Genomic DNA, 115,343 nt, shown 5'->3' on the forward strand with positions numbered 1-115,343 from the left:
TGGTTCCATAAGATGCTTTGAATAGAAGTGTATGTCAGGGATGCTGGCAGGTGAGACAGTAAGGAAAGATACCCCCATCCGGTCGTACACGGTCGGTCTGTCGTCCAGACGAGGACATCCTCTCTTGCAGATAAGCTCCCGACCTCACACCATTCGATTTACTTTCCTCTGGTAAATACGAAAATACCGTTTTTGTTTTCCAATGCCAGAGAGTCTGCACCGAGATTGTCTACCTCGAAGGTATCCTTGGACAGGATCAGTTTCCCGTTCCATATCTTCCACGATGTCCAAGGATTCTTTTCCGACTGCAGACTGGATGTGACGGTACCATCTTCTTTGATTTCAAAGTTACGGTCAAGGCTGATCCAGTTGCCCAACAGCGAGGTGAGGTTGATGGCCGAACGCATGAAGCGGTCGCCGTATTCCGTGTACCCGATAATGGCGAAGCGGTCGCCGTCGAGCTTTCCGCCCTTGACAACGTCGACAGTATCATTAGGATTGGTGAGATACACAATGGTGTCTCCGTTGTCGGTTAGCAGAACGATGGAATTCATCCCGCCGTCCACCATCGTTCCATAAACGGTGCTGTCACCGGTCGCAAGCGTGTCGGTCTGCCCGTTTGCCTGTGTCATCACGGCCTTGGGCTTGCTGTCCTTGCAGGAGATTGCTGAAGCAAGGACCAGCAGTGAAACGATAAAATAAAAAGCCTTTCTCATATTCTTTGAAGTCTGATTTATATCTTTAAAATTGGCGATGGACATCAGCGGTCAGCCGTCTTGGCTTCTTCCCACAGCCGGTCCATCTCCGCAAGCGTCAGGTCTTTGATAGTGACACCTTTTTCCTTGGCTTTCTCTTCGATGTAACTGAACCGTCTGATAAACTTCTGGTTCGTATGTTCCAGTGCATTGTCCGGGTTGAGATGATAGAGACGTGCCGCATTGATGACCGAGAAAAGGAAGTCGCCCAGTTCCTCGGTTGAATGTTGTCTGTCGTCTTTCTTCAATTCAGCCTTCAGTTCGTCCAGCTCCTCATAGACTTTCTCCCACACCTGCTCTTTCTCCTTCCAGTCGAAGCCTACGTTGCGTGCCTTGTCCTGGATGCGGTAGGCCTTGATAAGGCTGGGCAGCGAATCGGGTACGCCGGAGAGTACGGAGGTGTTGCCGTCACGTTCGCGCTGCTTGCGTTGTTCCCATGTCGATTCCACCTGCGAAGCCGTGTCGGGAGTCGCCTGCTGGCTGTCGGCAGCTTCCTTTTCAAGTTCGTCTTTGTAGACAACCTGTCCGGAAGCATTGACGGTCATATCCGGATGTGTCACGCTCCATCCTGTCCAGTCGATGAAGTCGTGGCGGAACATGAGTTTGTCTGACTGCGCATTGCAGACATCAGCCACATCGAAGTCTTCCTTTTCTTCGCCGAGCATGGAATAGAAAATGACGTGTTCCATGACATCCCCCAGTTCCTTGCAGATGTTCTTGGAGTCGTTCTTCATGAGGGCGTCTGCCAGCTCGAAAGTCTCCTCTATCGTATTGGGACGCAGGCTTTCATTGGTCTGTTTCCTGTCCCAAGGGCACTCTTTACGCAAACGCTCCTGAATATCCAGAAGCCGGGCAAAGGCTTCGAGTTTCTCTTCTTTTGTATGCAATGTCTTGATGTTTAATGTTGAAGATATACGTTAAAGTACTCATCCGGGTACTATTATTGTTGCAAAGATACGCTTTTTAGGTGGATTTTTTGTACTTTTGCAGCGTTATTTTAAAGATAATAAAGAAATAATAATATACGAAACAAATGGATTTAGCAAGTAAGTATGATCCACAGATTGTGGAATCGAAATGGTACCAGTACTGGCTGGACAACAAGCTTTTCAGTTCTAAGCCTGATGGCCGTGAGCCTTATACCGTGGTGATTCCGCCGCCCAACGTTACAGGGGTGCTCCACATGGGACATATGCTGAACAATACGATTCAGGACATCTTGGTCAGGCGTGCCCGCATGGAGGGCAAGAATGCCTGCTGGGTGCCGGGCACTGACCACGCCAGCATTGCGACTGAGGCGAAGGTCGTGAACAGACTGGCACAGGAAGGCATCAAGAAGACCGACCTCACCCGTGAGCAGTTCCTTGAGCACGCATGGGACTGGACACGCGAGCACGGTGGCATTATCCTCAAACAGCTGCGCCGCCTGGGGTGTTCCTGCGACTGGGACCGTACGGCTTTCACCATGGACGAGACTCGCAGCCGGAGTGTCATCAAGGTGTTCTGCGACCTGTATAATAAAGGTTACATCTACCGTGGCGTGCGTATGGTCAACTGGGATCCGCAGGCACAGACAGCCCTCTCCGATGAGGAGGTAATCTATAAGGATGAACATTCTAAGCTCTATCACCTTAAATATTATGTTGCAGAAGAAGACCAGACAAAGGTTGAACGTAAGGATGAAGGCAACGTAATGCACAAGGATGAGAAGGGTTACTATGCTGTTGTTGCTACGACTCGTCCAGAAACTATTATGGGTGACTCGGCTATGTGTATCAATCCAGAGGATGTTAAGAATACATGGCTGAAAGGTCTTCGTGTCGTAGTTCCATTAGTAAACCGTGTGATTCCAGTTATTGAGGACTCATACGTTGACATTCAGTTCGGCACAGGCTGTTTGAAGGTAACACCTGCTCACGACGTCAATGACCACGCACTCGGTTTGAAGCATGGACTGGAAACCATCGACATCTTCAATGATAACGGAACAATCTCTGAGGCGGCGGGCCTCTATGTGGGGCAGGACCGTATGGATGTACGTAAGCAGATTTCAAAGGACTTGGAAGCTGCGGGCTTGATGGAGAAGGTTGAGGACTATGACAACAAGGTGGGATTCTCCGAGCGTACGAACGTGCCGATCGAACCGAAGCTCTCCACGCAGTGGTTCCTCAGGATGCAGCACTTTGCTGATATCGCTCTTTCTCCTGTAATGGATGATGATATTGAGTTCTATCCAAAGAAATATAAGAATACTTACCGTCACTGGTTAGAGAACATCAAAGACTGGTGTATCAGCCGTCAGTTGTGGTGGGGTCATCGTTTTCCTGCTTATTACTTCAAGGATGCTGAAGGTAAGAATGCTACCGTTGTAGCAGAAACTACTGAGGAAGCATTGAAGTTGGCACAGGAAATCAATCCTTCTGTTACAGCTGCCGACCTTGAGCAGGAGAGCGACTGTATGGACACTTGGTTCTCAAGTTGGTTGTGGCCTATCTCTGTGTTCGATGGTATCAACAACCCTGACAACGAAGAGATTAACTACTACTACCCTACCAGCGACCTCGTTACAGGTCCAGATATTATCTTCTTCTGGGTAGCACGTATGATTATGGCAGGCTATGAGTATCGTGGCAAGTTCCCATTCAAGCATGTCTACTTCACAGGTATTGTACGTGATAAACTCGGACGTAAGATGAGTAAGAGTCTTGGTAACTCACCAGACCCGATCATGCTCATCGAAAAGTATGGTGCTGACGGTGTTCGTATGGGTATGATGCTCTCTGCACCTGCAGGTAATGACATCCTCTTCGACGAGACACTTTGCGAGCAGGGACGTAACTTCAACAATAAGATTTGGAATGCTTTCCGTCTCGTTCAGGGTTGGGATACAACTGATGCTGAACAGCCATTGGCAAGTAAGATTGCTGTTGAATGGTTCGATGCTAAGTTGAAGGAAGTGAATGCGGAGATGAACGAGCAGTTCAAGAGCTATCGTATATCAGAGGCTTTGATGACAGTTTACCGCCTCTTCTGGGACGAGTTCTCAAGTTGGTACTTGGAGATGATTAAGCCTGAATACGGCAAGCCAATCGATAAGCAGACTTACGAAGCAACGCTGAAGTTCTTCAACGCACTGTTGAAAATGCTCCACCCATTCATGCCTTTCATTACAGAGGAGTTGTGGCAGCACATCTACGACCGTAAGGACAGCGAGAGTATTATGCGTGATGAACTCAAGGTCGATGCTCCAAGCAAGGATGAGTTGAGTCTTATCGAAGCAATTGAGCAGGTTAAGGCGATTGTCAGCGGCGTAAGAACCGTACGCAACCAGAAGAACATTGCTCCAAAGGTTGAACTCGACTTGAACGTAATCGGTCAGAACAACTACGAGGCTTATAACAGTGTTATCATCAAGATGGCTAACTTGAAGACTATTGAAGTGGTAACAGAGAAGAGCGGTGACGCATCAGGCTTCATGGTAGGTACCGACAGTTTCGCTGTTCCAGTGGGCGATTTGATTGATGTTACGGCTGAGATTGAGAAGCAAGAGAAGGAACTCAAGCACCTTGAAGGCTTCCTCGCAGGTATCAAGAAGAAACTTTCAAACGAGAACTTCGTGGCAAATGCCCCTGCAGCTGTTATCGAGCGTGAGCGTAAGAAGCAGAGCGACTCTGAGGAGAAGATTGCTACTTTGAAAGCAAGTCTTGCTGAATTGAAAAGCAAATAAGAAATCCAAGTAGAGGATTATAGAATAAGAGTAGGAAGAAGACTATCAGGTTTTCTTCCTACTTTTTTGTACCATTGCTTAGGAATCAACAGACAGCTAAACGTGACAACGTGGCGTATTCTACCTTGATACCACTGTTTCTGAAATGACCTTCGTCTTGAATACAATATTCATAACAGCATCTATCTTCATCGTGTACTGTCTGAAAAAGGAAAGCACAGTGTGGTTTATGTAAAATAAATTCATTGGGTTTGAATGCTATTGATGATTAGTTGCATCCAAACTAAGCCTTATTTCCGCAGTACAATTTCTTGTGAGAAATCCAAGTGCCTGAGAAACAAAGTCCTCAAAACACTTGGATATGTCAGAATTTTCACCTATCTTAGTGCAACAAACATAACAAGTAAGCAAAAATCTGACATGACAAAGGTAGCAATTAAAAACGAGAATATCACTTCTTTCGGAGGAATTTATCACATTATGGACGTTTTTTCAAAGTTGGGCTTTGAAAAAAAATACTGAATCCGTGTTGGGCAGATGCGGATGCAGCAGCAAGGCATTCAGCCATGGAAGCATCCTGGGCTCTCGCTTCTTCAGCTACCTTTGTGGTGGGGATTGTCTTGAGGACATCAATGCGCGTACAGGACCATTAAATGCGTGGATGTTTTTCGTATAGCTTTAACGGAAGAACCGAAGTTATGCATTATACAAAAAGACAGCCAAGACTGTCTTGGCTACCTACTTTGTTATCATCCTCCGACGCAGAAAACCTTTTCATGTCAATACTTTGAAAAGGCAGATACCAGCTTGAAAAATCATGACATAATTTTAGATAAAATGCCTACAGATAAAGGCAAAAACACGTGTAAAAAGCAAGTCTGCAACCAGCAGTAAATCAATTGGTTATAAGGTCATGCAAGAAAAGGTGCTTAATTGGACTTCAAAAGGGCGTTAGTTGGACCTCAAAAGGACATCTATTGCAAGTCAATTGGGCGTCTTTTCAAAGCCAAGAGACCATGTATTGGTTTTGAGCTGCATGAAAATAGTTTACAAACATTGATTGATATGGGAATAAGTTGTTTGTAGAAGACGGAAAGACATGGTATCTGTTTGCCTTTTCTGCATTTTTATTTTGTGCTTTATCCTCCTTTGTGAGACCGTCTATTTTTGGATAGTCATACCATACAAGCGTATAAGCCTTTGTTATTTTTCCAATCTACGCATTTAACGGGAGAACCCTATAAAGACGGGCAGCCATGTTGACCTGGACTTTGACCACCAGTTTGTTCCTGCCCACAAGTTCGATGCAAAGTATTCCTACAGGCAGGACCATGGCTTTTTTCCGGGCTGGGCTTCCATCGGGGGCATCATAGTCGGAGGTGAGAACCGTGACGGAAACACCAATGTGAACAACTGGCACATCTGCCTTTTTCCCTCATGGCTGAGAACATGGTTTTCATGATGGTTACCGCCATGCTGAAAACTTCTATCTCTATCTCGTCCGCCATATCAGCGAAAAGGTCAAGCCGTTGAAAAAGACAAGCAGGCTGAAAGCCTTTATCCTGCATTTTGTCAGCGTGCCGGCAAAATGGGTGAGAACAGGAAGGCGGAACGTTCTGAACCTGTATACAAACAAAGCATACTACTCTGAAGTATTCCTTGAATAGGCAGCATTTCTTTGTGGTTCTCATATTCCCCATTGATTTGGGTGGGGGATTTCATGCCTGGACAAGACCCAAGAAGCCCCGAAAATCCTCATAACAACATATAGAGCCCCAAAAGACATCTCAACATATAAAATCACCTCACAAGGAAAAACGCTGCGGAATTGAGGTAAATAAATGTACTTTATTCATATTTCCATACTAACCACGCACTTGTCTCTGTAAGGATATTTCGCACATCAGTGTGCGGGTAGGAAGAATGTAGTAGCATGGAAACACAGAAATGCAAGTTGTAAGGAGTAACAACGGCTTACTTATATCGAGAAGGACATTGCTAACAGACGCTTGACAGGTAATTGTTATATTTCTTTCTTAGTCTTTAGGAAATATTGACAATATACTTTGGTGATTAAAAAGATTAATAGTATCTTTGTCACTATAAAACAAAAAAGAGCGAGTTGCCCCGCTCTGTTTGTTTTCACAACGGAATAATCCTTATTGTGACTTGCTTGAAAAAATCTACTGCAAAGATAGAAAGAAAATAACTAAGAACCAAACAAAACAAGAAAAAAATGAAAACAATTCTTGGATTAGACTTGGGAACCAATAGTATTGGTTGGGCTAAAGTCTGCGTTGACAACGACGGAAACTACGTGCGTGACATTAAACTTGGTAGTCGTATCATCCCAATGAGTCAGGACACACTTGGCAATTTTGACAAGGGAGTGACAGATTCTCCGACAGCTGCACGGACAGGATTCCGAGGTGTAAGAAGAATCAGAGAACGTGCACTGCAAAGACGCGAACGCTTACACAGAGTGTTACATGTGATGAAGTTTCTTCCTCCACACTATGAAAATGCCATTGGATGGAATCGAGAAGAAGCCACAACGTATGGCAAGTTTCTTAATCATGGAGAGCCTAAGTTGGCTTGGGAGAAACAGGAGGATGGCTCTATGCGTTTCCTCTTTATGGATTCTTTCCATGAGATGATGGCTGACTTTGCTGAATCTCAACCTGGACTGGTTGCTGACGGGAAAAAGATTCCATTGGACTGGACACTTTATTATCTGCGTAAGAAGGCACTTACACAAGCTATCAGAAAAGAAGAATTAGCTTGGATACTGCTCAATTTCAACCAAAAACGCGGCTACTACCAGTTGCGTGGAGAGGAAGACGAAGAGAATCCTGCTAAACGTGAGGAATATCATGAACTGAAGGTTGTCAGCGTGGAGGCTACCGAGGAAGGAAAAGGTGGTAACACGTGGTATAATGTTACATTAGAGAACGGCTGGATATATCGTCGACAGAGCAAGGTAGAACTGCATGACTGGGTTGGGAAAACCAGACAGTTTATTGTAACCACAGAATATGAAAAAGATGGAGTTACCATCAAAAAGGATAAAAACGGAGAAGTCAAACGTTCGTTCCGAGCACCAAGTGAAGATGACTGGGGACTGCGTAAGAAACGAACAGAAAGTCTCTTAGAGGATTCAGGCAAGACTGTTGGAGCTTTTATCTACGACCATATACTCTCGGAACCTACTGACAAAATCAGAGGTAACTTTATCCGTACTATTGAAAGAAAGTACTACAAGAAAGAACTGGAAGCTATCCTGCTCGAACAAACAAAACATCATAAGGAGCTAAAAGATAAAAACACGCTAATTGACTGTATCAAAGAACTATATCAAAGCAACAAGCCCCATCAAGACAGTTTGATGAAAAAGGATATGACCTATCTTTTGATTACAGACTTGATTTTCTACCAAAGACCTCTAAAGAGCAAGAAGTCTCTGATAGCAGACTGCCCATACGAGTATTATGAATATACTATAAAGGAGACAGGAGAAATCAAGCGACAAGGTATCAAATGTATCGCAAAATCAAATCCTTATTATCAGGAGTTCCGCTTATGGCAATTTATCATCAACCTTCGTCTTTTTGACAGGACAGATGATAAAGAAGTCACCTCTGAGTATTTGTCTTCTATGGAAGACTACACCAAGCTGTTTACATATCTCAACGACAGAAAAGACATTAATCAAGAGACCCTATTAAAAGACTTCTTCAAACAGAAGAAAGTCAAAATGGGTATGGAAAAGGAATTTCCTATTCGTTGGAACTATATTGAAGACAAAGAAAAGAAGTATCCTTGTAACGAAACACGTCACGAACTGCTTGCAGCATTAGACAAGGCAGGCATAGACCATAGTTGGTTAGATGATAAAGAACGATTCTACCGGCTTTGGCATCTTCTCTATTCCGTAGAGTCCAAGGAAGAAGCAGAAGGAGCTTTGAGAAAACTTAAAGATAATGATGACTTTGTAAACGCTTTCTTAAAAGTAAAGCCATTTAAGAAAGACTATGGTGCTTATTCCGAGAAAGCCGTAAAGAAGCTGTTGGCTGTAATGCGGATGGGGAGCCTGTGGAATGAGACTGATATTTGTGAACAAACAAGAAATAGGATTCAAAGCATCATAAAAGGGGAAATTGATGAGAAGATAAAAGAACGGATGGGTCGCACTTTCTGTCAATTATCCGACTTCCAGGGGCTTCCTGAATGGTTAGCATGTTATGTTGTATATGGCAGACACTCTGAAGCTACAGATATACAACGGTGGACAAGGCCAGAAAACCTGATGGCATATATCAATGGCTTCAAGCAACATTCACTTCGTAATCCTATCGTCGAGCAGTGTATCCTTGAGACCCTCAGAACAGTTCATGATATATGGAAAGAAGCAGGACATATTGATGAGATTCATGTAGAGTTAGGCAGGAGTATGAAGAGTACTGCTGACCAGCGTGCACGTATGTCTAAAAGTATTTTGCAAAATGAGAATACCAACCTGCGTATCAAGAGTCTCTTGATGGAACTGAAGAATGCAAAAGAAATCGAGAATGTACGCCCCTATTCACCAATGCAACAGGAAATCCTAAGAATATATGAGGAGGGAGCCTTGCAGGAATTAACGAAAGAGGATGCCCAATATCCAGAAATATCTAAGATCTCACAAATGGCACAACCTTCTGCCAAAGAATTACTTAAATATAGACTTTGGCTGGAGCAGAAGTATTGTTCACCTTATACAGGTAAAGCCATCTCTCTATCAAAACTATTCACATCTGCTTATCAGATAGAACATATTATCCCACAGAGCCGTTATTTTGATGATTCATTCACAAATAAGGTTATCTGTGAGGCCGAGGTAAATCAACTCAAGAGTAATATGTTAGGCTATGAATTCATCAAGAAACATAGTGGCGAGATTGTGCATTGTACGACTATAGGTGACGTAAAGATACTTGATGCAAAGGAATATTATAACTTCGTAACAGAGCATTATGCCAACAATAGACGTAAAAAGGAGAAACTTTTGTTGGAAGACATACCGCAGGAATTCCTCAATCGTCAGATGAATGATAGTCGATATATCAGCAAGAAAGTGATGGCAATCCTTTCTAATATCGTACGTGAAGAAGATGAGCAAGAAGCTAACTCTAAGTTTGTAGTTTCATGTTCTGGTGGCATAACAGACCGTCTGAAACAGGATTGGGGACTGAATGATGTATGGAACAGCATTGTTTACCCTCGTTTTGAACGCCTCAATAAACTCACCCAGACAGAAGCCTTTGGACGCTGGGAGAACAAAGAAGGAAAACAGGTTTTCCAGACATCGGTACCCTTAGAACTCCAGAGAGGCTTCAGCAAGAAACGTATAGACCATCGCCATCATGCTATGGACGCACTCGTTATAGCCTGTGCATCACGTAATATTATCAATTATCTCAACAACGAGTCTGCTAAAAGTCAAGAGCAGAGGGAGGACTTACGAAAGAAACTTTGCGACAAGAATCGTATTATACGTAAACCTTGGGAAACCTTCACTCAGGATGCTCGCACTGCTCTTGAGGATGTAGTAGTTAGTTTTAAGAATTATGTCCGTGTTATCAACAAGGCTACAAACTATTATGAAAAATATGATGAGAGTGGCAAGAAAGGAATGGCAGAACAGAAAGGGCAAGATATGTGGGCTATTAGAAAACCTATGCACAAAGAGACTGTGTTTGGGCAAGTCAACCTCCGACGCAAAGTTACTGTTAAACTGAAAGATGCACTTGAGAATATTCCTGCTATCTGCGACAAGGCATTACGTGACTATATTAATGATTTAGTAGCGAAAAAGTTCAATACGAAACAAATGCTAGCACACTTCAAAAGTATCAATTATCGATTAAATATGAGATATATCGACAAGGTTGATATTTGGATTTTCAGTGACGAGAAAGAGCCGATGGTTGCAACTCGCAAAGCTATCGACATTTCATTTGATACCAAACGTATAGATACCATTACAGATACGGGAATACAAAAGATTCTTCGCAACTACCTCGCCTCAAAAGGTAATGAGCCCAACATAGCTTTTACTCCAGAAGGAATAGCAGAAATGAATAAGCATATCATTGATTATAACAATGGTAAGCAACATCAACCTATTCTGAAAGTAAGAGTTTCAGAACCTAAGGGGGCAAAATACCAAGTGGGAGAAACTGGTAACAAAACAAAGAAGTTCGTTGAGGCTCAAAAAGGAACGAATCTTTACTTTGCAATCTATGAAGACAAAGACGGTAATCGATCTTACAACACCATTCCATTAAATGAGGTTGCAGAACGATTGAAGCAAGGTCTATCACCTGTGCCAGACAAGAACGAAAAGGGGATTTCATTGAAATTTTATCTTTCACCTAATGATTTGGTATATGTGCCGACAGAAGAAGAAAAGTTATCAAATGAATGCAAACTGGACAAAAAGCGAATTTACAAGATGGTTAGCTCGACTGGTAATAGATGCCATTTTCTTCCTTATACTGTTTCAAATGTAATATATAATAAAGTTGAGTTTGAAGCAATGAACAAAATGGAACGAGCGTTAACAGACGAAATAACAAAAGCTGTCTGTTGGAAACTTGAAGTAGACCGGTTAGGCAACATTCTTAAGATTATAAAGTAAAATCCTTTTGCTTATGATAAAGAAAACCCTATGCTTCAGCAATCCAATCTACTTAAGTTTGCGAAATGCACAATTAGTTCTGCATTTACCTGAAGTAGAAAGTAATAAAACATTGCCTGAAGCTATGAAAAAAGAAGCAGAACGTACCATCCCGATAGAAGATATCGGGGTGGTAATTCTCGACAACAGGCGTATTACTATAACCTCTGGAGTAATGGAGGCTTTGCTTGAGAACAACAGTGCCGTTATCACTTGTAACCCAAAAAGCATGCCCATAGGGCTACTTCTTCCTCTAAGTGGGAACACCATACAAAACGAACGCTTTCGCTCACAGTTAGAGGCTTCTCTACCTTTACGAAAACAACTCTGGCAACAGACTATAAAACAAAAGATTCTCAATCAAGAACATACATTGCGCATAAACACTGATAAAGAAACCAACTGTATGCGTGTATGGTCTAATGACGTACGCAGTGGAGACCCTGACAATCTTGAAGCAAGAGCAGCCGCCTACTATTGGAAGAATCTCTTTACAGAATATCCAAACTTTGTAAGAGACCGGGAAGGAATTCCTCCCAATAATCTCTTAAACTATGGCTATGCTATACTTCGAGCCATAATAGCCCGAGCATTGGTAGGAAGTGGATTACTACCTACTTTAGGTATCCATCATCATAACAGGTATAACGCCTATTGCCTTGCTGATGACATTATGGAACCTTATCGCCCTTATGTAGATCAATTAGTTTTAGATATTATTCATAATTATACAGAAATATCTGATATTACACGAGAGATAAAAATGCAACTACTCAGTATTCCGATATTAGATGTAGTTATAAATGGCAAGCGTAGTCCATTAATGATTGCAGTACAACAGACTACAGCCTCACTTGCTAAATGCTTTGCTGGTGAAAGCAAACGCATCAGTTACCCGGAAATGTAAAAGTAGTATGACAGGCTTTGACCGTTTCAGTGAATACCGAATTATGTGGATTCTTGTATTCTTTGATTTACCAACAGAAACCAAGAAAGAGAAGAAAGCCTATATTGACTTCCGCAAATCTCTTATAAAGGATGGATTCACTATGTTTCAGTTTTCCATCTATGTACGTCATTGTGCAAGTATGGAGAATGCCGAGGTACACATGAAACGAATTCGAGCATTACTGCCAAAGTCAGGGAAAGTAGGAATACTCTGTATAACGGATAAACAATTTGCCAATATTCAACTGTTTTATGGTGAAAAATCCCAAGCTCCCAATGCACCTGGACAGCAATTAGAGTTGTTCTAATCTATACACCTCGAAGTATAAGTATCCAATGCATGTATGCCACTACAAAGATAATCCCATTATTTTATAAGCATCCAATATTATCCGTCTTGGCACTTTACACCAAACCAACGATTTTTTTTGTAAGGATACTTCGGATTTCAAACAAAAAAAAGACTCATTCATATTCAATAGGAAAAAGAAAGAACAGCACGCTATCCATCTGTCTTTTCACTTTAAAACTGAAACAATCCGTAGGAATACGCAACTATGCATATCTACGGATTGTCATTTAAAGAATCTTGGCTGACTGATTCTGCATCTCCTCAGCATAACTAAATAGGGAATTTCAGTTAATTCCCTCTTGGAATTCCCCAAGGGCAGCCAAATACTGCATTCTTTTCCTTGGAAAAGTTCCCAGAAAAAGAATATGCTGTGTTTTTTGCTCGAAAACCTCAAATAATGAGTTGTATGGGCACACCTGTCCCTTCCATACTGCCTATGGACCTGTGGGAACACCTTCGATTTTTATCAGACTGCTTTCTTCATACTCCTAGCCATCTCCCTTGCGGCAAGAATGGCAGCATTTGCCGTATGGATTCCGAAGAAGAGCAGCAGCCTCTCGCTGAACATATTGCGTGCCTTGATGCGTCCGACGCTATAGTGTTGCTTCTGGTTTCCAAAGCTACCCTCCATTACCGTGGCTCTGAGGTTTCCGATGATCTTTCTCGCCGTCCTGAGACACTCAGCTTCTTCTTTGGGCCCTGGGCCTTTTCTGGTGAAACAGGTCGTTATGCCTTTCTCTGTACACATAGTGCGGTTGGCATTGTTGGCGTATATGGAATCGGCACCGACACGCCTGACTTTGATTCCCGTCAGAGATTCCTGATATTCAATGCATTGCTTAAGACGGACGCCCTCGTTGAATGCCTCAAAGCTGTGGTGCTCTATGAATGATATGCCGTCTATCTGTATGTTGTTGACCTTTGCCCCGAACTCTACACGCTTGTTTTCTTTGCCTCTGACAATAGGACGGAGGTAGGGGCGGTCGATGCTGACGATACGGTGTTTGACTTCCTTGCCGGAGAACAGCTCTGACTGTTGGAGACATACCTCACGCACAGCGGACAGCCGCTTTTCTTGTTCTGCCGACAGACAGATGCAGGGACTGTACTGTTTACGCAGACGGTTCCATTGGGACAGGAGCTTGGAGAGGAGCCTCAGGAGTCTTCTCCTGAGCTTGCGCATGGACGAGGCTGTGTGCCTGCGCTGCCTGGCGTATGCAAGCCTGGCCTTGTCAACATTATCATACTTGCTTCTCGGGACACGCTCTGACAGGTGTTTACACTCGGAGACGAGCAGACTGTGAAGCCAATGGCAACACTCCCAGAGCAGCTTGATGTCCGTAGGAAAACGCAGGTAGCTCTCGTAACAGGTCGCATCCGTCAGGCACAGGTCTTTGTCTTTGAGACTGTCTTTCCATTTGGCGTACAGTATGCTCTGGAGACTGTCTATGTCAAGAATACGGGCAAGACGGTTGCGTATGGCACTTACGATCTTCCCGTCCTTGATGGGACAGGAAGGATCTATCAGAACGCCACAGAACATCTGCATGTGGATGCTTCCGTTAAGCAACTCTATCAGGCCGTCGTCAGACAGACCTGTGTACGGCTTGAGGAACATTAAAGCAATTTCTCCTTCGCCCGAGAAAAGAGGCTTGTTGCCCCGCTTGCTCTTATGGCTACGATTCGTGTACTCTGCAGCCAACTCCTTAAGTGGGAGCTGGGACTGGATGCGTCCAAGTTCGCTTCTTTCAAAGCTTTCACGATAACTCTGTAAGAAATCGAACTCTGTAAAGGGCAAAGTTGGTGTTATATCAGAAATTTTTTGTATCTTCACGACGATTTTTTTTAAGTTTTTCCCCCGATTCTGCCCGTGATGGGTCGTTCGGGGGATTTTGCGTAAAGGTACAAATAATATATCACACTGGAAAACAGTTAGTTGTATATTTTCTGAATATCCCTAATTAAATCAAGACCAGTACGTCCTCCCTTTCCTTTGCATCTCATATTGTTGAAAGAACTCTCATTCGTCATGTTTCGATTTGTAAGTCGTATATACTAACCAATTACGGATAGCTTTTATGCTATATGAATGGTCATAATAGATTGTTAAAAGCAACACAGGCTTTACATCAATATGATATATAGATGTAGAAAACAGATTGGGGTTTTCTTGTTTTATCTGAATCCGGTGATTCCTATAATTAGCGTCTCCAGAATATACGGTATCCAACATCTCTGTTGTGGACATCAGTAATTCTTTATGTCCACCGTAGTCGGAAGTAAAAACCTCACTGTTGTCTTTATAAAATTTAATTACGGTTCGAGAGTAGTCATCTCTTTCTTCGATAATAGTTGTTGTGTCGTGATTTTCGCTCAGTTTATAAGATCTGACATTATCTACAGGGACTAAGACATGTTGGACTTTAGAATGACATGATTCCCACACGCCAAAACCTATAATCAACACGAAATAATTGATAATCCTTTTTTTATTCTTTAAAAACATGCTCAAATGATTTTGATTTACTATTCTGAAACCTCTGTAAAACTCCATTACATGAGACTCTCGAAAATATTATTTAAAGAAACGGTATCGTCTAATATTATGCCATTAACAGATGTGTCTGACGGCACAGAAACCTCCTTCTTAACATGTTCTGCAACATCTATTTTCCCATCTACTCTTTCTTGTCCAACACAAGCTTGTATGGTAAATAAGCTATTGAACAAGACGAGAACCAGCTTTACATTCATCGACATAATTTAGATTACCTTTGATGTTAAAAATCATCCTATGTTTCCCACTAGGAGTCAACTTATTAAAGAATTTCCATTCATTTAGATTTTCCGTAACAACCGACTGTACCAAAAGAAGTTGCCAGGTATAGAGTGTACCATTCTATTTATCATCTATACATGGGATTCGAAGACTAAAATTCTTTTATTATCTTTGCTATTTCTTTATCAATCTTTTCCATTCTAGGACAAAAAAATGTTCTCTTATACATCTTTCTAAAGATGAGGACATCTGTTATATTATTTTTTATCCAAAGTTCAAAGACAATCCAAAGATCTAATGATAGTTTCTTCCCTGTATAATCTGTGATCAGCACATCATAATCATCTATCCGTCTATATACTTGATTCCCATTCGGATATAGAGTATATCCATTATTTTTAAAAAAGTTGATATTTCTCTTTATAAAATATGAATATTCCATAATAAGTTTATTTTGTAAAAGAACATATCCTGATGCTGGTATAATAAAATAAGAGCAGGACCAGGACCAGCTCCATGTTTTATGGCATTATTGTCTATATTCTTAGCGCCACCTTCCCGAGATGGACGAACAGCATGCTCAAATCCTGATTCCCATAGAGTGCCACTTTCTGAACCCTGCCGTGAGTTTCTTCAGGAGGTTGCCTGCCGCCAGAGCAGGCCATATCCGTCCCACCGGCATTAGGGTGGTCTTATCTTTCATATCCAGATATATTCCTAATATAAGCCCACTTTGAATCAAAAGTAATTTCCTTATTATCTAAAAGATTCTTTAATATAACAACATTTTTGTCATCCTTTCTCTGCATTATAAAATTATAATCCATACCTTTAGTAAGACAGATTTTTTTTAGATCAACATCTATAAAGTCAATTTCGAACTGAACAGTATTTATTCTTTTTTGGGACCACTTTAAAGGTAAAACTTCAGGCAGTTCTGTTGTATCTAAAGTTAAAATCAGTTCAGTATCTTCTCCTGGTATAATAGTGATCTTGACAACTTCTATTTTCGTAAAAGTAGGCAGAGAGCTCTTGTATATAGCAGATATGCTTGTTGCATTTTCAAATAGTGTAAAATCCATTGCTTATTTATGGTTAAAAAATACAATGTTTTTTCTGGATACGATCTCTTTTTGGCATTGAGACCTCTTCCCTCCCTTACATGAGAAACCCGTGGAATGTAACTTGTTGATAGTCAAATATACGGTATATAGAGGTCTTCTGTATGGACAGCATCGTGACTCTTATTTTTGAAGCATAATGTCCCTGGAATCGCACAAGACGCATAATTACTATAAGCGCAAAGTGAAAAGTGATTCCGTCCTTTTTCATCTTCTCCCAAATCAAAGATAAACACCTTAGGTGCATCCTGTTTCCCAGAGATACAAGTCCATAAGTTCTTGGCAACATATTAGTTCCATGGAATTGAAAGCCTCTAGGATATCTTTTGGCTCTTCCGTTAAATGGACAGATGGGAATAGAATAAAGGGCTTGTGTACTTGCATAGTATGACTCTCCAAAAACGGATGGTCTTACAAAGAAGGGCAAACTACAGGATAAAAGGCAGAAAAGACAAATTGATACGATGCCTGTCCATCAGCCTGTCTTTCCGTCTTCTACAAACAACTTATTCTCAGATCATCAGTGTTTGTAAATATTTTTGTGCAGTTCAAAGCTGACACACGCTCTTCTGGCTTCTGAAAGATGCCTGATTGACCTGCAGCAGGTGCTCCTTTAGCGTGTTACCAACGCCCTTTTGAAGTCCAATCAGGCACCTTTTACAAACGACTTAACAACCGATTGATTGACTGCTGGTTACAAACCCGCTCTTTGCACATGTTCTTTACATTTACAAATGATTTGTTTGAAATCATGTAATGGTTTTTCAAAATCTTATCTGTCTTTTCAACGTATTAAAATGAAAAGGTCTTTGACTCGGAGGCTGATGACAGGATAGACAGTTGACGGTCTTGGCCATGTTTTTGTTTCATCAATCACTTCGGTTCTTCCGTTAAAGTTATATGAAAAACATCTACACATTTAACGGAAGAACCTTTTATCTTGTAGTTTATCCTCCTTTGTAAGGCCGTCTAATGTTGGACTGTCATACCCTGCAAGTGTATAAGCCTTTATTCTTCCAATCTATACATTTAACGGAAAAACCATATAATTGAACCAGATTCTATTGCTTGAGTATCGTAATAAACAACTATAATACTGTAGAATAAATATACGGCACAGCCTGAGATCATTAATAAAAGAGGTCTACGGACTTGTCTGCATTCCATTTTTATTGACCACCATAATCTTCAGGTGATTGCACTTTCTTTCCAACTGACATGTATGCATACTCCTTCCTCCCAGCTTCGCCTTGTTGAGTTTCTTCAGCGACGTTGGGTCGGCGGCATTCGTGATACCGAGGATATTATCCACAGCATCATAACGATACCTGTTCTCCATGACAGTCTGACCGTCCGCTGCAAGGCGCATCGCCTGCAGACGCTCACACTGCCTGTCGTAGGTATAGGTTGTCTCCGTGCTGTTGCCGAGCTTCGCATAGACCGTATGGCCCACTTTGTCGTAACCTATCCTGTCAACAATAACGCTCTGACGTCCCGGTTTATTGCTCGTAAGACCATCTATTTGTCCTGCCGCATTGTAGTGATAGGTGACGACCTCGCCGTCAGGACAAGTCATCGTCCGCATACGGTTCCAGCTGTCGCAGGTGATAAAATCAACGTGAGGTTCTTTATTGTCAGTCGAAAGCATAGTAAACGGTAGAACCCCTACTAACTACTTTACTTGTAATCTCTCTCCCTTTGAATTCCACTTTTAACGATGCTGGAGTCATCTTTGTATGTCTCAGCTTTAGTATTCTCCCCGTCTCAATTCTAAACATTCTATTTTCATCAATGTTGGAATTTATCTTATTGGTAATGTTCATAACGGACTTTTCCACATCTGCTTCTATCACTGTACTATCTGATCGTTTAGGATAGACAACATACAGACTTCTTCCTTCATTGCGCTGTATACTGTCCTGAGAGAACCTGTCAGTCATGTCATATCCTCTCTTATCCAACACTTTAATAGAACACAAGCTATCAATGCTTCCATTTCTCCCGGGAGGAAATGGCGCTTTAAAAAATTCATAAGTAAAATTGCAATATACTACATCGAATGTCAGCAAATAATAATTGTCATAAGTATTTCCTTTTATTTTTATTTTTTGTAAATTCGCATTTATAATTTTATAATTATGAGGTACTCTGTCTATACAAACATCTCCTATTGCACAAAGCACTCCTATAATCAAAAATACTCCTATGATTTTCTTCATCGTGGCAAAATAAACAATTGGTGCATTCCATTCATACCGCTAATTTCCAGACATTCTGTGATGAAAGAATAATTCCATGACTAAAATCTAATTAAGCCACTCTCACCAGTACAAGTTATGTTCATATAATGATTGGTCTCCCAGGATGGATCAATTCTTCCTTTCCCCTATTATCGTATGTGGTTACAATAACGGAATTCTTCTTAAAATCAATTTCAGAAATATCATTATTCGCCAGCCCATTATTTATTTTATATCTCGATACTTGAATATGCTCTTAGGAGGCGCAGCTCCCTTGCCGCAGTCCCCCGGTGTTCTTCATAGTTTTTGCAAACTATTACTCATCGAGGGATTCCGCACTTACGAATTGAATGTGCGCATGAGGAAAAATATTTTTTCCGTAGGCAGTGTATTAGCCTGTCTATAATTTCCCTACACCGGACAAGACATCTGCTACGTCTTCAGGTGTATTGAACAGGAGTCCCTCTTTGAGTTCTTCATCCGAGAGCTGTGCGAGGAGTTCCCTGGCAGATGACCCGTCGAAACAGGGTTCACCTTTGGTATTGGTCTTGGCGAGCAAGGCTGTGAGTATTTGCCGGCGATATTCTTCTATTGACATGATAAATTTTGTTTTCTATTGTCTGTAAATCTTTTATGTGACTCTTCCGATCAGATGTCATCAGTATTTCCCTGGTTTAAAGGAGGATTGTACCGGCATTTGTGAGATGAAATGCGGATGCGCCTCGTCTCCATAACCCGGCTGATAGACGAATCCTTCATACTCAAAGCCAAGAAGGTCGGCCGGACTGTCAAGCCGTTTGCGCAGGATATAGCTTGTCATAGCCCCTCTGCAGCTTTTGGAATAGACACTGACAGCTTTGAGGCGGTCTTCCTGTTCCACCATGAAGAGCGGCTGGATAATGCTTATTTCTTTTTGCATCCGTTTCCAGTCGAAGAGATGTTGGAACTCTTCTGTCGCCAGATGAACAAGAATACCGTCGTCTTTCTTCACAGCCTTGATGAGCATATCGGTGAGACGGGGTTTCCAATAAGCAAACATGTTCTTCGCACCTGTGGAAGACAGCCGGGTCTTCCCCTCCAGCCGGTATGGATGGATGAGGTCCAAAGGACGTAACAAGCCATAAAGAAAACTTGTAATCCAAAGATGCCGGTCGGCAAAGCACATATCCTCCAGACTATATTCCTGTGCCTTCAGGCATTTGTATGCCTGCCCATAATAAGCGAGCAATGCGGGCAGCAGTCCTTCCTCATTGAAGAAATCCTGATACCGCAGTTTGTTTTCCATTGCAATTTTCCGGCTACAATGGAGTTCTTTGGCAAGTGTCTCTACAGAGAGATCGCCCAGCTCTAACGCCATCTGCCCCGCTTCCTTTCGGAAACGAGGCAGATGCACAGGTAGAGTAAGAACCTTGGTGGTACGGTTCATTGTCTTTGCTGACGCTAACAGAATCTGCATACTTATATAAGGTTAATGTTCTAAAGAAGCCGCATTGCCAGACACCCGTTCCATGGGGGCAGGCTTCGCTTTGTTCCTTTCGTTTAACGCAGCCGCCGTCCGTTTCTCGCAGACAGAAGCCAACGGAGTGAAGCCTCTGCCTCACAACAGGCTTCCTGCGATGGGACAGCCGGCACGGCTCCATTGGCTTCAGAGAGACGGCGATTCTCCCTTAATACTTCAGCCCCATGTTGTACAGGATGAAGCCATAAATATCCGCATGCTCTTCCAGCTGCTTCGACAAGGGCTTTCCGCTTCCATGTCCCGCCTTGGTGTCAATGCGGATGATCGTCGGTGTATCGGCAGCATTGTCAGCCTGCAGAGTCGCTGCGAACTTGAACGAGTGGGCCGGTACGACACGGTCGTCGTGGTCGGCAGTAGTAATCATTGTAGCCGGATAACGTGTGCCCGGCCGGAGGTTGTGGAGGGGAGAGTAGGCACGGAGGTACTCGAACATTTCCTTTGAGTCTGCACTTGTCCCATAATCCGGTGCCCAGTTCCATCCGATGGTGAACTTATGGTAACGCAGCATATCCATTACTCCCACTTCCGGAATACAGACCTTGAAAAGGTCGGGGCGTTGTGTCATGCAAGCACCGATAAGCAGTCCGCCGTTTGACCCGCCGACAATGGCAAGGTAGTCTTTGCTTGTGTATTTATTCTTGATGAGCCATTCACCAGCGGCGATGAAATCATCGAAAACATTCTGCTTCTGCATTTTCGTACCGGCAATGTGCCATTCTTCTCCGTATTCACTGCCACCGCGCAGACAGGCCTGTGCGTAGATTCCACCGTTCTCGAGGAATGGGATACGGTTGGAAGAGAAGTAGGGAGGCATGGCAATATTGAAACCTCCGTAAGCATAGAGATAGACCGGGTTTCTGCCATTGCGCTTCAATCCCTTTTTATAAGTGATGAAAAGAGGAATCCTTGTTCCATCCTTGCTGGGATAGAAAACCTGTTCACTTACATAATCAGATTCCTTGAATTTCACCTTTGGTGCAGAGTAAACCTTGCTGGCACCTGTGGCGAGGTCGTACTGGTAATTGCTCGTCGGAACGGTGAAAGACGAGAATGAATAAAATACTTCTTTCCGGTCTTTTTCGCCGTAGAAAGCAGCACTGCCCACCGTAGGAAGTTTGATCTCAGACAGCTGTTTCCCGTCCATGGAATAGACATAGGCATGATTGGAAGCATCCTTCATATAGTTGAGGATCATCTTCCCGTCAGCAAAGGTAACAGCTTCAAGCATATCCTTGGATTCCGGGACGAGGGTCTTCCACTCGTTGAAACCAGGATGCCCGAGGTCGGTGACCATCAGCCGGTTCTTCGGGGCACCGTCATTCGTGAGGAAATACATTCTGTCCCCGACAGTCTCTATCAGACTGTATTGCAGGTCAAGGTCGGATGTCATCTGGATGAACTGGCCTTCCGGCTGGCGCAGATCGCGTACATAAACACGGTTTCCGGATCCTGCACCGCTCTCATAGAGGAACATCATCGTCTCGTCCTCATTCACGTAAACGGAATAGAAACGCATGGGATTGGCAGGATTCTGATAGAAGAGAATATCCTCAGACTGCGGAGTGCCGACCTTGTGGTAGTAAATCTTCTGTACCGAATTTACATTGCTGAATTCATGTCCTTTCTGCGGTGCGTCATAAGCACTATAATAGAAGCCGTCGCCTTTCCATGCCGCACTCGAGAACTTTGCCCACACAAGATGGTCGTCAAGCAGTCTGCCGGTCTTGGCATCCATCACATAAAACTCCTGCCAGTCGCTCCCGCTGCGCGAAATGGAGTAGGCGGCATATTTCCCGTTGTGAGAGAAATAAATGCCTTTCAGAGCCACGGTCCCGTCGGTTGACAGCTGGTTGGGGTTGAGGAGAACCCGGGCGTTCTTCTCGTCTCCGAGCCGGTCCATCATATAGAGAACACTCTGGTTCTGCAGACCGTCGTTCTTATAGAAGAGCCACTTGCCGATGGACTTGATGTAAGAAGGAGCAGACACCTTCTCGTAGTTAGCCAGTTCCTTCATGCGCTTCAGGAGTTTCCCCCGGAACGGAATGCGGGAGAGATATTCCTGTGTCACCTTGTTTTCTGCAGCCACCCACTCAGCCGTCGCCTTGGAGCTGTCGTTCTCTAACGGACGGTAGGGATCGGCCACCTGCACACCGAAGTAAGTGTCTACCGTCCCGTCCTTCGGTGCCTGCGGGTACGTCAGTTTCTGTGCCATCATGCTGGTTGCGGACAGTACTGCCGCGGTTAGTAATACTTGTTTCTTCATATTTTTAAAGGTTAAAATGAATAAATTGTCCGGACTCGTTTTGTTCGTGGATCTGCCAGACCGAACGGAGCCGACCTGTCCGATTCGCCCCGTCGTCTGGCATCCGTTCATTTCAAGCTGTTCTGATACCATTCATAGAGTTTTTCCACACCTTCCTCAATCTCCACCTTGTGTGTCCATCCGAGGCTGTGCAGCTTGTCTACGTTGATAAGTTTGCGCGGAGTACCATTGGGCTTTTCCGCATCCCAGATAATGTCTCCTCCGAAATGAACCGTCTTCCTGACGAGCTCTGCAAGTTCCTTTATGGTCAGTTCCTTGCCGGTTCCGACATTGATATGACAGTTGCGTATCTCGCCTAATGAAGGGATCGCTCCGCCCCGTCCCTCAGAGTTGTTGCGGTCTACCGTCCCGTCAATCCTGGATCCGTAAAAGACGCTGGAATACTTCTCTATGCCGATGATGTCTTTGAAGTCTACATTCAGCAGAATATGGACACTGGCATCCGCCATGTCTTCACTCCACAGGAACTCACGCAGCGGACTGCCGTCTCCCCACAATGTCACGCAGTTGTTTCCGATGCCGTAGAAAGCAAGCGCCTGCAGGATGCGTTCCTTGTCGCTCCTGCCGTCTACATTTCCTTCCCCGATCTCCTTGCGGAGCTTGTCTGTCGGATTGATCGGCCGTCTGTCCATGTCATTACGGATGGCATCCCAGTCCCCCTCATGGATGAGTCTGGCAAGATAGACCTTTCGCATCATGGCAGGCATTACATGGGAGTTCTCCAGATGGAAATTATCATTCGGACCGTAGAGGTTGGTCGGCATAACGGCTATGTAATCGGTTCCATACTGGAGGTTATAGCTCTCGCACATTTTCAGTCCGGCAATCTTGGCAATGGCGTATTCCTCGTTGGTATATTCCAACGGTGATGTCAGAAGGGCATCCTCACGCATGGGCTGTGGCGCATTCTTCGGGTAGATACAGGTACTTCCGAGGAAAAGGAGTTTCTTTACTCCATGGAGATAACTCTGCTCTATGACATTGCACTGTATCTTCATGTTCTGCATGATGAAATCGGCACGGTACAGAGAATTGGCCATAATTCCTCCGACAAAAGCGGCGGCAAGGACAACGGCGTCAGGCTTCTCCTTTTCGAAGAATCTCTTTACAGCCTGCTGGTCCGTCAGATCCAGTTCCTTATGACTTCGTCCGACGAGGTTTGTGTACCCTCGCTGAAGCAGATTGTTCCAAATGGCAGAGCCCACCAGTCCGTGGTGTCCTGCAATGTATATTTTACTGTTCTTATCCATAATTCATAAGTTCTTCTTAGCGTCTCCCTGCGGAGAGAGTACCTGGCGGAAATCCCGTGGCCATTGGCATCTTGAGAAGAGGTTATGCCTTTGACAGGTCACAAAGGCTTCACGTTGTCCGAAGAAACGGAAGCAGCCCCCTCTGTGCCTTTGCCTTTCTACGGCACCTTTCGCCTCCCCTTCCTCCTGCACAGCCGCACTTCAGCTTTTCAGGAGAAGACTGCATCTGCCTGTCCGAAAGGAAAAGAGCCGTCCAAGGGTCGTGCCCAACTGCATGCTCCGCAAGAATACGGGTGCTTCTTCCGCTTGCGAAGAGACACTCTCCGTTTTCTCACACTTTTTTTCATCCTTACAAAGTCCACCGGCAGTTTCCACGGGATGTACTTCCTGCGTGGGGGAAATACGCAGCTCCTCCCGTCCGGCAACCCTCCTCTCTCTGCCGGGAGAGGAGCGGAACGGTACTCCAGCCTCCACAGGACGGATCGGACGTCTACTTCACGATTCCTTTCTCCAGATACTCCTCCAGATTTGTCCTTACCTTCTCCGCAGCCCCTTCAGAAGCCACTTTGGCCATATCGCTGTCCACCATCAGGTCGACAAGCTCTTCAAAGCTGGTACTGTTAGGATTCCATCCGAGTTTAGCCTTCGCCTTCGTCGGGTCGCCCCATAGGTTGACTACATCCGTTGGACGGTAGAAATCAGGGCTTACTTCGATGAGCACCTTTCCGGTTGCCTTGTCGATACCTTTTTCCTCCATTCCCTCTCCCTTGAATTCAAGTTCGATACCGATGTGCTTGAAAGCGTAGTAGCAGAACTCCCGCACACTGTGCTGTACGCCTGTCGCAATGACGAAGTCTTCCGGTTTGTCCTGCTGGAGGATCAGCCACATGCACTCCACGTAGTCTTTGGCATATCCCCAGTCGCGGAGAGAGCCGAGGTTTCCCAGATAGAGCTTTTCCTGCTTGCCCTGTTTGATGCGTGCTGCGGCAAGCGTGATCTTGCGGGTAACGAAAGTCTCCCCCCGCCGTTCGCTTTCATGATTGAAGAGAATGCCGGAGCAGCAATACATGTTGTACGCCTCTCGATATTCCCTCACAATCCAGAACCCATACTGTTTGGCGACAGCGTATGGGCTGTAGGGATGGAACGGGGTGTTCTCATTCTGCGGGACTTCTTCTACCTTCCCATACAGTTCGGATGTCGATGCCTGGTAGATGCGGCAGGTTTCGGTCATGCCCAGCTGGCGGACAGCTTCCAGGATGCGCAGTACGCCCACGGCATCTACATCTGCGGTGAACTCCGGGGAGTCGAAACTTACCTGCACATGGCTCTGTGCGGCAAGGTTGTAGATTTCATCCGGACGTACTCTGCTGATTACGCCCAGGATACTCATCGAGTCGCCAAGGTCGGCATAGTGCAGATGGAAATGGGGGAGTCCCTCCAGATGAGCGATGCGCTCACGGAAATCCACGGACGAACGGCGAATGGTACCGTGCACGTCATATCCTTTCTGGAGCAGCAATTCCGCCAGATAAGATCCGTCCTGTCCGGTAACGCCTGTAATAAGTGCTGTTTTCTTCATTGTATGTCTTTTGAGTCAAACTGTTTTCTTCCAATAATCGCACAAAGATACAAATTATAATTTATAATCAAGGTTTTCGATGAAGATAATCTTTTGGTTTGTTCTGAAAAGTCATGTTGACGGCAGATCCCAAAAATTGTTCTTTGATCGTTTTTGCCATCATAGAAGCCCGGATTCTTTCCTTCCTAAATGACAATGCCGCAGGAGGAACGACCGAAAAAAGAGGCCTCACAACTTGCGTAATAAAGGGAATAAAGGCTGTGGTCCGGTAAACACTTTCCGTGCCGTCAGTCGTCAGTCCCTTATTGATTGTGCAGGGAAGGAATCAGCCTGTCCGTCATCTGCCGATATGCTGTCGATGAAAGCCAAGCGTGCTGACGATGAACACTAAGTGTGTTGACGATGAACACTAAGTGTGTTGACGGCGCATACTCTAGCGATCTGTTACCGGCAGCGGGAACAGTCAGCAGCTCTTCGGATCCCGGGAAGCGGTTGAGAAACGACAGGCGTAGGAAATAGATACGATGGCCATCCATCAGCAGGTCTTTCCGTCATCTACAAACAACTTATTCCCATATCATCGGTGTTTGTAAACTGTTTTCATGCAACCAAAGTTGACACATGCTCTTTTAGCTTCTAAAAGATGCCTGATTGACTTGCAACCGGTGCTCTTTTAGCGTGTTACCAACGCCCTTTTGAAGTCCAATCAAGCACCTTTTACGAACGACTTAATAACCAATTGATTGACTGATGGTTGCAAACCTTCTTTTTTGCACGTGTTCATTTTATTTGCAGATGATTTGTTTGGAATTATGTAATGGCTTTTCAAAATCCTGTCTGTATTTTCAACGTATTAAAACGAGAAGGCTTTTGTATCGGAGGAGGATCATTGAACAGGCAGTTGACTGTCTTGACTATGTTTTTGTTTAATGAACAACTCCGGTTCTTCCGTTAAAGCAATACGAAAAGCATCCACGCATTGAACGGAAGAACCGGAAATTATGGGAACAATCCGATGTTTCTCAGCTTTTTTTCGTACTTTTGCAGACATAGTATGGAATGAATGTCATTCCTTCGTAAACAGAGAATGGAATCTTGATGAATAACAAGAAGGCGACACTGGAACTGGGGACGAAACCCGTAGGCAGACTGCTGGTGCAATATGCACTGCCGGCGATCGTTGCCATGACGGCAGCCTCCCTCTACAATATCATTGACCGCGTCTTTATCGGTCAGGTAGTAGGTCCGATGGCTATTTCCGGACTTGCCATCACCTTCCCTTTCATGAACCTTGCCAGCGCTTTCGGTGCGGCGGTCGGTGTGGGAGCGTCGACGGCGATCAGTGTGAAGTTAGGACAGCGTGACTATGCCACTGCCGAGAACATCCTCGGCAATACCGTGACGCTGAATCTTCTTATAGGAATCTCGTTCAGTGTGATCTGTCTTCTGTTCCTTGATCCGATCCTGCGTTTCTTCGGTGCCAGTGATGCCACGATCCCATACGCCAGGAGCTTCATGGAGATTATCCTGGCCGGCAATGTCATCTCGCACATGTATTTCGGAATGAACGCTGTCCTGCGGGCGGCATCCAAACCGCGGCAGGCGATGATGGCCACCCTCTTCACCGTGGTGATGAACATTCTTCTGGATGTCGTTTTCATCTGGTGGTGGCACTGGGGAATACGGGGGGCGGCCTTCGCCACGATTATCTCACAGGCACTGGCACTCTGCTGGCAGATGGAGCAGTTTGCCAATCAGAAGGAGCTGCTCCATCTGAAGCGTGGAATCTACAGGCTGCGGCGGCATCTGGTAGAAAATATCATCGCCATCGGCATTTCCCCTTTCCTGATGAATGTTTGTGCGTGTGTCGTCGTGATCTTCATCAACAACCAGCTGGTAAGATATGGCGGTGACATGGCTGTCGGTGCTTATGGGATAGCGAACAGCATTGCGATGATCTTCGTGATGTTCGTGATCGGCCTGAATCAAGGTATGCAGCCGATAGCAGGCTATAACTACGGTTCCCAGCAGACCGACCGGCTGATGCGGGTCGTGAAGCTGGCGGTCTTCGCTGCGACAGGCATCATGGTGACAGGCTGGCTGGCAGCCCATCTCGCCCCTTATTACTGTGCCCGTATGTTTACGACAGACACAGAACTGATCCGACAGGCTATAAAGGCTATAAAGATAAACATGATGATGTTCCCGTTCATCGGCTTCCAGATGGTAGTGACCAACTTCTTCCAGTGTATCGGCAAGGTGAAGATCAGTATTTTCCTTTCCCTGTCACGGCAGCTGCTGTTCCTCATTCCTCTGCTTGCCGTCCTGCCTCACTTCTTCGGTCTGGACGGGGTGTGGTCGTCTCTTCCCGCCAGCGACTTCACGGCATCACTTGTGGCGGCGGTCATCATGTTCGTCTATATGCGCCGGCTGACACATCAGCCCAAAGAACAATCAAGAAGCTGACCATAAACCAAAACCTAAAAGATGGACAAGAAACTGATCATAAACATCGGAAGGCAGATCGGAAGCGGTGGCCGGGTCATCGCAAGGCTGCTGGCAGATGAGTTCGACTGCCAGTTCTACGACCGTGAGATTCTCAATCTTGCGGCCAAGGAGAGCGGTTTCTCCGAAAAATTCTTCGAGCAGAACGATGAGCAGAAAGGATTTCTGAAGAGCCACTTCAACATTCATCTCCCCCTTCTGGCAGATAATGATTTCTACAAGAACAACTTTTCCCAGGAAAGTCTTTACCAGTTCCAGAGCGACGCCATCCGTGAGGTTGCCGGTAAGAATCCACGGTGCGTGTTTGTGGGAAGAACCGCTGACTATGTGCTGCGCGACAATCCCCATACGGTCAACATCTTCATTACGGCCTCGATGCCGACCCGTGTCGCCAACGTCTGTCAGCGTCGTGGCTGTACGGAAGAGGAGGCGCAGAAGATCATTGAGAACGGAGAGAGCGAACGTGCCAAGTATTACAACTACTACACGGCCAAGACCTGGGGAGCGGCGGAGAGCTATGACCTCTGCGTGGATGCCAGTATTCTGGGGACGGAAGGCACGAAGGAACTGATTGCCGAATTTATCAGAAGAAAACTCCAGCGATGAAACGGATCGGGATTCTCTCTGACACCCATGGCTACTGGGATGACAAGTACGAGTATTATCTTGGTGAATGTGATGAGATATGGCATGCCGGTGACATCGGATCGATGGAGGTGGCGGACAGGTTCGAGGCGATGAAACCCGTCTTCCGTGCCGTCTGCGGCAACATCGACGACTACGACATGCGGGCACGCTACCGTGACATACTGCGCTTCAGGTGCGAGGAAGTGGATGTGCTGCTGAAACATATCGGCGGCTACCCCGGACGCTACGACCGTTCGGTACAGCGTATGCTCTATGCTTCGCCGCCCGACCTCTTCGTCGACGGACATTCGCACATCCTCAAGATACAGTTCGACAAAACACTGAATCTGCTGCATATCAATCCTGGTGCGGCAGGTATGCGGGGATGGCACAAGGAACGCACCTTGGTCAGACTGAACATTGAGGGCAATAAATTCTCGGACTGTGAAGTCATCACACTGGGAGACAAGCTGGCGGCGCTTTGATCTTCAGGCTTTGCCCGGCTGTGTACAGGGAGGGGGAGCGAGCCGTCTCCGCTTTCCGGCCTCAGTCAGGATATTGTGCATCATATCCGCCGGGAATGCAGTAAAAGTAAAGAATATAAAATAAACAGAAGATATGAAAACCTATTTAGTAACCGGAGCTGCCGGCTTCATCGGCGCTAACTACATCAAGTACCTGCTTCACAGAAAGTATGCAAACGAAGATATCAAGGTAATCATTCTCGATGCGCTCACATATGCCGGAAATCTTGGCACCATCAAAGAGGACATAGACGGTAAACGTTGTGTGTTTGTGAAAGGTGACATCCGTGACCGGGAACTCGTCGACCGGCTGTTTGCAGAGAACGATATTGATTATCTTGTCAACTTTGCGGCAGAGAGCCATGTAGACCGTTCGATAGAAGACCCTCAGCTCTTTCTCTCCGTCAACATTCTCGGTACGCAGAATCTCTTGGACGCTGCACGCCGCGCATGGGTGACCGGCAAGGACGAGCAGGGTTATCCTGTATGGAAGACAGGGAAACGTTATCATCAGGTGTCTACCGACGAGGTGTACGGCTCCCTGGTGACAGAAGGATACTTCACCGAACAGACACCGCTTTGTCCGCATAGCCCTTATTCAGCCAGCAAGACCAGTGCCGACCTGTTTGTAATGGCTTATCGGGATACCTACCACATGCCCGTCAGTATCACGCGCTGTTCCAACAACTATGGACCTTATCATTTCCCGGAGAAGCTGATACCGCTGATTATCAATAACATTCTCGAAGGGAAGAAGCTCCCTGTCTATGGAAAAGGACTGAATGTACGCGACTGGCTTTACGTGGAAGACCATTGCAAAGCCATTGATATGGTCGTACGTGAAGGACGTGAGGGGGAAGTCTATAATGTAGGCGGCCACAATGAGATGAAGAACATCGACATTGTCAAACTCACCATCAGGACCATCCATGACATGATGGAGGCGGACAAAAGTCTGCGCAATATCCTCAAGAAACAGGAAAAGGACAGTCATGGGGATATTGACATCAGCTGGATCAATGAGCATCTGATCACGTATGTCCCCGACCGTCTCGGACATGATGCACGTTACGCCATTGACCCGACAAAGATCAAGAATGAGCTGGGATGGTATCCTGAGACAATGTTTGCTGACGGCATCGTGAAGACGATCCGATGGAATCTGGAACATCAAGACTGGATCCGGGAGGTCACTTCGGGAGATTACCAGAAATACTACGATAGGATGTACACGAAGAAAGGAAGATAAAATGCAAGGTGTCCACGGCAAACTGCAATATGGAAATAACAGATAAGCATCACATCTGCAGTTGATTCCAGACACCCGCATGATATCAGACCGGATTTACAAGGGATCTCGCCAGTCCATCCCTGATGGAACTGGGACGACAGGCAAGGATCTTGAGAATCACACCCTTTTACCTTTATATAAACAACACCTCACATGAAGAAAATCTTGTTATTAGGTTCCGGCGAGCTGGGAAAGGAGTTCGCCATTGCGGCAAAGCGCGCAGGCCAGTACGTCATTGCCTGTGACAGTTATGACAATGCGCCGGCGATGCAGGTGGCCGATGAGTCGGAAGTGATAGACATGCTTGACGGTACGGCTCTTGATGCTGTGGTCGAGTTTCATGCCCCCGACCTGATTGTTCCCGAGATAGAGGCGATCCGTACGGAGCGGCTGCTCGACTACGAACAGAGAGGAATACAAGTCGCTCCATCGGCACGCGCCGTTAATTTCACGATGAACCGGCGTGCCATACGTGATCTTGCCGCACTCGATCTGGGATTGAGAACGGCAAAATACTTCTATGCCAAGTCTTATGATGAGTTCAAGACGGCTGCGGATGTAATCGGTTTCCCATGTGTGGTAAAGCCTCTGATGAGTTCCAGCGGACATGGGCAGAGCTACGTCCACAATGACGAAGAACTGGCAGAAGCTTACAGGAACGCCATGGAAGGGGCGCGCGGCGATGTAAAAGAGGTCATTATAGAAGAGTTCATCGACTTTGAAAGCGAGTTCACCTTGCTGACCGTTACCCAGAAGAACGGCCCGACTCTCTTCTGTCCCCCTATCGGTCATGTGCAGAAAGGCGGCGACTATCGCGAGAGCTGGCAGCCCTTTGCCCTCCCGGAAGAAGCTCTGAGACAGGCTGAACACATCGCCGGCGAAGTGACACGTGCTCTGACAGGGTATGGTATATGGGGTGTCGAGTTCTTCCTGACAAAACAAGGGGAGGTCATCTTCTCCGAGCTGTCTCCCCGTCCGCACGATACTGGGATGGTCACTTTGGCACACACAACGAATTTCAATGAATTTGAATTACATTTCCGTGCTGTGATGGGGCTGCCGATACCGGCCGTCCATCTGGAGCATGCAGGCTGTTCGGCCGTCATCCTCTCTCCGGTTGAGTCGGGAAAGCCATTGTCGTATCACCTGACAGACGCCTGCGGGGAAGACCGCACACGTCTGCGCATCTTCGGCAAGCCGGTTGCTCATGTGGGGAGACGCATGGGGGTAGCACTCTGCTATGGTGATATCGGCACCGATATGGATGCTCTTCGCAGGAAAGCGAGACGTGTGGCAGAGACCGTATTAGGCACTGACCCGTATATGAAGAAGTGAAGTGTCTGGGGAACAGGAAATTGAGGAGATGAAAGACAAGCCGACTTCATTAGGGAAGATCATCTCATTACAGAAGGTAGTCGACCCTCGTGGCAACCTGACCGTAGCCCAGGGAATGAAGGACATACCCTTTCAGATGGCCCGGGCTTATTGGACCTATGATGTCCCATCAGGTACTTCCAGAGGGGGGCATGCACATAAGCATTGCCGTGAATTCATTATTGCTGTAAGCGGATCATTCACTGTTACGCTGGACGATGGCCATGGGAAAGAGTCCTTCCTGCTGAATCATCCTTACCAAGGATTGCTCGTCAACACAGATCTATGGCGCACACTCGATGACTTCTCGTCGGGTGCTGTGTGCCTTGTATTGGCTGAAGATCCCTTTGACGAGGCCGACTACATCCGCAACTATGATGATTTTATCGACTATTTAAGCCATAAGTAGTTATGAGGCAATGCTTTTATCCCAGGGTCAGCATAGGATTAACAGCCTTGACAGTACTGGTCTTTACGTGCTCGACAGACCCCGGCCTTTATTGAGCCACGTATTAATCTTGATATAGAATGTTTGAAGTAAGGCAATACACTAAAGAACAGGAATCTGAATGGGATGACTTCGTGCAGGAATCGAAGCAGGGGACATTCCTTTTCAATCGTGCTTACATGGATTATCATGCCGACAGGTTCCTTGATTGCTCGTTGATGATCTATCGGGAAGGACGGCTCTATGCCCTTTTACCTGCCAATAGGGTCGGTGCAACAATTTGCTCACATCAGGGACTGACCTATGGAGGACTTATTACAAATGCAAATGCAACTGCCGTAGGTGTATGTGAGGCTTTCCTTGAAATCAACAGATTCCTCTATGCACATGGAATACGGCGTGTCCTTTATAAATGCATCCCTTGGATCTACCATAAAATACCAGCGGAAGAAGATTTATACGCACTCTTTCACGTCTGTAGAGCGCACCTTAAATATCGGTATATAGCGTCTGCTGTTGATCAGACAAACCCTGTAAAATGGAGAAGGGATAGACGTCATGGTGTTAAAAGTTCCCTAAAAGAGAATCTGATAATCGAACGAAATAGTGAGAAGTTAAGCCTGTTTTGGAATATACTTACGGCAAACTTACGAGAAGTACACCATGCGAAGCCTGTCCATTCACTTGAAGAAATGACCTTGCTACATCGTCGGTTTCCCGACAACACTCCTTTGTATATGGCCAGACAAGACGAGAAATATCTTGCAGGAATCCTTCTTTATACCACACATAACGTCATTCATACACAGTATATATCTGCTACTTCGGAGGGGAAGGAACTTCATGCCATTGATGCCATTTGTTATCAGATTATCAAAGAAGACTATAAAGATGTACACTACTTCGACTTTGGCACTTCAAATGAGGACTCCGGATGTTTTCTCAATGCAGGGTTAATTCAGCAAAAGGAAGGCTTTGGAGGACGGGCTGTATGTTACGACCAATATGAATGGGAGATAACTGAAGATCTACTCACTTCTTCTTGTCTTCCAACAATACGTAAATAAAATGATCGACTACCTATCTCTCAAAGATATAACAGACCTCCACGGCGATGAAATCGCCAATGCCGTTGAACGTGTCGTGCGTTCCGGATGGTATCTGCAAGGACAGGAAACGAACCTGTTCGAGCAGAATTATGCCCGGTTCATCGGTACCGAACACTGTGTGACCTGTGGCAACGGGCTGGACGCACTCAGCCTCATCCTCCGTGCCTATATGGAGTTAGGACAATTGAAAGCGGGTGATGAGGTTGTTGTTCCGGCCAATACATACATTGCAACGATTCTTGCAATAACTGAAAACAGGCTGACCCCGGTGTTGGTGGAGCCGGACATCAATACCCTTGAACTGGACGAAGAACTTGTTGAAGCCACCATCACCGAGAGGACACGCGCCATCATGCTGGTACATCTTTATGGCCGCTGTTCTTACACTCCGCTGATTGGTGACCTTTGTCAGCGTCATAAGCTGCTTCTTGTTGAAGACAATGCGCAGGCACATGGCTGTCGGTTCGGTGAGAGGCGCACGGGAAGTCTCGGTAATGCTGCCGCCCACAGCTTTTATCCGGGCAAGAACCTCGGAGCACTGGGCGATGCGGGAGCCGTAACGACTGATGATGAAGAGTTGGCGCAGACCATCCGCAGCATTGCCAACTATGGTTCGGCACGTAAGTATGAGTTTCAGTTCAAAGGGATCAACAGCCGCATGGATGAGATTCAGGCTGCCGTACTGAATGTGAAGCTGAACTATCTGGAAGAGGAGAACCGCCGCCGCAAGACGATAGCTACGGTCTATCATGAGACAATCAAGCATCCACAAGTGAGATTGACGGACGACCGTGAAAGGGACAACGTCTATCATATCTTTCCGGTTTTCTGTCCTTCACGCGACAGATTACAGCAGTATTTGAAGGACAAGGGCATCGGAACGATGATTCATTATCCCATCCCCCCTCACCGGCAACAGGCCTATCAGGAATGGAACGGTCTGCACTATCCGGTCACGGAAGCCCTGCACAGGCAGGAATTGTCCTTGCCCTGCAATCCTGCAATGACCGATGAAGACTGTCGGAAAGTCGTCGATTGCATCAATGAATTTGGATAAGGACTACTGCTGCCCGATAAACGCCCTCCGTATCAACCGGCCATTCGCACTGAGTAGACGAAGCTGTGACGGGGATGAAGCTGGCTCCCTGCCGGTGTGCTGATGCCCGACACCGATGGTACCGTTGGCTAACACCAGTCGTGTTGAGACCCCGTACGCCCTCAATCTACGGACCGGAAGAAAACAGCCTGCCGCAAAAAGCCAGAAACCGATGTACTATATCTGATGAGGGAAACCTGCTCTTCCAAAGCCGATGAGAAAGTACCGGTCGGAAGGAAGTCACGCATAGAAGTCCATGACCTTTTAAGTTATACTGAACAACAATAAATAAAAAACCAATCATAACGTATGAGAAAGATTACCTATATTTCCACACTACTAACTGCTCTCATGGCATTACACGCACAGTCTGGCGATGCCGCAAGTATCAACTGTACGGCTTTGGAAAAAGGGCTTTGCTGCCCGGCTGATGCCGTGAAGTTCCCTTCCAAGCGTCCGAAAGAGGCCGACCGTCTTTTCCATTCAGAAGCTGTTGAGAAAGAGATACAACGCATCGTACAGCAGCTGAACAACAGACGTCTGGCCTGGATGTTTGAGAATTGTTTTCCGAACACGTTAGATACTACTGTCCATTACAGTGAAGATGTCGACGGGTCGCCAGATACTTTCGTCTATACAGGTGACATTGCCGCCATGTGGCTGCGCGACTCCGGCGCACAGGTATGGCCCTATTTACAGCTGGCCGGCAAGGACCGGAAACTGAAGCGAATGCTGGCAGGAGTCATCAACCGACAGTTGAAATGTATCAACATAGACCCTTATGCCAATGCCTTCAACAGAGTGCCTGACCCTGACGGCAATTGGATGAGTGATGAGACGGACATGAAACCGGAACTGCATGAACGGAAATACGAGATTGATTCTCTCTGTTATCCCATCCGACTTGCCTTTGAGTACTGGAAAGTGACAGGCGATACAAGTGTCTTTGGGGCTGAATGGATCAAGGCGGTTGGGAATATCCTCAAGACTTTCCGCGAACAGCAGAAAAAGGAGGGAAAGGGGAGCTATCGGTTTCTGCGCGTTACGGACCGTGCGCTGGATACCATGAACAATGCAGGGTGGGGGGCACCCGTTAAGCCCGTAGGACTGATAGCCTCCGCCTTCCGGCCGTCCGACGATGCAACCACACTGCAGTTTCTCGTCCCATCCAACTTCATGGCTGTGACTTCTTTGCGAAAGGCAGCAAAGATATTGGACAAGGTGAATGGACGGGCTGACCTCGCTGCTCAATGCACCGGTCTTGCCGATGAGGTAAGCGCTGCCCTGCAGAAATATGCCGTGTACAATCATCCGAAATATGGAAAGATATACGCTTATGAAGTGGACGGCTTTGGCAATCACTTCCTGATGGATGATGCCAATGTGCCAAGTCTGCTGGCAATGCCCTATCTCGGTGACATTGACATCGACGACCCCGTGTACCAGAACACACGCCGCTATGTGTGGAGCGAAGACAATCCATACTTCTTCCGCGGCAGGGCCGGGGAAGGCATCGGCGGTCCTCATGTAGGGTATGACATGATATGGCCGATGTCCATCATGATGCGTGCCTTCACCTCACATGATGACGAGGAAATACGGAAATGTATCGAGATGCTGATGAACACGGATGCGGGTACTGGATTCATGCACGAGAGCTTCAACAAGGATGATGCGACAAAATACACCCGTGACTGGTTTGCCTGGCAGAATACCCTCTTCGGTGAACTGATCATCAAACTGGTCAATGACGGGAAACTGAAGCTGTTAAATAGCATAAGGTAAGAAAAAATGGAGCTTTAAGTATATGTATGTCAAGTTATTTTGTCCATAACTTGACAAATAACCAATGATTTAATTTATTTAACGTTTTATATTTGCAAATATAACAAAATACGGATATCTTTGCATCGTGTTTTTCATGGTATTAGATTATTAAGGTTAGAAGATTAGTTGTCGTGAGACAGGTAATCTTTCAGTCCCAGACAACAGTCTGGGACTTTTTTATTCCTCTTTTTTATCCTCTTCTCTGCATCTTCGGCCTAATATGGATTCTTTCGCATTAATGCTATAAGTGGATAGAGTCGTATTCCAACAAATCCCACACTGACAGACCTGCATCATGAAGTCAGTCGACTCCGTGTTTTCTTTTTGCCATCATGCTGCATCTTCAGCTTCCCTTCTCCCGTCGTATAGTCCTGCCATGTCTTTTCAAGAAGAAAGCTGAAGCAGCTTTTTCAGAGGGAAACCGAATCTCTCATACAGAGGGCGAGAGGCCGTCAAAAGCACATTCAACGTTTTCTTCTTCGCATCCTTTTCAAGGAAAGTTACCCCGACATCCACTTCCTGACAGACGGAAAGACGGGTGACTTCCCGCCTCTCTATGCAGTGTCATGCAGTTTATTCTGATCGTATGACACAGCAGATCTTTCTGATTCCCGGCTGTTCTCAGAGCGTCTGGTATTCATGTGAATACCGAAGCATCTGGTGTACGTATGGTTCAGAGTAATCCACGGTGATGTCCGTAATCTCACCCGACTTGTTGTAAACAGGCATAAAGACCGGATTGATGAATCCTTTGTAGGGTGCTATATTCAGACGTTTGTATCTGCTGAGAACCTCGGCATGGAGGTCAGTGTCGAGATGAATGGCGTATGTCTCCACCAGCTTCCTGGCGGCATCGAAGTCGCCTTCACTCTTGATGCGCTGTATTTCGGCCAGCTCGTATGCGAAAATACGGCGCAGCGCCTCATAGTCGTTGATGCGTACAAATGTTTTCCGTCCACTTGTCCCGGCCTCTTTCCGTGTGACAAGTTCTACCACATTGGATTCTTTTCCCAGGGACACGGCCCACCGGGCAATCAGTGCACGGTTCTGCATGTGTGCCTCTTCTATCTGTTTTCCCGGATTTATCCGCACCTGCTGGGTCAGCAGGCCATTCATCATGTAGGCATAGTACTGTGCCTTATAGGCATCCGGACTGTCGAGCAGGCCGAGCTCCAGGAGTTTGCGGTCCGCAATGTAATACAGTCCGAAGAGGTCGGCCCGCGCCTCTTCGATGGTATTTCCGTAATTCTTCAGCGCATCACGATCGGTTCCCGGAAGCAGCCGCCCGCTTCCATGACCCAGGCATTCATGGAGATCTGTGTGCAGATTGTCTGTCTGGTCGGCAAACTGATTCATCCATTGAAGTGTTTCCGCATCGATGACAAACTCCTCACGGAAGCCGTTTCCCCTCGCCGCCATATCGTAGGCGTGTGTAAGATTAGAAATGGTAACGCTTTTCGAACCATGCTCCGCCCGGATCCAGTCGGCATTCGGGAGGTTGATTCCGATGGCCGAAGCCGGATATTCGTCTCCTCCCAGCATGGCTGCACAGACGGCGTTCGCCGTGACACCTTTTACCTTCGGCTTGCGGAAGCAGGCGTTGACGGGAGAGTGATCTTCAAACCACTGTGCATTGGCCGAGATGGTCTGTGTGCGTCGGGTGGCCTCAACATCCTTATACTCTACGATTCCCTCCCAGGAGCCTTTCAGCCCCATTGGGTCTCCGTAGACTTCAATAAACCCATTGATGAAATCGATATGTCCTTCCTGTTCGCGCAGCCACTCTATGGAGTAAGCATCGAAATCACGAAGATCCCCGGTTTCGTAATAGCGTATCAGCAGACCGATCACACGCCTCTGCTGATCATTCTCCGCAAAATCCTTGGCACGGTCCAGCCAGCAGACAATCTTCCGGATGGCAGCTCCGTATCTTCCGTCCGCTTTCCACACGTCTTCGTGAAGCTGTCCATTCTCCTTGACAAGCGTGGAGTTCAGTCCATAGGAAGGGGCTTCATCTGCCGGTCCTTCCTTTTTCTTCATGGCATAGAAAGCTTCCGTTTCCGCTTGTGTCACTCCCTCGTAAAAGTTGCATGCGGAAGCCTGCACGATGTCTCTCCCGTCTGTCTTGTCAACCCGCTTGGGCAGAACTTCCGGATCAAAAATGACCGGACACAACTCGTCCAGCAGGGCGTTGACCGTCTCTTCTTCTGCAAGAGGCAGCAGCCCGGCATCCACAGTCCTCACTGCACTGCGGAAGAAATCTTCAGAAAACAGGGGGACGAACTTGTCACAAGCGTAATGATGATAAATTCCACTGGCGAACCACACCTGCTTCAGATACAGTTCCAGAGCAAGAAAATTATCTTCCGACCGGTTACCTTGGTAGTATTCATAAACAGCCTCCAGCGTCTTGCGGATGCGGAGGTTGTGTTTGCCAAACTGATCGAAAGTGATATCACGTCCGAATAGCGTCGCCTTTGAAAGGCAGTAAATCAATTCTTTCTGCCGGAGATTCATTTTTTCAAATCCCGGAAGCCGATACCGTAACATCTGTATATCGGCAAACTGTTCATCCTGAAAGCTGAAAGTCTCTTCTTCTGATCTAATCATTGATTCATTCTGTCACTCGCCCCTGATGCTAATCCTTTAAGCGTTTCTTTGAATGTGCCTCATCTGCAGGGAACTGTGCCAGATGACGAATCCTGTAGTCACGCGGCGTGACACCGTTGATACGGTAGAAAGACGCATAGAAAGACTGTCTGTTGGAGAAGCCCACCATGTCGCTGATCTCTTCCATGTTCAGTTCTTGGTAGCGTTTGTCCACCAGAAGTGCCATTGCCTCTTCTATACGGAACTTGTTTACAAACGACGTATAGTTCATGTGGAATCGGACATTCACTACAGCCGAGATGTAGCGCGTGTTAGTTCCCAAGTCCTCAGCAAGCTGCTTGGCAGAATAGTTCTTGTCTTTGTAACGTTGCTGAATAAGGATAACATTGAGGATTTTCTCCTTTAACTCATCCATTAGTTGCGGACTGACCAAACTACGGTAGGCGGCTACCTTTTCTTTTTTTTCAGTTAAATTGTACTTAGTCATAACCCGAGGATTTTTAGTTACCATTTCTGTTATTACACTGCAAATATAATATTTTAAATTAAGACTGTCAAGTTTATAGCAGGATTTTTAATATCTGTTAGTTATTAATTTTCGCTAAAAAAAGCATACAGATAGACGCTGCCCGTGCAAAAAGTTTACAAATCCGTCCCTGACTTCTTCATAATATAAGTTCTATCCAATTGACAAATTTCTTTTTCTTTTTATACAGGACATGTCTTATACGCCATAAACCGCAACCGTGTTGTTTTGTGTTTTTTTAACTACCCGGTGTCACAAATGTTACCTTTTCACTTTATTTTAATCGATAACTTTGCATCCGTCATTACATTTTGAAACATAATACAGAATCAAGAAAACATGAAAGAGAACAAGATGTTCTGTTTCCAGTGCCAGGAAACAGCAAAGGGTACGGGCTGTACAATTCAGGGCGTATGCGGTAAGAAAGCGGAGACAAGCCGGTGGCAAGATCTGTTACTTAGCGTCGTGAGGGGTGTCGCCACAATAGCAGACGCACTGCGCGGGGCTGGTGTAGAAACGGGGCAGGAGGTAGGCGACTATCTTGTCGATGCACTTTTCGCAACGATAACCAATGCCAATTTTGATGACCAGGCTATCCTGAACAAGGTGGATAACGGAGTCCGCATCAAGCAGACCCTGATCTCACTCGCCAAAGAAAAGAATGTGGAGCTGCCCGACTTCCAGGAAGTGAAATGGGGCGGTGAAAAAGCCGGCTACGAGGCCGAGGGCGACCGGGAAGGAGTTCTCCGCAATGCAGATGAAGACCTGCGTTCTCTGAAAGAGCTGACCGTACTGGGACTGAAAGGTATGGCGGCCTACTACGAGCATGCCTCCCGCCTCAACGAGCGCAACGGTGAGATCATCGCCTTCATGGAAAAGGCGCTTGCCATCGTCTCAGACCCTTCTGCAGGCATGGACACCCTGCTTTCCACGGTTTTAGAGACAGGCAAGTTCGGCGTGGATGCCATGGCTCTGCTCGACAAGGCGAACACACAGGCATACGGCAATCCGGAGCTTACGAAAGTGAACATCGGAACAGAGAACCGCCCCGGCATCCTCATTTCCGGGCATGACCTGAAGGACCTCGAGCAGCTGTTAGAGCAGACGGAGGGGACCGGCATCGATATCTACACGCATGGCGAGATGCTTCCGGCCCACTATTATCCACAACTGAAGAAGTACAAGCATCTCGTAGGAAACTACGGAAACGCATGGTGGAAGCAGAAAGAAGAGTTCGAGACCTTCAACGGTCCGATTGTCTTTACGACCAACTGCATCGTTCCTCCATCGCCCAAGGCAAGCTACAAAGACCGTGTCTTCACGACGAATGCGACGGGTTTCCCCGGCTGGAAGCATATCCTGCCTGACGAGAACGGTCACAAGGACTTCTCAGAGGTCATCGAGATCGCAAGGACCTGCAAGGCCCCGACAGCCATCGAGCAGGGAGAGATCATCGGCGGTTTCGCCCATGCACAGGTATTCGCCCTGGCCGACAAGGTCGTCGAGGCGGTCAGGTCCGGCGCTATCCGCAAGTTCATTGTGATGAGCGGCTGCGATGGACGCATGAAGAGCCGCGACTACTATACGGAGTTCGCCGCACACCTGCCGAAGGACACGGTCATCCTGACCAGCGGCTGTGCCAAGTTCAAATACAACAAACTCAACCTCGGTGACATCAACGGCATTCCACGGGTGCTGGATGCAGGTCAGTGCAACGACTCTTACTCATGGGCGGTTGTGGCTCTGAAGCTGAAAGAGATCTTCGGTGCAAATGACATCAACGACCTGCCTATCGAGTTCAATATCGCATGGTACGAGCAGAAAGCCGTCATCGTCCTGCTCGCACTGCTCTACCTGGGCATCAAGAACATCCATATCGGCCCGACGCTGCCGGCCTTCGTCTCCCCGAACGTGCTGAAAGTACTTGTTGAGGACTTCGGCCTCGGCGGTATAACCACCGTAGAGGAAGACCTAAAGAGTATGGCAGGATAAACAAACTGTCTCTAACCGCTAATAAATTCCCAAGCCAAGTCCTCCCTTTATGGGGGGCTTGGCTTTGTTTCTTCCGTAATAGGGAATGATAAAATAAGCCTGCTGCATAATAATAAGGCACACGGAGAAGCTCTAAAAAATATCACGGAGGTGCCGATGGCACAGAAGAGCGACAGAGAGGTAACGCACGGGGTCCTTTTATTTTCGGGATAAACGCCATTCATGATTCTCACAGACGAATGCTCTGAAAAAACTATCAAATGCCTCCACGCACCGACGATGCCCCGTTATAGGATTTTCACCTTTCACTCTCTGCCTCTGTGTGGTATTTCATCAAAGCCGTCAACTCACGAGACAAACCTCATCATTCCAAATTCCTGAAGCCACTTTTCTTTTTTCCTCTATTGAAACCTCCGCAGGACGCTTCTTTCCATCCGAATGGAACAACTGTCCTTCAGTCTGTTATACCTTTCCGCCATACCTTCGGGAAAAATTTGCAGAGGTTTTATGGCCCGTCTGCCACAATAGCCGGCAGGGTGGGGGATTGCAGAGCCGGACACGGTGATACGGACGGGGTCCTGTCCGCTACGGATTGGGAACGGCATTCCCAACGCCCGGTACTCCTGTTCCCAACGGCTGGTACTCCCGTTCCCGGCGGCTGGTACTCCTGTTCCCAATCGGTCGGGAATGTATAGGATTGTCAATAGGGGGGCGGGATGCAAAGGGGTTTCCTTTGCATCCGCATGACGACATCTCACTTCAGGTCAGGCCGATAGTACGCCCCTTCCATTTTCATCAGACAGCAGGAAGAGGACAAATCTGTATCTTGTATAAGAAAGGACTTGATTTATTTTGTTTTGTCTCTGAATTATAGTACTTTTGCAACGGATAAGCAGCATCCGCAGACGGGAAACGACCGCCCGCTGTACCTGCCAGCCTTGTCCCGGTAAAAGATAAGATTGAAGCTATGCAGTTAAAGAAGAAGAGGTGGCACTGCCTTCAGGGGCAGGAACCCACCGAAATGGATCTGAAGATCATGGCCCTTGAAAAAAAAGGCAAACTCGTTCCTACACGTGATCTCATCAAGACACCTGAGCAGATAGAAGGCATCCGCAAGAGCGGAGTAGTGAATACCGGCTGCCTGGACGCCGTCGCAGAGGCGATTCACGTAGGAATGAATACACAGGAGATAGATGATATCTGCATGCAATACTGCAAGGATCACAATGCGATTCCGGCCTGCCTGAATTACGAAGGCTATCCGAAGAGCGTCTGCACGAGCATCAACGAAGTGGTCTGTCACGGTATTCCGAAGGAAGAGGACGTCCTTCAGGAGGGTGACATCGTCAATGTTGACATGACGACGATCGTGGACGGCTATTATGCAGATGCAAGCCGGATGTTCATCGTAGGGGGAAAGACCACGCCGGAAAAGGAACGGCTGGTACGTGTCACCAAGGAGTGTCTCGAATTAGGAGCCGAAGCCGCCAAGCCCTATTCTTATGTCGGCGACATCGGCCATGCCATCCAGAAGCATGCCGAGAAGAACGGTTATGGGGTCGTGCGTGACCTTTGCGGGCATGGCGTGGGACTCGACTTCCACGAACAGCCGGATGTTCTGCACTACGGGCACAAAGGTACGGGAATGTTGCTGGTGCCGGGGATGGTCTTTACCATCGAGCCCATGATCAACATGGGTACATGGAAAGTATTCATAGATGCGGATGACCCGTACGGCTGGGAAGTGATCACCGGTGACGAACTCCCCTCTGCACAGTGGGAACACACGTTCGTAATGACAGAGCACGGTCTGGAGATCCTGACCCATTGATACCGACGTAGCGATGCGGCATTCGGCCGGCGTGTCCTGCCTTGCATCTTGTCAGAACAAGAAGACGATAATGGAAAAGGAAGATATATATATATTAGGTATAGAAAGCAGCTGCGACGATACCAGCGCGGCCGTTCTGAAGAATCACGTCATCCTCAGCAATGTGACGGCATCACAGGATGTGCACAAGGCCTATGGCGGTGTCGTCCCGGAGCTTGCTTCGAGGGCGCATCAGCAGAATGTCGTGCCCGTAGTCGACCAGGCGCTGAAACGCGCCGGAATCACGAAGGAGCAGCTTTCGGCAGTAGCCTTCACGCGCGGGCCTGGGCTGATGGGCAGTCTGCTGGTCGGGGTGAACTTTGCAAAAGGCTTCGCACGGTCGTTGAATATCCCGATGATCGAGGTAAACCACCTGCAGGGGCATGTCATGGCGCATTTCATCAAAGAGAACGAGGAGGACAACCACATGCCTCCGTTCCCGTTCATCTGCCTGCTGGTGTCCGGCGGCAACTCGCAGATCGTCAAGGTGAATGCCTATAACGACATGGAGGTGCTCGGTCAGACAATCGACGATGCTGCCGGCGAGGCGATCGACAAGTGTTCGAAGGTAATGGGACTGGGCTATCCCGGAGGACCTGTCATCGACAGACTTGCACGGCAGGGCAATCCGCTGGCCTATCAGTTCGCCGAACCGAATGTCGGGGGTTTCGACTACTCCTTCTCCGGACTCAAGACTTCATTCCTCTACAGCATGAGAAAGTGGATACAGGAAGATCCGGACTTCATCGAGCATCATAAGGAGGATATTGCAGCCAGTCTGGAACATGCCATCGTAGACATTCTCATGAAGAAACTGCGGCTGGCGGTCAGGCAGACGGGCATCAGGCAGGTGGCCGTCGCAGGTGGAGTCTCCGCCAACAACGGTCTGCGCAATGCCTTCCATGACCACGCCGAACGCTATGGCTGGACGATTTACATCCCGAAGTTCAGCTACACGACGGACAATGCCGCAATGATTGCCAGCGTAGGCACTTTCAAATATGAGGATAGGGATTTCACCCGGATGGACATTCCGGTCTTCAGCAAAGTGACCTTCGAGTAACAACATAAAACCATCCCTTGTAAAATTAAGATTATGGATTTTGAAAGTAAGATTATATCTCGTCAGATCGGCGATATTCTTTATGCGTCAGGACTGACCATCGGCACGGCCGAAAGTTGTACAGGCGGCCGTATCAGTGAAGCGATTATCGCCATTCCCGGTTCGTCCGATTATTATAAGGGGGGTATCGTCGCCTATACGGATGAGGTGAAAGAGAAGATACTCGGTGTCTCCCATGAAGTGCTGGAGGAAAAGACAGCCGTCTCGGAAGAGGTGGCCCGTGAGATGGTACTGGGAACTATCCAGGCTATCGGCGTGGATTTCGCCATCGCATCGACCGGCTATGCCGGACCCGGCGGTGGAACGAAAGACATTCCAGTGGGGACGATCTGGCTGGCTTATGGCAGTAAAAACGAGGTTCGGGCCTTCAAGCTGACAGAAGATTTCGGGCGTGACATCAACCTCGCCATTGCCACCAACAAAGCCATCCGCCTGATGCTTGATTTCCTAAAAGAAATGGATATAAAGTCCGAATGAACCTGCAAAAAAGCTTAAAACAAGCAATTATCGCAGCAAAAGTTTTGCTCAATTGAAAACTTTTTGTAATTTTGCACCCTGTTTGGAATAGGTATCAATTAACGAATCACAAAACAAAGATAGAAATGTCTAAGATTTGTCAAATCACAGGAAAGAAGGCACAGATAGGTTGTAATGTGTCTCACTCAAAGCATCGTACGAAGAGAAGCTTTGATGTCAACCTCTTCAGCAAGAAATTCTACTATGTAGAAGAAGGCTGCTGGATTGAGCTGAAGGTCAGCGCTGCTGGTCTTCGTCTGATTAATAAGGTAGGTCTTGATGCCGCCCTCAAGCAGGCTGTTTCCAAGGGCTATGTTGACTGGAAAGACATTAAGGTAATAGGAGACTAAATATCATGGCAAAGAAAGCTAAAGGCAACAGAGTCCAGGTTATCTTGGAATGTACAGAGATGAAGAACAGCGGAATGCCTGGTACAAGCCGTTACGTGACGACAAAGAACCGTAAGAATACTCCTGAGCGTCTTGAGCTCATGAAGTACAATCCTGTTCTGAAGAAGATGACTCTTCACAAGGAGATCAAGTAAGCTCGCCTGAAGAGATATAGTTAATAGTTAAAACAGACAAACTATGGCAAAGAAAGCGGTCGCTACCCTCCATGAAGGTTCATCGGACGGTCGCGCATACTCAAAGGTTATCAAGATGGTAAAGAGCCCCAAGACCGGTGCTTATGTCTTCGACGAGCAGATGGTTCCTAATGAGGCTGTCAAGGATTTCTTTAAGAATTAAGTTACATAAAGATATATAGAAAAAGCTGTAGGTTGAGGCCTGCAGCTTTTTTATGTCTGGATGAAACATCGTCATTGGGGGGCTGCGCCCCTCAGGGATGCAGCCTGCTTCTTTTGTAGAAGTATTGTCCTTTATTCTTTGTACGTTTCCCATACTCAATGGCATGGTGAGGGCAATGGTGATAGCAGGAAAAGCAGGTAAGGCATTTCCCGTTGTGCAACCAGTCAGGCTCATGCCCCAGTCCGCCCTTGATGTCGTTTACAGGACAGACACCAGCACAGATTCCGCATCTGACACACCGGCTGCTGTCCACACGGAAAGGGGTGTCGGTGATAAGGAAACGTTCAAAGAATCCGCCGACCGGACCGGAGAAGAAAGAGGGTATCGGTCCCCGTTCCAGTCTTTCCCATCCCCATGGTTTCCCTTCCACGCCGCAGAGATGCCCTCTGACAGCCTTGGAAAACCGCTTCAGCTCTTCTGCCGCCGTCATTTTCTTGATAGCTTCCCTTTCTTTTGTATCTACATCCATGCCGGGCAGACCGACATACGACTCGGGCATGACCAGTGAGAATACGGCCTCCAGTTTCAGTAACCGCCCGCACGGTACGGATATGAGCAGCTGCTGGAAACGTTCCATGGCTTTGCCGATGGAGTCGCCGGCTGTAACGAGACAGAAGCAATAGTGCATGGTACCGTCAGTCCCCCCTCCTTCCGGTCCGAATGACAGTCTGCCCAGGAACTCTCTTATGATGCGGGGTACTCTCCAGCCGTGTATCGGAAAGATGAAGCCTACGTGTTCGCCGCTTTTCAATTCAAAGCGACATTCACTGCCGAGCACGTCAGGAATAGAGATCAGCGTATCACTGGTTTCCGAAGCCAGCGTCTCTGCAGCCCATTGGCTGTTGCCTGTACCAGAAAAGTAGAATATCATGCGGCAAAGATACTTATAATCTGCTGTTCCTGCAAGATTAGAAGAGTTATCCTTGCCGTTTCGTTTCTTTTTATTATTTTTGCAGCTAAGTACGTGAAAGCATGATGCTATGAAACGAAAAACAGACCTGCTGATGTATCCCGCAGTAAAGCTGCTTGTACCGCTGTCGCTGGGTATTGCCGTGGGCGATGCAGTCGTGGATAAGGTCGGACCGGTGTGGTGGTGGGCGATGGCCGTCGGTATGGTCGTTGCGGCATCTGTCATTCGGCATCGGAAGTACATTCAAAGTCTGCTGCTGCTCGTTGCAGTCTTCATGACGGGAGCTGCATTGGTAGCTGATCGGGAGCTGTCTATGCAGGTGAAACTGCCGGAACGTATCGCCGGATTCAATGCAGTTCTTCTTTCCGAGCCGCTCATCCATGGAAAGGTTGTCCAGACGGACCTGATGGTTATAAGGGAAAACGACCTGCTGAAGGTCAAAGCCTCCATCCTTCGTGACACATTGACGAATCGTTACCGGTCTCTGCACACGGGTGACGGCATAGAGGCCATGGCTTATCTGGAGAAGCCTATGAACTTCCGGGATGCGACATTCGATTATGCCCGATGGTTGAGGCTGCACGGTTTTTCTGCGGAAACATTCCTCTGCCCTGACCAATGGCGGAAGAAAAAGGTGAATCTTCATCCAATGAGTTTTTTCCAGAGGTCGCTCCTGACAGCTGCTATATGCAGGCAGAAACTCATGAAGAAGTTGGCAGACAACCTGGAGGGGGACGCCCTGGCTGTTGTGACCGCCATGACGCTGGGTGACAGGCATCTGCTTGGCAAAGAGCTGAAGGAGGATTATTCCATCACTGGTGCAAGTCATGTGCTTGCCTTGTCCGGACTGCATCTGACGGTTGTCTATGGGCTGCTGATGCTTCTTCTGGGGAGGGTCGAACGCCTGCTGCCGGGACTTCGGCGGAAAGGAATCAGTGAGCTAACCGTGCTCTTTGCAGTGTGGAGTTATGTCGTATTGGTCGGAATGTCTTCTTCTGTGGTCCGTTCTGCTATGATGTTGACCATCTATTCGTTTGTCAGTCTTCTGAACAGAGACAGGCTCTCGGTGAATACGCTGGCTCTGACAGCGGTCATTATGCTTTTCTGCAATCCTCTCAGCCTTTTCGATATTGGCTTCCAGCTGTCTTTCGTTTCTGTGTGGTCGATACTGCTGTTCTATCCGCTCCTGTATCAGACTCTGTCTTCCCGGTATCTGAAGCATTGTGCCGCAGGCAGGTGGTTATGGGGCATGACGGCGGTATCGGTTGCCGCACAGTTGGGGACAGCCCCACTGATAGCTTTTTATTTCTGCCGTTTCTCTACGGTTTTCATCCCCGGCAGCCTCATCGCTGTGCCAGGGACGATGATGATCATCTGGTCATCCGTCTTCATGCTGATCCTCTCTCCTTTTCCGGTTCTTTCATCCTTTTTCGGTCAAATGGCCGGGCAACTGGTCTACTGTCAGGACACGGCACTTCACTGGCTTGCATCTTTTCCCTGGGCAAGTATCGGAAACCTGCACGTCACTATCCTCCAGCTGGCTGTATATTATGCCATGCTGATGGGTGTGTGGTTGTTATGGAGTTTTCTTGCTGGAAAGACAGATTTCAGGTAATTTTTCGTAAATTTGCACATGATTATGCAACGATACTTTATCACCCTGTCATACGACGGGACGGCGTACCACGGCTGGCAGATCCAGCCGAACGGTATTTCTGTACAGGAAGTCCTTGAGCGCTCGTTGTCTATCCTGCTGAAAGAGACAATCACCGTAACAGGCGCCGGCCGTACGGATGCCGGTGTGCATGGACGGATGATGGTGGCACATTTCGATACGGCACAGCCGTTCGACAGCAAACAACTTGTTTACAAGATGAACCGTCTGCTGCCTCGTGACGTCTCTGTGAGCAGAATCGAGGCCGTCAGTGCGGATTTCCATGCTCGTTTCTCAGCTGTATCGAGAACCTACCACTATTATATCCATACTGGAAAACAACCCTTTTCGCACCGGTACTCATGTGAGATACGTTACCCGCTTGACTTCGACAAGATGAATGAGGCCGCCTCTTATCTGATAGGGGAGAAGGACTTCAAATGCTTCTGCAAGGCTGGTGCAGACGTAAAAACTACCTTTTGTAATTTGACGGAAGCACGCTGGATACCTTCCGGGGACGGGCTTTCCTTATCCTCGGAGGGTATGATAGCCAACTGGTGTTTTGTGATTACTGCCAACCGCTTTCTCCGCAATATGGTGCGTGCGGTTGTCGGAACTCTGGTCGATGTAGGGAGAGGGCGATTGTCGCTGGCTGACTTCAGGCAGATTGTAGACAGAGGAACAAGAAGTGATGCCGGCGAGAGCATGCCCGGAAATGCACTCTTCCTTTGGGATATAAAATACTAAAACAACGCTTTCATGTGGGTTTTACTGGCTTTTGTCTCGGCAACCCTGCTGGGACTCTATGACACATCGAAGAAATATTCGCTTCGTGAGAACGATGTCATCCCCGTGCTGTTTCTCAACACCCTCTTTTGTTCGGCTATATTTCTGCCGTTGATTCTGCTGTCACAGGATACTCGTGTGCTTGATGGCAGTATCTTCCATGTCGGTTCCGGCGGCTGGGAGATGCACCGCTGGATCCTGCTGAAGAGCATGATTGTTCTGCTGTCATGGGTATTCGGCTATTTCGCCATAGCACATCTCCCCTTGACGATTGTCGGTCCCGTCAATGCCACACGTCCGGTGATGACGCTTGTGGGAGCAATGGCCGTATTTGGAGAACGGCTGAACGGCTGGCAGTGGGCCGGTGTCGTTCTTGCCGTGGCCTCCCTGTTTCTTCTGGCACGGAGCGGCCGGAAAGAAGGCATTGACTTCAGCCACAACAAGTGGATCTGCTTCCTTGTGCTTGCCGCATTGACGGGAACGTGCAGCGGACTGCTCGACAAGTATCTGATGACAGGTCCTGAGAACGGCGGGGTAGGACTTGACCGCATGATGGCACAGAGCTGGTACAACATCTATCAATGCCTGATGATGGCAGCGGTATTCATAATATATAAGGTGGGAAGGCATGGCAGCATGGCGGCGCATACACCTTTCAAATGGAAATGGTCGATTCTTCTTATTTCCCTCTTTCTGTCGATGGCGGACTTCGCCTACTTCTATGCACTCTCACTGCCCGGTGCCATGATCTCCATCGTTTCGATGGTACGCCGCGGATCGGTAATTGTCTCTTTCCTTTGCGGTGCGTTGCTGTTCAGGGAAAAGAATCTGAAGGCAAAGGCAATCGACCTGTGTTTCGTTCTTCTTGGAATGATATGTCTTTGGATAGGGTCATACTAATGTAACAGGCTGTAAGCCGGGTTGGGACCGGTTGTGTCCCTGTCCTTGAAGATAAAGGACGAAAGTCTTTGATGATTGGCAATAATTTGCTATATTTGCAACGATATTGACAGACGCTCTCTGGGTGTCAGAATACGAACAGGACTGCGCATTTGCTCCCCGGGGAGTCTTTACTGTGCGTCTTTTAAAGACGATAAATTACTATGCAGAATGTTTTTCACGGATTAGGTATAGCATTGATAACTCCATTCAAGGAAGATGGCAGTATAGATTATGATGCACTTGTAAGACTGGTTGAATATCAGCTGGACAATGGTGCCGATTTCTTCTGTATCCTTGCTACGACAGGTGAAGCTCCCTGCCTGACACAGGCTGAAAAAAAAGAACTGACTGCCGTGATAAAACGAGTGGTCAAGGGACGTGTGCCGATTCTGAAGTATTGTGGGGGAAACAATACGGCGGCAGTTGTAGATGAAGTCAAGACAACAGACTGGAACGGCATTGACGGCATTCTCAGCATCTGTCCTTATTACAACAAGCCCAGTCAGGAAGGACTTTATCAGCATTTCAAAGCAATCGCACAGGCCAGCCCGCTGCCGGTTGTCATGTACAATGTGCCGGGAAGAACGGGGGTGAATATGACTGCCGAGACGGCGGTGCGTATCGCATCTGACTTCGAAAACGTCGTCGCCATAAAAGAAGCATCAGGCAATCTGGAACAGGTTGACGAAATCATCAAGAACAAACCCAGACACTTCGAAGTAATCAGTGGTGACGATGCACTGACTTTCCCGATGATTGCAAGCGGTGCAGTTGGTGTCATCTCGGTTATCGGCAACGCACTCCCCAAGGAGTTCTCACGTATGATCCGTCTGGAATTCAACGGTGAGTATGAGCCAGCACGCAAGATACATCATCAGTTTACGGAACTTTATAAACTGCTTTTTGTCGATGGAAACCCGGCAGGCTGCAAGGCTTTGCTGAATGACATGGGGATGATCGAGAATGTTCTGCGTCTTCCTTTAGTGCCGACGCGTATTGAAACGAAACAGAAAATGAATGATATTCTGAAGGGGATGAGAATCTGAAGCAGGGACAATATGCTGCAAGGCATATTGCCAAGGGTTTCATGCAGACATACCTGTTGTTATGAGACCGGCCTTCTTACAGTGTCTTTTTCACTTTACTACGGTATCAGATTGACAGGAGATAAGCCTCGATGTATGAAGGCTTATCTCCTGTCTTTGCATTCTATCGGCTTATCTTTTGTAAAGATAAAATCATCCTTGAATTCAAGCGGGGCTTATCTGCATCCTTAACAGGCATTAATTGAGGTCCAAGTGGGGCTTAGTTGAGGCCTTACTGGTGCTTAGTTGGCCTCTATTCAGGCCTCCTCTCCATACCGATTTGTAACAGGCTGGACTGCTGTATGTTACAAGTGGGAAGCGAATCCATATAAGTTGGAAATCTAAATTAGAGGAACTTCTTTTTGTAAACATATTTTAAAGCTCTCAACTTGATTCCTCGCTGTTCTGCTAAGGTCTTATGTCTGGAATGCACATCCTCTTCCAGTTCCTTGACTGCATGATTTACCTGACGGCTCGATTCAGTTCAACGGCCATTTCTTCCTGCATTTCTCTGGCCTTCCGGGCAGCAGCTTCTGCAAAGTCTGTTCCCTTGCCGGCATAAATGATGCCACGGGACGAATTGACAAGCAGACCGCAGTCCTTTGTCATCCCGTATTTGCAGACTTCCGGCAGACTTCCTCCCTGTGCCCCGACACCTGGCACCAAGAGGAAATGCTCCGGAGCAATTCTGCGGATATCCTCGAACATCCTGCCCTGTGTGGCACCGACGACATACATCAGATTCTCGGGTGTTCCCCATTCCTGAGATTTCTTCAGCACCTTCTCGAAGAGCCGTTCGCCGGACTTGTCTTCCGTCAGCTGGAAGTCGTGGCTGCCCTTGTTGCTGGTCAGTGCCAGAAGTATTACCCATTTGCCGTTATACTCGAGGAAGGGTTTCACGCTGTCTTCGCCCATGTAGGGAGCGACGGTGACAGAGTCGAGGTCGTATTCTTCGAAGAATGTCCGGGCATACATCTTCGAGGTATTGCCGATGTCGCCACGCTTGGCATCAGCAATGATGAAATGTGTGGGGTAATGGTCTTTCAGATACTGGATGGTCTTTTCAAAGGCCATCATGCCTTTCAGTCCATAGCTTTCATAGAAAGCGAGGTTGGTCTTATAGGCCACGCAATAAGGGGCTGTGGCATCAATGATCGCCTTGTTGAAGGCGAAGATCGGATCAGTCTCGTTTTTCAGATGTTCAGGAATCTTGCTGATGTCTGTGTCGAGACCGACGCAAAGAAAGGTCTTCTTCGTGAAGATCTGGTGGATAAGCTGCTGTCTGTTCATATTGAGTGTTTAATGAAATATTATGTGAAAGAATCACGTCAAAGTCCATGTAAGTAATCAATAGGGACAGGCATCCTCGTCCGTCCGCACATTCCAACGTGTGTCGGATAGACGAGGGTGCCTGTCCCTACTGGTCATCTTTCATTTGCCGGTTCGGCATATCCCTGCTGTATCGGTTGATATCCTATAACTCTGTTTCCTTCAGTTTCTCAGCATTCTCTGCTACCGTTAGCGCATCGATCATCTCCTGGATATCACCGTTCATGAATCCCTGGAGGTCGTGAGTGGTGAATCCGATGCGGTGGTCGGTGACACGGCCCTGCGGGAAGTTGTAGGTCCGGATCTTTGCACTGCGGTCACCGGTAGAGACAAGCGTCTTGCGGCGGCTGGCAATATCGTCGATATACTTCTGATGCTCGTGATCGTAGATATATGTGTACAGACGGCTCAGTGCACGCTCCTTGTTCTTCGGCTGGTCGCGGGTCTCGGTACATTCAATGAGGATCTCCTCGACCTCCCCCGTGTTAGGATTCTTCCACGGATAGCGCAGACGGACACCGGACTCCACCTTGTTCACGTTCTGGCCGCCGGCGCCGCTGGAACGGAAAGTGTCCCACTTGATGTCACCCTCGTTGATGTTCACCTCAAACTTGTCGGCCTCCGGCAAAACGGCCACTGTTGCGGCAGAGGTGTGCATACGCCCCTGTGTCTCGGTTGCAGGTACCCGCTGCACACGGTGGACACCGGACTCATACTTCAACGTTCCATACACGTTCTCGCCTTCAACCGCAAAGTCAATCTCCTTGAAACCGCCTACGGCTCCTTCCGACACGGAAGTGACAGACAGCTTCCAGCCCTTCTTGTCGCAGTAACGCTTGTACATATTGAAAAGGTCGCCGGCAAACAATGCGGCCTCATCACCGCCGGCACCGCCCCGGATTTCCATCTGTACGTTCTTGCCGTCTTCCGGATCTTTCGGAACAAGGAGGAGCTTGATTTCCTCTTCAATCTTCGGCTGCAGCCCCTCATTTTCTGACAGCTCTTCACGGGCCATCTCCTTCATTTCGGCATCGCTCTCGTTGGCGATGATGTCCTTTGCTTCCTTAATGGTCGTAAGACAGTTGACGTAACGGCGCCGGGCATCCATGATGTCGCCGAGATCCTTGTATTCCTTTGTCAGCTTTACGTAACGTTTCTGGTCCGCAATGACGCTCGGGTCGGTAATGAGCGTAGATACTTCCTCGTAACGGGCCTCAAGACCGTCGAGCTTCTGTAATATATTGTTGTTGTCTGTCATCTTGATTTATCCTGTGTTATTATATTTCTTCGTCTGTTGTCGGGATGTTGTGTTCTATGCAATATTGCTGTATTTCTCCATCACCAAGGGGAAATTTATCACATATATTGCTGAGTGCAGCCTTAGAGGGATTGAAGTGTTTGTCATCAGCTGTCAGCGTTGCCTCTACAAGTCTAATGAACTCCTTGAAGTCCGCATTGATTTCGCATAGTTTGTCTATCGTACTGAAGTCCAACTGTCTGTCTACGGCATCAAACCACACCTGACTCTCGTAAGGGTTGGCTTTGAGCAATATGAATCCTATACCGAAAGAATGATTCAGGCGGGCGAGTTCTTCTCTAAGATCTTCATTTATGTCGAATGCGACAAGATACCCTTTATTGGCCCAGCTTGAGTTTGATACAGCCTGGAAGAAGCATTTCTTCAACTCATAATCATTGTCTATCCTGCGCTTTAATTCATAAGAGTACAGACACAGGGAATCGTTCTTGTTTAATGCTTTGAAGAGCGCGTTGCAGATAGAATTCTTCTGCCCGGTGAATTTTGCTCCGATTATGTCAGGATGTACCCACTTCTGATGATCTTCAGCTTTTGTAGACTTCTCATGAAAGATGGTCTTTGCCATAATTCCTCTGTAATTGAGATAACTGCAGAGAAGAGGATGCAGGTCCCTTTCATGAAAGCCGGACTTTTTTCTCATGGGAAAAGGCTGTGTCGTAACAGTATTCTCTGAACTGGAAGAATACTTGCAGAGGAGGTAACAATAGACATTTTTATCGTTCTTAAAACGTTTAATGCGGACATCCCCGTGTTTCACCATTGTTGTCAATTGTGCGCAGGTTGTCGCATCAGGTGTCTTTGCCTCCTTGTTGAATTCAAAGATACGTCTCTGGAGAATATTCTCATATACCTCACGACCTGTTGCACCATTGGGAAAATCTTCCAGGCTCAGTAATATGGCATCCTTTATGGTCATGGCTTTAATAATCGAAGTTCCCGAACTCGCTCTTGATGGTCAGGCTTCGCCTGCCTTCTTCAATGTGTCCGATGACTTGAGCGTCGATGTTGAACGACTTGCTGATGGCAATGACCTGACCGGCCACCTCCGGACGGACATAGATTTCCATGCGATGCCCCATGTTGAATACCTGGTACATCTCTTTCCAGTCTGTTCCGCTGCAGTCCTTGATGGCACGGAAGAGCGGAGGGACAGGGAACATATTGTCCTTGACGACGCGGCAGTTGTCGCCAACGAAGTGAAGAACCTTCGTCTGCGCACCGCCTGTGCAGTGTACCATTCCATGCACCTCGGGGCGCAATTCGTCCAGCAGCCGCCTGATGACCGGTGCATAGGTGCGTGTGGGAGAGAGAACCAGTTCTCCGGCATTGACCGGACAGCCTTCAACGGCATCGGTCAGTCTGTATTTTCCGCTGTAGACCAGTTCTTCAGGAACAGCATGGTCGTAACTCTCCGGGAACTTCTCTGCAAGGTATTTGGCAAAGACATCATGACGTGCGGAGGTCAGTCCGTTGCTGCCCATGCCGCCATTGTATCGGGTCTCGTATGTCGCCTGACCGGTAGATGAAAGGCCGACAATCACATCACCCGGACGGATGTTTGCATTGTCGATTACATCCTTGCGGCGCATACGGCAAGTGACCGTCGAGTCCACGATAATCGTGCGGACAAGGTCGCCCACATCGGCTGTCTCGCCCCCCGTAGGATAGATGCCGATTCCCATCCTGCGCATATCAGCCAGAAGTTCATCGGTACCATTGATGATGGCAGAGATCACTTCGCCCGGCACAAGCAGCTTGTTGCGGCCGATGGTGGAGCTGACCAGGATATTGTCTACCGCCCCCACACAGAGCAGGTCGTCCGTATTCATGACGATGGCGTCCTGTGCGATGCCGCGCCATACACTGATGTCACCGGTCTCCTTCCAGTACATATAGGCGAGTGACGACTTCGTGCCGGCTCCGTCCGCATGCATGATGTTGCAATACTCCGGGTCACCCCCGAGGATGTCGGGAATAATCTTGCAGAAAGCCTGCGGGTAGAGACCTTTGTCGATGTTCTTGATGGCGTTGTGCACATCTTCCTTGGCAGCACTTACGCCGCGCATCATATATCTGTTGTTCATATTGAAAAGAAGTTGTTCAAAGAGTGGTTATCCGTAAAGACACAGAATGTAATAAGAGCGGTTGCCCGAATTTCATCCTCCCTTTCCTGCTGTGAGAAAAGGCACACCCGTTCGTTTCCAGACCATTCAGTCTATCTGAGATTGAAACCGACCGGCAGGCTGAACGCCACGTCTATTTTCTTCCCGTCCGCCTCAGCGGGTTCCCACTTCGGCATCAACCGGATGACACGTGCGGCTTCTTTTGCAAAGCCTTTTGCACAGGCCTTTTTAAGTTTCATCTGTTCATCAGCCGTCAGTCTGTTGAAGACCCTTTTGTCATAGTCTGTAATCTTGCAATCTACGGCAGACAGATTCCTGATGCTTCCGTTTCTGCTGACAGTGAACTTCATGACGACTCTTCCCTGTACACCGGATTTCTCGGCTACAACAGGATAATGAAGGTTCAATACGAGGAAGGCTCTCAGCGCCTCTTGTCCACCGGGATACTGCGGCATCTTGTCAATGACATGGTAAACCTTGGCGGTATCGGCAGGAGAACCGGCAGCCTGCGCCTGTACACCTACGGAAATGGAGATCAAGAACAGGAGCGGAAGGATTGATTTCTTCATTGTAAACAGTTTTTTGAAATTCCTTGCAAAGATAGCTAATATTTGTTGATTATCTGCCGGGCGGACCGTATATTTTCTGTCTGCCATCCGACATGCCCGCCTTTCCGCTTTACAAAACAGACAGTTTCCGCTCTGCCCGTTGCAGGTCTTCCGGCGTGTCGATGCCGATGGTCTCCACATCCGTCAGTCCCACTTTGATTTTATAGCCGTTCTGCAGCCATCGCAGCTGTTCGAGACTTTCCGCCAGTTCAAGCGAAGATTGTGGAAGACTGCTTACCTCCCGCAGCACTTCCGTGCGGTAGGCATAAAGCCCGATGTGCTTAAGGAACGGATAGGAGGAAAGCCATTCCGAAGTCTCCTTGCCGCGGACGAAAGGAATGACGGAGCGTGAAAAGTAAAGGGCATAGCCGTCGTTATCGAGAACGATCTTGGGTGAATTGGGATTCCGGGCAGCCTCGAAGGTCTCGAAAGGCTTGCCCAGCGTGGCAATCTGTGTGCGTGGATCATCAAAACAACACATGACCGTCTCGATCTGGCTCTTTTGTATGAAAGGCTCGTCGCCCTGTATGTTGACGACGACTTCGAAGTCACCGCCTATTTTGTCGAGTGCTTCGCAGATTCTGTCTGTACCGCTCTTATGGTCGGAACGGGTCATTACGCCCTTTCCGCCGAACGCCTGAACGGCATCGTGTATGCGAGGGTCGTCCGTAGCCACATAGACATCTTCCAGCACACTGCTTACCTGTCTGTAAACGTGCTCGATAACCGTCTTTCCTCCAAGCATAGCAAGAGGCTTCCCAGGGAAACGTGAAGAACCGTAACGGGCGGGGATTATTCCAATAAATTTCATAGAGTCCTTAATCCTTTTAAAATTTGATAAACCATACTTCTCAGAAAGAAGTACGTACAAAAATAGCAAATCTTTTTTAAAAAGGAAACGCATTCCTGATTTATTTCCTTTAAAAGTATTAAATTTGTTGCATGATGAAAGTGACACTGATAGGTGCCGGTAATCTCGCCACCCAATTGGGCAAGTCGCTGCACAGGGCAGGCGTGGAGATCTGTCAGGTGTTCAGCCGTACGGAGGAATCCGCCAGGACACTGGCCGGACTGCTTGATGCAGACTGGTTGACAGATGTCAGCCGGCTACGCAGCGATGCCGACATATACGTGCTTTCCGTAAAGGACAGCGTGCTGTGCAGGCTGATACCGGAGGTCTGCAAGGGTAGGGGAGACAAGCTGTTTCTCCACACGGCGGGCTCCATGCCCATGCGCTGTTTTGAAGGACAGGCACGGCATTATGGCGTGCTTTACCCGATGCAGACATTTTCCAAAAAACATGATGTCTGCTTTGCGGATATTCCCGTCTTCATAGAGGGAAACACGCAGGAGACAGAAGAACAGATCCGGAACTTTGCCCGTCGGCTGTCCCGTCGGATTTTCTCCTTGTCCTCTTCGGACAGGCAGTATCTGCATCTGGCGGCCGTATGGGCATGTAATTTCACGAACTACTGCTATGGCGTGGCTTCCAAGTTGCTCGGTGAGCACGGAATCCCCTTTGACGTGATGCTTCCACTGATTGATGAAACGACACGTAAAATCCACAAGTCAGCTCCGGCAGAAGCACAGACAGGTCCTGCGGTGCGCGGCGACCGGAATGTGATGCGCAGGCAGCTTGCACTGATGGATGGACGAAGTGATCTGCAGGAGCTTTACCGGCTGATCTCGGCCGGGATAGGCGAGGAGGCCTCCGCCACCCATGCCGCCCCGGACGAAGAATCTCATTGACCCGGCAGTCTCCACCCGGTCTGTACCAGATTCCGCCCCCTTCATAGAACCCCATTACATGAATATTGCATAATGATATGATAAACTACGATTTACAGAAAATCAAGGCAGTCGTCTTTGATGTGGACGGTGTGCTGTCAGCCTGTACCATTCAGATGGATGAAAAGGGCGAGCCGGTCCGCACAATCAACATCAAGGACGGTTATGCCATGCAGCTGGCTGTGAAGCATGGCATCCGACTGGCAATCATGACCGGCGGACATAACGAGAATGTCCGTTTCCGCTATGAGTATCTTGGAGTTAAGGATATTTACATCAACTGTTCCATGAAGATACGCACATGGGAGGAGTTTCTCTCCAGATATGACCTTCGTGAGGAGGAAATCATTTACGTCGGTGATGACATACCAGACTACGAGGTGATGAAACGTGCCGGCTGTCCCTGCTGCCCGAAAGACGCCTGTGCTGAAATCAAGGAAATCGCCGCTTATGTGAGTGATTATGCCGGTGGGCACGGCGTGGCACGTGACATTCTGGAGCAGGTGATGAAGGCGCAGGGAAAATGGGTGTTGAATGAAAAAGCCTTCGGCTGGTAAAGGAAAGGAAGCAGATGAAACACATTATCCTTGCCAGCAACTCCCCCCGCCGGCGCGAACTGCTGGCCGGTCTGGGTCTGGACTTTGAAGTACGTGTCCTGCCCGGTATTCCGGAAGAGTACCCGCAGGAGCTTCCCGCAAAAGAGGTGGCGGGCTTCATCGCCCGTGAGAAGGCTGACGCTTATAGAGGGACAATAGGACAGAACGACCTGGTTATCACGGCCGACACGGTTGTCGTTGTCGGCAACGAAATACTCGGCAAGCCCAAGGATGTGGAGGATGCCCGCCGTATGCTCCGTCTTATCAGCGGAAGAACACATCAGGTCGTGACAGGAGTCTGTCTGCTGACGGAAGAGAAGGAACGGAACTTCTCTGTAACGACAGACGTCTCTTTCAGGCAGCTGTCGGAAAAGGAGATCAACTATTATATCGAGAGGTACAAGCCGTTTGACAAGGCCGGATCGTATGGCATCCAGGAATGGATAGGGTATGTGGGCGTCACATCCATTAGCGGGAGCTATTTCAACGTCATGGGATTGCCGGTACAGAGAGTATGGGAAGAAATAAAGAAACTGGGGTATGAAGACGGTCCTTCTTCTTGTCGGAAAGACGCAGAATAAGATTTTCAGGTCGGGAATCGACGACTATGTAAGCCGTATCGGACATTACATGCCGTTCAACGTAACGACTGTTCCGGAACTGAAAAATACGAAAAGCCTTTCAGAAGACCAGCAGAAACAGAAAGAGGGCGAACTGATCCTGAAGGAGATACAGCCTTCTGATACCGTCGTGCTGCTGGATGAACATGGAAAGGAACTCCGTTCCGTAGATTTTGCAGGCTGGCTGCGACAGAAACAGCATACAGCCCGCCGGCTCGTATTTGTCATTGGAGGACCGTACGGCTTTTCACCAGACGTCTATGCACGTGCCGATGATTCTGTTTCATTATCCCGCATGACGTTTTCCCATCAGATGGTGCGCCTCATCTTTACTGAACAGCTTTACCGCGCCTGCACAATCATCAAGGGAGAACCTTATCATCACGAATGAACAGCCCTGTTGAACTGACGACAGCCCTGTACCGGCTGACAGAACATAAGCCTGGCGGACGAGAAGAAAGATGTCCGTCGGCCTTTGCCTGTGCACACATGACGGACAGACACTATACTTGTGACGACACGCCTGATTGTTCCCGGCGGCAGTCCCCGCTGTCATCGAACGATTGGGAACACTGTTCCCGGCCGTTGGGAACGGGAGTACCGGCCGCCGGGAATACAGTTCCCAACCGGTTGGGAATCGCATTCCCGGCTATATCCGGTAAGTCCGCATGGACAGTCAGCTCCAAGCAGGACTCCCTGAATGCAATGATGACAATCGAACTTATATAGGACTCTTTGAGTTTACATCCTATATAACTGACAAGAAATCATACCTTTCATTTACCGAGAAGACCATCATCCCTGGACTTGCGGAAAAAGGACGGACAACGTCTGCGTTCCCTCTTGCGGCACGATAAACAAATAATAGTGATTATGATAAATATATACTTTTATATGACCTCTGATTAAATCATAGAGGTCTGCGGAAAAGAAACAAAACACCATCCCTGCAGGCTATAAATAAAAAAGGTAAAAGAGCGTAGACCCTTTTACCTTTCTGCATGACTATGCTGACGCATGGTTTTTGAGAATATTCCCTTTCCGTTTTATCGGCTTAAGCCATTTTGCCAGAACCTGTTTCTATTAATTCCTGATATCACTTTAAAAGCGGTAACCCAATGTAAGGAGCAGCTGGCTCTTGTTGTTCTTGACCTTGGTTCCACTTGCAATATTCGAGACAATCTTGTTCGCCGTCTTTCCCGTAACAGGATCCGTTGTCGGTACAGAGACATTCCGCATGGTGGAGAACGGATAGAAATCTCCTTCCTGTGCACTGTATTGATAAGCCAGATCGATATTGAATTTCTGAATCTGGTAACCGATACCTAATGTGACACGGTTCGTTCCCTTCCAGTTCGTATAATCCGTCGTGGATGTATAGGAAGTACCCAGAGACGGAACCGTCGTACCTTTCTGTGCTTCAATTCCATACGCTGCACTGATGAAATTATAGCCTGCACGCAGGGCTAGATTCGTCACGGGTTTGTACTCGACACCTAACTTCAGCGTGCTGACACCTTTCAACGCTCCCTTCGTATGCGTGTTCATCTTCTTGTCGGGAGAAGAAGAGCTGTAATATTCATCATAATAATAATCGTAATATCCGCCGTCGTTGATGCGACTGTTGATATGACTATAATCCTCATACTCATAGCTTGCCCCGAGTGCCAGATAGTTTCCTACGGTATGCCCCAATGAGAAACCGAACTTCCAGGGAGTCCAGATCTTGTAATCATAGCTGTTCCCGATGCTTCCCTGGGTATAGGTCCCGCCGGCACCTGGCTTCAGAGAATAATTGATTGAAGTGCTGTTCTCAGTCGTCAGGTCGTACCAGGTCGGGGTCTTGACATAAGCACCGATCCGGAAAGGAGACTCGGCAACAGGACGGACGATAACTCCGGCTGTAACATCAAATCCTGTTCCGGTGATCTTCTGGTCATTGGTATAGCGTACTCCCCCCAGGTCACCTGTCCACATCTCGGTATACTCGCTGTATGCCTTGTAGTGGACGTCTTTCAAGCCGAACGTCAGACCCAAGTACACCCGATCGTTCAGATTCCCGCTGACACTGAAGTCATAATTTGATATATAACCTGTCTGTTTGCGGTTGAAATCATAGGACTGTCCGTCGTACGCATAGGCTCTGCCGCCCTGGTTGACATCGGGGATGAGCGTATTCCAATAAAGGTAATCGGCCTGGCTCCACGTGTAGGCGGTCTCGTTGCTTGTGCCGTTCACATAACCGATATTCTCATTGTTTCCCTTGGGATTCGGACGTACATTGAATCCGCCGGCACCTTCCTCTCCAAGTGCTCCTTTCAGATAGGACTGCTTGTTCTGTGAACTGCCGTCCAGCAATCCCGACGCATTCAGGATATGATCGAAATTCTTTCCCTTATGGTAGTTAAAGCCGAAGTTCAGGAACGACTTCAGTCCTGTACGGGTTGTGTACACGCCGCCTATCTGGTCAAAACTTGGATTGGTCTTGTTACCATTGGCAAATTCCTTTCCGCCAGCCTGCATAAGAAGTCCTCCACTGATGCTGACGCTGCTATGCCGGAACAGGCCGAGACCGGCCGGGTTCGTACCGATGGTCGAGATGTCCGCACCCAACGCTTCCATTGCACCGCCCATGCCAACATAGCGTGCAGTACCGTTCAGGTCTTCTCCTGTCAGTTTCGCATTCTCGTAAGTCTCCTGTGCATTCGCCGTCAAGGCTGCAAGCAAGGACACTGCAAAGAAAACATATTTCCTTCTCATAATGTATATGATTCAATTTTGTTATACGTGTTCCATACTGATTATCTGTGACCGCCGAAGCTGCCGCCACCGCTGCGTGAGCCGCCGAAACTGCCGCCTCCGGCACGTGAACCGCCGAAGCTGCCGCCACCGAAAGTGCTTCTTGTCGCTCCGCCGAATGAGCTGTTGGAGGGAGCCGAGTAGCTGCTGTTGGGCGTGGAGTAAGAACGTGTGCCTTGATTTCCGTACGTCTGACGCGATCCTCCGAACTGACCGACATTGCTTCTGTCCGGAACGGAACTGCCATTGAACCGGCCGCCCTGTCCAGGGCTCATTGTGCCGGTCTGTCCCCGGTAGCCCGAGAAGTTCCCATAAGCGCCTCCCCTTTCAACACTGCCGCGATATACATTTCCGCTGTTGCGACCCCAGTGGTTGGCCGTTCCTGTATGCCCGTTGTAGGTATAGTAACCGCCTCTTCTGTATCCATAATACGGATAGCCCCAGCCGTAGTAGCCCCGCCAGGGACCATACCATCCATAACCTGCATAGCCGTAATAGTAAGGATAGCCGCGGTAATAAGGATAACCGCCGTAGTAACCATAATAAGGATAGCCGCCGTAGTAACCATAATAAGGATAACCGCCGTAGTAACCATAATACCAAGGATCATCCCATGGGTCGTACCAGCCACCATAATAGGGTGAATGCCATCCCCACCCTATGTAGACGGATGGACGTCCCGCGAACCAAGGGTCGTAATAGCCGCCCCAGAACCCATCAAAACGGCTCATCCTCCTGCTGTAGACGAAATCGTCGTCCCCACGCTGGTAGCTGCGCGTGAAGCCGCCATAGACCGTGTCCAGCACCACCGAATCTCCATGCAGCGTGGATATGCGTGACATGAAGATGTCATTGCCCAAAGAATCTACACCGATCTTCTTATAGCTGTACTGCCCGCGACGATTGTATTCATCGCTGGATTTCCCGATACCGCTATAATAGACAGGGCGATCTTCCTCCGTTCTTTTCTGTTGGTAAGCAGACTGCTCCGCTTTTGACGGGGTAAAATAAAGGTCATCCTGTGCCATCGACAGCAATGGCATAGCACCAAGTAAAACCGAAAGTAATACTGCTCTTTTCATATACCCTTTGTTGTTAAGTTCATAATTATTTATTCTTCTATCTCTTTCAGGAACCGTATGTCTACAATTCTGATAATGCAAAAATAAGACATCTTTCATTGCAAATATACGGATTTTCCCTAATCCATGATAGGTTTTTCCCTATTTTTTATAATTTTGCAGTAGAAATTTAACACCAAGATGAAATATATACAAGCAAAGTTCACGGCAGAACCTGACTCACAGGATGTAAGGGACATAATAGCGGCTCTCGCAGGTGAAGTCGGTTTTGAATCCTTCTCGGACGAACCGGAGGGACTTGTGGGATATTGTCAGGAAAATCTTTTCGATGCCGATGCTCTGGGGTATGCCATGAAAAGCCTGCCCATGCCGGGCGTGGACGTGTCGTTCACGGTGAGCAAGGTGGAGGACCGGAACTGGAATGAAAAATGGGAGAAAAGCGGCTTCTCCCCTATTCTCATAGACGACAGGTGTGCCATCGTCTGCAAGGACATGGAAAAAGCGGAGGCCTGTCAGCCGGCTCTGAAGGCGATCCCGATGAAGATCGTCATTGATGCGCAGCAGGCTTTCGGCACAGGCACACATGAAACGACCTACATGATCGTCTCCCTGCTGTTGAATATGGATCTGAAAGGGAAAAGGGTGCTCGACTGCGGATGCGGTACGGGCATTCTGAGCATAGTGGCGGCAAAATGCGGTGCGAAAGAAGCCGTCTGCTATGACATAGATGAATGGAGCGTTCGGAATGCCCAGCATAATGCCGAACTGAATGGAGTGGAGATAGACGTGCTTGAAGGTGACAAGAGCGTACTGTCGCATATAAGCGGCGTTTTCGACATAATCATGGCAAACATCAACCGCAACATCATCCTTGAAGACCTGGAGGCTTTTGCCAGTGTCACCACGACGGACTCGAAGATCATTCTCAGTGGATTCTACGGGCAGGATGCAGACCCTATTCTTCAGAAGGCAGCAGAGCTGGGTCTGAAAGAGAGGCGGCGTCTGTCGAATCACGACTGGTGCTGCCTGCTTCTTGAGCGGGCTTAGCTTCAGGAACAAGCAGCTGCTGCAAATCGTAGAAACTGCCATTGTAGATGTCCAAGTCTACGTATCCGCTGATTCCCGGCAGCTTTCCGGCATCGGTATGCTGCCAGAACTTCCATTTCCCTTTATACTCCATCTGATCCACGTAGTAGTGGGCGATCCAATAGGGGTAATCGTCGAAACGGGAATCAGACAGATAGAGATCCTTGAACTTATAATAAGTATAGATGATGGGTTTCACATGATATCTGTCCTCCACAATATGCAGCCATGTAAGGACATTCTGCTGGAATTCCTCCGTGCTGATGTTCTTGGGTTTGTGTTCTACATCGAGGACGGGAGGCAGGTCACCCGGCTGCAAGTGGATCATGGCAAGGAAGAAGTAGGCCTGCCGGCGTGCCGGCGAATTGTTGCTCCAGAAGTGATAGACACCTCTTATGAAGCCTGCCTCCTTTGCATTATAGAAATTCTCTCTGAATCTTGCATCAAGATGGCTGTCCCCTTCTGTCGACTTTATGATGATGAAACGGATAGGGGAACGATCGATCATGGCATTCCTGAGCCGGTTCCAGTTGACCGCCCCCTGATAACGGCTGATGTCAATTCCATGGATTGTATACCCCGAGGGGTAGTCCGGATCACCGTAAATCGCCCGCCATCTGAATCCTGTCGGGGCAACGAAGAAGCAATAAAAAAGGAAACTGTAGATTGCCGCAAGACATATCCCTCCCGCCCACTTCATCCAGTCCGGCATGTGCTGCCAGACCTTTCGCGCTGAATGGGACATCTTGGAGACAAACATCTTTCGCCTTGTTGTTAATTTGAAGTTTCAGGATCTTTATATGTGATTATCAAAAAGAATCTTTCTGTTTTCACGCCTTGAAATCACTCTTCTCTGATACGAAGAAGGAGACCGGTCTCCGGGACGGGACAGAACAGAAAAACTCTCGCTGCCTTGACCATGAGCAGGCGGGAAGTCTGTCTATGACCCGGTCTGGCGTTGCAAGTGGCATCGACATATATCGCAGGTACAGTGAACAAGCTTCTTTTCGCACGTCTTTCATAATCAGCAGCTTTTCTATGTGGGAACAATGATATTCGGAATTGTCTGGCATTTGACATCTGTCACACGGAGGACAGCCCCGGGGACGAATGTCTCATGAATCAAAAAAAAGAAACAGAGGGAGGCACTCCCCCTCCATTCCTTCTTATTGCTGCTCGGCTATTTAGCCTGCTCCAGTTCAAGTGTCTTGGTGGTCTGGTCGCATACGGAAGACGGCCCCCAGTACTGAATCGGACCCGGATAGATGTAGCAGGTCTCCCTGGCCCATCTGTCTCGCTGAGCGGCGAACTCCTTGAACGGAGCGCCGTCCAGCTCGACGAGCGCCTTGCGGATAACCGGCTTCATCTCGCCATTACGTCTTTCCATGTTCATCATCATTGTAATAGGCACACCTCCGGCCTTCCACTGGTCGGCAACGGCAGTCGTATTCTTGACGATTGCCATATAACCGGTTTTTCCATTGGCAATCAGCTGGGCAGCCGACGAACCGAGCGCATAGCAGTAATCTGCATCAAAGTTGGAAGGAGCTGCACAACGGCCTTCATAGCCGAGGAAGTGGTGCTGGGCGGCAAACTTGCCGGTGAACTTGCCCTCCTGTTCCCACTTGCCGAGCTTGGCTGCGACCATGTCTGAAATAAGTTTCTCGGTCTCAATAAGCGAAACCTGAACGTTTCCATGCGGGTCACGGTCAAGGGAAAGCTGCCGTGCGACACCTTCGGGAAGCGTCTCGAAGGTCGCTCTGTTCTCTGCCGACAGATGTGCCAGGATATACTTACGCTGTGCCTCCTCATCAAGGTGCATATAGTCAGCACCGTGAGCTGCCAGCAGGTCGTTCAGTTCCTGGATCAGCCGGCCGATGGCTGGAATGAACTCGATCAGTCCCTCCGGAATCAGCACTACACCGAAGTTGTTACCCTGTGCGGCACGATGGGCAACGACTGTGGCGATATTCTCGATAATGTCATTCAGTGTCAGGTCTTTCGCCTGGATTTCCTCGGAAATCAAGCAGATGTTCGGCTGTGTCTGCAGGGCGCACTCCAGTGCGATGTGCGAAGCGGAGCGCCCCATCAGTTTGATGAAATGCCAGTATTTGCGTGCAGAATTGCAGTCACGCTCAATATTGCCAATCAATTCTGAATAGGTCTTGGTAGCGGTGTCGAAGCCGAAGGATGTCTCGATCTGGTCGTTTTTCAAGTCGCCGTCAATCGTCTTCGGGCAGCCGATGACCTGTACTCCATACTGCTTGGCTGCATAATATTCGGCCAATACGCAGGCGTTGGTATTGGAGTCGTCACCACCGATGATGACAATGGCTTTGATGTCCAGCTTGCGGATGATTTCCAGTCCCTTCTCAAACTGGTCTTCCTTCTCCAGCTTGGTTCTGCCGGAACCGATCATGTCGAATCCGCCCGTATTGCGATAAGCCTGGAGAAATTCCGCTGTAATCTCCATGTAGTTGTGGTCAACGAGACCGCCAGGCCCCATGAGGAAACCATAAAGACGGTTTTCCGGATTCAGTTTCTTGATTTCGTCAAAGAGTCCGGAGATGACGTTATGACCGCCGGGCGCCTGTCCGCCGGAGAGGATTACACCCACATTCATCTTGGCATTGTTGGCTGTCTCGGCCGGTTCAAACTCAACGAGAGGCATCCCGTAAGTGTTAGGGAATAACTTCTTGATTTCCTCCTGATTGTCAACACTCTGGGTAGGAGTGCCTTCTTTTACCTTCACTGCACCCTGAAGAGCCTTTGGCAGCTTGGGCTGATAGCCTGCTCTTTCCTTTTGTAATGCACTAATTTCCATGTGTTTACTTTAATTGAATTAAATATGATAATTACCTAATGATGTCAACGCTGTCCTGTAAAGAATGCAGACGGAATGTAAGGAAAGCCATATCCGCTGGTTTGCCGAACACGGCTTACTCTTTGCAAAAGTACTTTTTTTATCCGACAATGGAAAGGAAAAGAAGCTAAATTAGAAATTTAACTCTATTTTTATATAAGAACGGCAGACGTTTCCGATTTTTTGTTTATCTTTGAACGATAAATATTCAACAAAGCTATTTAGGATCAATATGAGCAACAAAAGAGACTTAAAACGGATCATCAGCAGTATTTGTGGTGACCTTTTCACGGAGGGCATCGCAGCATCTCTCTATGGTGAAAACCGTAACAAAGAAAATGCAGAAGCAATCCTCACTTCCATCCTTATCATGCACAACAACTACATCAGACGGGTCTCTCATGTGGAACCGGGAATGGCAGCCCACGCCTACTTCAAAGACTTAAAGGATAAGTTTAGCAAAGAAGTGAATGAGATTATCGACCAACTCAATAATCTGGCATAATGTTTCAGATGTTATCAAAGTGGATTCTCTATCATCTTATGGGGTGGAAGAAAGATGTCAGGTTTGCCTTGCCGGACAAGGCGATCATCTGTCTTGCCCCTCATACGAGCAACTGGGATTTCCTGATTGGACAGCTTTATGCACGTGCAGAGCGGCAGAAAAGCAATTTTCTGATGAAGCGGGAATGGTTCTTCTGGCCGTTCGGAACCGTTTTCCGCAAATTGGGAGGGATTCCCGTCTGGCGCGACAGACATTCGAGCATGACCGACAGACTGGCTGACTATGCCATAAAGGCAGACAAATTCCAGCTCTGTATCACTCCGGAAGGTACACGGAGCCTGAATCCTGACTGGAAAAAGGGATTTTATTACATAGCACTGAAAGCCCGGTTGCCTATCTTTCTCTATGCCGTTGATTACAGCAGGAAGCTGATCCAGTGTACAAAGATCATAACACCATCTGGTGACGTAGAACATGACATGAGGGAAATCAAGCTTTACTTCAAGGACTTTAAAGGTAAACATCCTGAATTATTTACCATAGGAGACATCAAGGAACAATGAAAAAGAAAGTGCTGTGTGCCGCATTGGCCGTCTTGTCGTTTCCAAGCATCTATGCGCAGACAGGCAAGTCTACATGGGGAAAAACGAATTACGAGGACGCTCCATGGGTGAAGAATGTGTCTCGCCCGAACGAAATCACGGAGGGCCTCCAGAACCGGCATCTTTCCCTCTGGTCGTCGCATGGCAGATACTATGATGCCAGAAAAGGCGGATGGAGATGGCAACGTCCTATTCTGTTCGGTACGGCGGAGGATCTCTACACACAGACGATCGTCCTCCCCTACCTCATCCCAATGCTCGAGCATGCCGGAGCCGTCGTCTATACCCCGCGCGAAAGAGACTGGCAGAAGAATGAGGTCATCGTCGATAATGACAGTCGCAGCGGCAGCTACAAAGAAGAGAGCCTGAAGAAGAAATGGGCGGACACCTCCTTTCCGGGCTTTGCACAGCATTATGGCAGCTATAATGATGGCGAGAATCCTTTTACTGCCGGTACTGCCAGAAAGGTCAAGACAAGAAAGCGCAACAGCAAAATCAGTTCCGCCGTCTACCAGCCTACGATCCCGGAGAGCGGACGATATGCAGTATATGTCAGTTACCAGACGCAGAAGAAGAGCGTGGATGATGCGGAATATATCGTGTTCCACAAAGGACAGGAAACCCACTTCCGCGTAAACCAGCGCATGGGAGGCGGAACCTGGGTCTACCTCGGGACATTCGACTTTGACAAGGGCAACAGCATCAACAATGCCGTCGTACTGACCAACCACAGTTCGCACAGAGGAATCGTCACGACGGACGCCGTACGCTTTGGAGGCGGCATGGGAAATATTGTCCGAGGCGGATCGGTGAGCGGACTGCCTCGTTTTCTCGAGGGGGCACGATACGCTGTGCAATGGGCAGGCGCACCGTGGAGCGTCGTCAGCAAAAGCAACGGATCGAACGACTATAACGACGATATCAATTCCCGCTCTCTGATGACCAACTGGCTGGCGGGAGGCTCCTGCTATCTCCCTGACAAAAAAGACGGGAAAAAAGTGCCTATTGAACTTGCCCTGGCCATCCACAGCGATGCCGGCGTGAAGACGGACGGAAGTTTCATCGGTACTTTGGGAATCTGTACTACACAACAGGGTAACAGCACTTTGGCTGATGGTCTCTCACGTAAGGCTTCAAGAGTATTCGCTGAGCAGTTGGTTGCAAATGCCAAGAAGGACATAGACCGGACTTTCTCTGTCAACTGGACGACACGTTCTGTATGGGACCGCAATTACAGCGAGACCCGCATACCGGAAGTCCCGTCGGCGATCATAGAGACCCTCTCCCACCAGAACTTCCCGGATATCAGACTGGGACAGGATCCTAACTTCAAGTTCGTACTGGCCCGTTCTATCTATAAGACGATCCTGAAGTATGAGGCAAGTATGCATGGCAAACGATATACTGTCCAGCCGCTTGCACCCTACAACTTCAAGATGGACTTTATATCCCCCCGGAAGATCCGGCTGCAATGGAAAGCCACACCTGACACGGGAGAGCCGACCGCAATGCCTACATCATACAATGTCTATGCAGCAGTGGGGGGAGAGGGATTTGACAATGGGGTGAATGTCCGGAATCCCTATTACGAAACGGAGCTGCAGCCGGGGCTCGTCTACCACTTCAAAGTGACGGCCTGCAACAGCGGCGGAGAGAGCTTTCCTACCGAAACCCTCTCTGCCTTACGCCATGACGGGGCAAGCAAGACCATCCTTATCGTCAATGCCTTCCACCGCCTGTCGTCACCGTCCGTCATCAACACGGACACGGAGCAGGGCTTCGACCTTGAAGCCGACCCGGGTTTGAGCTACGGGCCGGTAGCCGGCTGGGCCGGTCGGCAAGCCAACTTCAACAAGTCCCAGATGGGCAAGGAAGGACCTGACGCACTGGGATTCGGTGGAGAGGAACTTATTGGAAAGGTGATTGCAGGCAACGACTGCAACTATGTAAAAGAGCATGCGGAAGCCCTGCGCCATGCCGGGAAATACAACATCATCAGCTGCGACAGCAAGGCGGTGGAATACGGAGAAGTCGATCTGTCCAGATACGTGCTGGTAGACTTACTTCTCGGCAACGAAAAAGATGACGGGCACAGCCTGTATTACTATAAGACATTCAGCCCCGCCCTCCGCCAGCAGATAACAAAATACCTGAATGGCCACGGAAAGCTGCTCGTCAGCGGTTCTTACCTCGCTTCGGATATGCAGGGCAGTGACGAACAGGCATGGCTGAAAAACAATCTTCGGATCCTATATGACGGTTCCAATGCCGACAATTACAATCCTACCGTCAGCGGAATGGGGATGTCGTTCGATGTGTACCGTACCATCAATGAGCAGCATTATGGTGCTTACACCCCCGACAACATCCTGCCTGCGGATGGAGCCTTCAGCGTGCTGACCTATGCGGACGGACACACCTCCGCCATAGCTTACAAGGGGACAGACAACTGCGTATTTGCGCTGTCCTTCCCCTTTGAATGTATCAAAGATGCCCCTACACGCAACCGCATGATGAGAGGAATCATCCACTATATGATGAGTGAACAATAATCAAAACGGAATAATCTAAAAGCGTAAAGACTATGTACAAAATTCAAGCAAACGCCTCAGGGACAAGAAACATCGAGGTGAGTGACAGACATCTTCGGACAATCCGGAAGTATTCGCTTCTCTCCGGGCTTGTTGATTCCAATGGAATTGTTGATGAAAACATCCTCGACAAGCTGAAGTTCAACATACGCGGTCTCCTTGAGTCTGAGCCGGGAAAAGACAAGGAGCTGCTGGACCTGTGCCTGGATGTCATCTATAACCAGAACATGAAAGCCATTGGATTGGGAAATCTCGTCACACTTTACAAACAATGGAGCGCCGACCATCAGGATGCCGATGACCCAGAGGAGGGCAGTCCCATGGCAGAATAGTCTGGAGAAGTCTTGGGACAGGTTCCGGACATTCATCTTGGCATGACAGACCTTTCAGACAGGCGGATGGTAACAGAGAAAGACAAACGGATGTGAAGGCTGACAGGATTCATCGACCGGCATGCCGGCGTAGATTCTTCTGAAAAATTCCTTTAAGAATATCCAACCACATGGGAACGCAGCTTCCGGGCGTTGGGAATACGATTCCCAGCCGTTGGGAATCCTATTCCCACATGGTCGGGAACAGGGTTCCCGCATAGCCGGGAATGTCCTGCCCGACTTCCGACCGTAGTCCGGGGGCAATGACAGGCCGCAGCTCCCTTGATGTGAAGGGTACGGGAAAGAAAACCCTGCAAGCCTGCCGTCTCTCCTTCGTCAGATACACGTCATCATACACAAGACAGGGTACTCCCCGACTTAAATAATACAATAAACATAATTTCTATTGAGTTCACAAAAGCAAAATCCAAGAATCACAAGACAGAAAGCGAAACAGGAAGTCCCGGTACGACAGCGGGACAGAGGATATAGAGCTTCTAAAGGGACGGAGAAGACAGGGCCTTCAAGATACCAGCTGACCGATTTCCTGCCCACCACCAAGAAAGAGGTGGAACTCCGTGGATGGGAGCAGCTGGACATCATTCTCTTCTCAGGAGATGCCTATATAGACCATCCCGCCTTCGGCGCAGCAGTCATAGGCAGGACCCTGGAAGCAGCCGGATACAAGGTGGCAATCGTCCCGCAGCCCGACTGGCACGGTGACTTCCGCGACTTCAAGAAGCTGGGACATCCGCGACTCTACTTCGGTATTGCGCCCGGTGCCATGGATTCTATGGTAAACAAGTACACGGCCAACCGCCGTCTGCGGTCTGAAGATGCTTATTCGCCTGACGGCAGACACGACCTGCGCCCGGAATACCCGAGCATTGTCTATTCCAACATCCTCAGGCAGCTCTATCCCGATGTGCCCATCATCCTGGGCGGCATAGAGGCTTCGCTGCGCCGTCTCACCCACTATGACTACTGGAAAGACTGCCTCCGCAAGTGCATTCTCTGCGATGCCCATGCCGACATGATTATCTATGGCATGGGCGAGAAGCAGGTCGTCAGCATAGCAAAGGAATTGGAAAACGGCGTGAGCGTCAAAGACCTGAAGTATATCCCGCAGACCGTTTACCTCTGCAAGGAACCGGATATTCCCGGGGGAATCAAGGAGGAAGACATTGTGCTTCATTCGCACGAAGCCTGTCTGCACAATAAGAAGTACCAGGCAGAGAATTTCAAGTATATCGAGGAGGAGTCCAACAAGAAGCATGCACAGCGCATCCTGCAGGCCGTCGACAACGTCTATGCAGTCGTGAATCCCCCCTACCCCACGATGACCACGGAAGAGGTAGATGCGGCCTACGACCTGCCTTATACACGTGAACCGCACCCGAAGTACCGCGGGAAGACGATCCCTGCCTACGAGATGATCAAGCACAGTGTGAACATTCACCGAGGCTGCTTCGGCGGCTGCGCTTTCTGCACCATCTCTGCCCATCAGGGGAAATTCATCAGCTGCCGTTCAAAGGAAAGCATCCTGAAGGAGGTGAAGCAGGTGATGGAAATGCCCGATTTCAAAGGCTACCTGTCCGACCTCGGCGGGCCGTCGGCCAATATGTACGGCATGGCAGGCAGAAACCAGCGGGCGTGTGAACACTGCAAGCGGCCCAGCTGCGTGAATCCGGAAATCTGCCCGAACCTTGAAACAGACCACACCCGACTGCTCGAAATCTACCATGCAGTAGACGAACTTCCAGGCATCAAGAAGAGCTTTATCGGTTCCGGCGTACGGTATGATCTCCTGCTGCATAGAAGTAAAGATGAAAAGAGCAATGAGGCTGCGCGGCAATATACTCGTGAACTGATTACACGCCATGTCAGCGGACGGCTGAAGGTCGCTCCGGAACATACGTCAGACCGTGTGCTGAAGCTCATGCGCAAGCCTTCTTTCCAGCAGTTCTACGCCTTCAAGAAGATTTTTGACCGCATCAACCGTGAAGAAGGACTGCGCCAGCAGATCATTCCTTACTTCATCTCGTCCCATCCGGGCTGCCAGGAGGAGGATATGGCGGAACTGGCTATACTGACAAAAGACCTTGACTTCCACCTGGAGCAGGTGCAGGATTTCACGCCGACGCCGATGACCGTTTCTACCGAGGCATGGTATACCGGATACGACCCCTACACGCTCGAGCCGGTCTTCTCGGCCAAGACACCGAAAGAGAAACTTGCCCAGCGACAGTTCTTCTTCTGGTACAAGCCCGAAGCGCGTCGTGAAATTGAACGTGAACTTCAGCGGATCGGACGCAGCGACTTGATTCCCAAGCTCTATGATAACACTCCCAGACGTCATCCACACGCCGCCTATGACCCCAAAGCCATAGGCAGCAGCCCGGAGACGGAAGGCCGTCAACGTCAGAGGCGAGAAGTGAGAGAAGGCGGCACTCATAAGAAACCCACCAGACATGAGAACAGCCGCCCCAAGAGCTTCAACCCGAATTTCCCCGCCAACCGGCATCGGAGGCAGAGGTAATCCTTAACAATATTTAAAGAGGTGGAGATTCGTATCTCCGCCTTTTTTAGTAATTTTGCATTTAATTCTATGACAGTGACTTCCCTGTTTATGAAGAAATACGGTGGAAAATCTGTGAAGAATAAGACAAGGAACAACTGAAGCTATAAAATAAGAAAATAAATTCAAGTTATGAGCAAACAGACTGAAAAAATCAAGGCACTTGTGGAGAAACGCGAACTGGCTCGCCTGGGCGGTGGTCAGAAGGCCATCGACAAGCAGCATGAGCGCGGGAAGTACACGGCGCGTGAGCGTATCGAGATGCTGGTTGACAAGGGCAGCTTCGAGGAATATGATATGTTCAAACTTCACCGCTGCCACAACTTCGGCATGGAAAAGAAGCAGTTTCTCGGCGACGGTGTCGTGGCCGGTTCGGCAACTATCGACGGCCGCCTTGTCTACCTCTACGCACAGGACTTCACCGTAAACGGAGGTTCGCTTTCTGAAACGATGGCCCAGAAGATCTGCAAGGTGATGGATATGGCCATGACCAACGGCGCACCGGTCATCTGCATGAACGACTCCGGCGGAGCACGCATCCAGGAGGGTATCTCCGCTCTGGCAGGTTATGGTGAAATCTTCGAACGCAACATCCTTGCCTCCGGTGTCATCCCGCAGATCTCAAGCATCCTCGGTCCTTGTGCCGGTGGTGCGGTTTACTCTCCTGCACTCACCGACTTCATCATCATGAAGGAGCAGACGAGTTACATGTTCCTTACCGGTCCGAAGGTCGTAAAGACCGTGACAGGTGAAGACATTGACGCCGAGCACCTCGGCGGTGCAAGTGTCCATGCCTCCAAGAGCGGTGTGACGAGTTTCACCGCCAAGACCGAAGAGGATGCCATGGAGCTGATCAAGAAGCTTCTCTCTTACATTCCCTCTAACAACCGTGAGGAAGCACCACGTACAGAATGTACTGATCCGATCGACCGCAAGGAAGACCTCCTGAACGAAATCATTCCTGACGACCCGAACCAGGCTTACGATATGTACAAGGTCATCCAGGCCGTGACGGACAACGGAGAGTTCTTCGAGGTCCAGCCGAAGTTCGCCAAGAACATCATCACAGGGTTCGCACGTTTCAACGGGCAGAGCGTCGGCATCGTTGCCAACCAGCCGTCAGCTTATGCCGGTGTGCTGGATGTAAACGCAAGCCGCAAAGGCGCACGCTTCGTCCGTTTCTGCGATGCCTTCAACATTCCCATCGTCTCTCTGGTTGACGTGCCGGGCTTCCTGCCGGGTACCGGACAGGAGTACAATGCGGTCATCCTCCATGGTGCCCAGCTGCTCTACGCTTACGGCGAGGCTACTGTGCCGAAGATTACCATCACGCTGCGCAAGAGCTACGGCGGATCCCACATCGTCATGGGCTGCAAGCAGCTCCGTTCCGACCTCAACTTCGCATGGCCGAGTTCGGAGATTGCCGTCATGGGTGCCTCAGGTGCCGTAGCCGTTCTCTGCGGAAAGGAGGCCAGACAGGTCAAGGAGCAGGGCGGCGATGTCAAGCAGTTCCTGGCCGAAAAGGAGGAAGAATACTCCGAGAAATTTGCCAATCCGTATCAGGCGGCACAGTTCGGTTATATCGACGATGTCATCGAACCGCGCAACACCCGTTTCCGCATCTGCCGTGGTCTGGCTCAGCTGGCGCATAAGAAGCAGAATCTGCCGGCCAAGAAGCATGGATGTATGCCAATGTAATGAAGGGAGCCGCGACTATGGACAAGAATGTATATGCAGCGATTGCAATGGCACTCTATGAGTTTGCCGGAAACAATGTTCACGACAACGAACCGGGCATCATCACCATTCTGCCGAAGCAGACAATGTGGGATGCCAAGTTCGAGATAATGACAAAGAAACCATAACAGACATCAAATGAAAGAATTCAAATATACGATCGACGGCAAAGAATATAAAGTCGAGATTGGTGAGATCAATGCCGAGAATGTTGCGGAAGTAACAGTCAACGGTGACCGGTACAGTGTGCAGATGGAGAAGGCTGCCGAACCCGAGAAGAAGAAGGTGGAACTTGGCAAGCCGGCAGCAGCAGAGGCTAATGACGAAGCTGCTCCCTCAGCTGCCATCAACAGTTCCGCTGCTGTCAAGGCTCCTCTGCCGGGGACCATTACATCCGTTGAGGTGGCAGTCGGTCAGGAGGTGAAGGCCGGAGACACCGTCGTCGTCCTCGAAGCCATGAAGATGCAGAACAACATCGAGGCAGAGAAAGACGGAAAGGTGACGGCGATCGCCGTAAAAGTAGGTCAGGCCGTGCTTGAGGACGATCCGCTGGTCGTCATCGAGTAGAACCGGCATACATCCGCCGGTCATTGACGACCATCCGACCGTCTTATGGTATCTGCATCCTGTGAGGTCATGCCTCATCTGTCTTATAGGTCATCATGCGGCAGGCCGGCAGTATCAATATGACAGATAGCATCTGAAAGATTACGGATATGACAGATAGCATCTGAAAGGTTACAGCCTTGTGTAACCGGACAACAGAAACAGCTATGTAGAAGCATGGACTGCTCCTACATAGCTGTTTCTGTTTATTATAGGACCGGTGGAAACCCTACAATATAAGCAGTTTTTTTAATTCACCTTTGCTGCTTTCTGCCTTTCAGACGAGCAGATTCGGCCTCCTTTCTGAAAGGACATAGCGAGCCATACGCCTGAAAGGAAAAAGGGAAGATGCCGTATAAAAGCCAAACACAGAGAACAGAAAAACAGGCCTATCAACGATAGACCAACGTGGAATTTTCAGAACATACCTATGGTGAAGTACCCTACTCCACGGACGATTTCCACACCCACACTTCACCTATGCTGAAACGCACGAAGAGCTTGCTGCCCGTTTCAAGCTCTCTGATGCCTTTCTCACCTGCTTGCAGGAGGAAGATTTCACCAGCATTCAGCCGCCGGATGATAGAAGAATCCCTCCGTGTTGCTCCGTCGGGAGCAGGCAGCATATCGAGCACCGTACTGTCGCACACTCCAAAGCAAGGCACCGTAACCGTCACCTCTTTCTCTACCTCATTTCTGAAGCCCGCATTGCTCTTGTTGGCATTCTCGACCGTCTTTTCCGTCTGATCCGTTTCCAGAACCTGCACATTCGAATCCTTGTGGGTCTTGGTTTCTTCCGTCACTTTATATCTGCCATTGTGACAGGCCGCTGACAGCAGCAGAACAAGTGCGGGAAGTATCATTCTTTTCTTCATCATGGGAAAACGGTATGTTATATACAGGTACAAAAGTAGAGATTTTCATGTGAAAAATGGAAAGATGGGAAAAGAAATGCAACAAAGCCAGTATTTTTTTGTAGCTTTGCACTCTCATAAAAACTATTCATTCAATCATAACACAGACAACCTCGATGAAACGAAAGACTTGGCATAAATATCATAAGTGGATCGGAATATTCATCAGCTTTTTCCTTCTGATGTTCTGCCTTTCAGGAATTGTACTCAATCACCGCCAGTGCTTCGCGGGCATCAATATCAGCCGCTCCCAGCTACCGGAGCGATACACCTTCAAGCAGTGGAACAACGGACTCCTGCGTGGTACGCTACGCTGCAAAGATGCCAAAGGGAACAATGCGGTGCTCATCTACGGGGCAGCGGGCATCATCCGTACGGACACGGCCGCCTCGCATTTCTCCGAATACAATCAAGGTCTGCCGGCCGGTGCCGACTACCGGCAGATAAGAGGTGTTGTCCAGATGCCGCTGGGCGACCTGTTCGCTGCCAGCATCATGGGGCTGTACCGGCTGGATGCCCGTACCGGCTGGACACCCGTACCGCTCCCCCAGACGGACGGCGACGAACTCCTGACAGACATAACGGAACAGGGCGACACGCTGGTGGTGCTCGGCAGATCTTATCTGTATTATGCCAAAGCACCTTACAGGCATTTCTTCCGGATGCAGCTGCAGGCTCCCGAAGGCTATGAGGGCAAGACCAACCTCTTCCGACAGGTATGGCTGCTGCACAGCGGTGCGCTCTTCGGCACAGCGGGAAAGCTCATTGTAGACGGTATCGGGATCATTCTGATCCTGCTCTGCGTGACCGGCATCTGGTTCTGGCTGCGCCCAAGGAGTGCAAAAGTCCTTCACTGGCACAACAAGATAGGCGTGACCACACTCGTACTGACGATCTTCATCGCCCTGACAGGCTGGGCACTGCGCCCGCCCCTCATGATCCTGCTTGCCACACACAGCACCCGTCCTCTGCCTTATACGGCCCTGGACGATGACAACCCCTGGCACGACAGGCTGCGTATGGTACGCTATGACGCACAGCAACGTGACTGGATGATTTCGACTTCTGAAGGATTCTTTTCCCTCAAGTCGTTCACCGGTCAGCCCCAGCGCATTGCCTCTACCCCGCCGGTCAGCGTGATGGGACAGAATGTATGGCAGCGCGGACCGCAAGGAGAATGGATTGTCGGTTCTTTCGATGGTCTTTACTACTGGGACAGGTCTACGGGGGATGTGGATGTCTACGACGATGAAATGACTTCCGGACAGGCGGCGTCCGGTACGGCTCCTGCCGGACAGACCATTTCCGGTTACAGTTCCGATTTTACAGGAAAGGACTGCCAGGCAGACTATTTCAACGGAACGTCCTTTACGCCACAGCCGGAGGAATTCAATAACCGCCCCATGTCATTGTGGAATCTTGCCCTTGAAATCCATACAGGCCGGATTTATCTCGGTTCCATCGGCTCATTTGCATTTATCTTCATTGCAGGACTGCTCGTCATCCTCGTGCTGTGGTCGGGCAAGAAGATATAGACCTCCCTGCTGTGTAGAATGTGTCGGACAGGTCGGCAACAGCCTGTCTGACACATTCCCTACGAGAGAGGCAGTGTCAGAATACCAATCGACGGCCTGACGACTTCCGATCTGTATGTTGCGATACGCCCCAAAAAGGAAAGCCCATTTCTCCACTCGCAAACGAGTTTTGAAATGGGCTTTTCTATTCTCCGCTCCGGATCATCCTCACCACCCTGTCCGTATATTATTAGACATGATACAGCCGTCCCGTCCTTACAAACGATTTAATTTATTTTGCTCAGCTGGCTGTCGCTTGCATTTTGTCTTTGCGGGAGACTTGATGAACAGGATACCGACGGAAGAACCGGTAGAATGCCGAAAGGCCACGCTGTAAGACGTATATGCACCTTAAACGGTAAGTCCCTCAAAAGAGGATCCGTATTCTGACAAGTCCTTCCTATTTCACGACCTTTCCTCTGTAATAGGTTTCAAAAGAATCTTCAGCATATCCATCCTTGAGAACCTTGAAACTGGAGTTCATGGCCCCTTCAATCTTCCTGCCCATGTAATAGACTTCGAAGTTGTCTTTGCCGTATCCCCATCCCAAGTCCCGGAAACTCCGCGGATTGTCGCTGATTTTCTTGCCATTGAAGAGTACCGCATTGGAAGTCACCATATATCCTTCCTGGTAATAAGGATTGTATCCTTCATCGGGATAGGATGGATAAGTATCAGGATAGATGCCTCCAGGGATCCGCAGACGGAAGGTCAGCGGATCGACGAAAGGAAGGATGCGGCCTTCAAAATAAACATTGTACCGGTCCTTGGCATATCCATAACCGAGATCGACGAAAGTCGACATGTCAATTCCGACAACCGGCTGCCTGCCGTAGAAAACGCCTTTCTGCTGAAAAGAATAAGGCTGTACCTGACGGGTAGACTGTGCCGGGACACTGAGTGAAAAAGCCGCCATGAAGACGATGCAACCGTGGCGGAGGCTATCAAGGTTCTTCTTTTTCATATTTATACTTTCTTTTTTGTTTATCTTCAGGCTACAAAGATAATAGGATTTTCTGACAGTCAGCATGGGATTGTCCTAAAAATGAAAGGGGAAATCCATACTTTTCACATACATTTCCCCCTCCATTTCCCCTCGGCACCTGTACTCCGGGGCTTGTCTTCAGGACATTTCACAAGGAAGGATCATTGCCCGATAAAACTTAAAAGTGGTTCTTCCGTTAAATGCGTGGATGCTTTTCGTATAGCTTGAACGGAAGAACCGAAGTGATTCATTATACAAAAACATAGCCAAGACTTTTCACAGGCTATTCTATCATCATCCTTCGATGCAAAGACCTTTTCAATTTCATGTTGAAAATACAGACAAGGTTTTGAAAAACCATTACATAATTCCAAACAAATCATCTGCAAATATAGAAAAAACGTCCCAAAAGCAAGTTTGCAACCAGCAGCCAGTCAATTGGTTATCAAGCCGTCCCCAAAAGGTGCTTGATTGGACTTCAAAAGGGCGTTGGTAACACGCTAAAGGAGCGTCTTTTGCAAGTCAATCAGGCATCTTTTAGAAGCCAGAAGAGCATGTGTTGCCTTGAACTGCATGAAAACAGTTTACAAATACCTATGACATGGGAATAAGTTGTCTGCAGAAGACAGAAAGACATGCCGATGGACAGGCATCGTATCAATACGCCTTTCTTGCATTTTATCCTGTGTCTATCCTCCTTTGAAGACCATCTGATTTTGGACAGTCATATCCTGCAAGCGCATAAACCTTCATTCCAATCTACGCATTTAACGGAAGAACCCAAAAAGTTAGCAGACGGCAGTCATTAAAAAAAATTTTCAACAGACACCTGCACATTGACAAGACAGAAAAGGAAGTCCCGACAAAGGGTCAGGTGCCGTCCTTCATTCACAAGACCATCCTACAAGGGCTGAAAGTACAGTTTTATATGAAAAAGTTTTGTAAAACAGAAACTAATTCGTAAATTAGCACACGAAAACCTAAACAGTCTGAAAACATAAATCTATGTGAATAATATGGTACGAGAAAAACAAATCATCGAGTGTGTCCCTAACTTCAGTGAAGGACGTGACAAGGAGGTAATCAGACAGATTACCGATGAAGTGGAACGAGTGGAAGGCGTGAAACTTCTGGACGTGGATCCGGGAGAGGCAACCAATCGCACAGTCGTCACTTTCGTAGGCGAGCCGTCGGCCGTCATGGAAGCAGCCTTCCGCTGCGTGAAGAAAGCCGCACAGCTCATTGATATGCGGCAGCATCACGGCGCACATCCGCGGATGGGGGCAACCGATGTTCTTCCTCTTATCCCGGTATCAGGCATCATGCTGGAAGAATGTGCCGCCCTTGCACGTCAGCTGGCTGAACGTATTGCCGGAGAGCTCGAAATCCCCTGCTATTGCTACGAAGCCGCTGCCGGGACGCCCGAGCGCAAGAATCTTGCCGTATGCCGCGAGGGAGAGTATGAGGCACTGGCCAAACGCATGGACGTCGCCGCCGAAGCTCCCGACTACGGAGCACGCAAGTGGGACGAGCAGATGGCACGGACCGGGTGTACAGCCGTCGGTGCACGTGACTTTCTGATTGCCACCAACTTCAACCTCAATACCACCTCGACGCGACGTGCCAATGCCATTGCCTTTGACGTGAGAGAGAAAGGTCGTCCGAAGCGGGAAGGCGGTTCGCCCGTAGGCAAACCGATGAAAGATGAAAACGGTGAGGTCATCATGCTGCCAGGCACATTGAAGGCGACAAAGGCCATCGGCTGGTACATTGACGAATATGGGATAGCACAGGTATCCATGAACATCACCGACATCAATGTCACTCCGCTCCACAAGGCTTTCGACGAGGTGTGCCGCTGTGCACAGAACCGCGGCATCCGTGTGACGGGCACGGAGATCGTCGGTCTGATACCCAAACGTACGCTCCTTGAAGCAGGCACTTATTTCCTGAAGAAGCAGAACCGGTCGACGGGTATCCCTGAAGAAGACATCCTGAAGATCGCCATCAAGTCAATGGGGCTTGATGACCTCAAACCTTTCAATCCTCGTGAAAAGGTGATAGAATATCTGCTGGAAGATGCCGACAGAACGCCAAAACTCATCGACCTCACAGTCAAAGAGTTCGCCGAAGAGACTTCCCGTGAGTCGCCTGCCCCCGGCGGCGGCACCATCTCGGCCTATATGGGCGCATTGGGGGCTGCGCTCGGGACGATGGTAGCCAACCTTTCCAGCCATAAGCCCGGATGGGATGCACGCTGGGAGGAGTTCAGCAACTGGGCGGAAAAAGGACAGGCCATCCAAAAGGAACTGATGGTACTGGTCGATGAAGATACTGAGGCCTTCAACCGCATCATGGCTGCCTTCGGCCTGACCAAAGAGACAGCAGAGGAAAAAGCAGCCCGGTCAGCCGCCATACAGAAAGCCACCCTGTTTGCCACCGAAGTACCTCTGCACACCATGCAGGCATCTTTCAAAGTCTTCGAACTATGCCGTGCCATGGCGGAAGAGGGAAATCCCAACAGTGTTTCGGATGCCGGCGTAGGCGTGCTGGCCGCCCGCGCGGCAGTACTGGGAGCCGGACTGAACGTGAAGATCAATGCCTCCGGACTGAAAGACAAGGAAACCGCTGACAGACTGGTTGCCGAAGCCGACACATTGATCGCCCAGGCCAAGGAGGCGGAAACAGAGATCATGAAGATCGTAGAAGCCAAGCTCTGACGGAATCCGCCCTTTATACAGAATGGAGGGAGTCCCGCTATATAATAAGGTGGATCTGACTTCAACGGACAGGACAGACACTCTATTCGTCTGTCCTGTCAGGACACGAGACCTTCTGGGAGACGGCATCGAAGTGCTGCCTCTATCCATAAAAAGCAAACAATACACCTGAACAACTATGACAAAAGAAGAATTTATCAAAGACATCCGTACCGGCATACCCGACCGTCTGCCTGAACCACAGCCATACGACAACACCATCAATCACGCACCGAAACGCAAGGACATACTCACACCTGAAGAGAAGCGGCTCGCCCTGCGAAATGCCTTGCGTTACTTCCCCAGGAAATTCCATGCGGTACTGGCACCGGAGTTTGCAGAGGAACTGCGGAAATACGGACGCATCTATATGTACCGCTTGCGGCCCGTTTATGAGATGTATGCACGGCCCATAGACGAATACCCACACCGGTCGGAACAGGCTGCCGCCATCATGATGATGATACAAAACAACCTTGACAAGGCCGTTGCGCAGCATCCGTATGAACTGATTACATACGGCGGCAACGGAGCCGTCTTCCAGAACTGGGCACAATACCGGCTGGTGATGAAGTATCTCAGCGAAATGACAGACGAACAGACACTGGTCATGTATTCCGGCCATCCGCTCGGTCTCTTCCCATCACACAGAAATGCGCCGCGTGTGGTAGTAACGAATGGTATGGTCATACCGAACTATTCCAGACCGGATGACTGGGAGCGCGACAATGCGCTGGGGGTCAGCCAGTACGGGCAGATGACGGCCGGATCCTATATGTACATCGGGCCTCAGGGGATTGTACATGGGACGACGATCACCGTTCTGAATGCAGCCCGCAAACGACTGGAGAAAGGGGAGAAAAGCATCAAGGGAATGCTTTTCGTCACATCCGGATTGGGCGGAATGTCCGGTGCGCAGCCCAAGGCGGGCAACATCGCCGGTGTCGTGAGCATCACGGCTGAAATCAATCCGCTTGCAGCACAGAAACGTTATGAACAGGGATGGGTGGACGAACTGCATACTTCACTTGATGAATTGATTCCGGCCGCATTGAAAGCTGTCGAAGAGAAACGCACGGTCTCCATGGCTTACGTGGGGAATGTAGTCGACCTCTGGGAACGGCTGGCAGAGGAGGAGATACACGTTGACCTCGGAAGTGACCAGACTTCCCTGCACAATCCGTGGGCAGGCGGCTACTACCCTGCCGGACTATCCCTGGAAGAATCAAAACGGCTGATGGCCGATGAACCGCAATTGTTCAAGGAAAAGGTCCAGGCCTCCTTGCGCCGTCAGGTAACCGCCATCAACAAGCTGACAACAAGAGGCATGTATTTCTTCGATTACGGCAATGCCTTCCTCCTGGAATCAAGCCGTGCCGGTGCCGACATACTGCGTCCGGACGGAAAGTTCCGTTACCCGTCCTATGTGCAGGACATCATGGGGCCGATGTTCTTCGACTATGGTTTCGGACCGTTCCGATGGGTATGTACATCGGGCGATCCCCGGGATCTGGAGACATCCGACCGCATAGCGACAGCCGTGTTGGAAGAAATCAGGAAGACAGCCACGCCAGACATTCTGGGGCAGCTTGACGACAACATCCACTGGATAAAAGAGGCCGGCAGAAACCATCTTGTCGTCGGCTCGCAGGCACGGATCCTGTATGCCGACTGTGAAGGACGTACGAAGATAGCCCTGGCATTCAATGAAGCGATACGAAGAGGAGAAATCACACGTCCGATAGTTCTCGGCCGCGACCATCATGATGTCTCCGGTACAGACTCGCCTTTCCGTGAGACTTCCAACATCTACGACGGCTCCCAGTTCTGTGCCGACATGGCTGTACAGAATGTCATCGGCGACTCCTTCCGCGGAGCGACATGGGTATCTATCCACAACGGTGGCGGTGTCGGATGGGGAGAGGTCGTCAACGGCGGCTTCGGTATGGTAATCGACGGCAGTGAAGAGGCTGACCGCCATATCCGCCAGATGCTCCTCTGGGATGTCAACAACGGCATCGCCCGCCGCAGCTGGGCACGCAACAAAGGATCGATGGATGCCATCCGACGGGAGATGGAACGCACGCCCGGCCTGTGTGTCACCCTGCCCAACCTTGTTGATGACGATACGATCAATGCCGCATTCTAATCAAACGGAATCTTTTTTTTCTAATCTATAAAAAATATGGACAATATTCATCAAATCAGTGCCGCACACCTGACAATCGAACAAATCGGTGAAATCATCAAAGACAGTACGAAACTTGAGCTTTCAGAAGATGCCCGCCAGCGGATTATCCGGTGCAGAGCCTATCTTGACAAAAAGATCATAGAATCGGACACCCCTATCTACGGCGTGACCACCGGCTTCGGTTCGCTCTGCAAAATATCCATCGACAAAGACAGTCTGTCACAGTTGCAGAAGAACCTTGTCATGTCCCATGCCTGTGGTGTAGGCGACCGTGTTCCCAACGAGATCGTGAAGATCATGCTGCTGCTCAAGATCCAGTCGCTTAGCTACGGCTACTCCGGCTGCCAGCTGCAGACGGTCGAACGGCTGATAGACTTCTTCAACAATGACATCTACCCCATCGTGTATATGCAGGGATCGCTGGGCGCATCCGGCGACCTTGTCCCGCTGGCACACCTTTCCCTGCCGCTTATCGGGATGGGAGAAGTAGAATATAAGGGGGAAATCCTCTCGGGAGCCGATATTTTGAAGAGGATGGGATGGAATCCAATTGAACTGGTATCCAAGGAAGGACTTGCCCTGCTCAACGGTACACAGAACATGAATGCCTTTGCCGTATGGGCACTCCTGCAGAGCGAACGGCTGAGCCAATGGGCCGATGTCATCGGTACGATGTCGCTCGAAGCCTACGACGGACGGATAGAACCCTTCACCCATGCTGTACATGCTGTACGTCCCCACAAGGGACAGATTGACACGGCAGCACGGATACGGGAACTCCTCGAAGGCAGCGAACTCATCAGGCAGCCGAAAGTAAACGTACAGGACCCCTACTCCTTCCGCTGCATGCCGCAGGTGCATGGCGCATCGAAAGATACCATTGCCTATGTGAAATCGGTGATTGACATCGAGGTCAATGCCGCTACGGACAATCCCACCGTCTGCCCGGACGACGACCTTGTCATTTCCGCCGGGAACTTCCATGGTGAGCCTATCGCACAGCCGATGGACTTCCTTGCCATCGCCTTGTGCGAATTGAGTAATATCTCCGAAAGACGTATCTACAAGCTCGTCTCGGGGACTCGTAACCTGCCGAGTTTCCTCGTGGCAAAGCCCGGCGTGAACAGCGGTTTCATGATTCCGCAGTACACAGCAGCATCCATCGTCAGCCAGAGCAAGACCTATTGTACACCTGCCTCAGTAGACAGCATCCCATCTTCACAGGGGCAGGAGGATCATGTCAGCATGGGTGCCAATGCCGCTACCAAGCTCTATCAAGTCGTATTGAACACCGAGCGTGTACTTGCCATCGAGCTTTTCAATGCGGCACAGGCACTTGAATTCCGCCGCCCGCTGAAGTCTTCACCTGCGATCGAGGCCGTCCACAAAGCTTATCGTGAGGAGGTTCCTTTCATTGACACCGACGAGTTCATGGCTCCCTATATCGCCCGGTCGGTCGATTTTCTCCGGAAATAATCCTTGGCCGACAGAAAACATATCCCCTCGTCTGCCCTTTCCCCTGCAAAGGTAGATGAGGGGACATCTTGCTGGCCGCATCAACATATACGCTTACAACAAACACACAATATGAAAAGGCTGTTCATCATCAACATCGGAATACTTGCAGGCATCGATTCCAGAAGAAAGAGGTGTCTGAAAGGGAAGGAAATGGGAACGTTGGAAACGCTGCCCAATGCCTATCTCATCATAGAAAACGGACGATTCAAGGATTATGGAAAGATGGACGATTGTCCATCTCCCGCTGACAAAGCGGAGGTCATTGATGCAAAAGGCGGTGCCGTCCTCCCTTCCTGGTGCGACTCGCATACGCATATCGTCTATGCTGGAAGCCGTGAACAGGAGTTTATCGACAAGATCCGCGGCCTCAGCTATGCAGAAATAGCCCGGCGGGGAGGCGGTATCCTTAATTCCGCCGACCGCCTCCATGAAATGGATGAGGAAGAACTGTATCAGCAGGCGATGAGCCGTGTGGATGAAATCATCCGGAAGGGGACAGGCTGCGTCGAGATAAAGAGCGGTTACGGACTTAATACGGAGGATGAACTGAAGATGCTTCGTGTCATTCGTCGAATCAAAAAGACGACGCGGCTGAAAGTCGTGGCGACCTTCCTCGGCGCACATGCCGTATCGCATGCCTATAAAGGGAGGCAGGAAGAATACGTGGATCTGATAATCCACGAGATGATACCTGCAGTAGGAAAAGAGAAACTGGCAGACTTCATCGATGTCTTCTGCGATACCGGCTTCTTTACACCAGAAGAGACCGCACGGATTCTGAAAGCAGGCGCCGAATATGGGATGCGCCCGAAGATCCATGCCGACGAGCTGGCATCGTCGGGGGGAGTCGAAGTCGGGGTGAAGCACAATGCCCTGTCCGTAGACCATCTGGAGAGTATGACAGAAGCTGAGATACAGCTGTTGAAAAACAGCAGAACCATGCCCACCGCACTTCCTGGGACCTCCTTCTTCCTGAATATGCCGTTTGCCTTGGGACGCAAGATGATAGATGCAGGACTGCCGCTCGCCCTTGCCAGCGACTATAATCCGGGGTCTACCCCCTCGGGAGACATGAAATTCATTGTTTCCCTCGGCTGCATCAAGATGCGCCTGCTGCCGGAAGAAGCCATCAATGCCGCAACCCTGAACGGGGCGTATGCCATGGGGCTGAGCAAAGAATACGGGTCTGTCATGCGTGGAAAAACAGCCAACTTCTTCATTACAGATCCGATACCCTCCATCGAGTTTATTCCCTATGCCTATACAACACCTGTCATAGACCGGGTTTTCCTGCAAGGTGAGGAATACGTATAAACACTCTCCAGCATGATTGACACCAGTTATGCAAGTTCATTATAAGTAGATTCAAGACGCAGAATATGGGCATATCCGCATAAAAGCAGTCGTCCCTTAGTTTCTTCCTGTCTTTCTACGGCAGCCTTCGCTTTCATGCACATAGCTCCGTGCCCGGAAAGTCCCCCTTGTCCGACAACTTGCTGTATCAGGCAGGATGTCTCCTCCACCTTGCATGAAAAAGTAATCTTCCGATTGTACGAAAAAGAAAAAGTCCATAGTCTCTTGCGGGACTATGGACCAGATTCCTATCACCGAGTATGGAGTTAGGCTTCTGCCGGTGCTTCCTCTGCCGGAGACTCGGCAGCAGCATTTTCTGCAGCCTTTGCAGCTTCAGCCTCGGCTTTTGCAGCGGCAGCGGCAGCCTTCTTGTCTGCAACCTTCTTGGCAATCGTCTCATTGACCTTCTTCTCTGCCTCAAGGTTCTTTGCAGCTACTGCCTTCTTGCTGTCAGCTTCTTTCTTCTCTACAGCTTCAACAGCTGCGACCTTTGCCTGTTTCCAGGCATCGAACTTCTGCTGGCATGCAGCCTCATCAAATGCGCCTTTCCTGACACCGCCACGAAGATGCTTCATCATGTAGACACCTTCACCCTTGAGGATGTTGCGTGCCGTGTCTGTCGGCTGAGCGCCGGTCTCGACCCAGTAAAGTGCACGATCAAAATTCAAATCTACTGTGGCTGGATTGGTATTCGGGTTATAAGTACCAATCTTCTCAGTAAACTTACCATCACGTGGTGCACGAGCGTCAGCGATTACGATGCTGTAGAAGGCATAGCCTTTGCGACCGCCGCGCTGCAATCTGATTTTTGTTGCCATAATCTTTTAATAAATACTTTTAAAGGTTTGAATTTAATGCCGTCAACTCGTGACAGCGGCTGCAAAGGTACATTCTTTTTCTCTAACTGCCAAATAATCCGACGACTATATGGAAGCCGTCTCCGAAAAAACGCATGGAAAAGGCCGCATGGGCATCGGCGTCCACTGATGCCTTCAAATCATCGTCCTCATTCTTCCCCGGACTACATCTGGTCTTCCCTGTCCGTCCCCCTCTTTCAGAACAGAGAGAAAAAAACGGGTCATTCCGTTAAATACGTAGATTGGGAATAGAATAAAGGCTTATACACTTGCAGGGTATCACCATTCAAAATCAAATGGCCTTACAAAGGAGGAAAAACTACAGGATAAGACGCTAAAAAGGCAAATTGATACTGCGTCTATCCATCAGCATGTCTTTCCATCTGCTACAAACAGCTTATCCCCAGATCACCGGTGTTTGTAAACTGTTTTCATGCAACCCAAGCTGACACATGCTCTTTTAGCTTCTAAAAGTACATATAAAATATAAAAAACGGAAAATGCAGCGATAACGTTATCAATCAATGACTTAAAAGGACTCTTGGAAGCAGTGTAATGCCAAACGTATACGGTCTTCATGCCAAACAGTGACAGAGTTCCGTCTCCTATTCGTAACCCCTGCAAGGGTAATGATAGATAGGTGGAAAAACAAGGAAATTCGCTCTGAAATAGGCTGTTAGGCTGAAAATTCCCACCCGTCGGTTTCTTATTCCACGTTCCCCTCGATTTGCTTAGTTGAAAACCGCTCCACAGTAAATAATTTTGCAAACGAAAGGAACAAAAGCAATGAGAAGTACATTTTCAGTCATCTTCTATCTGAACAATAGTCCGTTAAATATTATGCTGCTTCAGCATCGAAACTAAATATCTCATTAATACTTTCTTTATTTAGGGAATTTCAGTTAATTCCCTCTTGGAATTCCCCAAGGGCAGCCAAATACTGCATTCTTTTCCTTGGAAAAGTTCCCAGAAAAAGAATATGCTGTGTTTTTTGCTCGAAAACCTCAAATAATGGGTTGTATGGGCACACCTGTCCCTTCCATACTGCCTATGGACCTGTGGAAACACCTTCGATTTTTGTCAGACTGCTTTCTTCACACTCCGGGCCATCTCCCTTGCGGCAAGAACGGCAGCATTTGCCGTATGGATTCCGAAGAAGAGCAGCAGCCTCTCGCTGAACATATTGCGTGCCTTGATGCGTCCGACGCTATAGTGTTGCTTCTGGTTTCCAAAGCTACCCTCCATTACCGTGGCTCTGAGGTTTCCGATAATCTTTCTCGCCGTCCTGAGACATTCAGCTTCTTCTTTGGGCCCTGGGCCTTTTCTGGTGAAACAGGTCGTTATGCCTTTCTCTGTACACATAGTGCGGTTGGCATTATTGGCGTATATGGAATCGGCACCGACACGCCTGACTTTGATTCCCGTCAGAGATTCCTGATATTCAATGCATTGCTTAAGACGGACGCCCTCGTTGAATGCCTCAAAGCTGTGGCGCTCTATGAATGATATGCCGTCAATCTGTATGCTGTTGACCTTTGCACCGAACTCCACACGCCTGTTTTCCTTGCCTCTGACAATAGGACGGAGGTAGGGACGGTCGATGCTGACGATACGGTGCCTGACTTCCTTGCCGGAGAACAGCTCTGACTGTTGGAGACATACCTCACGCACAGCGGACAGCCGCTTTTCTTGTTCTGCCGACAGACAGATGCAGGGACTGTACTGTTTACGCAGACAGTTCCATCGGGACAGGAGCTTGGAGAGGAGCCTCAGGAGTCTTCTCCTGAGCTTGCGCGTGGACGAGGCTGTGTGCCTGCGCTGCCTGGCGTATGCAAGCCTGGCCTTGTCAACATTATTATACCTGCTTCTCGGGACACGCTCTGACAGGTGTTTACACTCGGAGACGAGCAGATTGTGAAGCCAATGGCAACACTCCCAGAGCAGCTTGATGTCCGTAGGAAAACGCAGGTAGTTCTCGTAACAGGTCGCATCCGTCAGGCACAGGTCCTTGTCCTTGAGACTGTCTTTCCATTTGGCGTACAATATACCCTGAAAGCTGTCTATGTCAAGAAACTGAGCAAGACGGTTGCGTATGGCACTTACGATCTTCCCGTCCTTGATGGGACAGGAAGGATCTATCAGAACGCCACAGAACATCTGCATGTGGATGCTTCCGTTCAGCAACTCTATCAGGCCGTCGTCAGACAGACCTGTGTACGACTTGAGGAACATTAAAGCAATTTCTCCTTCGCCCGAGAAAAGAGGCTTGTTGCCCCGCTTGCTCTTATGGCTACGATTCGTGTACTCTGCAGCCAACTCCTTTAGTGGGAGCTGGGACTGGATGCGTCCAAGTTCGCTTCTTTCAAAGCTTTCACGATAACTCTGTAAGAAATCGAACTCTGTAAAGGGCAAAGTTGGTGTTATATCAGAAATTTTTTGTATCTTCACGACGATTTTTTTTTAAGTTCCCCCGATTCTGCCCGTGATGGGTCGTTCGGGGGATTTTTTGTAAAGGTACAAATAATATATCACACTGACAAACAGCTAGTTGTATATTTTCTGAATATCCCTATTTAAAGGCGTGTTCGGGTTCTTCTCGAACACGTCAATAATTCGTTGCGCATAGTAGGCATTGACCATCTGCGCTTTAAGTCGACCGACGGACGTGCCAAGTTCCTTGCACATGATCTTGGCCACATTGAGTGCCGTGAATGAAGAGTTGAAGGCAAAGTCAAATTTTCTCTTGTCGCGTGCCTGACAATCTGTAAGGCCGAGGAACTGCTTTGCGTCGCGAAAGCAGAACTCCTCCTGGAAACGTGTGGTGTAGTACTCCACCACATCGCGTCCGTCCATGCTCTCATCCGTACAGAAAGACAAGCGCCGACTGCCATTAGGCAACTCGTGGATGACAAGCGACACGACCCTGTGCAAGGACTTGCACCATGCCTTGAGCGCATAAGCCTTGCCGGAAGTCTCCTCCAGCTCAGGCATTTCGACTTTGGACATATCGATGTTCCCCACGTCAATCTTGTCACCTTTGACACGGGGACGGCCGGGCCTTCCCGTGGGTTCCCCGTCCCATGTGTAGAACAAGGCTGCGTCATGACGCAGGCGGCTCACAACATGGAATCCCATCTTCATTACCTTGTCGATGAAAGACCTTTTGGAGAAGGCTGAGTCAGCGACAAGAACCTTGCAGATACGCTGCAGCCTTACCTTGTCGTCCTCCAATACTTTGGCATACCAGTCGTATAGGCTCATCTCCTCGCCTTTTTCCAATGTGGTCTGCACCGCCTTGAGCATCATACACTCATGCAGGTCCACGTCTATCACACCGATGCCGAGGATCTCAAGACCGTGCTTTACCGCACCTGCACAGCCCGACCAAAACGTACCCACGTATGGGGTATGATTCCCTGCCTTCTTGATGAAGCTTGGGTCTATGACGATGGCATTGCGACCCTTGCCTTTTTTGAAGGCGAAAGCACTCAGCCACATGTTCATCTCAAGCCAGTCCACGCTGCGCTCTGCCGTCTGCCGATAGCACTGCTCGCCACGATTGCCATAGCGTCCCATCTGCGTGAAATTGCATCTCCTTGGGATGACCATCAAAAGAAAAAGCATTTCCATGACGTTTGTTTGAATACTTTTGCTTAACTTTGCCCCATCTTCGGCACTAAATGCTGCTTTGCAGAGCTTCATATATCGGCTAATCAAGTTGGTTATCAGCATAAACTTTATTGTCTTTTTACATCTGTAAAGTTACTGAAATTCAACGAGATAGCCGATTTTATTATGTTATATATTTAATCTACTTTTTTTCAGAGACTTATCATATTTGTTTTCTGCCACAATTTCTGTTGGCTTTTGGGTGAAAACTTCATAAACTGCGAAAATTTAACGGACTATTGGACAATACAAAAAAAAGGTTTAGTGAGGTTGCGGAATTAAGGAAAATATGGAATCTATGCCTCGATAAGACATCTTCCAACAAGCTATTTATAAATATAATATGCAGGAGAAGAAGATGAAAGCCTCAGGGGTTTCCAACGAAATATAATCCTTTTTGTAGCCGACATAGTATTTTAGCGCAAGTGATATCTGCTCCCAAATTTACAAGATGTTTATAGATAAGCTGAAGGGAAGAGTGAATAATTTGTATAGGGATTAGAATCGTATTGTTAAATTATTATCGACCAATTAATATATAATAAGTAACCAAAATAAGTTTGCGTAAAATAAATATACGAGATTCCCGTTCTATTATCAGTTATGGGAAAGCTAAAAATATTAGAATTGAGCGAGGCAGAACATCTCGAACTCGAAAGAGGATTCCGCTTATACGAAAAGCATTGTTTTCGTATGCATTGTCACGTAGCTTTTCTAAAAGTCGGTGGCCTTTCGGCTACGAGAACAAATGCACAGACGAGAATGAGTTTCGTATCCGTGAATATATGGGTAAAGTGGTACAAGGAAGAGGATCTAACCGGTCTGAAAACTAGTCCCGATCGTGAGAGATTTATTGTCTTCAGCATGAGAACTCATGAGAATAGGTATAAGAAATTCACTATCACAGAGCGAATGACGGCTGACAAAATATTTTATTTCCTTGATTACTTTTCTTTCTGTATCAGCAAGGACATCTTGTTGTGTCTGATAATGCTACCGTGCATCGCAACAGATGTAACTGCATATTTATTACTGCAAACATGTCGCTTAATTTTTATTACTTATTTGTAAAAACAGAATTATATGAAATCTGTTTATATTAATATATATAGTTATACATCAGAGAACTCCGATATATATCATATTTAATAAAACATCAAATATGCCAACACGCATACCATTTAAAGTATCAGCACGGACGGCTCGTCTTATAGGTCGAGAGAATGTGGCAACTGCCAAAGGCGCCATTATTGAATTAGTGAAAAATGGATATGATGCCGATAGCCGATTTAGCATTATACTCATCGACAATTTGTATGGAGTATACCACAATCATTTGAATGTGAACGATTATGACCATCTGTTAAAAAATGGAATAACACCCTCCTTGCTCGAATCCATATACCTGAAAACGGAAAATGGATATTATGAGCGTACTGATGTGAACATAGAGAAAATTGGCATTTTGAAGAAAGAACTACAGAAGAATACAACTCTTTATATTATTGATGCGGGTGAGGGAATGACTGGCAATATCATTAAAAATTGCTGGATGACTATAGGTACTGATAACAAATCCATGAATTATGTGACCCATGGTGGTCGCGTGAAAGCTGGAGCCAAGGGTATTGGGCGCTTTGCACTAGATAAACTTGGTGAACAATGTGAAATGTATACTTTTTTCAATACCGAGGTTCATAAGGATGTAGATGATGATGGCAATCCATCACATTATAGAGGTTATCATTGGGTAGTCAACTGGAACGAATTTGAAGGCTCTAATAAGACCATTGATAGTATTAGTGCAGAATTAGAGGGCATCTCTGACATATCATTTATGGACTGTCTCAATGACCTTCCTCTCACAGATAACCTACAACAACTTGTTGCTGAGCAACCTGTTCATCATGGCACTATTCTAAAAATCAAAAAACTCCGTGATATATGGGACGCAGACGCAACTAAGCGTATCTATGATGACCTGAGCGTACTTGTTCCACCGACTGAGAGCCGCGAGTTTGTCATCAATCTCCAGTCGCTCGGTGAACCATCTAAGTATGGTGAAGTAGAAAGTTCCTTCTGTGATGATTATGACTATAAAATAGAAGCTCATGCTGATGTCAATCAGGAAGTGAGTATCCGCATTTATCGCCAAGAATACAATACAGAGGCACTACCATTATCTTTCTTCAATCGAGAGAATCAGAAGCAATATCCTTATCGTCGTGAAGATTTCCTTCGAGGCTTCTGGGAGACAATGCGAACGTTCCCTCAGCTGATACCAGGATATAGAGACTTCGATACTGACGGTATTCTCAATCGTATAGGATCATTTGATTTTATATTCTATTATCTTAAGCGATCTGCAACTCGCAATGATGAAACTCGTTTCTTCTATCGCCAGTGTCCTTATAATCTTCGTAAAAGTTGGCTAGACAAATATGGTGGAATTAAACTGTTTCGCGATAGCTTTCGTGTTCGTCCTTATGGCGAGAAAAATGATTCCGCTTTTGACTGGTTAGCCTTAGGTATGCGTAAAAACAATAGCCCTGCGGGTGTTGCTAAAAAGACTGGGGGATATCGAGTTGAAGCCGAGAATATTGCTGGTTCCATCCTTATTTCTCGTGTTACTAATCTTGACTTCGAAGATAAGTCCAGCCGTGAAGGCTTACAGGAGAATAAGACTTTTTCCATCTTTCAACAGCTTATCATTGGCATCATCAAGATTTTTGAAGATGACCGATCTTTAATTGCACGAGAACTGGCTGCTGATGACGAAGATCGCAATGGTGCAACTCGTGATCGTGAACGGGCAGAAGAACTTGCCCAAAAGATAATTGCACAAACACGTCAATCTTCACTTTCTGATGAAAACTTAGGTGATAGCCAATTTATTGATAAGTCCTCCGCAAACTATCAACTCAGACTTCTTGCAAACATCAATGAACAGAAAACGGAAGAAATTAAAATGCTTCGCGAAGAACAACGTATACTCCGTGCCTTGGCAAGTAGTGGATTGATGCTTGCTTCCTTCGCTCACGATCTGAGTAAACTCAATGACTCTCTTGATTATCGTTATGATAAAATTAAGAAACTATTTTGTACGAAAGTCAATGAAGAGGATTTTCCAGAGGAACGTAGAAAAAATCCTTTCTTATTGTTAGAGCAAGCCAAGCAGAATGATTTTAAGATGCAGCAATGGCTTAATTTCTCGACAGACATTATAAAGAAGGATAAGCGTCGCAGAAAAGCAGTAAATTTCATTACTTATTTTGAGAAATTGGCAGAAATATGGGCTGGCATCTTTGCGGATAGGGGTATTCGCTTCGAACATTCAAATGTGGATAATAACTCAATGCGAGTGTTCGAAATCGATCTTGATAGTATTTTCTACAATTTGATATCCAATTCTGTAGAAGCATTTATACGTTCTCGTGAGCAACGCGAACGCATTGTTGAGATATCACTTCACACTACAGAGAAGAGTTTTATTTGTACCTATAAAGATAATGGCCCAGGTCTCTCTGCCGATATAGTTGATCCGAACATCATCTTTCAACCTCTGTTTACCACTAAACGTAATGTATCAACAGGTGAAGAAATAGGAACAGGATTAGGTATGTGGCTGGTCAAACTAATTGCAGAGGACAATGATGCACGAGTTATTTTGCTTACACCATCTATAGGATTTGGACTTCAAATTATATTTCCAATTAAATATAAAGTAAATAATGGATTATAGAGTATTGTTTATTGATGAGGAGGATTCCCAGCAAGAGCATTTCGTAGATTATTTCGAATCAGTATATAACGATGTCACTCCTATGTGCATGCTACCATCTGCTACATTGGAGGAGATGCTGGAAAAAATAAATGACTATTGTCCCGATGCAGTTATAGCAGATTTTCGGCTCAATGAGTATCAAACAGGTGTGAAATACAATGTGTCCTATACCGGTATAGAACTTATCAATGCTATACGTAAGGAACGAGAAGGATTCCCTTGCTTTGTCATCACATCGTTTGAAGACGATGCCGTCAATGATACTGACGATGTCAACTTAGTTTATATTAAGTCTATCCTAAAGTTAGGCGATGAGAGTGCTAAAGTCCCATTTGCGACTCGTGTTATCAATCAAATAGATAAATATAAGGTAAAAATTGCTAATGCCAGACAAGAGCTTATGAATCTTATAGCTAAGCGCAACAATGGCGAAGCTAATGTTCGGGATGAAGAATATATTATAGAGTTAGATTCCTTCTTAGAGAAATCTTTTGGTGCTCACGATTCTATTCCTACAAACCTGAAACAATTGTCTAATCTCAAGAAACTCAATTCTTTAATTGACAAAGTTGACGCTTTACTTGGAAAATTAGAATAGCATGACACATCTTTTCAGAACTATAGCACCCAAGCGTACTTGTACAAAGAAGTACTCTGATTATCATAAATATAAGGATGCACTTTCGGAAGATTTCAATCATAAATGTGGTTATACAGATTGCTCTGAGAGATGGTTTGGTGGAAAACGCACTTTCCAAATAGATCATCTCAAACCTAAATCAAAACATCCCGGGTTGATTCATGAATATAGTAACCTTGTTTATTGTTGTGCATATGTTAATCGTGCTAAATGGCATGATGATAGTCCAAACTACCTTGATCCTTGCAATGTGGACTTTAATACACATTTCGAACGCGATGACAACGGATTTATTATGCCCAAGACACTGCAAGGGAAGTATATGGTAGAGCACCTACAGCTTGATTTATATCGTTATGCTATCATTTGGAATCTTGATAGACTTTCCGAAAAGATTGATAAATTGAACGAAGTTACAAATCGATCTGGAAAGCTTAAGAGGATACTTTTCCAACTGTATGAAGAATACTACAAATACACAAAGTATCTCGTAGATAAATAATTCAGATAAATAATAATGTATATTGTTGTTCATTTTTTGGCTTAGACATGTCAAGAACGAACACAGAAGTATCTTATGAATAATAATATTTTTAGATATTTAAAAAAGAAAAAACTGACGGATCCCTTTCTAGTGAACAGTTTGTTTGTATCAGCTTATGTTCAGGAGAGGAAATGGTCTATTTTATATTGTTCTACTATTAAACGCTTATTATGTTGTGAGCATAGAGATGTCGCAGATTTCATTCATATACTGAAAGAAAATGGATTTAAGTTTTGTCTAGAGGATTTGATGGCACTATTCGAATATGTGATTTCTCCATCAGACAGAATTGTTACTGGTGCTGTATATACTCCAATTGGTGTTAGAAAACGAATTATCAGAGATTGCTTAAAGCAATGTAGTGGTCTTGCCAATATAAGGGCTGCGGATATTTCATGTGGATGTGGGGGATTCCTTATAGATATAGCCCTGTTCATTCACAAGACAACAAAAAAGAGTTTCGCAAGGATATTTGCTGAGAACATCTATGGCATTGATATTCAGCCGTATTCAGTGGAGAGAACAAAGATATTATTGTCTCTATTAGCTTTGGAAAATAATGAAGATGATGATTTCGAATTTAATATTCTAAAAGCAGATACGCTTGATTTCCATTCAAAACAATGGAATCAACAATATTCTCAGTTTGATGTGATTGTGGGAAATCCCCCTTATATCTGTTCAAGAAAACTTAGTGATGAGACAAGAGAGAAAATATTACGTTATGAAGTATGCCAAAGTGGACATCCAGACTTATATATTCCATTCTTTCAGATAGCTTTTGAGATGTTGAAAAAGCATGGCGTATTAGGCTATATCACTATGAACTCTTTCTTGAGATCTGTGAATGGTCGGGCAGTGAGGCGCTATTTCTCAGAGAATAGCATGAATATCAAAATTATCGATTTTCGAGGATTCCAAATATTTAAATCTAAGAGTACTTATACTTGTCTTTTTTATCTGAAGAATGGAATAAAGAGACGATATGTGCAATATATGATAAATGAGAAAGGTAATCTTTTTCAGAAGCCTCAATTTGCCAAGGTGGCATACGATGACCTGGATGATATGAAAGGTTGGAGTCTAAATGACTACAATAACATGCTTCCGTTGGAGCAGATAGGCACACCTATAGGTAAATACTGTGAATTGCGTCATGGGATTGCAACTTTGAACAATAGTGTCTATATCTTTAAGCCCATAGAAACTTATGCAGACAGATACGTGATGATGAAAGAGGGGCGACTGTATGAGATAGAAGCAGAAATTTGTAGGGATGTGGTCAATCCCAACAAGCTTAATTCTGAAGTAAGTTTTGATGATATCATTGAAAAGGTTATTTATCCTTATCAATTAGAGGCGGATGGTCATGTCAAAGTGATTAATGAGGAGATTATGAATACCCGAACTCCTTTGGCTTATGCCTATCTCATAAAGAATCGAGCCCTATTGGCTACTCGGGATAAAGGTAAGACCAATAAGTATCCTGCATGGTATGCTTTTGGTAGAACTCAATCTTTGAAGATGCCAAGATATAAATTGTTCTTTCCGAAATTTGCTAATAAGCCCATTCATTGTGTTTTAAAGGATGATGAGAATATGCTCCTTTATAACGGTATCGCTTTTGTTTCGGATAATGAGAGACAGTTGCAGATAGTTAAATGCATTATGGAATCAAACATCTTTTGGACGTATATCAAAAAGAATAGCAAACCGTATGCATCAGGTTATTATTCTCTGTCTGGGGTATATATCAAAAATTTCGGGGTTCCAAATTTTACTAGTATGGAGTCAAATCGTCTGATTGCAATGAAAGATAAAGATGAGATAGAAAATATGCTACTCAAGCATTATAACATGTAAATTTGGAAAAAATACATGGAATATATAGAATGAATGATAAATAGACACGTGTCATTCATAATTAGTATATTCGAAGGAATCCTTGTCGATCTCGATTCCAATGCAGGTCATAGCATCTTTTATTTGATTGAATATATCCTTATAATTTATCATCGCTAGCACGGGATAAAAGCCCCAATGAACCTATTCAGATTTCAGATGTAAAGATGTTGGGGACTAAACGAGACCTTTGCAAAACTCTCATTTTTATATTTTCCTTAATTCCGCAACTAAACACGTAATTTGGCATTAATATTTTTTATAAGTCTCTGAGGAACAATTGGTTCCTCAGAGTTTTGCTATTTGTAGGATTTTCACTAACTTTATGGTGTCAAAAAATCAAAGTACAATCCTACTTAGCATGGCAAAGATAGCAATAAAAAACGTAAGCATCCAAAATTCGCCGTATTGATACTTCACAAAAAAGCCCTTATATGACAGGTTTCATATAAGGGCTTTATATTATTTGCAGTTTATGGGCAGTAGCTTAATCGATTCATCCTCCTTCATGTCCAGCAGAGGTTTTGCTAAGACGTGCCTTAACCATCCGTAAGGTTCTATCCTTGCCTCCCTGCAACAGGCCATGAATGTATAGTAAGCATCCAAAATTCGCCGTATTGATACTTCACAAAAATGCCCTTATATGACAGGTTTCATATAAGGGCTTTATGTTATTTGCAGTTTATGGGCAGTAGCTTAATCAATTCATCCTCCTTCATGTCCAGCAGAGGTTTTGCCAAGACGTGCCTCAACCATCCGTAAGGTTCTATCCTTGCCTCCCTGCAACAGGCCATGAATGTATAGAAGATGGCATTGTTTTTCGCTCCCTCGTTATTGCCGCAGAACAGGTAGTTCTTTCTTCCCAGCGTGATGGGCCTGATGGCTTGTTCCATGAGGTTGTTGTCTATGTTGAAACGCCCGTCCTGTACGTATCGGCTGATACGTATCCATACGGAGAAGGCATAGCGCAGGGCTTTCTCCATGGCTTCGTTGGGGAGGTACTGCTTGTGTACTTCCTTAAAATATGCTTCAAGTGACTTCAGTATGGGATAGGCTTTGGATTTCCGTTCAGCCAGAACTTGCTCATGGCCGGCGTTGCCGTGCCTCAGGTTTTCTTCCAACTCGTAAAGTGCGGCGATGGTGTCGACTATGTGGGCGGCATTCTTGTCGTCTGCAGCTAAATGCTCGAACTTTCGCCGGACATGGGCCATGCAGCCCAACAGTTCTATGCCCTGAACGTTTTCAAACCTGCCGTATGCCTCATACCCGTCGGATTGTATGGCACCGTGGTAGCCTTTGAAAAGCTCGTCGGGCACGGCGCCCGACCGTGAACCTTCCTTCCAGTGGAAGAATACGCCCCGGGAATGCAGCGCATCCCTCACTCCCCAGAGGTACCCCCTGCGGGTCTTGCCCTTGCGGTCGGCAACCTGTACGCTGGTCTCATCAACTTGCAGGTAGGGGCTCTTCAAAATCAGCCCCGCTTGAAGCTTATACAGGGGATGCAGTGCATCGGCGGCACCGTGAACCCAACGGTTTATGGTTGAGGTGGGGGTGTTGATGCCGTGCTCCTTCCATCTGGCACTCTGCCTATACTCCGGCAGGTGACAGGCAAACTTTCCCGTGACGATCTCGGCCAGCAGGGAGGCGTCGGCAAAACAATCCACTGCCTGCCTCTGCAAGGGGGCTTCCAGTATGCCGACCTTCGCATCCGTTGGCCTTGCATCCTTCTGACGGCAGACAACGCGGTCTTCAACCTTGACATAAAAGCAAGGGGGACGTAGGCACAAGTGTTCAGTCCTGTCATGCCCGATGACGACCATACGTTCCGCATCATAACCCCCGGGATAGATTACCACAACCTCCCGCTCTATGTCGTCAGGAACGTAAGAGGCGTACGGCCTGCCTTTTCTTGAAGGGCGGGTGGCGCGGCTTGCCTCTCGGCGGCGCTTGGCCTGCTGCTTTATCTCGTCGATGATGGGAAGTGTTTCTGCGTGAAGCGGCGAACCTTCCTTTGCCCACTGTTCATCGAAGAGCGTGCCAGCCCACCCGTCGGGACTTTCCGGCAGGCGCTTCTCGCTGCGCCTACCGAATACCATACGTTCTAGTTCAAGGATGCGGCGGGACTTTCTTGCCAGCTCGGCATCCTTTTGCACAAGCTCGGCATCCTTTTGTTCAAGCTCGGCATTCTTTTGCTCAAGCTCTACGTCCTTACGCATAAGCTCCATGTCCTTTTGCACGAGAAGATTTACAACGTCTTCTCGAGTTAAGAAACGATAGTCAAGCGCAGTTTTGTTGTTGAACGTATTCATCAGCATGCCAGTCATTTATACAATAAAAAGATACGAAAAACATCTGACATGAGCAAGAAAACATCAAGGTTTGTTGTAACGTTTTCTTCGATAGCAACGGGGATTTATACCTTCCATGTAAAGGACCAATTCGTCCCACCGAAGTTCATAAAACCCTGCGGCCTGCTGCATAATCTTACCACTTAAACAGCCCTGCGCCATCTGCTTGTGATACACAACAAAGCCACAACGTTCCCAATGGAGCAATTTGATGCGGTTGCGAGGGCGATTATAAAACACATAGACACAGCCATAAGAAGGGTTGAAGTCATTACCACGTACGAATTGACATAAGCGGAGGATTCCCTGACGCATATCAACAGGAGTACAACAAACACGATAAACATTTGTTTCGTTGAGTGCAAACATATTTTTTTGCACAAAGGGAGGAAACAAAACATATCGGAAAAAGACGGCGAATATTGGATGCTTACGTTTTATGTTATATACTCTAATAACGTTTCCGATTCGGATTTATTGTATACCCGTTGTTAATACCCTTATAAGAGTGTTCGTCAATACCCTTATATGAGTGTTCGTCAATACCCTTATATGGGTGTTCACTGATACCCTTATATGACTAATATCACGAGGCTTTATATTACCTTTTAATTGGGGTGGTATAAAGGTCTTCATCTATTTTTCTTCCCCTCTCATCAAACAGTGAGTATATCCTCTTTAACTCTGATATAAGCATTTGCTCGAACGTTTCCCATTGGAATAGGGAGGTTGCATCGTCTCTATCACAATAGTGCACGGTGCTTGTTCTTTTATCTATATAAAGATAAGAACCGTCCCAGTCATAACCACCTATAAAGAAATGGTCGTCTGCCGCATTTCGAGGTCTTTCCCGAATGTTTGCCGTAATAATCGAAAACGGTTGGCGGCTTTCATCAGTGCTTCTTTTATAGTTTCTTCTTAACCCGTCTAAACAAAAGGTTCCAACCAATATGTCTAACCCATTGCTTACATCTAACAAGAATTTTTTATAATCGATGGGAATTTCCATGCCCAATTCTTTCTCCAATGCTTGGACATCGTTCTTACTTAGCGGAGGATACAGGGTGTTTAGCCAAGCCTCGGGGGCTATATGGGGCGCTTTTCCTATAAGGATTGCACCGGTGGATTGGGATTCTTCAATACCCTGGTCCTGAAATCTATAAATTAAATCCCTATATGTTTTATTCATATTCTATTTTTCTATATACGCTATACTATTTATGGTAAAGGCTCATCATTAAAAATGAAGAATTTGACAATAGTTGATTTAATCTCTATTGATTTTCTTCCCACTTGATGGATTCCTGTAATTACCATTATACCTACTAAGATGTTCTCCACCTTTCTTCACAAATTCAATATTTGACGGATCACCAGCATCTTCTGGATGTCCTTTTACACTATTAATGTGATGTCCTTCGTAACCCTTTACTTTTCCTGTTTCTTTTAATTCCTTTAATTCTTTCTTTGTCCATCTTCTGGAACCGCACCCTGTCCTTTCCCCTAATTCCGCAGTGTACAATCATGTAAGGAATCCAAGTGGCAGAGAAACAAAGTTCTCAAAACACTTGGATATGTCAGAATTTTCACCTATCTTGGTGCTGCAAACATAACAAGCAAGCAAAAAACTGACATGACAAAGGTAGCAATTAAAAACGAGAATATCACTTCCTTCGGAGGAATCTATCACATCATGGATGTTTTTTCAAAGTCGGGTTTTGAGAAACTTACTGAATCAGTATTGGGCAGACACGGATGCAGCGTAGGCATCCTGAACTTTAGCCGTCTGACTTCCCTGTCGTAGGGGCAATCATGCCGTTGTCATGTCTGGCCATTGAAGTATCTTGCTGCCGCGGCCATGGCCTTGGCCTCCGTCCCCGGCCCATGGCTTCTATTGCCGGATCAGGTTGCGCCCGGCATCGATACGGAGGAAGATAAAGAGAAGCAGGGTAAAGCCCCACAGAGAGGAACCGCCGTAACTGAAGAAAGGCAGCGGAATGCCGATGACAGGCGTCAGGCCGAGCACCATCCCGACATTGATGAAAAGATGGAACAGGAAAATCCCCGCGACACAATAGCCATAGACCCGCCCGAACTTGAAAGGCTGCCGCTCGGCAAGATACATCAGCCGCAGGATAAGGCAGAGGAACAGGATGAGCACAGCAGCCGACCCGAGGAATCCCTCCTCCTCGCCGACGGTACAGAATATAAAGTCGGTATCCTGCTCCGGCACGAACTTGAGTTTCGTCTGCGTACCGTTCAGGAATCCCTTGCCCTGCAGGCCGCCCGACCCGATGGCAATCTCGCTCTGGTGGACATTGTAGCCTGCTCCCGCCAGATCCTCGTCAAGACCCAAAAGGACGTTGATGCGCACACGCTGGTGAGGCTGCATGACATCATTCAGCACATAGTCGGCCGAATAGAAGAAAGCTATCGACCCCAAAGCGAACAATGCTATATAGAAATAATTGGCAAAGCGTGTGTTCAGGGCGTTGTAGACCAGATAACCGATGACACCGGCCGACAACACCAGCTGTACCCAGACGATATCAAAAGGAATGACGAACTCGGAGAAGAGCAGCGCCAGGGCGGTGAAACCAAAGACATATGCGAGCAGCAGGCGCGTCTTCCCCCTGTCGCCCACATACACCCACACCATGACCGACGAGAAAATCTGGACAAGCAGCAGGACAACGAACTTGCCCACAGAGGTGGGCGTATCCCACAGCAGAACCTCCTCGTACTTGATGCCGACCACGAAGTAGACGACCATCGCCAGCCCCATGAAGAGGAACGACCCCGGCATTCCTTCCCGGTAGAACATGAGAAAGAACGACAGATAGACAAGGGCGGAGCCCGTCTCCCGCTGTCCTACAATACAGAGCATCGGCAGGAAGATGATGCCGCAGGCCCCGGCAAAGTGTTTCCAGTTCTTCATGGTGAAACCATAGGCCGACATGAACTTGGCGATCGCCAGGGCGGTGGCGAACTTGGCGAACTCGGCAGGCTGCAGGCGGAGCGGCCCCATGACTATCCACGACCGCGACCCCTTGATGCTGTGGGGATTGAAGATGGTGGCGAAGAGTAACAGCACGAGAAGGCCGTAGATAATGTAAGCGAAGGTATCGTAGAAGCGGTCGTCCATCATCAGGAGTACGAAGCCCAGGCAGACGGACGTGCCGATCCACACGACCTGCATGCCCGAGCGGCTGGCCAGCGAGAAGATCTCGGTGTCGCCATACGTATAACTGGCACCGCAGACACTCACCCATCCGAAGACGAGCAGTGCGATGTAGATACCTATCGTCCACCAGTCCAGCGAACGGAGCACCCCGGGCTGTCTATCTGCTGCATAATTACTTGGCACGGTTTACGTTCTCCTTGCTTTTCGACTTGTCTTTGGACGGTTTCCCCTTGTCCTTCGACCTGTCCTTACTTTTATCTTTGCGCTCCTTGCGGGAGTCCCTGCTGTCCTTCTCTTTCTCCTTTTCCTTCCTGTCGCCTTCCCTGTCTCTGTCCTTGTCTTTCTTCTCCGGCCTGACCAGCTCTTCCGGTTCGACACGGATGGCAGGGTCGTTCTGCGGCTGCCTGTTCTTCTCCTTCTCCTCCGCCTCTTTCTTCGCCTGCGCCTCCTTTGCCCTGTCGGCTTCTTCCCGGTCCTGCTTCTCCCTGACCATCTTCAGCGAATCACGGATGATGTTCACACGCTTTATGGAGTCCAGACGGAGGGAGTCAGCATGCGACAGCGGCCGCTTGAACGGATAAGAGATATGCCGTTTCTGGATGGCGGCCGCCCTGGCGGCATCGCCTTCGGTCAGCTTCCCGTTGATGTACTGTTCGATCATCAGCGACCCGATCGGCACACCGAACTCGGCACCGAATCCGCCGTTCTCCACATAGACGGCAATGGCAATCTTCGGCGTATCGACCGGTGCGAAACCCATGAATACGGAGTGGTCCTTGCCGCGGTTCTGCGCCGTACCCGTCTTTCCCGCCAGCGAGTAACCGGGATGAACGGCATAGGCACAGGTTCCGCCGCGTACGGAAGACATCATGCCGGCTATCACCTCCTGATAGGCCCGGACGCTTCCTTTCGTCCGATGGCGTTCCATGTATTTGCGGTCGAGCGGCTTCCCCTGGATACGGCGCACGACGTGCGGCGTGACGTAATAGCCCCGGTTGGCGATCGTCGCACCGAGATTGGCGATCTGCAGAGGCGTAAGGTTCACCTCGCCCTGTCCGATGGAGATGGAGATGACCGACAGCGGGTTCCACGTCTTGAAGGCATGGTCGTAGAACTTCGCATTCGGAATCATCCCGCGCTTCTCACCGGGAAGGTCGATGCCCAGCTTGTATCCGAATCCCATGGACACCATGTAGTCGCGCCAGACATCCATGGCATCGTCGAGTGTCCTGTACTTGCGGCGGTTGGAGAGCATGTGGTAAAGTCCCCAGCAGAAGAAGCTGTTGCAGGAAGTGCTGATGGCGGGGACCAGCGAGAGCGGGGACGGATGACTGTGGCAGCCTACGTGCAGTCCCTTGAAATAGAAACCGTGGTGACAGGGATACCGGGTCGAATCGGAGATGATTCCCTCCGTATAATACGTGACGGCCTGACCGGTCTTGAATGTCGACCCCGGGGGATACTGTCCCATGATGGCACGGTTGAGCAGAGGTTTCGCCGGGTCAAGCGTAAGGTCGTGCTGGTACTTTCCGCGCAGCTTGCCGATCATCGCCCGGGGATCGAAGGTCGGCGAAGACACCATCGCCAGAACCTGTCCTGTCTTCGGCTCGATCGCCACGACGGCGCCGAGCTTACCCTCCATCAGCCGTTCGCCGAGTGCCTGGAGATCGGCATCAAGGCCGAGCTGCAGGTCGCGTCCGGGGTGCGGCCGCTGGTCGTACTTGCCGTTCTGGTAACGTCCCTGTATCTGGCCGTGGGCGTCGCGGAGCAGGATCTGCACGCCCTTGCGTCCGCGCAGGTCCTTTTCGTATTCACGCTCGACACCCATCTTTCCGATATAGTCGCCCGGCTGGTAGTAGTCGTCTTCCTCGATGTCGCTCTGGCTCACCTCCGCCACGTCACCGAGCACGTGTGCGGCGACAGGACGCTGATACTGGCGGACGCTGCGTTTCTGTATGTAGAAGCCGGGGAAGCGGTAGAGCTTCTCCTGAAAGGCACTGAACTCCTTGTCGCTCAGCTGGCTCAGGAAGAGCTGCTGGGTAAAGCGGGAATAGCCGGGGTTCTTGTTCCGGTCCTTGATGCTGAGCATCCGGTTGATGAAGTCGGCCTTGGTGATATTCAAAGCCTTGCAGAACTCAAGCGTATCGAGGTGGCCGGCCATCTCATTGGTGACGACCATGATGTCGTAGGCCGGCTGGTTGTAGACCAGCAGCCTGCCCTTCCTGTCCGTGATCGAACCGCGCGAGGGGAACTCGATCTTCTTCAGAAAAGCATTCGAGTCGGCGCTCTTCCGATAGTCGTCGCTGGCTATCTGAAGCGCAAAAAGACGTACGATGTAGATCGCCACAATGCCGATGGCGACCGCACTGAGCACAAGGCGGCGATTCTCAAGATTGTAATCTTTCATATCCTACCGCCTCCTTACGTTCTCGACTACAAGAATAAGAATCAGTGTGAGCAGCGAACTGCCGCCGATGCACTGCAGCCATTCCAGCACGTTGAAGAAGCTGAACATCTCCAACGAGAAGAAGGCCACATTGTATATCAGGATGAGAATGGCGGCATACCACGTGTACTGTGGGATGCCGAGCGTGTCCATGCCGGGCTGGAAATCTTCGCTGCTGTCACGAGGGATAAAAGGACGCAGCACGAAGGGCTGCAGGGCCGCCGTCAGTGTCAGCGACCCGGCGGCGACTCCCGGCGTGTTAGAGAAAGCGTCAATGATGACGCCCATCAGAAAGCCCCACAGCAGGATCGCCCACTGGGGATAGTCGCGCGGGAAAAGAAGGATGAAATAGACATAAAGCAACGGCGTGGCGACAGCAAACAGATGGATGTGGTTGAGAACAAACACCTGTGCCACCGTCAGGACGGCAAACCCTAACAAACGTTTAAGGAAATCTACATTCATTCTGTCTATTCTAATTCAAAGGGAATCAATGCCTCATGTCCGGCATGTTCTAAAAACTCCGCATCCGGCTGCTGCTGATATGAATACCGTCCGCTTCCCGTGCCTTGCACTGCATCCGGTTCGGCTGCTTCCGCTTCCCTTTCAGCCGCGGCGTCCGCCGTACGGCTTTCAGGCAGAGCGGCAGCATCCGTCTGCCAAGAGGCGGGAATCCATTGAAGGAACTTCATAGAACCCGCCGTAAGATCTTCAGCCCACAGGAAGAGAGCCGTCCCCAAGGTTATCCTTCGCCCGGCATACCGCCGCCCGGCCACCGCCTACTGTCCCTGACTGGCATTCTGCTCCTCGAGCGGCCGGATGGAATCCTGCGCCGCCCTGATGACCTGCCGCTGCTCCCTGACGGAGGCATCATCAATGACGCAGACATCACGGAGGTTGCCGAAATCGGTGGAGAGCTGTATCTGAAGCCGGTAGGAAAGACCGTCTTCCGAATTATAGACGTGCCTGATCCTGCCGACCAGTACCCCCGCCGGGAACACAGAGGAATAGCCGCTCGTCACGACGCGGTCGCCCAGCTTGAACTTGGCATGTCGGGGCACATCGTCCAGATAGGCCACATCGCTGGCCCCTCCGTTCCAGTGGAGGTAGCCGAAGTAGTCGCGCCCCTGAACGGAACAGCTGATGTTCGACTTCGAGTTCAGCACCGGAATGATGACAGCATAGTGGATGCCCGCCATATAGACGATGCCTACGACACCGTTGCCGCATGCCACGCCCATGTCCTTGCGCACCCCGTCCCACGTTCCCTTGTTGATGGTAATGAAGTTGTCGGGGCGGTCGAGTGAATTGGCAACCACCTTCGCCTGGATCAGACGGAACTTCGACAGGAAACGATACTGCCCGCGGTGCAGGAAGGTGGAATCCTTCGTACGGTCGTAAAGCTGCGAAGACAGTTCCTTCACCTGCTGCTCCAGCTCGAGATTGCGCCGGGTCAGCTGCTCGTTCGCCTCGCCCATCGTCAGGTAGGACGTCACCTTCGAGCTCGCCTCGTATGCCAGCCCGGCGAAATAGTTCGCTGATGTGAACCACACACTGCCCTGATAGTCATTGAATCGGAACAGGAGAACCATACTCAAGACTTCCAGGGCAACGAACAAGAACCAATGCTTGTACTTAGCAAGGAACTCTGTCAGATTGTGCATGAACGTCGGTCTGTTATCTCATCAAGAACGAGAAACGGTCTACGTTCTTCAATGCAATGCCTGCGCCCTTGGCCACACTGTGCAGCGGATCCTCGGCGATATGGAACGGAATGTTGATCTTGTCGGTCAGCCGCTTGTCGATGCCACGGAGCAGCGCACCGCCGCCGCTGAGGTAGATGCCGTTCTTCACGATGTCTGCATACAGCTCGGGCGGCGTGTTCTCGAGTGCCGAGAGCACGGCGTTCTCGATCTTGGCGACTGTCTTGTCAAGGCAGTGGGCAATCTCCTGATAGCAGACAGGAACCTCCATCGGCAGGGCCGTGATGCGGTTAGGGCCGTGGACGATATAGTCTTCCGGGGCTTCCTCGCCCAGGTCGGTCAGCGCAGACCCCACGTGGAGCTTGATGCGCTCGGCCATGCGTTCGCTGACCTTCACGTTGTGCTGGCGGCTCATGTATTCCTGAATGTCCGCCGTGAGGTCGTCGCCGGCCACACGGAGGGAGTTGTTGCATACGATACCTCCCAGGGAAATCACGGCAATCTCGGTGCTGCCGCCGCCGATGTCGACGATCATGTTGCCTTCCGGCGCCTCGACGTCAAGCCCCATGCCGAGGGCCGCTGCCATAGGCTCGAAGATCAGGTAGACATCACGGCCGTCCGCATGTTCGGCTGAATCGCGGACAGCACGCAGCTCTACTTCGGTAGAGCCTGACGGAACGCCGATCACCATACGCAGCGACGGAGAGAAGAAGCGGTTGCCGCTGTGCACCATCTTGATCAGTCCGCGCATCATCTGTTCGCAGGCGGTAAAGTCGGCGATGACACCGTCGTGCAGCGGACGGATGGTACGGATGTTGGGATGTTCCTTCTCGTACATCATCTTGGCATCGCCGCCCACGGCAATCATCTTGTCCGTACGACGGTCCAATGCCACCACAGACGGCTCGTCAACGACGATCTTGTCATCACTGATAATAATCGTGTTCGCCGTTCCCAGGTCCATAGCAATCTCCTGGATAAATGAAAATAATCCCATTAATCAATGTATATTTTGTAAGTGTATATTCCGTTCTTCAAACAGGGCTATTCCGTGGCGAACCACTCATGGATAGCGGTGTCGTAATGGCTGCTGACCCCAAAGGCACGCTCGGCAAACATCCGGCGGTCTTCCAGGTCGGTCTTCGCCCCCTTCGTATTGAGAAGCTGAAGCAGCACGGGGTACTCGGCCTTGCTCGGGATGATGACGACATCCTTGAAATTCTTGCCGCCGGCACGTATCAGCGAGATACCGCCGATGTCGATCTTCTCGATGATGTCTTCGGCACTGGCACCGCTCGCCACAGTCTGCTCGAAAGGATAAAGGTCCACGATGACAAGGTCGATTGCCGGGATGTCGTACTCCCGCATCTGCGCCTGGTCGCCCTCGTTGTCACGACGTGCGAGGATTCCTCCGAAGACTTTCGGGTGGAGGGTCTTCACGCGTCCGCCGAGGATGGAGGGATAGGTCGTCACATCCTCCACCTTCCGGCATTCGTAACCCAACGACTCGATGAACTCCTGCGTCCCGCCCGTACTGAGGAATTTCACGCCTTCCTCGTCCAGCTTCTTGAGCAGGTCCTCAAGTCCGTCCTTGTGGAAAACCGAGATCAGAGCGGTCTTAATCTGTTTTGTACCAGCCATTATAAAACGTTTTATGGATTTGAATTGCAAAGTTACTAATTATAAGCGACTATGCAACATTTTAATTCAAAAAAAACCAAAAGACAGCCAACTATTTGCTGAAAGTCAATCGCTTCGCCAGTCCGGCCCGCATGGCAGACAGGAGCTGGGAAAGGCGGAGACGGATGCGCCGGTCGGTGTCTCTCCCCGCGCAGACGCATGGGACAGGGATTCCTGACCGGTCGGGAATCCGGTTCCCGACGGCCGGTACCGCTGTTCCCAGCGGCCGGGAACACCCGTCCCGACGACCGGGAGCAACGGACAGTGCTGCCTAACGTCGGGAGGACGACTACTTTTCGTCTTGCTTTCAAACTCGGCTGACGGATGATGTCACCGCAGTGCCGGGACAATGGCAAGATAGACGACATCGTGGTCGGTACGGTTCTCGAACCAGTGGAAATGTCCTTCCGGACAATAATGCACCTGCCCTACCCTCGCCGTCTCCGTCGTATCGTCATAATGGACGGTCAGCTCTCCGCTGAGGACATACATCGCCTCGAACGTACCCGTATGCTGATGGTGGCCGCTGCTGGCACCCGGCCGCAAGGTGGAATACATGATGCGTGCCTTTTCGTCCACATAGGCCCGCACGTCGAGCCGCCCTTTTCCGCCTTTGAATCCTTCGATATGCGCTTCGGCAATCCTGTCAAAATCAATGATCATAATGCTTCCTTTTTAAGGCATGTCCTAAAAACGCCACGTTGGTCTATCGCTGACAGGGGCTTTTCCTGCCCTTTAAGTTCTTTGCCTTCATAAGGCGTCTTCAGCTTTCTTTCCCAGCCGCACAGCCCGCCCTGCACCTGCAAGAGGAAAGCAGAACCAGCCCGCCTGAAAGGCAAAAACCCGTCAAAGGTGATTTCCAGAACCTGCCTGAATTTCTCTCCGGCAAAATTACATAAAAATATTGAATAACACGCCGGACAGAGAAAGAATGCTTCTTCCTTCGGCGGAGAGGCAGAAAAAAAAGCAGAAACTCCGGCCGGAGTTTCTGCTTTTTCATTTTGTCTCTTCTGAAGATCAGAAAGTATAACGCAAGCCGACCTGACCGCGCCAGCGGCTGTAATAGTCGCTGTAATCACGTGTCGCATAGCCGCCGGTGAACTGGTAATGACCGTTCTTCTGGTAGTTTACAGGACTGTAGTAAACGCCGAAGCCGTCGCCATGGGTATGTCCCCAGTCCTTGTTCAGCAGGTTGCCGACGTTGATGATGTCGAAGCTCAGTTCGAGCGAGTTCATCTGTCCGCCTACCTTGAAGCTGTACTTCTGTGCGAGGTGTACGTCGAAGTGATGCTCGAAGGCGAGATTGTCCGCATAACGCTTGTAGAACTCTCCGCGGTGCTTCTTCATGTACGAGTCGTTGCCGATCCAGTACTTCATCAGCTGCCGCTGCATGTCCTCCGTCAGCTTGGGAGCCGTGAAGCCTTCGCCGAACACGGCCTTCGTAAGCGCATTGGCAGAGAAGTCGGTCTCGTCGAAACGCATTTTGTCAATCTGCGCATCAGTCGGGATGAAGAACAGGTCGTTGCCGTTGGCGCCGTCCTCGTTGACGTCACCGTAGTAATAGAGGGTATAAGGCGAGCCGCTGCGTCCCTGATAGATCAGTCCGACCGTGGTCTGCCACTCTTTCTTGGATCCGTAGTTTGCGTGATAGTAAACGGAAGCCTGAAGCCGGTGAGGCACATTATAGGCGGAGCGGCCGAGTTCCGGATCGTTGGAATTCCGGTAAGTGTAGTTGAATCTCCAGTTGCTCTCTGCAACGGAAGAGCCGCCGTTGTTCACACTCATGGACCGTGTCCAGGTGTAGCTTGCCATGAGGTCAAGACCGAAGTTGAAATGCTTCTCCGCCTTCAGACTCAGGTTCACGGTGTAACCTTTCGACGTATTGCTCAGCTTGTAGATGTTGGCAAAAGGCGTACCGTTCGTCGTCTTGGCAAAGAGCGGCCGGTTGTCCTCGACCGGTGAGCCTGCACTGCCGTAGACCTGGCCGTAGGTCTTGCCGGTCTGCTCGTAGGCAAGGTTCTGGTAGAGGATGTCGTTCAGCGTCTTCGAGTAGATGGCCTCTGCTGTCCAGTTGATGCCCAGCACATTGAAATCAAAGCCGAGATTGAAGCGCAGGTTCTGCGCGAACTTGAAGTGACGGTCGTAGACGTTGATGGTCTGGCTGCCGGTCGCCTTCAGCTTCGAGGCATTGGCCTCCTGTGCGTTCGGGTCGAGCAGCAGATCCAGTCCGTTGGTCTTATAGGAATTGTAGGTGGAGAGCTGGATGCCCGTGTTGGAGTAGTTGTTGCTGATCCATACGAACGGTATGCGGCCGGTGAACACGCCGGCACCACCGCGGAGAATGAACCTGTGGTCGTGGTTGATGTCCCAGCGGAAGCCTACACGCGGACTCCAGAGCGGCGTGCTTGACAGTTTCTGATTGGTCTTGACGTTCCATCCTCTCGTCTCGGCATACTGGTTGAACGGCTCGTTGGCCGTCGGCGTGTCAAAGATGATCGGCATGTCCATACGGAGTCCGTAGGTCAGCTGGAAATTGTTGGAAACGTCCCATTTGTCCTGCGCATAGAAACTCAGCTGTGCCGCACCGAAGGAAGCCTCCCACCTCGGGTCGCCAGTCACATCCGTATTGGCATGACCGTAACGGTACTGGTTGAGGTAGGACTTCGCAGGGTCTATCGTCCCTGCGACATAATCATCGTAGTAGCTCTTGAAAGCATCGTAGTTCTTGAAGGTATAGCTGCCGAAAAGATCCTGGATAAAGAGGTTCGTGAACTTATACAGTTCGTTGTGCGTACCGAAGGTGTAGGTGTGGTTGCCCTTGTACCAGGTAAGGTTGTCCTCCAGGGTGTAGATGTCCTGGTCCAGACGGTTGGCCATGGAGGAACGCTCGATGCCCAGGTTGACGGAACCGCCGCCGACATTGTTGACGGAAATGCTCGGATATTCGCCGTTGATGTCACGTTTGTCCCTCACGCGTACATAGCTGGCACGCGCCTCGTTGGCCACCGACGGAGAGAGACGGCTCTGCAGCTCGGCGATGAACGAGTTGGTCACGCTCTTGAACGGATAGGCATAGCTGCTGCCGTTGAGGGCTTTGCGCGAACCGGCGTTGTTCAGCTGGGACGCACTGACGATGCTCCAGCGCAAGGTGGCCTTGTTGGTCTCGTTGATGTTCCAGTCCAGTTTCAGTCCGCCCTTGTCGCTCCTTGTGTAAATATCCTCGGTAGAGAGAGCCGTGGGATAGTTCACTCCCTGACGCTGTGCTAGGTCGGCAATCTTCGCAAGTACATCGCTGGCCTTGGCGGCATCGACAGCAGATGACTCCGCTCCGAGCGTGTAAAGGTTCGGATAGGTCTTGTTGGTCTTCTCATAGTTGGCAAAGAAGAAGAGCTTGTCCTTGATGATCGGACCGCCGAAGGTAATGCCGGCATTGTACTCCTGCTGCTTGTTGTACTTGGGCGCATAGCCGCCGTCGGCGAGAGGATACTTGGATCCGATGAGGTTCTGGTTGTTGCCGAAACCATAGACACTGCCATGGAAAACATTCGTTCCGCTCTTGGTAATGGCGTTGATGGCACCTCCCGTGAAACCGCCCTGACGGACGTCAAAAGGTGCGACGTTCACCTGAATCTGCTCAATCGTCTCCATGGAAACAGGCTGGGCACCGGCCTGACCGCCGTTGGCACCGTCGGCAGCAAGACCGAAAACATCGTTGTTGGCCGCACCGTCAATCATGAAGGAATTGTAACGGTTGCTCGTTCCGGCGAACGACATGGCACCGTTGTTGGAGGTCGTCAGCTGCGGATTGAGGCGTGCCACATCGGCAATACCGTGAGTGATGCTCGGCATATCGGCAATCTGCTTGGAACTAAGGCTCGTTGCCGCTCCTGTCTTCGTAGCATTGACACCGGCACTTCCTGTCACGACGACTTCCTGAAGTTCCTTGGAGTCGTCCTGAAGCGAGCAGGAGAGTTCTTCCGTCTCGCCGAGGCGGAGCGTCACGTTCTCAAACGTCTTCGTCTTCTGGCCGACGTAAGCGACCGACACCTTGTACGGACCGCCCACACGCATGCCCTGGATGGTGTAGCGGCCGTCAATGTTCGTCACAGCCCGGTAGACTGTTCCCGATGGCACATGGGTCGCCGTAACGGTAGCCCCGATGACATCCTCGCCCTGAGACGTTACCTTGCCGCTGATTCCTGATGTTGTAATCTGTGCCATGACGGTTGTTGTCATGGCAAGCAACAACGTAACCAAGAAAAGTAATCTTTTCTGCATAGTTCTGCTAAGAGATTAAATGAAATAATAACGTTATTTAAATGTATGTTGCAAATATAAGCAAATTTTCCGATACTTACACGGTAAACCGTAAAAAAGTTGTAACGACCTCTGCTTACCCTATCCTTATCCTGCCCTCCTCATCACAGCCTATCATCGCCTACTATCACCTATTACTGCCTGTCCTACTCATCATTGCCTATCACCGCCTATCACCACCTTCCATCAAAAAAAGCAGCCTACACCCTTCGTGCAAGCTGCGACATCATCACGGCACTCAGCCCTGCCGTCTCCGTGCGCAGACGGCTGTTCCCCAGCGTGACACTCTCAAAGCCATGCGCCATGGCAAGGCGGATCTCGTCGATAGAGAAGTCCCCCTCAGGCCCTATCAGTACGGTAAGATCCTCTGCCGGAGAGGGGGTATCCGCATCTGTCTGCCTCCGGTCCTGTGAAGACCGTACCGCCGGGAAGACGCAGCTGATGGCGGAGAAGAAGTCTGCACGAGGAATCTCCGGATAACAATGACAGATATATTTCCGTCCGTTATCAGGACAGTGCTCGATGAACGACCGGAAGGACATCATCGGGTTGACCGCCGGCTTCCACCCTTTCCGACTCTGCTTTACAGCCGAAATGACGATTTTCTCGATACGGTCTGTCCGCAAGGTCTTGCGTTCGGAGAACTTGCAGTCCAGGAAGCTGAGCACGTCAAACCCCACTTCCGTGGCCTTCTCTGCCATCCACTCCATGCGCCCCATGTCTTTCGTAGGGGCTATGGCAAGATGGATCCGTCCTCTCCAGGCGCGTGTCTGCCGCAAGGTCTGCCGGATGACATAGATACATTTCTTTGTCGTCGCCAGTGCCACCTCCGCCCGAT

At 48.6% G+C, this 115,343-nt stretch carries 92 protein-coding genes and 3 pseudogenes (2 of these 95 only partly in view); 49 read left to right on the forward strand and 46 right to left on the reverse strand.

Features of this window, described 5'->3' with window-relative positions; translation table 11 throughout:
* The 3 genes from J4864_RS07315 to mazG all read right to left on the reverse strand — a co-directional run.
* Window positions 1-9, reverse strand: the beginning of a protein-coding gene (locus J4864_RS07315) for a ribonuclease Z (RefSeq protein ID WP_211815142.1). It extends 906 nt beyond the left edge of the window; 9 of the gene's 915 nt are visible here — the first part of the coding sequence; its start codon is at window positions 7-9; its stop codon lies beyond the left edge, outside the window.
* A gap of 149 nt (window positions 10-158) precedes the next feature.
* Window positions 159-716, reverse strand: a complete 558-nt coding sequence (locus J4864_RS07320) for a lipocalin-like domain-containing protein (RefSeq protein ID WP_211815143.1) — start codon at window positions 714-716, stop codon at window positions 159-161.
* 44 nt (window positions 717-760) lie between these two features.
* Window positions 761-1,642, reverse strand: a complete 882-nt coding sequence (mazG, locus tag J4864_RS07325; RefSeq protein WP_036854291.1) for a nucleoside triphosphate pyrophosphohydrolase — start codon at window positions 1,640-1,642, stop codon at window positions 761-763.
* Window positions 1,643-1,788: 146 nt separating this feature from the next.
* On the opposite strand from mazG, the gene J4864_RS07330 reads away from it, so the two are divergent.
* From J4864_RS07330 to cas2, 6 genes and pseudogenes are all read left to right on the forward strand, one after another.
* Complete coding sequence (locus J4864_RS07330) at window positions 1,789-4,482, forward strand: valine--tRNA ligase (RefSeq protein WP_211815144.1); 2,694 nt, start codon at window positions 1,789-1,791, stop codon at window positions 4,480-4,482.
* 420 nt (window positions 4,483-4,902) lie between these two features.
* A pseudogene (locus tag J4864_RS11925) lies at window positions 4,903-5,128 on the forward strand (IS1380 family transposase); the annotation flags it as partial.
* A 615-nt stretch (window positions 5,129-5,743) separates the two neighbouring features.
* A pseudogene (locus tag J4864_RS12005) lies at window positions 5,744-5,890 on the forward strand (IS1380 family transposase); the annotation flags it as partial.
* A gap of 828 nt (window positions 5,891-6,718) precedes the next feature.
* Window positions 6,719-11,161, forward strand: a complete 4,443-nt coding sequence (gene cas9 / locus J4864_RS07335) for a type II CRISPR RNA-guided endonuclease Cas9 (RefSeq protein ID WP_211815145.1) — start codon at window positions 6,719-6,721, stop codon at window positions 11,159-11,161.
* Between the two features lie 13 nt (window positions 11,162-11,174).
* Window positions 11,175-12,107 carry a type II CRISPR-associated endonuclease Cas1 gene (cas1, locus tag J4864_RS07340; protein ID WP_211815146.1) on the forward strand — a complete coding sequence of 311 codons (933 nt, stop codon included), beginning with the start codon at window positions 11,175-11,177 and terminating at the stop codon, window positions 12,105-12,107.
* Window positions 12,108-12,114: 7 nt separating this feature from the next.
* Window positions 12,115-12,456: a CRISPR-associated endonuclease Cas2 gene (cas2, locus tag J4864_RS07345; protein WP_025079161.1), complete on the forward strand. Its 342-nt coding sequence runs from the start codon at window positions 12,115-12,117 to the stop codon at window positions 12,454-12,456.
* A gap of 510 nt (window positions 12,457-12,966) precedes the next feature.
* Here cas2 and J4864_RS07350 read toward each other — a convergent pair.
* From J4864_RS07350 to gmd, 10 genes and pseudogenes are all read right to left on the reverse strand, one after another.
* Window positions 12,967-14,334, reverse strand: a complete 1,368-nt coding sequence (locus J4864_RS07350; protein ID WP_211815147.1) for a DDE transposase — start codon at window positions 14,332-14,334, stop codon at window positions 12,967-12,969.
* A gap of 1,096 nt (window positions 14,335-15,430) precedes the next feature.
* A complete protein-coding gene (locus J4864_RS07355) occupies window positions 15,431-15,721 on the reverse strand; it encodes a hypothetical protein (RefSeq protein WP_211815148.1) in 291 nt (96 codons plus the stop codon).
* Window positions 15,722-15,971: 250 nt separating this feature from the next.
* The gene (locus tag J4864_RS07360) at window positions 15,972-16,361 is read right to left on the reverse strand and encodes an Imm50 family immunity protein (RefSeq protein ID WP_211815149.1); all 390 of its coding nucleotides are present in this window, start codon (window positions 16,359-16,361) and stop codon (window positions 15,972-15,974) included.
* 1,246 nt (window positions 16,362-17,607) lie between these two features.
* Window positions 17,608-18,009, reverse strand: a pseudogene (locus J4864_RS07365) (hypothetical protein); the annotation flags it as partial.
* Window positions 18,010-18,034: 25 nt separating this feature from the next.
* A complete protein-coding gene (locus J4864_RS07370; RefSeq protein WP_007366354.1) occupies window positions 18,035-18,619 on the reverse strand; it encodes a hypothetical protein in 585 nt (194 codons plus the stop codon).
* 421 nt (window positions 18,620-19,040) lie between these two features.
* The gene (locus J4864_RS07375) at window positions 19,041-19,238 is read right to left on the reverse strand and encodes a hypothetical protein (protein ID WP_211815150.1); all 198 of its coding nucleotides are present in this window, start codon (window positions 19,236-19,238) and stop codon (window positions 19,041-19,043) included.
* A 60-nt stretch (window positions 19,239-19,298) separates the two neighbouring features.
* A complete protein-coding gene (locus J4864_RS07380) occupies window positions 19,299-20,096 on the reverse strand; it encodes a YaaA family protein (protein WP_211815151.1) in 798 nt (265 codons plus the stop codon).
* A gap of 211 nt (window positions 20,097-20,307) precedes the next feature.
* Window positions 20,308-22,422, reverse strand: a complete 2,115-nt coding sequence (locus tag J4864_RS07385) for a prolyl oligopeptidase family serine peptidase (RefSeq protein WP_040554102.1) — start codon at window positions 22,420-22,422, stop codon at window positions 20,308-20,310.
* Between the two features lie 107 nt (window positions 22,423-22,529).
* Window positions 22,530-23,732: a GDP-L-fucose synthase family protein gene (locus J4864_RS07390; RefSeq protein ID WP_211815152.1), complete on the reverse strand. Its 1,203-nt coding sequence runs from the start codon at window positions 23,730-23,732 to the stop codon at window positions 22,530-22,532.
* Window positions 23,733-24,222: 490 nt separating this feature from the next.
* Window positions 24,223-25,314, reverse strand: a complete 1,092-nt coding sequence (gmd, locus tag J4864_RS07395) for a GDP-mannose 4,6-dehydratase (RefSeq protein WP_007366347.1) — start codon at window positions 25,312-25,314, stop codon at window positions 24,223-24,225.
* A gap of 1,098 nt (window positions 25,315-26,412) precedes the next feature.
* On the opposite strand from gmd, the gene J4864_RS07400 reads away from it, so the two are divergent.
* From J4864_RS07400 to J4864_RS07440, 9 genes are all read left to right on the forward strand, one after another.
* Window positions 26,413-27,780, forward strand: coding sequence for an MATE family efflux transporter (locus tag J4864_RS07400; protein ID WP_211815386.1), 1,368 nt, complete (start codon window positions 26,413-26,415; stop codon window positions 27,778-27,780).
* 21 nt (window positions 27,781-27,801) lie between these two features.
* Window positions 27,802-28,425 carry a cytidylate kinase-like family protein gene (locus J4864_RS07405; RefSeq protein WP_211815153.1) on the forward strand — a complete coding sequence of 208 codons (624 nt, stop codon included), beginning with the start codon at window positions 27,802-27,804 and terminating at the stop codon, window positions 28,423-28,425.
* Window positions 28,422-28,931: a metallophosphoesterase family protein gene (locus J4864_RS07410; RefSeq protein ID WP_211815154.1), complete on the forward strand. Its 510-nt coding sequence runs from the start codon at window positions 28,422-28,424 to the stop codon at window positions 28,929-28,931. Before J4864_RS07405 ends, J4864_RS07410 begins: the two co-directional genes overlap by 4 nt.
* A 133-nt stretch (window positions 28,932-29,064) precedes the next feature.
* Window positions 29,065-30,219 carry a dTDP-glucose 4,6-dehydratase gene (rfbB, locus tag J4864_RS07415; protein WP_211815155.1) on the forward strand — a complete coding sequence of 385 codons (1,155 nt, stop codon included), beginning with the start codon at window positions 29,065-29,067 and terminating at the stop codon, window positions 30,217-30,219.
* Between the two features lie 195 nt (window positions 30,220-30,414).
* Window positions 30,415-31,596, forward strand: a complete 1,182-nt coding sequence (gene purT, locus J4864_RS07420) for a formate-dependent phosphoribosylglycinamide formyltransferase (RefSeq protein ID WP_211815156.1) — start codon at window positions 30,415-30,417, stop codon at window positions 31,594-31,596.
* A gap of 28 nt (window positions 31,597-31,624) precedes the next feature.
* Window positions 31,625-32,044: a sugar 3,4-ketoisomerase gene (locus J4864_RS07425; protein ID WP_040554311.1), complete on the forward strand. Its 420-nt coding sequence runs from the start codon at window positions 31,625-31,627 to the stop codon at window positions 32,042-32,044.
* A gap of 119 nt (window positions 32,045-32,163) precedes the next feature.
* Window positions 32,164-33,150, forward strand: a complete 987-nt coding sequence (locus J4864_RS07430) for a GNAT family N-acetyltransferase (RefSeq protein ID WP_211815157.1) — start codon at window positions 32,164-32,166, stop codon at window positions 33,148-33,150.
* Window position 33,151: 1 nt separating this feature from the next.
* Entirely contained in the window at window positions 33,152-34,249 is a 1,098-nt protein-coding gene (locus J4864_RS07435) for a DegT/DnrJ/EryC1/StrS family aminotransferase (protein WP_211815158.1), read from the forward strand.
* A 348-nt stretch (window positions 34,250-34,597) separates the two neighbouring features.
* Complete coding sequence (locus J4864_RS07440) at window positions 34,598-36,073, forward strand: glycoside hydrolase family 125 protein (protein ID WP_211815159.1); 1,476 nt, start codon at window positions 34,598-34,600, stop codon at window positions 36,071-36,073.
* 663 nt (window positions 36,074-36,736) lie between these two features.
* Here the strand turns inward: J4864_RS07440 and J4864_RS07445 are convergent.
* On the reverse strand, window positions 36,737-38,725 hold the full coding sequence (locus J4864_RS07445) for a dipeptidyl-peptidase 3 family protein (protein ID WP_211815160.1): 1,989 nt from the start codon (window positions 38,723-38,725) through the stop codon (window positions 36,737-36,739).
* A gap of 28 nt (window positions 38,726-38,753) precedes the next feature.
* The gene (locus J4864_RS07450) at window positions 38,754-39,212 is read right to left on the reverse strand and encodes a helix-turn-helix domain-containing protein (protein ID WP_007366329.1); all 459 of its coding nucleotides are present in this window, start codon (window positions 39,210-39,212) and stop codon (window positions 38,754-38,756) included.
* 378 nt (window positions 39,213-39,590) lie between these two features.
* On the opposite strand from J4864_RS07450, the gene hcp reads away from it, so the two are divergent.
* The 7 genes from hcp (at window position 39,591) to J4864_RS07485 (ending at window position 45,498) form a co-directional block, all read left to right on the forward strand.
* On the forward strand, window positions 39,591-41,243 hold the full coding sequence (gene hcp, locus J4864_RS07455; protein WP_211815161.1) for a hydroxylamine reductase: 1,653 nt from the start codon (window positions 39,591-39,593) through the stop codon (window positions 41,241-41,243).
* 967 nt (window positions 41,244-42,210) lie between these two features.
* Entirely contained in the window at window positions 42,211-43,074 is an 864-nt protein-coding gene (gene map, locus J4864_RS07460) for a type I methionyl aminopeptidase (protein WP_211815162.1), read from the forward strand.
* 70 nt (window positions 43,075-43,144) lie between these two features.
* Complete coding sequence (tsaD, locus tag J4864_RS07465) at window positions 43,145-44,176, forward strand: tRNA (adenosine(37)-N6)-threonylcarbamoyltransferase complex transferase subunit TsaD (protein WP_040554310.1); 1,032 nt, start codon at window positions 43,145-43,147, stop codon at window positions 44,174-44,176.
* A 33-nt stretch (window positions 44,177-44,209) separates the two neighbouring features.
* Window positions 44,210-44,713: a CinA family protein gene (locus J4864_RS07470; protein ID WP_007366324.1), complete on the forward strand. Its 504-nt coding sequence runs from the start codon at window positions 44,210-44,212 to the stop codon at window positions 44,711-44,713.
* A 125-nt stretch (window positions 44,714-44,838) separates the two neighbouring features.
* Entirely contained in the window at window positions 44,839-45,102 is a 264-nt protein-coding gene (rpmB, locus tag J4864_RS07475) for a 50S ribosomal protein L28 (RefSeq protein WP_007366323.1), read from the forward strand.
* 5 nt (window positions 45,103-45,107) lie between these two features.
* Entirely contained in the window at window positions 45,108-45,296 is a 189-nt protein-coding gene (gene rpmG / locus J4864_RS07480) for a 50S ribosomal protein L33 (protein WP_007366322.1), read from the forward strand.
* A gap of 43 nt (window positions 45,297-45,339) precedes the next feature.
* Window positions 45,340-45,498, forward strand: a complete 159-nt coding sequence (locus tag J4864_RS07485) for a DUF4295 domain-containing protein (protein ID WP_007366321.1) — start codon at window positions 45,340-45,342, stop codon at window positions 45,496-45,498.
* Between the two features lie 91 nt (window positions 45,499-45,589).
* Here J4864_RS07485 and J4864_RS07490 read toward each other — a convergent pair whose 3' ends face one another.
* A complete protein-coding gene (locus tag J4864_RS07490; protein WP_211815163.1) occupies window positions 45,590-46,429 on the reverse strand; it encodes an EFR1 family ferrodoxin in 840 nt (279 codons plus the stop codon).
* 109 nt (window positions 46,430-46,538) lie between these two features.
* On the opposite strand from J4864_RS07490, the gene J4864_RS07495 reads away from it, so the two are divergent.
* From J4864_RS07495 to dapA, 4 genes are all read left to right on the forward strand, one after another.
* Window positions 46,539-48,083, forward strand: a complete 1,545-nt coding sequence (locus tag J4864_RS07495; RefSeq protein ID WP_211815164.1) for a ComEC/Rec2 family competence protein — start codon at window positions 46,539-46,541, stop codon at window positions 48,081-48,083.
* Window positions 48,084-48,107: 24 nt separating this feature from the next.
* Window positions 48,108-48,869: a tRNA pseudouridine(38-40) synthase TruA gene (gene truA / locus J4864_RS07500; RefSeq protein ID WP_211815165.1), complete on the forward strand. Its 762-nt coding sequence runs from the start codon at window positions 48,108-48,110 to the stop codon at window positions 48,867-48,869.
* Between the two features lie 12 nt (window positions 48,870-48,881).
* Window positions 48,882-49,808 carry an EamA family transporter gene (locus tag J4864_RS07505; protein ID WP_211815166.1) on the forward strand — a complete coding sequence of 309 codons (927 nt, stop codon included), beginning with the start codon at window positions 48,882-48,884 and terminating at the stop codon, window positions 49,806-49,808.
* Window positions 49,809-50,011: 203 nt separating this feature from the next.
* The gene (dapA, locus tag J4864_RS07510; RefSeq protein WP_211815167.1) at window positions 50,012-50,896 is read left to right on the forward strand and encodes a 4-hydroxy-tetrahydrodipicolinate synthase; all 885 of its coding nucleotides are present in this window, start codon (window positions 50,012-50,014) and stop codon (window positions 50,894-50,896) included.
* A 501-nt stretch (window positions 50,897-51,397) separates the two neighbouring features.
* On the opposite strand, the gene pyrF is transcribed toward dapA, so the two are convergent.
* From pyrF to kdsB, 6 genes are all read right to left on the reverse strand, one after another.
* A complete protein-coding gene (gene pyrF / locus J4864_RS07515) occupies window positions 51,398-52,225 on the reverse strand; it encodes an orotidine-5'-phosphate decarboxylase (protein ID WP_211815168.1) in 828 nt (275 codons plus the stop codon).
* 184 nt (window positions 52,226-52,409) lie between these two features.
* Complete coding sequence (gene prfA / locus J4864_RS07520; RefSeq protein WP_007366314.1) at window positions 52,410-53,522, reverse strand: peptide chain release factor 1; 1,113 nt, start codon at window positions 53,520-53,522, stop codon at window positions 52,410-52,412.
* Between the two features lie 19 nt (window positions 53,523-53,541).
* Entirely contained in the window at window positions 53,542-54,498 is a 957-nt protein-coding gene (locus J4864_RS07525; RefSeq protein WP_211815169.1) for a hypothetical protein, read from the reverse strand.
* A gap of 4 nt (window positions 54,499-54,502) precedes the next feature.
* Complete coding sequence (locus J4864_RS07530; protein ID WP_211815170.1) at window positions 54,503-55,666, reverse strand: AIR synthase-related protein; 1,164 nt, start codon at window positions 55,664-55,666, stop codon at window positions 54,503-54,505.
* Between the two features lie 131 nt (window positions 55,667-55,797).
* Window positions 55,798-56,274, reverse strand: coding sequence for an energy transducer TonB (locus J4864_RS07535; protein WP_211815171.1), 477 nt, complete (start codon window positions 56,272-56,274; stop codon window positions 55,798-55,800).
* A 109-nt stretch (window positions 56,275-56,383) separates the two neighbouring features.
* Window positions 56,384-57,124, reverse strand: coding sequence for a 3-deoxy-manno-octulosonate cytidylyltransferase (kdsB, locus tag J4864_RS07540; RefSeq protein ID WP_211815172.1), 741 nt, complete (start codon window positions 57,122-57,124; stop codon window positions 56,384-56,386).
* Between the two features lie 131 nt (window positions 57,125-57,255).
* Here kdsB and J4864_RS07545 point away from each other — a divergent pair, with 131 nt between their 5' ends.
* The 4 genes from J4864_RS07545 to rlmH all read left to right on the forward strand — a co-directional run bounded on the left by J4864_RS07545 (window position 57,256) and on the right by rlmH (window position 59,708).
* Window positions 57,256-58,062, forward strand: coding sequence for a Rossmann-like and DUF2520 domain-containing protein (locus J4864_RS07545; RefSeq protein WP_211815173.1), 807 nt, complete (start codon window positions 57,256-57,258; stop codon window positions 58,060-58,062).
* A gap of 77 nt (window positions 58,063-58,139) precedes the next feature.
* Entirely contained in the window at window positions 58,140-58,658 is a 519-nt protein-coding gene (locus J4864_RS07550; RefSeq protein ID WP_007366308.1) for a KdsC family phosphatase, read from the forward strand.
* A 14-nt stretch (window positions 58,659-58,672) separates the two neighbouring features.
* The gene (locus J4864_RS07555) at window positions 58,673-59,278 is read left to right on the forward strand and encodes a Maf-like protein (RefSeq protein WP_211815174.1); all 606 of its coding nucleotides are present in this window, start codon (window positions 58,673-58,675) and stop codon (window positions 59,276-59,278) included.
* Window positions 59,238-59,708: a 23S rRNA (pseudouridine(1915)-N(3))-methyltransferase RlmH gene (rlmH, locus tag J4864_RS07560; protein ID WP_211815175.1), complete on the forward strand. Its 471-nt coding sequence runs from the start codon at window positions 59,238-59,240 to the stop codon at window positions 59,706-59,708. Before J4864_RS07555 ends, rlmH begins: the two co-directional genes overlap by 41 nt.
* A gap of 710 nt (window positions 59,709-60,418) precedes the next feature.
* Here the strand turns inward: rlmH and J4864_RS07565 are convergent.
* Together J4864_RS07565 and J4864_RS07570 are read right to left on the reverse strand one after the other, a co-directional pair.
* Entirely contained in the window at window positions 60,419-62,077 is a 1,659-nt protein-coding gene (locus tag J4864_RS07565) for a hemin receptor (protein WP_211815176.1), read from the reverse strand.
* A 41-nt stretch (window positions 62,078-62,118) separates the two neighbouring features.
* Entirely contained in the window at window positions 62,119-63,198 is a 1,080-nt protein-coding gene (locus J4864_RS07570; RefSeq protein ID WP_211815177.1) for a hypothetical protein, read from the reverse strand.
* A gap of 180 nt (window positions 63,199-63,378) precedes the next feature.
* Between J4864_RS07570 and prmA the strand changes: the two genes are divergently transcribed.
* The gene (gene prmA / locus J4864_RS07575) at window positions 63,379-64,245 is read left to right on the forward strand and encodes a 50S ribosomal protein L11 methyltransferase (RefSeq protein ID WP_211815178.1); all 867 of its coding nucleotides are present in this window, start codon (window positions 63,379-63,381) and stop codon (window positions 64,243-64,245) included.
* Here prmA and J4864_RS07580 read toward each other — a convergent pair.
* Complete coding sequence (locus J4864_RS07580; protein WP_370991931.1) at window positions 64,154-64,996, reverse strand: glycoside hydrolase family 25 protein; 843 nt, start codon at window positions 64,994-64,996, stop codon at window positions 64,154-64,156. The two genes, prmA and J4864_RS07580, sit on opposite strands and share 92 nt — an antisense overlap.
* A 468-nt stretch (window positions 64,997-65,464) precedes the next feature.
* The gene (locus J4864_RS07585; protein ID WP_007366298.1) at window positions 65,465-67,108 is read right to left on the reverse strand and encodes a diphosphate--fructose-6-phosphate 1-phosphotransferase; all 1,644 of its coding nucleotides are present in this window, start codon (window positions 67,106-67,108) and stop codon (window positions 65,465-65,467) included.
* Between the two features lie 271 nt (window positions 67,109-67,379).
* On the opposite strand from J4864_RS07585, the gene J4864_RS07590 reads away from it, so the two are divergent.
* From J4864_RS07590 to J4864_RS07625, 8 genes are all read left to right on the forward strand, one after another.
* Entirely contained in the window at window positions 67,380-67,652 is a 273-nt protein-coding gene (locus tag J4864_RS07590) for a hypothetical protein (RefSeq protein ID WP_211815179.1), read from the forward strand.
* The gene (locus tag J4864_RS07595; RefSeq protein ID WP_211815180.1) at window positions 67,652-68,215 is read left to right on the forward strand and encodes a 1-acyl-sn-glycerol-3-phosphate acyltransferase; all 564 of its coding nucleotides are present in this window, start codon (window positions 67,652-67,654) and stop codon (window positions 68,213-68,215) included. The genes J4864_RS07590 and J4864_RS07595 overlap by 1 nt, the downstream gene beginning before the upstream one ends.
* Window positions 68,212-70,806: a golvesin C-terminal-like domain-containing protein gene (locus J4864_RS07600; protein WP_211815181.1), complete on the forward strand. Its 2,595-nt coding sequence runs from the start codon at window positions 68,212-68,214 to the stop codon at window positions 70,804-70,806. Before J4864_RS07595 ends, J4864_RS07600 begins: the two co-directional genes overlap by 4 nt.
* 32 nt (window positions 70,807-70,838) lie before the next feature.
* Window positions 70,839-71,177 carry a DUF8442 family protein gene (locus tag J4864_RS07605; protein WP_007366294.1) on the forward strand — a complete coding sequence of 113 codons (339 nt, stop codon included), beginning with the start codon at window positions 70,839-70,841 and terminating at the stop codon, window positions 71,175-71,177.
* Between the two features lie 574 nt (window positions 71,178-71,751).
* Window positions 71,752-73,755, forward strand: coding sequence for a YgiQ family radical SAM protein (locus J4864_RS07610; RefSeq protein WP_394371025.1), 2,004 nt, complete (start codon window positions 71,752-71,754; stop codon window positions 73,753-73,755).
* 171 nt (window positions 73,756-73,926) lie between these two features.
* Window positions 73,927-75,492, forward strand: coding sequence for an acyl-CoA carboxylase subunit beta (locus J4864_RS07615; RefSeq protein ID WP_211815183.1), 1,566 nt, complete (start codon window positions 73,927-73,929; stop codon window positions 75,490-75,492).
* Window positions 75,493-75,509: 17 nt separating this feature from the next.
* Window positions 75,510-75,659, forward strand: coding sequence for a hypothetical protein (locus J4864_RS07620; protein WP_004353441.1), 150 nt, complete (start codon window positions 75,510-75,512; stop codon window positions 75,657-75,659).
* 10 nt (window positions 75,660-75,669) lie between these two features.
* Window positions 75,670-76,098, forward strand: a complete 429-nt coding sequence (locus J4864_RS07625; protein ID WP_007366287.1) for a biotin/lipoyl-containing protein — start codon at window positions 75,670-75,672, stop codon at window positions 76,096-76,098.
* A 482-nt stretch (window positions 76,099-76,580) separates the two neighbouring features.
* On the opposite strand, the gene J4864_RS07630 is transcribed toward J4864_RS07625, so the two are convergent.
* On the reverse strand, window positions 76,581-77,015 hold the full coding sequence (locus J4864_RS07630) for a hypothetical protein (protein WP_246479502.1): 435 nt from the start codon (window positions 77,013-77,015) through the stop codon (window positions 76,581-76,583).
* Window positions 77,016-77,167: 152 nt separating this feature from the next.
* On the opposite strand from J4864_RS07630, the gene J4864_RS07635 reads away from it, so the two are divergent.
* Window positions 77,168-78,586 carry a PepSY-associated TM helix domain-containing protein gene (locus J4864_RS07635; RefSeq protein WP_211815184.1) on the forward strand — a complete coding sequence of 473 codons (1,419 nt, stop codon included), beginning with the start codon at window positions 77,168-77,170 and terminating at the stop codon, window positions 78,584-78,586.
* Between the two features lie 439 nt (window positions 78,587-79,025).
* Here J4864_RS07635 and J4864_RS07640 read toward each other — a convergent pair whose 3' ends face one another.
* Window positions 79,026-79,589, reverse strand: coding sequence for a DKNYY domain-containing protein (locus tag J4864_RS07640; protein WP_211815185.1), 564 nt, complete (start codon window positions 79,587-79,589; stop codon window positions 79,026-79,028).
* Window positions 79,590-80,626: 1,037 nt separating this feature from the next.
* Here J4864_RS07640 and ftcD point away from each other — a divergent pair.
* From ftcD to hutI, 4 genes are all read left to right on the forward strand, one after another.
* Window positions 80,627-82,330 (forward strand): glutamate formimidoyltransferase, encoded by a 1,704-nt coding sequence (ftcD, locus tag J4864_RS07645; protein ID WP_211815186.1) that lies wholly within the window; start codon window positions 80,627-80,629, stop codon window positions 82,328-82,330.
* 178 nt (window positions 82,331-82,508) lie between these two features.
* Window positions 82,509-84,518, forward strand: coding sequence for a urocanate hydratase (locus tag J4864_RS07650; protein ID WP_211815187.1), 2,010 nt, complete (start codon window positions 82,509-82,511; stop codon window positions 84,516-84,518).
* Between the two features lie 36 nt (window positions 84,519-84,554).
* Window positions 84,555-86,036: a histidine ammonia-lyase gene (gene hutH / locus J4864_RS07655; protein ID WP_211815188.1), complete on the forward strand. Its 1,482-nt coding sequence runs from the start codon at window positions 84,555-84,557 to the stop codon at window positions 86,034-86,036.
* Between the two features lie 111 nt (window positions 86,037-86,147).
* Window positions 86,148-87,392 carry an imidazolonepropionase gene (gene hutI, locus J4864_RS07660; RefSeq protein WP_211815189.1) on the forward strand — a complete coding sequence of 415 codons (1,245 nt, stop codon included), beginning with the start codon at window positions 86,148-86,150 and terminating at the stop codon, window positions 87,390-87,392.
* Between the two features lie 305 nt (window positions 87,393-87,697).
* Here the strand turns inward: hutI and J4864_RS07665 are convergent, their stop codons facing one another.
* The 3 genes from J4864_RS07665 to J4864_RS07675 form a co-directional block, all read right to left on the reverse strand.
* Complete coding sequence (locus J4864_RS07665; RefSeq protein WP_007367534.1) at window positions 87,698-88,249, reverse strand: 30S ribosomal protein S16; 552 nt, start codon at window positions 88,247-88,249, stop codon at window positions 87,698-87,700.
* 1,119 nt (window positions 88,250-89,368) lie between these two features.
* A complete protein-coding gene (locus tag J4864_RS07670) occupies window positions 89,369-90,736 on the reverse strand; it encodes a transposase (protein ID WP_211815190.1) in 1,368 nt (455 codons plus the stop codon).
* A gap of 96 nt (window positions 90,737-90,832) precedes the next feature.
* Window positions 90,833-91,990 (reverse strand): transposase, encoded by a 1,158-nt coding sequence (locus J4864_RS07675; RefSeq protein WP_246479504.1) that lies wholly within the window; start codon window positions 91,988-91,990, stop codon window positions 90,833-90,835.
* Between the two features lie 1,129 nt (window positions 91,991-93,119).
* On the opposite strand from J4864_RS07675, the gene J4864_RS07680 reads away from it, so the two are divergent.
* The 4 genes from J4864_RS07680 (at window position 93,120) to J4864_RS07695 (ending at window position 98,788) form a co-directional block, all read left to right on the forward strand.
* On the forward strand, window positions 93,120-95,699 hold the full coding sequence (locus J4864_RS07680) for an ATP-binding protein (protein ID WP_211815192.1): 2,580 nt from the start codon (window positions 93,120-93,122) through the stop codon (window positions 95,697-95,699).
* Window positions 95,689-96,339, forward strand: coding sequence for a response regulator (locus tag J4864_RS07685; protein ID WP_004365062.1), 651 nt, complete (start codon window positions 95,689-95,691; stop codon window positions 96,337-96,339). Before J4864_RS07680 ends, J4864_RS07685 begins: the two co-directional genes overlap by 11 nt.
* Window position 96,340: 1 nt before the next feature.
* A complete protein-coding gene (locus J4864_RS07690; protein ID WP_004365065.1) occupies window positions 96,341-96,883 on the forward strand; it encodes an HNH endonuclease signature motif containing protein in 543 nt (180 codons plus the stop codon).
* 75 nt (window positions 96,884-96,958) lie between these two features.
* The gene (locus tag J4864_RS07695; protein WP_048799961.1) at window positions 96,959-98,788 is read left to right on the forward strand and encodes an HsdM family class I SAM-dependent methyltransferase; all 1,830 of its coding nucleotides are present in this window, start codon (window positions 96,959-96,961) and stop codon (window positions 98,786-98,788) included.
* A gap of 710 nt (window positions 98,789-99,498) precedes the next feature.
* Here J4864_RS07695 and tnpC read toward each other — a convergent pair.
* The 4 genes from tnpC to J4864_RS07715 all read right to left on the reverse strand — a co-directional run bounded on the left by tnpC (window position 99,499) and on the right by J4864_RS07715 (window position 102,697).
* A complete protein-coding gene (tnpC, locus tag J4864_RS07700) occupies window positions 99,499-101,043 on the reverse strand; it encodes an IS66 family transposase (RefSeq protein WP_246479505.1) in 1,545 nt (514 codons plus the stop codon).
* Between the two features lie 156 nt (window positions 101,044-101,199).
* Window positions 101,200-101,544: an IS66 family insertion sequence element accessory protein TnpB gene (gene tnpB, locus J4864_RS07705; RefSeq protein WP_211815193.1), complete on the reverse strand. Its 345-nt coding sequence runs from the start codon at window positions 101,542-101,544 to the stop codon at window positions 101,200-101,202.
* 232 nt (window positions 101,545-101,776) lie between these two features.
* The gene (locus tag J4864_RS07710) at window positions 101,777-102,364 is read right to left on the reverse strand and encodes an SMI1/KNR4 family protein (protein WP_211815194.1); all 588 of its coding nucleotides are present in this window, start codon (window positions 102,362-102,364) and stop codon (window positions 101,777-101,779) included.
* Between the two features lie 78 nt (window positions 102,365-102,442).
* On the reverse strand, window positions 102,443-102,697 hold the full coding sequence (locus J4864_RS07715) for a hypothetical protein (RefSeq protein ID WP_246479507.1): 255 nt from the start codon (window positions 102,695-102,697) through the stop codon (window positions 102,443-102,445).
* Window positions 102,698-102,808: 111 nt separating this feature from the next.
* Here J4864_RS07715 and J4864_RS07720 point away from each other — a divergent pair, with 111 nt between their 5' ends.
* A complete protein-coding gene (locus tag J4864_RS07720) occupies window positions 102,809-102,979 on the forward strand; it encodes a hypothetical protein (protein WP_211815195.1) in 171 nt (56 codons plus the stop codon).
* 87 nt (window positions 102,980-103,066) lie between these two features.
* Here J4864_RS07720 and rodA read toward each other — a convergent pair whose 3' ends face one another.
* The 11 genes from rodA to J4864_RS07775 all read right to left on the reverse strand — a co-directional run.
* Window positions 103,067-104,542 (reverse strand): rod shape-determining protein RodA, encoded by a 1,476-nt coding sequence (gene rodA / locus J4864_RS07725; protein WP_211815196.1) that lies wholly within the window; start codon window positions 104,540-104,542, stop codon window positions 103,067-103,069.
* On the reverse strand, window positions 104,532-106,766 hold the full coding sequence (locus J4864_RS07730) for a penicillin-binding transpeptidase domain-containing protein (RefSeq protein ID WP_211815197.1): 2,235 nt from the start codon (window positions 106,764-106,766) through the stop codon (window positions 104,532-104,534). The genes rodA and J4864_RS07730 overlap by 11 nt, the downstream gene beginning before the upstream one ends.
* 3 nt (window positions 106,767-106,769) lie before the next feature.
* Complete coding sequence (gene mreD / locus J4864_RS07735) at window positions 106,770-107,270, reverse strand: rod shape-determining protein MreD (protein WP_007366651.1); 501 nt, start codon at window positions 107,268-107,270, stop codon at window positions 106,770-106,772.
* Window positions 107,271-107,275: 5 nt separating this feature from the next.
* On the reverse strand, window positions 107,276-107,497 hold the full coding sequence (locus J4864_RS07740; protein ID WP_211815198.1) for a hypothetical protein: 222 nt from the start codon (window positions 107,495-107,497) through the stop codon (window positions 107,276-107,278).
* Between the two features lie 87 nt (window positions 107,498-107,584).
* Complete coding sequence (gene mreC / locus J4864_RS07745) at window positions 107,585-108,469, reverse strand: rod shape-determining protein MreC (protein ID WP_007366653.1); 885 nt, start codon at window positions 108,467-108,469, stop codon at window positions 107,585-107,587.
* 13 nt (window positions 108,470-108,482) lie between these two features.
* Entirely contained in the window at window positions 108,483-109,505 is a 1,023-nt protein-coding gene (locus tag J4864_RS07750; RefSeq protein WP_007366654.1) for a rod shape-determining protein, read from the reverse strand.
* Window positions 109,506-109,552: 47 nt separating this feature from the next.
* Window positions 109,553-110,149 (reverse strand): bifunctional phosphoribosylaminoimidazolecarboxamide formyltransferase/IMP cyclohydrolase PurH, encoded by a 597-nt coding sequence (locus J4864_RS07755; RefSeq protein ID WP_007366655.1) that lies wholly within the window; start codon window positions 110,147-110,149, stop codon window positions 109,553-109,555.
* 369 nt (window positions 110,150-110,518) lie between these two features.
* Window positions 110,519-110,851 (reverse strand): cupin domain-containing protein, encoded by a 333-nt coding sequence (locus tag J4864_RS07760; RefSeq protein WP_211815199.1) that lies wholly within the window; start codon window positions 110,849-110,851, stop codon window positions 110,519-110,521.
* Entirely contained in the window at window positions 110,848-111,276 is a 429-nt protein-coding gene (locus tag J4864_RS07765; protein WP_211815200.1) for a hypothetical protein, read from the reverse strand. The genes J4864_RS07760 and J4864_RS07765 overlap by 4 nt, the downstream gene beginning before the upstream one ends.
* The gene (locus J4864_RS07770) at window positions 111,206-114,466 is read right to left on the reverse strand and encodes a TonB-dependent receptor (protein ID WP_211815201.1); all 3,261 of its coding nucleotides are present in this window, start codon (window positions 114,464-114,466) and stop codon (window positions 111,206-111,208) included. Before J4864_RS07770 ends, J4864_RS07765 begins: the two co-directional genes overlap by 71 nt.
* A gap of 239 nt (window positions 114,467-114,705) precedes the next feature.
* Window positions 114,706-115,343, reverse strand: partial view of an RsmE family RNA methyltransferase gene (locus J4864_RS07775; protein WP_211815202.1) — the 3' portion only. The gene runs 142 nt beyond the window's last position; 638 of the gene's 780 nt are visible here — the last part of the coding sequence; its start codon lies off the right edge, out of view; the stop codon is at window positions 114,706-114,708.

Source organism: Prevotella multiformis (assembly GCF_018127985.1).
GTDB classification, from domain to species: Bacteria; Bacteroidota; Bacteroidia; order Bacteroidales; family Bacteroidaceae; genus Prevotella; species Prevotella multiformis.

Coding starts and splice junctions, on each gene's coding strand:
- tnpC (WP_246479505.1), bottom strand. CDS start 101,043: ATGCGTAAGGACGTAGAGCTTGAGCAAAAGAATGCCGAGCTTGAACAA.
- J4864_RS07695 (WP_048799961.1), top strand. CDS start 96,959: ATGAATAATAATATTTTTAGATATTTAAAAAAGAAAAAACTGACGGAT.
- J4864_RS07635 (WP_211815184.1), top strand. CDS start 77,168: ATGAAACGAAAGACTTGGCATAAATATCATAAGTGGATCGGAATATTC.
- J4864_RS07640 (WP_211815185.1), bottom strand. CDS start 79,589: ATGAAAAAGAAGAACCTTGATAGCCTCCGCCACGGTTGCATCGTCTTC.
- J4864_RS07755 (WP_007366655.1), bottom strand. CDS start 110,149: ATGGCTGGTACAAAACAGATTAAGACCGCTCTGATCTCGGTTTTCCAC.
- J4864_RS07765 (WP_211815200.1), bottom strand. CDS start 111,276: ATGCGACACGTGATTACAGCGACTATTACAGCCGCTGGCGCGGTCAGG.
- prmA (WP_211815178.1), top strand. CDS start 63,379: ATGAAATATATACAAGCAAAGTTCACGGCAGAACCTGACTCACAGGAT.
- J4864_RS07630 (WP_246479502.1), bottom strand. CDS start 77,015: ATGATGAAGAAAAGAATGATACTTCCCGCACTTGTTCTGCTGCTGTCA.
- tsaD (WP_040554310.1), top strand. CDS start 43,145: ATGGAAAAGGAAGATATATATATATTAGGTATAGAAAGCAGCTGCGAC.
- J4864_RS07690 (WP_004365065.1), top strand. CDS start 96,341: ATGACACATCTTTTCAGAACTATAGCACCCAAGCGTACTTGTACAAAG.
- J4864_RS07530 (WP_211815170.1), bottom strand. CDS start 55,666: ATGAACAACAGATATATGATGCGCGGCGTAAGTGCTGCCAAGGAAGAT.
- ftcD (WP_211815186.1), top strand. CDS start 80,627: ATGGTACGAGAAAAACAAATCATCGAGTGTGTCCCTAACTTCAGTGAA.
- J4864_RS07770 (WP_211815201.1), bottom strand. CDS start 114,466: ATGCAGAAAAGATTACTTTTCTTGGTTACGTTGTTGCTTGCCATGACA.
- tnpB (WP_211815193.1), bottom strand. CDS start 101,544: ATGTTTGCACTCAACGAAACAAATGTTTATCGTGTTTGTTGTACTCCT.
- J4864_RS07580 (WP_370991931.1), bottom strand. CDS start 64,996: ATGCCGGACTGGATGAAGTGGGCGGGAGGGATATGTCTTGCGGCAATC.
- truA (WP_211815165.1), top strand. CDS start 48,108: ATGCAACGATACTTTATCACCCTGTCATACGACGGGACGGCGTACCAC.
- J4864_RS07740 (WP_211815198.1), bottom strand. CDS start 107,497: ATGAAGTTCCTTCAATGGATTCCCGCCTCTTGGCAGACGGATGCTGCC.
- J4864_RS07405 (WP_211815153.1), top strand. CDS start 27,802: ATGGACAAGAAACTGATCATAAACATCGGAAGGCAGATCGGAAGCGGT.
- J4864_RS07430 (WP_211815157.1), top strand. CDS start 32,164: ATGTTTGAAGTAAGGCAATACACTAAAGAACAGGAATCTGAATGGGAT.
- gmd (WP_007366347.1), bottom strand. CDS start 25,314: ATGAAGAAAACAGCACTTATTACAGGCGTTACCGGACAGGACGGATCT.
- J4864_RS07555 (WP_211815174.1), top strand. CDS start 58,673: ATGAAACACATTATCCTTGCCAGCAACTCCCCCCGCCGGCGCGAACTG.
- J4864_RS07595 (WP_211815180.1), top strand. CDS start 67,652: ATGTTTCAGATGTTATCAAAGTGGATTCTCTATCATCTTATGGGGTGG.
- rpmG (WP_007366322.1), top strand. CDS start 45,108: ATGGCAAAGAAAGCTAAAGGCAACAGAGTCCAGGTTATCTTGGAATGT.
- J4864_RS07720 (WP_211815195.1), top strand. CDS start 102,809: ATGACAAAGGTAGCAATTAAAAACGAGAATATCACTTCCTTCGGAGGA.
- J4864_RS07400 (WP_211815386.1), top strand. CDS start 26,413: ATGAATAACAAGAAGGCGACACTGGAACTGGGGACGAAACCCGTAGGC.
- J4864_RS07625 (WP_007366287.1), top strand. CDS start 75,670: ATGAAAGAATTCAAATATACGATCGACGGCAAAGAATATAAAGTCGAG.
- hutH (WP_211815188.1), top strand. CDS start 84,555: ATGGACAATATTCATCAAATCAGTGCCGCACACCTGACAATCGAACAA.
- J4864_RS07730 (WP_211815197.1), bottom strand. CDS start 106,766: ATGAAAGATTACAATCTTGAGAATCGCCGCCTTGTGCTCAGTGCGGTC.
- J4864_RS07685 (WP_004365062.1), top strand. CDS start 95,689: ATGGATTATAGAGTATTGTTTATTGATGAGGAGGATTCCCAGCAAGAG.
- J4864_RS07505 (WP_211815166.1), top strand. CDS start 48,882: ATGTGGGTTTTACTGGCTTTTGTCTCGGCAACCCTGCTGGGACTCTAT.
- hcp (WP_211815161.1), top strand. CDS start 39,591: ATGAAAGAGAACAAGATGTTCTGTTTCCAGTGCCAGGAAACAGCAAAG.
- J4864_RS07355 (WP_211815148.1), bottom strand. CDS start 15,721: ATGGAATATTCATATTTTATAAAGAGAAATATCAACTTTTTTAAAAAT.
- J4864_RS07710 (WP_211815194.1), bottom strand. CDS start 102,364: ATGAATAAAACATATAGGGATTTAATTTATAGATTTCAGGACCAGGGT.
- J4864_RS07435 (WP_211815158.1), top strand. CDS start 33,152: ATGATCGACTACCTATCTCTCAAAGATATAACAGACCTCCACGGCGAT.
- J4864_RS07600 (WP_211815181.1), top strand. CDS start 68,212: ATGAAAAAGAAAGTGCTGTGTGCCGCATTGGCCGTCTTGTCGTTTCCA.
- J4864_RS07665 (WP_007367534.1), bottom strand. CDS start 88,249: ATGGCAACAAAAATCAGATTGCAGCGCGGCGGTCGCAAAGGCTATGCC.
- J4864_RS07330 (WP_211815144.1), top strand. CDS start 1,789: ATGGATTTAGCAAGTAAGTATGATCCACAGATTGTGGAATCGAAATGG.
- J4864_RS07470 (WP_007366324.1), top strand. CDS start 44,210: ATGGATTTTGAAAGTAAGATTATATCTCGTCAGATCGGCGATATTCTT.
- J4864_RS07675 (WP_246479504.1), bottom strand. CDS start 91,990: ATGAAGCTCTGCAAAGCAGCATTTAGTGCCGAAGATGGGGCAAAGTTA.
- rlmH (WP_211815175.1), top strand. CDS start 59,238: ATGAAGACGGTCCTTCTTCTTGTCGGAAAGACGCAGAATAAGATTTTC.
- J4864_RS07370 (WP_007366354.1), bottom strand. CDS start 18,619: ATGAAGAAAATCATAGGAGTATTTTTGATTATAGGAGTGCTTTGTGCA.
- cas2 (WP_025079161.1), top strand. CDS start 12,115: ATGACAGGCTTTGACCGTTTCAGTGAATACCGAATTATGTGGATTCTT.
- J4864_RS07565 (WP_211815176.1), bottom strand. CDS start 62,077: ATGAGAAGGAAATATGTTTTCTTTGCAGTGTCCTTGCTTGCAGCCTTG.
- dapA (WP_211815167.1), top strand. CDS start 50,012: ATGCAGAATGTTTTTCACGGATTAGGTATAGCATTGATAACTCCATTC.
- J4864_RS07525 (WP_211815169.1), bottom strand. CDS start 54,498: ATGACCATAAAGGATGCCATATTACTGAGCCTGGAAGATTTTCCCAAT.
- J4864_RS07570 (WP_211815177.1), bottom strand. CDS start 63,198: ATGAAAAGAGCAGTATTACTTTCGGTTTTACTTGGTGCTATGCCATTG.
- J4864_RS07320 (WP_211815143.1), bottom strand. CDS start 716: ATGAGAAAGGCTTTTTATTTTATCGTTTCACTGCTGGTCCTTGCTTCA.
- J4864_RS07485 (WP_007366321.1), top strand. CDS start 45,340: ATGGCAAAGAAAGCGGTCGCTACCCTCCATGAAGGTTCATCGGACGGT.
- J4864_RS07385 (WP_040554102.1), bottom strand. CDS start 22,422: ATGAAGAAACAAGTATTACTAACCGCGGCAGTACTGTCCGCAACCAGC.
- J4864_RS07590 (WP_211815179.1), top strand. CDS start 67,380: ATGAGCAACAAAAGAGACTTAAAACGGATCATCAGCAGTATTTGTGGT.
- J4864_RS07410 (WP_211815154.1), top strand. CDS start 28,422: ATGAAACGGATCGGGATTCTCTCTGACACCCATGGCTACTGGGATGAC.
- J4864_RS07535 (WP_211815171.1), bottom strand. CDS start 56,274: ATGAAGAAATCAATCCTTCCGCTCCTGTTCTTGATCTCCATTTCCGTA.
- J4864_RS07495 (WP_211815164.1), top strand. CDS start 46,539: ATGAAACGAAAAACAGACCTGCTGATGTATCCCGCAGTAAAGCTGCTT.
- J4864_RS07620 (WP_004353441.1), top strand. CDS start 75,510: ATGGACAAGAATGTATATGCAGCGATTGCAATGGCACTCTATGAGTTT.
- J4864_RS07360 (WP_211815149.1), bottom strand. CDS start 16,361: ATGGATTTTACACTATTTGAAAATGCAACAAGCATATCTGCTATATAC.
- J4864_RS07545 (WP_211815173.1), top strand. CDS start 57,256: ATGATGAAAGTGACACTGATAGGTGCCGGTAATCTCGCCACCCAATTG.
- J4864_RS07390 (WP_211815152.1), bottom strand. CDS start 23,732: ATGGATAAGAACAGTAAAATATACATTGCAGGACACCACGGACTGGTG.
- mreD (WP_007366651.1), bottom strand. CDS start 107,270: ATGAATGTAGATTTCCTTAAACGTTTGTTAGGGTTTGCCGTCCTGACG.
- J4864_RS07380 (WP_211815151.1), bottom strand. CDS start 20,096: ATGCAGATTCTGTTAGCGTCAGCAAAGACAATGAACCGTACCACCAAG.
- J4864_RS07450 (WP_007366329.1), bottom strand. CDS start 39,212: ATGACTAAGTACAATTTAACTGAAAAAAAAGAAAAGGTAGCCGCCTAC.
- J4864_RS07425 (WP_040554311.1), top strand. CDS start 31,625: ATGAAAGACAAGCCGACTTCATTAGGGAAGATCATCTCATTACAGAAG.
- purT (WP_211815156.1), top strand. CDS start 30,415: ATGAAGAAAATCTTGTTATTAGGTTCCGGCGAGCTGGGAAAGGAGTTC.
- rpmB (WP_007366323.1), top strand. CDS start 44,839: ATGTCTAAGATTTGTCAAATCACAGGAAAGAAGGCACAGATAGGTTGT.
- J4864_RS07440 (WP_211815159.1), top strand. CDS start 34,598: ATGAGAAAGATTACCTATATTTCCACACTACTAACTGCTCTCATGGCA.
- J4864_RS07680 (WP_211815192.1), top strand. CDS start 93,120: ATGCCAACACGCATACCATTTAAAGTATCAGCACGGACGGCTCGTCTT.
- pyrF (WP_211815168.1), bottom strand. CDS start 52,225: ATGAACAGACAGCAGCTTATCCACCAGATCTTCACGAAGAAGACCTTT.
- hutI (WP_211815189.1), top strand. CDS start 86,148: ATGAAAAGGCTGTTCATCATCAACATCGGAATACTTGCAGGCATCGAT.
- mreC (WP_007366653.1), bottom strand. CDS start 108,469: ATGCACAATCTGACAGAGTTCCTTGCTAAGTACAAGCATTGGTTCTTG.
- map (WP_211815162.1), top strand. CDS start 42,211: ATGCAGTTAAAGAAGAAGAGGTGGCACTGCCTTCAGGGGCAGGAACCC.
- rfbB (WP_211815155.1), top strand. CDS start 29,065: ATGAAAACCTATTTAGTAACCGGAGCTGCCGGCTTCATCGGCGCTAAC.
- J4864_RS07615 (WP_211815183.1), top strand. CDS start 73,927: ATGAGCAAACAGACTGAAAAAATCAAGGCACTTGTGGAGAAACGCGAA.
- J4864_RS07650 (WP_211815187.1), top strand. CDS start 82,509: ATGACAAAAGAAGAATTTATCAAAGACATCCGTACCGGCATACCCGAC.
- J4864_RS07605 (WP_007366294.1), top strand. CDS start 70,839: ATGTACAAAATTCAAGCAAACGCCTCAGGGACAAGAAACATCGAGGTG.
- J4864_RS07445 (WP_211815160.1), bottom strand. CDS start 38,725: ATGATTAGATCAGAAGAAGAGACTTTCAGCTTTCAGGATGAACAGTTT.
- J4864_RS07750 (WP_007366654.1), bottom strand. CDS start 109,505: ATGGGATTATTTTCATTTATCCAGGAGATTGCTATGGACCTGGGAACG.
- J4864_RS07585 (WP_007366298.1), bottom strand. CDS start 67,108: ATGGAAATTAGTGCATTACAAAAGGAAAGAGCAGGCTATCAGCCCAAG.
- J4864_RS07490 (WP_211815163.1), bottom strand. CDS start 46,429: ATGATATTCTACTTTTCTGGTACAGGCAACAGCCAATGGGCTGCAGAG.
- cas1 (WP_211815146.1), top strand. CDS start 11,175: ATGATAAAGAAAACCCTATGCTTCAGCAATCCAATCTACTTAAGTTTG.
- J4864_RS07375 (WP_211815150.1), bottom strand. CDS start 19,238: ATGTCAATAGAAGAATATCGCCGGCAAATACTCACAGCCTTGCTCGCC.
- J4864_RS07760 (WP_211815199.1), bottom strand. CDS start 110,851: ATGATCATTGATTTTGACAGGATTGCCGAAGCGCATATCGAAGGATTC.
- kdsB (WP_211815172.1), bottom strand. CDS start 57,124: ATGAAATTTATTGGAATAATCCCCGCCCGTTACGGTTCTTCACGTTTC.
- J4864_RS07550 (WP_007366308.1), top strand. CDS start 58,140: ATGATAAACTACGATTTACAGAAAATCAAGGCAGTCGTCTTTGATGTG.
- prfA (WP_007366314.1), bottom strand. CDS start 53,522: ATGACAGACAACAACAATATATTACAGAAGCTCGACGGTCTTGAGGCC.
- cas9 (WP_211815145.1), top strand. CDS start 6,719: ATGAAAACAATTCTTGGATTAGACTTGGGAACCAATAGTATTGGTTGG.